Raw genomic sequence first — 112,187 nt, 5'->3', positions numbered from 1 at the left:
CAGCTGGGTCGATGTTCTCGCCCACCAGCACGGTGCGTGCCGAGTCGGAGTGCCAGCCGTCGATGATGGCGCCGCCATCGATCTTCAGCACGTCGCCGTCCTTCAGCTCGTAGTCCGATGGGAAGCCGTGGACTACCTCGTGATTGACCGAAGCGCAGATGTTCGCTGGGAAGCCATGGTAGCCAAGGAAGTTGCTGGTCGCGTTGTGGCGTTCGAGCACCTTGCCAAAGGCCTGGTTGATCTCTTCGGTCCGCACCCCGGGCCGAGCCATCGCAACGGCTTCGTCCAGCGCTTCAGCCAGCACCAATCCGGCCTGGCGCATCTTCAGGATCTCGGAGTTGGATTTGTACTCGATTTTCGGCTGTCCTAAAGCCAATGTGATTCCCCTGCCTCAAAGTGTGATGTCCTTGCCGCGTGCCGCTGCCGGCAACCGCAAGGTCCATCAATGCAAAAAGTGCGCAGGGACCGGGCTGCAACATCCATTGTTGCTGCACGGTCCCTGCGCGTTGTAACGCTTGTGTCTAGGCGTTGACGTTCAACGCTGCAAGAACACGCTCGGTGACTTCGTCGATAGCGCCCAGGCCGTCGACCTTGCGCACGATGCCGCGTTCCTCGTAGCGCTCCACAACGACGCGAGTCTCGTCGTTGTACAGGCCCAGGCGGTGGCGGATGACCTCTTCGGTGTCATCGGCGCGGCCTTCGATCTGCGCACGCTTCAGCAGACGGGCTACCAGCTCGTCGTCATCAGCGGTCAGCTGCAGCACTGCGTCCAGGGCAATGCCCTTGTTGGCCAGCATCGCATCCAGCGCGTCCACCTGCGCACTGGTGCGCGGGTAGCCATCGAGCAGGAAGCCCTTGGCGACATCGTCCTGGTTCAGGCGGTCTTCAACCATGTTGTTGGTGACCGAATCAGGTACAAAGTCTCCGTTGTCAATGTACTTGCTGGCTTCGAGACCCAGCGGGGTGCCGCCCTTGACGTTGGCACGGAAGATGTCGCCGGTCGAGATGGCGACAATGTCCAAGCGCTCGGAGATCTTTACGGCCTGGGTGCCTTTGCCGGCACCGGGTGGTCCAATAATAAGCAGTCGACTCATCGCAGAAGCCCTTCATAGTTCCGTTGCTGCATTTGAGCATTGATTTGCTTGACGGTTTCCAAACCCACACCAACCATAATCAGGATCGATGTACCGCCAAATGGGAAGCTTTGGTCAGCGTTGAACAGCACGAAGGCAATCAGCGGGATCAACGCAACGAACGCAAGGTACAACGCGCCCGGGAAGGTAATACGGGAAATCACGTACTGCAGGTAATCGGCGGTCGGACGACCAGCACGAATGCCCGGAATGAATCCGCCGTACTTCTTCATGTTGTCGGCGACCTCTTCAGGGTTGAAGGTAATCGCAACATAGAAGTAGGTGAAGCCGATGATCATCAAGGTGTACACCAGCATGTACCACGGCGATGAAGTCGCCGAGTGCTCCTGCAGCCACATCGCCCACTGGGGCAAGGTGCCATCATCGTTCTGGTTGAACTGAACGATCATCTGCGGCAAAGCCAGGATGGAGCTGGCGAAGATCACTGGGATCACGTTCGCCATATTCAGCTTCAAAGGAATATAGGTGGAGGTGCCGCCCACGGTGCGGCGTCCCACGGTGCGCTTGGCGTACTGCACCGGAACACGTCGCTGGGACTGCTCGACGAAGACCACCAGAGCAACAATCAACAAGCCCACCAGCAGCACGCCAATGAAGGTCATGATGCCCTGCGCCTGGAAGATGGCGCCCATCGAGGATGGGAAACCCGAAGCGATGGAGATGAAGATCAGGATGGACATGCCGTTGCCGATGCCGCGCTCGGTGATCAACTCGCCCATCCACATGATCAGGCCGGTGCCTGCGGTAAGGGTGATGATCATCAGCAGGATGACAATCAACGAGTCATCCGGGACCAGCGGAAGGGTACAGCTTGGGAACAGGCTGCCGGTACGGGCCAGGGTGACCAAGGTGGTTCCCTGAAGCAGTGCCAAGGCGATGGTCAGGTAACGCGTGTACTGCGTCATCTTGGCCTGGCCGGCCTGGCCTTCCTTGTGCAGGGCCTCGAAGTGCGGGATCACCACACGCAGCAACTGGACGATAATTGCCGCAGTAATGTACGGCATGATTCCCATTGCGAAAACCGAGACCTGCAACAGGGCGCCGCCGCTGAACAGGTTCACGAATGAATAAAGTCCACCGGTGGTTTCACCCATTGCCAGACACTGCTGAACGTTGCTGTAATCAATGCCCGGAGCGGGAATGAATACACCGACACGATAGATCGCAATGATCCCAAGCGTGAACAGCAACTTGTTGCGCAGATCAGGCGTCCGAAAAACTCGGGCTATGGCGCTGAACAAGCGTCCTCCTGAAGTAAGTGCTTGAGCCTGAGGAAGAGATTCTTCCCAGACCTAACGATTCTAGCGGTCTGTTAGGCAATCCTGCCAAATGCGCCACACGAAATGCACACAAATGTTTGCAGGAATGATCCTAAACCGACTAATCAGCCAAGCAATTATAAGAAATCTTAGAATGTTTCGCCGAGAGAAAAAGAAAGTCCCGGTTCACGTTGATTGCTCAACGCGAACCGGGACCATTCAAAGGCTTGACCCTGTATTAGAGGGTGTTTGCCGAGCCGCCAGCAGCAGCGATCTTCTCGGAAGCGGAAGTCGAGAAGGCGTTAACCTTCACGTCAACCTTAACCGTGATGTCGCCGGTGCCCAGCACCTTGACAGGCTGGTTCTTGCGAACGGCGCCCTTGGCAACCAGTGCCTCGACGGTGACTTCGCCACCTTCTGGGAACAGTTCCGAGATCTTGTCCAGGTTTACAACCTGGAACTCGACGCGGAATGGGTTCTTGAAGCCGCGCAGCTTTGGCAGACGCATGTGCAGCGGAAGCTGACCACCTGCGAAGCCTGCCTTCACCTGGTAACGAGCCTTGGTACCCTTGGTACCGCGACCTGCGGTCTTACCCTTGGAGCCCTCACCGCGACCCACGCGGGTCTTAGCGGTCTTGGCACCCTCAGCTGGGCGCAGGTGGTGAACCTTAAGTGCTTTTTCTTCAGCCATCTCTACTTCGCCTCCTCGACCTTCAGCAGGTGTGGGACCTTGTTGACCATGCCAACAGTCACAGGATCGGCGGTGCGAACAACGGTGTGACCGATGCGCTTCAGACCCAGCGAGCGAACAACGTCGCGCTGGCTCTGGTTTCCACCAATGATGGACTTGACCTGGGTGATTGCCAGCTTGGCATCGCTTGGAACAATGTTCTTAGCCATTGATTAAGCACCTGCCTTCTGGGCCTGGATGTGACGCAGCATTGCTGCTGGTGCAACCTCGTCCAGCGGAAGACCGCGGCGAGCTGCAACAGCTTCAGGCTCTTCCAGAGCCTTCAGTGCAGCAATGGTGCCCTGAACGATGTTGATCTGGTTCTGCGAACCCATCGACTTCGACAGGATGTCGTGGATGCCTGCGCATTCCAACACGGCGCGCACTGGGCCACCGGCGATAACACCGGTACCAGGAGCTGCTGGACGGAGCAAGACAACGCCAGCGGCGGCCTCACCCTTGACCAGGTGTGGAATGGTGGTGCCAACGCGTGGAACGCGGAAGAAGGACTTCTTGGCCTCTTCTACGCCCTTTGCGATAGCAGCAGGAACTTCCTTGGCCTTACCGTAGCCAACGCCGACCATACCGTTGCCGTCGCCAACGACCACAAGTGCGGTGAAGCTGAAGCGACGACCACCCTTGACGACCTTGGAGACGCGGTTGATAGCTACAACGCGCTCAAGGAACTTGTCCTTGTCTTCGTTGCGGCTATCCTTCTGGTCACGACCACGACCGCGGCCTTCGCCACGTCCACGGCCTTCACCACGACCGCGGCCTTCGCCGCGACGGGATCCTGCGTTCTCGGTAGCGGGAGCCGATGCAGTCTCGACTGCTTCAGTAGCTTCAGACACCTGAGTTTCCTTCTTGTTAGTTGCTTCGCTCACAGTGCCAGCCCACCTTCACGTGCGCCGTCAGCAACAGCAGCCACGCGACCGTGGTACTTGTTGCCACCGCGGTCGAAGACAACTGCTTCGATGCCAGCAGCCTTGGCGCGCTCTGCAACGAGCTCACCAATGCGCTTGGACTTTGCGGTCTTGTCGGCATCGCTTGCGCGAAGATCTGCTTCCATGGTCGATGCGCTGGCCAGGGTGATACCCTGCGAGTCGTCTACGATCTGTACGAAGATGTGACGAGCCGAGCGGTTGACAACCAGGCGTGGACGAACGGAGGTACCAACGATGTGCTTGCGCAAACGCTGATGACGACGACCGCGCTGAGCGGACTTGCTCTTGCCCTTGATTCCGATAGCCATGATTACTTACCAGCCTTTCCGACCTTGCGGCGGATGATCTCGCCAGCGTAGCGAATGCCCTTGCCCTTGTAAGGCTCGGTCTTGCGCAGCTTGCGGATGTTAGCGGCAACTTCACCGACGTGCTGCTTGTCGATACCGGCAACGGTGATCTTGTTGTTGCCCTCGACCGAGAAGGTGATGCCCTCAACGGCAGCAACCTTCACTGGGTGCGAGTAGCCCAGAGCAAGCTCCAGCTCGGCACCCTTAGCCTGTACGCGGTAACCGGTACCGTGGATTTCGAGCTTCTTCTCGTAACCATCGGTTACACCAGTGATCATGTTGCTGATCAAGGTACGGGTCAGACCGTGCAGCGAACGAGCCTCGCGGGAGTCGTTCGGGCGGCTGACGGTAACAGTGTTCTCGTCCTTGGCAACGGTGATTGGAGCCTTAACGGTGATCGAAAGTTCACCCTTAGGACCCTTGACGGCGACCAGCTGGCCGTCGACGTTCAACTCAACGTTGGCAGGTACGGAAATCGGAAGACGTCCAATACGTGACATTGTATGTTTCCCCTTTCCCGTTACCAGACGTAGGCGAGGACTTCCCCACCCACGCCCTTCTTTGCAGCCTGACGGTCAGTAAGCAGACCGGAGGAGGTGGACAGGATAGCGATACCAAGACCACCGAGCACGTGAGGCAGGTTGGTGGACTTTGCGTAAACGCGAAGACCTGGCTTGGAGATACGGCGTACGCCAGCGATCGAACGCTCGCGCGATGGGCCGTACTTCAAAGTGATAGTCAGAGTCTTGCCGACTTCTGCTGCTACTTCCTCGAACGAGGCGATGTAGCCCTGTTCCTTGAGGATGTTAGCAATGCGCACTTTCAGCTTGCTCGACGGCATCGACACAGTGTCGTGGTAAGCCGAGTTGGCGTTGCGCAGACGAGTCAGCATATCTGCGACTGGATCTGTCATAGACATGTGGGCTTCAGCCCTTCCTCGTTACGGTTTCCTTAGCGGACCTGTAACGTAGTGAGATTAGTTGTTGGTCTTGAATGGGAAGCCCAGAGCCTTAAGCAAGGCACGGCCTTCGTCATCAGTCTTGGCGGTGGTAACGACAGTGATGTCCATACCACGTACGCGGTCAACCTTGTCCACATCGATTTCATGGAACATCGACTGTTCGGTCAGACCGAAAGTGTAGTTGCCATTGCCATCGAACTGGCGGTCGCTCAAGCCGCGGAAGTCGCGGATACGAGGCAGTGCCAGGGTGATCAGGCGGTCGACGAATTCCCACATGCGATCGTTACGCAGGGTGGTGTGGGTACCGATTGGCATGCCTTCGCGCAGCTTGAACTGTGCGATCGACTTGCGGGCCTTGGTAACCACTGGCTTCTGACCGGTAATTGCGGTCAGGTCGCGTACGGCGCCTTCAATGAGCTTCGAGTCCTTGGCTGCTTCGCCAACACCCATGTTCACGACAACCTTGGTCAGGGATGGTACCTGCATTGGGTTGGCGTAGTTGAACTGCTCCTGCAGGGCAGGGCGGATGTCAGCTGCGTACTTAGCCTTCAGACGTGGCTGGATCTTGGTGGCTGCTTCAGTCATTACAGATCCTTTCCGGAAGCCTTGGCGTAACGAACGCGTACAGTCTTGGACACGCCGTTCTTTTCTACGGTTTCCTCGCGGAAGCCGACGCGGGTTGGCTTCTTGGTCTCTGGGTCAACCACTGCAACGTTGGAAACGTGCACTGGAGCCTCGACAACCTCGATGCCGCCGGTGGTCGAACCGGATTCGGTCTGACCTGCCTTGGTGTGCTTGGTGACGCGGTTAACGCCTTCGACCAGCACGCGGTTGGACTCGGTAATGACCTTCAGGACCTTGCCCTGCAAGCCACGTTCCTTGCCAGCGATGACCTGAACCAGGTCACCCTTCTTGATCTTTGCGCCCATGGTTACAGCACCTCCGGAGCCAGCGAAACGATCTTCATGAACTTCTTGTCACGAAGCTCGCGGCCCACTGGGCCGAAAATACGAGTACCACGAGGATCGGCAGCGTCACCCTTGAGGATAACTGCAGCGTTCTCGTCGAACTTGATGTAGGAACCGTCTGCACGACGGATTTCCTTCTTGGTGCGAACGACGACTGCCTTTACGACGTCGCCCTTCTTTACGTTGCCGCCAGGAATTGCATCCTTGACGGTAGCGACAATGGTGTCGCCAATGCTTGCGTAGCGACGCTTCGAGCCACCAAGAACACGAATGGTAAGGATTTCCTTAGCACCAGTGTTATCGGCAACCTTAAGTCGCGACTCCTGCTGAATCACTTCTTACTCCTGTCGTCTCGCTGGTTCTCATGAATGAGCCTTGCGGAACGGATATGGTCTCCACGATACGTATCGCTTACCCCCACTGGCGCGGGCGCACCGAATGCTGATCCCAAATGCCGGCAGGGCCGAGGCGTAAAATATCGAGGCTGCACTTGCGCGGCCAAACGGATTTGGACCGCACTGCATTATGTCGAAGGTGGATAGTCCCCGGGCATGATGCGCACAGATTCTTAAGTCTAGCCTAGAGTGGCGCGAATCCGAAATGGTGTGGTAAGAGAAAAGCGAGCGTCGTTCGTCACACCAAGGACACCGCAGATTCGCTGAATTTCGGGGTTTTGGTACTGCCATCCAGCTGGGCAACTGGTCGCTTGCGGTGGCATCAGAGTGTCATTCGAGGTAGCCCATGCGCCACAGAAGATAAAAAGCGGCTGAATCGCCAAAAGTGAAATTATTTTTCGGTCAGCCCTGGGCAGCTCCAGCATCCGGCCGTCACCGGCAGGAATCATTGCTCAGCGACGGAATTCGACCGTGGCGCTCACCGCAAGATGATCCGAGCCGTCGATGATGTGAGAAGAAGAGCCCGTGATGGACAGGCCCTTCGCCACGATATGGTCAATGCCGATCAATAGCGGGAAGCTCCGGCTGGCTGGCCAGGTCGCGCGGGGCCAGATTCCATCAGCCTGCGCATACCCGTCCCCCAGGGCACGGAATCCTGGATGGGAGCGAACTGAGTTGAAGTCGCCAGCAAGGATAACGGGATGATCACGCTGCTGATTCGACCAGTCGATGACTGCTTCCAAGCCCTGGCTCCATCGTTGCGCAACGCCAACCGGCGGATAGACATGGATGCCGGCCACCCGCACGATCCCACCGGGTGCCTGCACATCGGCAACCGGCAAGGAGTACCAACCGGTGTCCGCTGAATCCAGATCGGTGGAGCGTTCCTGCAATGGGTACTTTGAGAAAATCACGGTATCCCGTTCTCCCCCGGCGGGTGCCTCTTGGCTCCGATAGCCAAATCCATCCAGCGCGTCCAGCCCTGCGAGTTGCTGGTGCATTGGTTCGCTGGTTTCAACAAGGACGAGAATCTGCGGATCCGTGTCCCTGATCAGTTCAGCGAGCTGCGCCGGATTCGCTCCTGCCTTCAGGGCATTGAACGATAGGAGAACCAGCTCGGAGCTGCCGTTTCCGGTCTGGCCAGCGGGAGAGCTCCATTGCACGTTGGGCAGTGTACCGCAGAGCAGGAACACCAGCACGAACCCGCTGATGAGCCATTGCTTGCGCAGTAGCCCGATAACCAGAACCACTGCCGGGAAGAGCAACAGATATGGCTGGAATGCCTGAAGCTTGGGAATCAATCCTGCACCGGGGAAACCCAGATACGGGAGTATGCCAATAGCTAGGGAAGCAACAAGAAGCGTACCCATAGGCCATCCCAGGGAAGGTTTTCGGGCACGCGTCATCGTCATCATCATCCGAGCCTATTCGAAGCAGATGACAATTCCGGCAAGGACACTTCCGCCTAGGTACGATAGCGGCTCGATGCGATTGCGACTGCCCTTGGCTTCTTCATCACTGCTGCGAGGCCCACTGCGCGACGCGCTGGGCGCTCTCTTCCAGCGACAGGTCTTCCACCCTGGACATGATGGACCAGCGCACACCGAAGGGATCCAGAATCGAAGCGAAGCGGTCACCCGAGACGAAGTTGCCCAGTGGTTCTCGGATACTGGAACCGGCAGCCTCGGCCCTGGCCACCACCTCATCTGCGTTTTCGCAGTAGAAACCCAAGGAATAGCAGGCATTCGGCGCAGCTGGCGGGCTGACTAGTCCGTAGGCCGGCGAAGGTTCCCCGATCTGCAAACGGCCATTGCCGAATGCAATTTCTGCATGCACGACAACGCCTCCCATTTCGGTGGAATCTACCACTGTCGCACCGAATACTTCTTCATAGAACCCCAGCGCTGCCCTTGCGTTGGGCACAGCCAAGAATGGCGTCAGACTGGTGAATCCATGAGGGACACCGGCAGTTGTATGCATTCCCGTCACACCTTGCGTGACTTCATCTTGATTTTCCATGTCCCTAGGCTAGTCTGTGTGGCACGCTGGTTCTTGTAGATATGCGACAACCTGCACGGGTGGTAGAGGCCATGGAATCAGCACCGGATCCGCGAGGCGTTCTCTATCCTGCCCGGCTACCGGCAATCGAGCGATTCTCCCCCGGTCCAGGACTGCAGGAATTGGTCTCCTGGTTTTGGCTGGTGGATTGGAACATCGCGCCCGGACGTACCTCACGGCAAGAACTCCTGCCCTTTCCGCAAATGAATCTGGTCATTGAGCCAGAAGGCATTACGCTATCCGGCCCGGCCAGCGGCGCTTCGCACCGCGACCTGGCCGGGAGCAGTTGGGCAGTCTCCGCCTTGTTGCGCCCAGCGGCTGCGCAGGCTCTCAATGTGTCCCCCGCAGAGTTGCTGGACCAGGAAATCCAGTTCAGCGCACCTGGGCTGCTGGCCTCGATAACAAGGATGAAGACTCAACCCGGCCACGGGAACTCCGGTTCGGCCTGTGCCGAGCTCTTCGATTCGTGGCTCACCGCTCACCTTCCAGCAGCCACAAGTTCTGGCCTCCAAGCTAATAAGCTGCTCGACACCGTCGCAGCGGAGCGCGGAATCGTAAGGGTCTCCCAACTGGCCCATCGCTTGTCGCTCAGTACACGCAGTCTGCAACGGATTTCGGAAAGGTATTTGGGACTGGCTCCGCTGGCGGTGATTCGGCGGTACCGTTTGCAAGAGGCAGCTCATCGGCTGCGCGCGGACACTGCAGTTTCTATCGCTGGCATCGCAGCGGAAATGGGGTATGCGGATCAAGCCCATCTAGCGGCAGACTTCCGCAAAGTCTTGGGCTACTCCCCTGATACCTATCGAAAGGGCCGGAGCTAGTCTGGCAGTACCGTCGCCACGGCACTGATTTCAACCAGCGCACCTGGCACACCGAGCTTCGCAACGAAGGCTGCAGACACCAGGGGTGGTTCAGTGGCTGCCAACTGTTCACCTAAGGCTCCATAGACGCTGTTGACGTCGGTTCCTTCCACCAGCAGCACGTTCCACTGCACTACATCCTGGAATCCCGCGCTGGCCGCCGCCAGTGCGAGCTTGGCGTTTCCCAGTGCCTTGGTCGCCTGCGTTGCGGCATCCCCGGCTCCGATCAGCTGCCCTGTGCCGTCTACGGCGTTCTGCCCGCCAACATAGATAGTCGTGGCACCCGGCGGGACGATGGCTACGTGGCTGAAAGCTGGGGAGTTGACAAGGCCAGCGGGACGCAGTTTCCTGATCTGTTCCATAGTCCAGTGTGGCATTTTATTCACTGCTTTTTAAGACAGAAATGCCCCGAACTCTTCTTGCGAAGTGTTCGGGGCATTCTTCAATCACGAGATCCGTGAAATCGAAGCGAAAGCTTACTTAGCCTTCTCCACGATCTCAACGAGACGCCAGCGCTTGTCAGCAGACAGCGGGCGGGTCTCAGCGATGACAACCAAGTCGCCGATGCCGGCGTCGTTGTTCTCGTCGTGAGCCTTCACGTTCTTGTTGCGACGCATGACCTTGCCGTAAAGGGCGTGCTTAACACGGTCCTCAACGTCTACGACGATGGTCTTCTGCATCTTGTCAGATACCACGTAACCACGGAGGGTCTTGCGGTCGTTACGCTCGGTAGCGTTATCCACACCGTTCTCCTTCTCGCTCATTACTTGGAATCCTTCTTGGTTTCTTCAACCGGAACAACGACATCCTGACGAATGCCCAGCTCGCGCTCGCGCAGCACAGTGTAAATGCGTGCAATATCGCGCTTGATGGTCTTCAGGTTCCCGTGGGAATCCAGCTGGCCGGTAGCCGACTGGAAACGCAGGTTGAACAGTTCTGCCTTGGCCTTCTTCAATTCCTCGTTCAAACGAGCGGTATCGAAGCCGTCCAGGGACTCAATGCTAAGGTCTTTCGAGCCGATAGACATCCCTATTCACCACCTTCACGACGCACGATGCGTGCCTTCATTGGCAGCTTGTGGATTGCAAGACGCAATGCCTCTTTAGCTACCTCTTCACTGACGCCACCGAGTTCAAACATGACTCGTCCTGGCTTTACGTTGGCGACCCACCACTCCGGCGAACCCTTACCGGAACCCATGCGGGTTTCGGCAGGCTTCTTGGTAAGCGGACGGTCTGGGTAGATGTTGATCCAGACCTTACCGCCACGCTTGATGTAACGGGTCATGGCGATACGAGCGGCTTCGATCTGACGGTTAGTCACGTAAGCCGGGGTCAACGCCTGGATGCCGTACTCACCGAAAGCAACGGTGGTACCGCCCTTGGCAGCACCCGAACGCTTTGGGTGGTGCTGCTTGCGGAACTTCACACGACGTGGGATAAGCATTTAAGCCTGTCCTCCTTCCGCAGCCGGAGCTGCAGCGCCCTTGCGATCGTTACGACGACGGCGTTCGCCGCCACGTGGACGGTCGTTGCCGCCACCGCGGCCGCCACGAGCTGGAGCAGCAGCTTGCTGTGCAGCCAGTTCCTTGGCGGTTACGTCACCCTTGTAGATCCAGACCTTCACGCCGATACGGCCGAAGGTGGTCTTGGCTTCGAACTTGCCGAAGTCGATGTTCGCGCGCAGGGTGTGCAGTGGCACACGGCCTTCGCGGTAGAACTCCTTGCGGGACATTTCTGCGCCGCCAAGTCGACCGGAGCACTGAACGCGGATGCCCTTGGCACCAGCGCGCATTGCCGACTGCATTGCCTTCTTCATCGCACGGCGGAAAGCCACGCGTGAAGCAAGCTGCTCGGCGATGCCCTGGGCGACCAGCATGGCCTCCATGTCAGGGTTCTTGACCTCGAGGATGTTCAGCTGAACCTGCTTCTTGGTGAGCTTTTCCAGCTCGCCACGAATACGGTCAGCTTCTGCGCCGCGACGACCAATGACGATACCTGGACGTGCAGTGTGGATATCCACACGTACGCGGTCACGGGTACGCTCGATCTCGACGCGGGCGATGCCAGCGCGATCCATGCCGTTAGACAGCAGGGCGCGGATCTGGACATCTTCCTTCACGTAGTCAGCGTAACGCTGGCCTGGCTTGCTGGAATCAGCGAACCAGTGGGAAACGTGATCGGTGGTGATGCCGAGACGGAAACCGTTCGGGTTAATCTTCTGTCCCATTTAGTTCTCCCCACCCTTCTGCGTGGTTGAAACAACCACAGTCACGTGGCTGGTGCGCTTCTTGATCTGGAATGCGCGACCCTGTGCACGCGGCTGGAACCGCTTCATGGTCGGACCTTCGTCAACAAACGCTTCGCTGATAAACAGCTCGTCCTCATTGAATGCTTCACCTGCGCGGTCCGCGGCGGCACGGGCGTTAGCCACTGCCGATGCGACAACCTTGTATACCGGCTCCGAAGCTGCCTGTGGGGCAAACTTCAAGATGGCCAGTGCTTCGTTGGTCTGCAGACCACGAACAAGGTTGACGACGCGCCGGGCCTTCATAGGCGTTACGCGGATGTGACGCGCAATTGCCTTGGCTTCCATTGCTATCCTTCTCTCGTCTATCGAAGAAGTGCTAAGCGATACTAGTACCCTTGCGGGGCCTAGCGGCGCTTGCCCTTCTTGTCGTCCTTCACGTGGCCACGGAACGTACGGGTTGGGGCAAACTCTCCGAGCTTGTGTCCAACCATCGATTCGGTTACGAACACAGGAATGTGCTTGCGACCGTCGTGTACGGCGATGGTGTGTCCCAGCATGTCCGGGATGATCATCGAACGGCGGGACCACGTCTTGATGACGTTCTTGGTGCCCTTATCGTTTTCAGCAACGACCTTTAGGAACAGGTGCTGATCGACGAAGGGGCCTTTCTTCAGGCTGCGTGGCATGTTTCCAGGCTCCTATCGCTTGTTCTTGCCGGTCTTGCGGCGACGCACAATGAGCTTGTCGCTTTCCTTGTTTGGACGACGGGTGCGTCCCTCACGCTTACCGTTAGGGTTGACCGGGTGACGACCACCGGAGGTCTTGCCCTCACCGCCACCATGTGGGTGGTCAACTGGGTTCATGACAACACCGCGAACGGTTGGGCGTACGCCCTTCCAGCGCATACGGCCGGCCTTGCCCCAGTTGATGTTGATCTGCTCAGCGTTGCCAACTTCGCCGATGGTTGCGCGGCAGCGCACATCAACGTTGCGGATTTCACCCGAAGGCAAACGCAGCTGGGCGTAGCGGCCCTCACGGGCTACCAGCTGGATCGATGCACCAGCGGAACGAGCCATCTTAGCGCCGCCGCCTGGGCGAAGCTCAACAGCGTGAATCACGGTACCAACCGGGATGTTACGCAGTGGCAGGTTGTTGCCTGGCTTGATGTCGGCGCTTGCGCCGGCCTCAATTGGGTCACCCTGCTTGAGGTTGTTCGGTGCGATGATGTAGCGCTTGGTGCCGTCCACGTAGTGGAGCAGTGCGATACGAGCGGTACGGTTCGGGTCGTACTCGATGTGAGCGACCTTTGCCGGAACGCCGTCCTTGTCGTGACGACGGAAGTCGATAACACGGTAGGCGCGCTTGTGTCCGCCACCCTTGTGACGGGTGGTGATCTTACCGGTGTTGTTACGGCCGCCTGACTTGGTCAGGGGACGAACCAACGACTTTTCCGGAGTCGATCGGGTGATTTCTGCGAAGTCGGCTACCGACGAGCCGCGAAGGCCCGGGGTAGTCGGCTTGTACTTACGAATTCCCATTATTAATATTCCTCGTTAAAGTGGTCTCCGCTTAGGAAAGCGGACCGCCGAAGATGTCAATCGAGCCGTCCTTCAAGGTGATGATGGCGCGCTTGGTGCTCTTGCGCGATCCCCACCCGAAGCGGGTGCGCTTGCGCTTACCAGCTCGGTTGATGGTGTTTACGGAGTCAACCTTGACGTTGAAGATCGCTTCAACGGCGTACTTGATTTCCGACTTGTTGGAGCTTGGTGCCACCTCGAAGGTGTACTGACCTTGATCGATCAGACCGTAGCTCTTTTCCGATACGACAGGTGCGATGACCACGTCGTGTGGAGCCTTTGAGAACGCGCTCACTTGGCTTCCTCCTTCTGGACCAGGGCATCGAAGGCAGCCTTGGTGAAGACTACGTCATCCGAAACCAGAACATCGTAGGTGTTCAGCTGGTCGACGTACAGAACGTGCACATTGACGAGGTTGCGAACCGAAAGGGCTGCAACATCGTTGGCGCGATCGATGACGACAAGCAGGTTCTTGCGCTCGGTGAGCGAACGCAAGGTAGCCAGAGCATCCTTGGTCGAAGGCGTTTCGCCAGCAACCAAGTTCTCAATCACGTGAACGCGATCGAAGCGTGCGCGATCAGACAGGGCGCCGCGCAGTGCAGCAGCCTTCATCTTCTTCGGGGTACGCTGCGAGTAATCACGTGGGGTTGGACCGTGGACAATGCCACCGCCGGTCATGTGCGGAGCACGGATCGAACCCTGACGGGCGCGGCCGGTACCCTTCTGCTTGAACGGCTTGCGACCTGCACCCGAAACCTCGGAGCGGTCCTTGGTCTTGTGGGTACCCTGGCGGGCAGCAGCAAGCTGTGCAACGACAACCTGGTGCAGCAGCGGGACGTTGGTCTGTACGTCGAAGATCTCTGCAGGCAGTTCGACGTTAAGTGCCTTAGTCATTTACTTATGCTCCCTTCACGGCGTTGCGTACGAGAACGACGCGGCCGCGGGCGCCTGGAACGGCACCCTTGATCAGCAGGAGGTTCTTCTCAGCGTCGATAGCGTGAATGGTCAGGTTCTGAGTGGTAACACGCTCAGCACCCATGCGACCAGCCATCTTCTGTCCACGGAAAACGCGACCTGGGGTCGATGCGCCGCCGATGGAACCTGGCTTACGGTGGTTCTTGTGAGCACCGTGCGATGCGCCAACACCGTGGAAGTTGTGACGCTTCATAACGCCGGCGAAGCCCTTACCCTTCGAGGTGCCTACGACGTCGACCTTCTGGCCGGCTTCGAAGACCTCTACGGAAAGTTCCTGGCCTGCGGTGTACTCGGCAGCGTCTGCAGTGCGCAGTTCTACCAAGTGGCGACGTGGGGTGACGCCAGCAGCCTCGAAGTGACCAGCCAGTGGCTTGGTGACCTTGCGAGGATCGATCTGGCCGTAGCCGATCTGAACTGCGGTGTAGCCATCGCGCTCTTCGTTGATGAGCTTGGTGACAACGTTGCTATCAGCCTGCACGACGGTGACAGGGATCAGGTTGTTGTTCGAATCCCAAACCTGGGTCATGCCGAGCTTCGTGCCCAGCAGGCCCTTGAAATTACGGGTTGCGGTCATAGTTTTCTCGCCACCTCCCCTTAAAGCTTGATTTCGATGTTGACATCCGCTGGCAGGTCGAGACGCATCAGCGAATCAACAGCCTTCGGGGTCGGATCGACGATGTCGATCAGACGCTTGTGCGTGCGCATTTCGAAGTGCTCACGGCTGTCCTTGTACTTGTGTGGCGAACGGATAACGCAGTACACGTTCTTCTCCGTTGGCAGCGGCACTGGGCCGACTACGGTTGCGCCTGCGCGCGTGACCGTCTCAACGATCTTCCGGGCCGAAACGTCAATGACCTCGTGGTCATACGACTTCAGCCGGATGCGGATTTTCTGTCCCGCCATGGCGTCATGCCTCTTTCTGTTAGCACTATCTAAAGTTTCTGTGCCTATATACGGGTCCTTGCAGACCGGCACGCCTTGCTCTGCGGCTGAATCCGGATCAGATCCGGGTTCCTCACCCGCAGGAGGCTCCGACCCCCGCGCTCGGGCGTGTCGTGAAATTTTCAGTCACAACACTCCCACAAAGTTTTCACTTTATCGAAGGGCCTTATAGTTTGAAGCAGTCGTATCGATCCCGAACCCCAGGCATTATCCTGCGTGAGAGTCGATCCCGGTCGTTCAAACCAGACCGGTTACCCCATAAATGGGGACCGGGTTGCATTGAAGCAACTTATCTAGTCTGACAGGTCGGCAACGATCGCGCAAATCTTTTATGCCTATCCGCGCCCGTGATCTTGACCTCACACCTGGCGCGGCCCGTCCTGCCCGGACGGCTCCTGCCCCGCGGGGATCGGTGGATCAACAGGGTTTTGCGGCCTCACCGGCAGCGAATTCTGCTTGTCGACCTTCACCAGCTTGAAGACCGCGGCCGCAATCAGCCCCAAGCCAATGACCACCAGCCAGAGGAATGCCAAATCGCGCAGGAACCACAAGACGGACAAGGTGATAGCCGCCGCACCCCACCAAATGAACAGCCGCTCCCCCAGCTTCAAGCCCCAGGCCACCAATCCACCGAAGAAGACCAGGCCGATCGCCTGCGCAACACCATTGGATTGGACCAGTGCGGCGAGCAAGGCCAGGCTGCCGGCCACCGAGGCGGCCAGCAGGTATGTCCTCTCCAATCGCGCGTTGGCCCTGATATTGCGCCACGCGACCAGCACTACTGCAACAATGCAGGCGTAGGCCGCCAGGTTGCTGGCCCGCGGTGTGCCAAGGATCTGGGCATAGCTGCCCAGCGCCAGCAGCGCTCCCACGAGGATGAAGCCGTCCACCGCGTAGGGCACCAGCCGCCGCGGAAGTTCAAAGAGCCGCACCAGCACCGTAACGCCGAAGACCAGCAGCGCTCCGCCGGCCACCTGCCAAATCGCACCGCCATCCAGATGGGCGATGCCACCGGCCAGCAACAGGGCCAGGAGCATTGCCGCGAAGTACAAGCGCGAGGCGCTGCCGGGCGGATCGGCATGGAGGTAGCCGAATTCCGGATAGCCGGGAATTGGGTCCTTCATTCGCCCGTGGAAGATTGCCAGCAGGTACAGCGCGAGGCCCGCGCCAACCAGCGCCCATGCGGCATCCATCGGTGCTAGCACCACTGCCCCACCGGCTTGCCGCACCTCGAAGACTGCACGCAGGATAGCGACGCACAGCATGATGGCGGCTCCGGCCGCGTACCAGGCGCTCTTTCGCGTGTGCACCAGCAGGATGAAGCCGAGGGCCAGCAGCAGGTGCGCACCCACTGCCCACCACGACCCCGCCTGCCACGCGGCGGCCCACGCCGCCGGAAGGAAGATGGCCAGGCCCAGGGCTATCGAGTACGACTTGTTGGCGCGCAACCGCCATTCAAGCACGAGTGCCGCCAGGCTCAGGGCCAGCAGCATGGCGCAAGCAACCTGGGAACTCCACCACGTAGAGCGGACCCATCCGGTCGCATCTTCCATGGCCAGTGCCGGAATGCTGATCAGCAGGATCAGTGCCAGGATCGGGGCAAATAGATAGAGCTGTCGCTTGGCCACCGTCAAGCTGGTCTCGGCCTTGAACGCGGCCAGCCCGTGCAGCCCGAAGAATAAGCAGGCCAAGAGGATCGTTCCCCGATCCATGCCGCCCGCGAACTGCCCGTAGGCCAGCGTCGCCACTGGAATGCCAGCCAGCAGTCCCACTGCCATCCAGCGCAATTCCCGGCGCAGTGCTTTGCCGTCGCGGATGCTAGCCAGCAAGCGGAGCAGCTGCGGGACGGCTATCGAAACCAGCAGCAGGCAGAACCGGCCGTGGATGTCGAATTCCATGCTGTAGGCAATCCACCACACCATGGAACTGAAGAGCATTTGGGCCAACGCTGCATAGAGGATCTTCCACCGCGCATTGGTGCTGCGGCGCAAGCTCCAGATGAAATAGCCCAAGGTTGCCGCCCCGATGAGGATTGCCAGCGGCCAGATCTCCTTGCCGAAGCTGAGCGCATAAAGCCCGATCAGCAGGCAGGCCGCAATGACATTGATCGGCTGTTCCAGCTCGGGGCGCTGTGCAGGAACATCGCGAAGCCGCCAACCCGAGGCAATGACCAGGCCAACTGCGAGCACAAGGCCAGTGATGAACCACGCCAGGCCGCCGATACCCAGGAACACCACGGTGCTTTCGCTGGCGTAGGAATAGTCGCCAGCGGTTGTCAGCAGGCGCAGGCTGAAGAGCAGCACCACGCCAAGCAAAGCCGAAGCGCCCACCCGTCCCAGCCGGTGCCCCTGCGCCATGCCGGAATCCAGCACGGCACGGCTCGCCAGATTCGCCGCCCACAAGATGAACAGCACGAAGAGCACCGCAATCAACGGGGATGAGCCGTCAGGATTTCCATAGTCCCCAGCCGTGAGCTCATCAAGCGCAGCACCAAGCACGCCTGCGCCAACCAGGGTAACGACCCAGCGCGCATGGAGCGTCATTTCCCTGCGCAGGTTCCGGGCGTTGCGCTGAGCCAGCGAAAGCCCGAGCAGGGCCAGGGCGAATACCACCAGCGGGCGCCAACTGTGGTTCTGCATATCTACCAGCGCCACCAGGGGAAGAACCGCGATGACTCCAACTTCCAGCTTGGCGCTGCGCAGCAAGCCGGGAATGCCCAGCGCCATGAAGATCGGAACCGCGATGTAGCTGAGCACGAAGGTCTCGAAGCCCTGCGCGTAGAGAAACGCGCCGATCACCGAAGCCACCGCTAAGCACCACAGCACCGCACGTTCACTTTGCAGGTGCCTGCGCGCCAATCCCAGCCTCTGCTGGTAGCCGGTGGAGCAGAGCAATACCGCTACGGCTTGGAGCCCGAAGGCGAAGGCGAGCACCAGCCAGCTGCTCGTTGCGGAGAAACCGAGGTAGTTGCAGCCGGCCACGAGCATCGCCATGAAAGCAGCGCGGGCAGCGTAGGTGCGCAGCAGCCGCAGGTTGGGCAACAGCCTGACACTGAGCAGCAACTGGGCGGTGAGCAACGCGAAGATCCAGAACAAATCCCGGCTGGCGAGCATCTCCAAGAGGATCACCGACAACGCAAAGACAAACGCAGGCAGCAGCTGCGCGGTGCCGTGCAGGGCCCGGAAGAAGATTGAGTGGCGGATCCTTTCGCTGCGTACCGCCAAGAGCATCAGCGCAATAGAGAGCACCAGCAGGATCAGCATGTAGTACAGGACGCCACGCTGCATCGCGGCCGCGCCGGCCATGGCGGTGCTGACCAGAATCAGCACGGCAACCCACGCCAGAACACGGGACTTGAACGTCAGTGTTGCGTAGCCCACGGCTAATGTGCCGATGGCTGAGAAAACCAGCCAGGTCGCCGGGCCGGATATGTTCACCGTGCTGTAGGTAGCGATGGCGCACAGCGGCAACAAAGCCAGCCCGGTGCCGGCAAAGGCGGCTCCTGCCGGACGCAAGGACGGTTTCACTGCGAAGGTGACCAGGCCTCCGCCGTAGAAAGCGGCAGACAGCAGGAATAAGGCGATGAGCTTTGACAGTGGCGGAAGCGCGAAGCTCAGGAAGAGTGCGCCGGCGGCAACGATCATCAGGGCCGCGACGTACAGCGTGATGTTGATGTTGCGCAGTTCGCGCTCGCGTTTGGTGAGCACCTTGATTGGCTTAACCGGTGCAGCAGGCTGGAGGGTGGCCGTGGGGAGCGGCGCGCGGTACGCGCGGGCAGCACCGGCCGCCGCTGGCTGGAGGTATGGCTGGCTGGAAGGTGCCATCGATGCGGCCGGCGCTGCATCTTTGCGGCTTGCAGGCTGCGCTTCGAGCGGCTGTGCGGGGACCCCCGGCGCTTGGGCAGCAGCCGGTGCCGAGGCACCCGGCGGCCCGGGTTGCCCCAGGTACTTCACTGCCTCGTCGTAGCCTTGCTGCCACGCTTCGCCCAGCGCATCAAGCTGCTGCTGGCTTTGTGATTTATCCCGACTCCCCTGGCGCCGGCCGAGGCCGAAGGCCAATAGGACCAAGATGATAGAAACGATGATCCAGCCCATCATTGATGCCACTCCCCCACTTAGCGAATTGTCGCGCCCTCCAATTAGACCACCTTCTAGATATATTCACTAGCTGGGGCTCGTATTTAACGAAAAAAATCCCCCAGCACAAAAGTGCTGGGGGATTCTTTTCAGTTCACTAGGGAACTACCTCATCAAGTAGAGACTACTTGGTGATGGTGGTTACCTTGCCCGAACCAACGGTGCGGCCGCCTTCGCGAATTGCGAAGCCGAGGCCCTCTTCCATGGCGATTGGCTGGATCAGCTCAACCGACATTTCGGTGTTGTCGCCAGGCATAACCATTTCGGTGCCCTCTGGGAGGGTGATAACGCCGGTTACGTCGGTGGTGCGGAAGTAGAACTGCGGACGGTAGTTCGAGTAGAACGGGTTGTGACGTCCGCCTTCGTCCTTCGACAGGATGTAGACGTTAGCTTCGAAGTTGGTGTGTGGGGTGATCGAGCCTGGGGCTACGATGACCTGGCCACGCTCAACATCGTCGCGCTTCAGACCGCGAAGCAGCAGACCACAGTTCTCGCCAGCCCATGCTTCGTCGAGCTGCTTGTGGAACATCTCGATACCGGTAACGGTAGTCTTCTGGATTGGGCGGATGCCAACAATCTCAACTTCCGAGTTGATAGCCAGGGTGCCACGCTCGGCGCGACCGGTAACAACGGTACCGCGGCCGGTGATGGTGAAGACGTCTTCAATTGGCATCAGGAATGGCTTGTCGCGGTCGCGAACTGGGTCTGGAATGAAGCTGTCAGCTGCATCCATCAGTTCCTCGATAGCTGCAACCCACTTTGCGTCGCCTTCCAGAGCCTTCAGGCCCGAAACGCGGATCACTGGAGCGTCATCGCCATCGAAGCCCTGCGAGGACAGAAGTTCGCGAACTTCCATCTCCACGAGCTCGAGCAGCTCTTCGTCATCAACCATGTCCGACTTGTTCAGTGCAACCATCAGGGTTGGAACACCAACCTGGCGGGCCAGCAGAACGTGCTCGCGGGTCTGAGCCATCGGGCCATCGGTAGCGGCAACAACGAGGATTGCGCCGTCCATCTGAGCAGCACCGGTGATCATGTTCTTGACATAGTCAGCGTGACCTGGAGCGTCTACGTGTGCGTAGTGGCGCTTCTCGGTCTGGTACTCGATGTGCGAGATGTTGATGGTAATACCGCGCTGGCGCTCTTCCGGTGCCGAGTCGATGTTAGCGAAGTCGCGCTGTTCGTTCAGGTCTGGGTACTTGTCAGCCAGAACCTTGGAGATTGCCGCGGTCAGAGTGGTCTTACCGTGGTCAACGTGACCGATGGTACCAATGTTGACGTGCGGCTTGTTGCGCTCGAACTTTGCCTTTGCCACAAGTTCCTCCTAGAAACATTTACAGAAGACATTCTTCGTCTGCGCGGTTCGCAAACGAACTAGAAATAGTCTACTGGGGGCTTGGATAATTTAGGAAATTCCGGTCCTCTGCGGGGCCTGCATTGTGATGCAAATCCCTCGTTGGCCGTTTGCGGTGCCGGCTCCGTTTTTCAACAGAACCGGCCCGCGATCGGCCACTTCCCCGCTAAGGGGGTCACGGCCAGGTTTTTATACCGAGACGATTACTCGCCGCGGGACTTCTGGATGATCTCGTCGGCAACTGCCTTCGGGACCTCAGAGTAGCTGTCGAAGGTCATCGAGTAAACTGCGCGACCCTGGGTCTTCGAACGCAGGTCACCAATGTAACCGAACATTTCCGACAGTGGCACACCAGCGCGGATGACCTTGACGCCAGCAGCGTCGGACATCTCGCTGATCGAACCACGACGGGAGTTCAGGTCGCCGATAACGTCGCCCATGTACTCTTCCGGGGTACGGACTTCAACAGCCATCAGCGGTTCAAGCAAAACAGGGTTAGCGCGGCGTGCGCCTTCCTTGAATACCTGCGAACCAGCGATCTTGAAGGCCATTTCCGAGGAGTCAACATCGTGGTAAGCACCATCGATGAGGGTAGCCTTGACACCGACCAGTGGGTAGCCTGCGAGGATACCGTACTGCATTGCGTCCTGGATACCAGCGTCAACGGATGGGATGTACTCACGAGGAACACGACCACCGGTCACGGCGTTCTTGAACTCGTAGGTGACGCCGTCAACAACTTCTAGAGGCTCGAACGAGACCTGGACCTTTGCGAACTGACCCGAACCACCGGTCTGCTTCTTGTGGGTGAAGTCAACCTTCTCCACAGCCTTCTTGATGGTTTCGCGGTATGCAACCTGTGGCTTGCCAACGTTTGCTTCCACACGGAATTCGCGCTTCATGCGGTCAACCAGAATGTCCAGGTGAAGCTCGCCCATACCGCCAATGACGGTCTGGCCGGTGTCTTCGTTCAGGGACACGGTGAAGGTTGGATCTTCCGCCGACAGCTTCTGGATAGCGGTCGACAGCTTTTCCTGGTCACCCTTGGTCTTTGGTTCAATGGCCACAGAGATCACGGGATCCGGGAAGCTCATCGATTCGAGAACGATTGGGTGGGCTGGATCACATAGGGTGTCACCGGTGGTGGTGGCCTTCAGGCCGATCACAGCGTAGATGTGACCTGCGTGGATCTCGTCTACCGGATTCTCCTTGTTGGAGTGCATCTGGAAGAGCTTGCCTACGCGTTCCTTCTTGCCCTTGGTGGAGTTCAGCAGCTGTGCGCCGGACTCTGCCTTGCCGGAGTAAACGCGGATGAAGTTCAACTGGCCGAAGAACGGGTGAGCGGCGATCTTGAACGCAAGTGCCGAGAACGGTGCGTCCTCCGAAGGCTCGCGGGTCAGCTCAACTTCTTCGTCCTTCGGATCGTGACCGATGGTGGCGCCAACGTCCAGTGGGTTCGGCAGGAAGTCGATGACTGCATCCAGCATTGGCTGAACGCCGCGGTTCTTGAAGGCCGAACCACAGAATACTGGGTAAGCTTCCGAGTTCACGGTCAGCTTGCGGATGCCAGCCTTGAGTTCCTCAACGGAGATTTCTTCACCTTCGAGGTACTTCTCCATGAGCTCTTCGGATGCCTCAGCGACATCTTCAACCAGCTTGGCGCGGTACTCTTCAGCACGCTCAACCAAGTCGGCAGGGATTTCGCGGGTTTCGTAAGCAGCGCCCATGGTGACGTCACCCTTGGAGTCGCCTTCCCAAACGAATGCTTTCATGGACAGCAGGTCAACGACACCGGTGAACTCGGACTCGGAGCCGATTGGCAGCTGCATAACCAGCGGCTTGGCACCAAGGCGCTGGATGATGGTATCTACGGTGAAGTAGAAGTCAGCGCCCAGCTTGTCCATCTTGTTGACGAAGCAGATACGTGGAACGTCGTACTTGTCAGCCTGGCGCCAAACGGTCTCGGACTGAGGCTCAACGCCTTCCTTGCCATCGAAGACGGCAACGGCGCCATCGAGCACGCGCAGCGAGCGCTCCACCTCAACGGTGAAGTCAACGTGGCCCGGGGTGTCGATGATGTTGATCTGGTTCTTGTTCCAGAAGCAGGTAACAGCAGCGGAGGTAATGGTGATACCGCGCTCTTTTTCCTGTTCCATCCAGTCGGTGGTCGAAGCACCGTCGTGGGTTTCACCGAGCTTGTGGTTCACACCCGTGTAGAAAAGGATGCGCTCAGTAGTAGTGGTCTTACCGGCATCGATGTGAGCCATGATGCCGATATTGCGGACCTTGTTAAGGTCAGTAAGCACGTCCTGTGCCACGTTGTCTCCCTATAAGGTGAGGCCGGAATTGCTGGGCATCGGTTGATGCCCAGCTTTTCCGAGCGGTTCTTACCAGCGGTAGTGTGCGAAGGCCTTGTTGGACTCGGCCATCTTGTGAGTGTCTTCGCGACGCTTCACAGCGGCACCCAGACCGTTCGATGCGTCCAGGATCTCGTTCATCAAACGCTCGATCATGGTCTTCTCGCGGCGAGCCTTCGAGTAGCCAACCAGCCAGCGCAGAGCCAGTGCGGTTGCACGGCCTGGCTTGACCTCAACAGGAACCTGGTAGGTAGCGCCACCGACGCGGCGGGAACGAACCTCGAGGGCTGGACGGATGTTGTCCATAGCCTTCTTGAGGGTCGAAACAGCGTCGGCGCCGGACTTTGCTGCGGCACCTTCGAGTGCACCGTAAACAATGCGCTCTGCAGTGGACTTCTTGCCGTCTACGAGAACCTTGTTGATCAGCTGGGTGACCAATGGGGATTCGAAGACTGGATCAGAAACTAGTGGGCGCTTTGGCGCCGGACCCTTACGAGGCATTACTTACCATCCTTCTTTGCACCGTAGCGGGAACGAGCCTGCTTACGATCCTTCACACCCTGGGTATCCAGAGCACCACGAACAATCTTGTAGCGAACACCTGGAAGGTCCTTTACACGACCACCGCGAACGAGCACGATGGAGTGTTCCTGCAGATTGTGTCCGACACCTGGAATGTAAGCGGTCACTTCGACGCCACCGGCAAGGCGCACACGTGCGACCTTACGCAGAGCCGAGTTTGGCTTCTTCGGGGTGGTGGTGTACACACGGGTGCACACGCCACGGCGCATTGGGTTGCCCTTAAGGGCAGGGGCCTTGGTCTTGACGACCTTAGGCGAGCGGCCCTTGCGGACCAGCTGCTGAATAGTAGGCACTTTCGTGTCCTTCCATTGTCTAAGTTCTTCGGCAACACGACGAAAACGCCTAAGCCTAGAAAAGTTTTAGCGCTTCGCAATGTAGCTAGCTGCTTGCTTTACCGCGCACTCAGAATCAAAAGTCCCTAGGCGTGCGAAAGTGTGGCATTCGTTGCGCAACCTACCCGCAACCCGGACGGAGTCCATTTTGCCACACATAAAACAATTGATCTCAGTCTAGCATTAATCCACCGAGCCACCATGTACAGTAAGCTATCTCACCGACCAGGCCACTCTTGGCCCCCGCCGCCATCGAGACGGTTTGGGTAGTGACTACGCTATCGACCCCAGCTGAACGCCACGGGACCGCCAGATGAAAACCACCTGAATCCGCGGATGTCCGCTGCCGGCTTGCCAGCGGATCCGCATCAAGGCGAATACTAGTTCCTAAATCTCCCAGTGGATTCATCGACTACTATTTTCACCCCGTGTTGCGCGCAGGCCCCGGAACGCAGACCACTGGGAACTGTGGCGGTTAAACGCCCAATGCCTGCCCGCACAGTGTGCGGGCAGGCATTGGGTCAAACTACCTTACGGTGACAGTGCTTCCGGTTTAGCGGAAGTCCGAGCCGTGGTCGTAGTCGTCCATCGAGATGGCACGGAATTCAGGCGACAGCCCGCCTTCCAGCGCATCGTCGTACAGGCCCGAAGAGAAGGCCGAGGTGCCGGTGAACAAAGTTGCCTTTGCTTCATCGGTTGGCTCGACGTTGACCTGGGTGTAGCGATCCAGACCGGTACCGGCCGGGATCAGCTTACCGATGATCACGTTTTCCTTCAGACCGCGCAGTGGATCTTCCTTGCCTTCCATCGCAGCCTGGGTCAGGACGCGAGTGGTTTCCTGGAAGGAAGCAGCCGACAGCCACGAATCGGTGGCCAGCGATGCCTTGGTGATGCCCATCAGCTCGTCACGGCCGGCAGCTGGACGCTGGCCTTCCGAAACGGCCTTGCGGTTCGCAGCGGTGAAGCGCGAACGATCGGCCAACTCGCCTGGCAGCAAGTCGGTCTCGCCGGACTCGATGACGGTGACGCGGCGCAGCATCTGGCGGACGATGACTTCCACGTGCTTATCGTGGATGCCTACACCCTGGGACTGGTACACATCCTGGACCTCGCGGACCAGGAACTTCTGTGCCTCACGTGGGCCGAGGACTCGAAGAACCTGCTTCGGATCCAAGGTACCGCTGGTGAGCTGGGTACCGGCAACGATGCTTTCGCCCTCTTCAACCAACAGGCGAGCACGGCGCAGAACCGGGTAGGCCTGCTTCTCGTCGCCGTTGTCTGGAGTAACTACAACACGCAGCTGCTTCTCGTCGTCTTCGATCGACACGCGACCGGCAACCTCGGACATCGGAGCCACACCCTTAGGGGTACGGGCTTCGAACAGTTCCTGGATACGAGGCAGACCCTGGGTGATATCGTCAGCCGACGCTACACCACCGGTGTGGAAGGTACGCATGGTCAGCTGGGTACCAGGCTCGCCGATGGACTGCGCGGCGATAATGCCAACAGCCTCGCCGATGTCCACGGTCTTGCCGCTGGCCAGCGAACGGCCGTAGCACAGAGCACAGGTTCCAACAGCCGAGTCGCAGGTCAGCACGGAGCGAACGCGGATTTCATCCACGCCTGCAGCGTACAGCTCGTCGATCAGCACGTCGCCGACATCCGAACCGGCGGTAGCCAGCACGGTGCCTTCAGCGTTCTTGACGTCGGTAGCCAGCGTACGGGTGTACGCCGAGTTCTCCACGGTCTCGTGCTTGACGCGGATGCCGGCAGAGTTATCTGCAATGGCAACGGTCAAGCCGCGCTTGGTGCCGCAGTCCTCTTCGCGAACGATAACATCCTGCGAAACGTCCACCAGACGACGGGTCAGGTAACCCGAGTTAGCGGTCTTCAGCGCGGTATCCGCCAGGCCCTTACGGGCACCGTGGGTCGCGATGAAGTACTCCAGAACCGACAGGCCTTCACGGTAGGAAGACTTGATCGGGCGAGGAATAATTTCACCCTTAGGGTTGGACACCAGACCACGGATACCCGCGATCTGACGCAATTGCAGGTAGTTACCACGAGCCTTGGAAGTCACCATTCGGTTAATGGTGTTCAGCTCTTCCATGCCGTTCTTCATTGCCTCGGCAACCTCGTCGGTAGCCTTGGTCCAGATGTCGATCAGGTCCTGGCGGCGCTCGGTATCTGCAATCAGGCCCTTGTCGTAGGAAGCCTGGACCTTGGCGGCCTTTACCTCGTAAGGAGCCAAGATGGCTGCCTTATCCATGTTCGAGGTAATGTCCGAGATCGCCACGGTGACACCCGAGCGGGTCGACCAGTAGAAACCGGCGTCCTTCAGGTTATCCAGGGTAGCTGCGGCAATGATCTTCGGGTAGCGCTCTGCCAGATCGTTGACGATCTCCGAGAGCGCATCCTTGCCCGCTACGGTGGCTACCCATGGGTAGTCCGCAGGCAGGGTGTCGTTGAACAGCACCTGGCCAAGCGAGGTATCCAGCAATGCCGGGGTACCTGGCTCCCAGCCCTCAGGGGCTGGCTGGTCTGCGGAAGGAACGAAGTTCTCCACGCGGACCTTGATCGGTGCGTTCAGGTGCAGTTCGCCCAGATCCTTGGCCATGATGGCCTCGGATACGGTAGCGAACACGCGGCCGGCGCCCTTTTCGGTTGCACGCTTGGTGGTCAAGTGGTGCAATCCGATGATCATATCCTGCGAAGGCTGTGCCACTGGGCGGCCATCGGAAGGCTTCAAGATGTTGTGCGAGGACAGCATCAAGATACGGGCTTCAGCCTGTGCTTCTGGGCTCAGCGGCAGGTGAACTGCCATCTGGTCACCGTCGAAGTCAGCGTTGAACGCGCCGCAAACCAATGGGTGCAGCTGCAGGGCCTTGCCTTCGATCAGCTGTGGTTCGAAGGCCTGGATACCCAAGCGGTGCAGGGTAGGTGCACGGTTGAGCAGTACCGGGTGCTCGGTGATGATCTCTTCGAGAACATCCCAAACCTGCGGGCGGTAACGCTCGACCATGCGCTTAGCCGACTTGATGTTCTGTGCGTGGTTGAGGTCAACCAGGCGCTTCATCACGAAAGGCTTGAACAGCTCCAGGGCCATCTGCTTTGGCAGACCGCACTGGTGCAGCTTCAGCTGCGGGCCGACAACGATGACCGAACGGCCCGAGTAGTCAACGCGCTTGCCCAGCAGGTTCTGGCGGAAACGACCCTGCTTGCCCTTGAGCATGTCGCTCAGGGACTTCAGCGGGCGGTTGCCCGGCCCGGTCACCGGACGGCCACGACGGCCGTTATCGAACAGCGAGTCAACAGCTTCCTGCATCATGCGCTTTTCGTTGTTCACGATGATCTCTGGCGCACCGAGATCAAGCAGGCGCTTGAGGCGGTTGTTGCGGTTGATCACGCGGCGGTACAGGTCGTTCAGATCCGAGGTAGCGAAACGGCCACCGTCGAGCTGGACCATCGGGCGCAGTTCTGGCGGGATCACCGGAACGGCGTCAAGGACCATGCCCTTAGGCGAGTTGCCGTTGACAAGGAACGCGTTGACGACCTTCAGGCGCTTGAGCGCACGAGCCTTCTTCTGGCCCTTGCCGTTTTCGATGATGGTCTTCAGCTCTTCAGCTTCAGCCGCCAGATCGAAGTTCTCAAGGCGCTTCTGGATAGCTTCTGCACCCATGGAGCCTTCGAAGAACAGTCCGTACTTCTCACGCATGGTGCGGTACAGGCCTTCGTCGCCTTCGAGGTCGGCGACCTTCAGGTTCTTGAAGCGCTCCCAGACCGCACGCAGGCGCTCGGCTTCGGCCTTGGCGCGCTTGTCGATCTGCAGAACAGTCTTCTCGGCCAAGGTGCGGGCCTTGTTCAGCTCGGCATTCTTGGCGCCGTCAGCTTCCATGCGCTCCAGCTCGGCTTCCAGGTCGGCTGCAACAGCCTTCTTGTCAGCTTCCGAGTTGTTCGCAAGGTTGCGCAGTTCCAGGTCGTGCTGGGCCTGCAGGTTAGGCATTTCGGCGTGGCGGCGTGCTTCGTCGACACCGGTGATCATGTAGGCAGCGAAGTAGATGACCTTTTCGAGGTCCTTCGGAGCCAGATCGAGCAGGTAGCCCAAGCGCGATGGAACGCCCTTGAAGTACCAGATGTGGGTCACAGGAGCTGCCAGCTCGATGTGGCCCATGCGCTCACGGCGTACGTTCGCGCGGGTCACCTCGACGCCGCAACGCTCGCAGATGATGCCCTTGAAGCGCACGCGCTTGTACTTGCCGCAGTAGCATTCCCAGTCGCGGGAAGGGCCGAAGATCTTTTCGCAGAAAAGACCGTCCTTCTCCGGCTTCAGGGTGCGGTAGTTAATGGTTTCCGGCTTCTTGACCTCGCCGTAGCTCCATCCACGGATTTCATCCGCGGTGGCAAGGTTGATTCGCATGAGGCCGAATGAGGAATCGCTGGACATATGGTCCTTTTCTCTCTTCTGTGGTGTCTGAAGTCGATACGAATGAGGGTGGGAATTTGCCGCCGCTGCCTGCAGGTCCTGCAGGCAGGGCGCCAGATTACACTTCCTCTACGGAGTTCGGCTCCGACCGTGAAAGGTCGATGCCCAGCTCTTCAGCGGCGCGGAACGATTCCTCGTCCGACTCACGCATTTCGATAGTGTTGCCGTCGGTACCGAGTACCTCGACGTTCAAGCACAGCGACTGCATTTCCTTGATGAGCACCTTGAACGATTCTGGAACACCAGGCTCTGGAACGTTCTCGCCCTTGACGATAGCTTCGTAGACCTTCACGCGGCCGTGGATATCATCCGACTTGATGGTCAGGATTTCCTGCAGTGTGTAAGCGGCACCGTATGCTTCCAGTGCCCAAACTTCCATCTCGCCGAAGCGCTGGCCACCGAACTGGGCCTTACCGCCCAGTGGCTGCTGGGTGATCATGGAGTATGGACCGGTGGAACGGGCGTGGATCTTGTCGTCCACCAGGTGGTGGAGCTTCAAGATGTACATGTAGCCCACGGAAACCGGATCCGGCAGCGGGTCGCCGGAGCGGCCGTCGAACAGCTTCGCCTTGCCGGAGTTGCCAATCAGGCGCACACCGTCACGGGTCTTGCTGGTCGAATCCAGGATGCCGCGGATTTCCTCTTCGGAAGCGCCATCGAAGACCGGGGTTGCCACGGTGGTGGAACCGGACTCGCGTGGCAGGTTCGGCAGATCGCGGACCCATTCAGGCTCGCCTTCGATCTTCCAGCCCTGCTTGGCAGCCCAACCCAGGTGGATTTCCATAACCTGGCCGACGTTCATACGACCTGGCACACCTAGCGGGTTCAGGATGACATCCAGCGGGGTGCCGTCTTCCAGGAATGGCATGTCTTCCAGCGGCATGATGCGCGAGATGACACCCTTGTTACCGTGGCGACCTGCGAGCTTGTCGCCGATCGAGATCTTGCGCTTCTGGGCAACGTAGACGCGGACCAGCTGGTTGACACCAGGGGAAAGGTCATCGTCGTTGTCGCGGTCGAAGATGCGAACACCAATGACGGTGCCGGACTCGCCGTGCGGAACCTTCAGCGAGGTGTCGCGCACTTCGCGCGACTTCTCACCGAAGATGGCACGCAGCAGGCGCTCTTCCGGGGTCAGTTCGGTCTCGCCCTTAGGGGTGACACGGCCTACCAGCACGTCGCCGGCCTCGACCTCGGCACCGATGTAGACGATGCCGCGGTCATCGAGCTGGGAGAGGATGTCTTCCGAGACATTCGGGATGTCGCGGGTGATTTCCTCGGCACCGAGCTTGGTGTCGCGGGCATCGACTTCGTGCTCTTCGATGTGAATCGAGGTGAGTACGTCGTCGAAGATCATGCGCTGGGAGAGGATGATCGCATCCTCGTAGTTGTAGCCTTCCCAGGACATGAATGCCACGAGCAGGTTCTTGCCCAGCGACAGCTCGCCGGAGTCGGTCGAAGGACCGTCAGCGATGATCGACTGGTATTCCAGGCGGTCGCCTTCGGACACGCGAACGCGCTGGTTGTAGGCGTTGCCCTGGTTCGAGCGGGCGAACTTCATGATCGGGTACATCGACTCGGTGCCGTCATCGTTCATGACGACAACCAGGTCAGCAGATACCTCGGTGACCACGCCTGGCTTGGCGGCGACAACGGAGTCGCCGGCGTCAACCGCGGCGAACTTCTCCATGCCGGTACCCACCAGCGGACGCTCGGACTTCAGCAGCGGCACAGCCTGGCGCTGCATGTTGGCGCCCATCAGTGCGCGGTTGGCATCGTCGTGCTCGAGGAATGGAATCAGCGCGGTTGCCACCGAAACCATCTGGCGCGGCGAAACGTCCATGAAGGTCACTTCAGCGGAATCGACGATGACAGGCTCGCCGCCACCGCCCTTTTCGCGAACCAGAACGGTCTCTTCAACGAAGCGGCCGTTCTCATCCAGAGGCGCGTTGGCCTGTGCGATGTAGTGCTGCAGCTCGTCATCGGCGGTCAGGTAGTCGACCTCGTTGGACACGACGCCATTGGCGACGCGGCGGTACGGGGTTTCGATGAAGCCGAAGGAGTTGATGCGTCCGTAGGTAGCCAACGAACCGATCAGGCCGATGTTCGGGCCTTCCGGGGTTTCAATTGGGCACATGCGTCCGTAGTGGGACGGGTGGACGTCTCGTACTTCCATGCCTGCGCGGTCACGGGACAGGCCGCCCGGGCCCAGAGCCGACAAGCGGCGCTTGTGGGTCAGGCCGGCCAGCGGGTTGTTCTGGTCCATGAACTGCGAAAGCTGCGAGGTTCCGAAGAACTCCTTGATGGCAGCCACAACAGGGCGGATGTTGATCAGGGTCTGCGGGGTGATCGCCTCGACGTCCTGGGTGGTCATGCGCTCGCGCACAACACGCTCCATGCGGGACAGGCCGGTGCGGACCTGGTTCTCGATCAGTTCGCCCACGGCGCGGATGCGGCGGTTGCCGAAGTGGTCGATGTCGTCGACGTTGACAGGAACGTCAACGATCTCGCCCTTGCGGGTGCCCTGAACAGTCTTCTCGCCTGCGTGCAGCGCAACGAGGTAGCGGATCATCGCTACCAGGTCGTCCAGCGAGAGCACCGAAGCGTTCTCGGCGTTGACCGGAGTCTCCACGCCCAGCTTGCGGTTGATCTTGTAGCGGCCAACCTTTGCCAGGTCGTAGCGCTTAGGCTCGAAGTACATGTTCTTCAGCAGTGCCTGGGCGGCCTCAACCGTAGGAGGCTCGCCTGGACGCAGCTTGCGGTAGATGTCCAGCAAGGCTTCGTTCTGATCCTTGATGCTGTCCTTTTCCAAGGTTGCGCGCATCGAATCGTACTGGCCGAACTCGGACAGGATCTGCTCTTCGCTCCAGCCAAGGGCCTTGAGCAAGACGGTGACCGACTGCTTGCGCTTGCGATCAAGGCGTACGCCGATCTGGTCGCGCTTGTCGATTTCCAGCTCGAACCATGCACCACGCGATGGGATGATACGTGCCGAGAAGATCGTCTTGTCACTGGTCTTGTCCGGCGTGGACTCGAAGTACGCACCTGGGGAGCGAACCAGCTGGGACACAACGACACGCTCGGTGCCGTTGATGATGAAGGTGCCCTTTTCGCTCATCAGCGGGAAATCGCCCATGAACACGGTCTGCTGCTTGATTTCGCCGGTTTCATTATTCATGAATTCGGCCTTGACATACAGCGGTGCCGCGTAGGTGGCGTCGCGGTCCTTGCACTCTGCGATCGAGTACTTAGGATCAGCGAACTCCGGATCCGAGAAGCTCAAGGACATGGTGTCCTGGAAGTCCTCGATTGGGGAGATTTCCTCGAAGATTTCTGCCAGGCCCGAGGTGTTGGGCACGCTGAAGTCACCAGCGGCTTCTGCCTTGGCCAGGCGCTCTACCCAGTTCTGGTTGCCGACGAGGCGGTCAAAGCTCTCGGTCTGCAATGCCAGCAGGTTAGGCACTTCAAGGGGTTCGTGAATCTTTGCAAAAGAAAGTCGGCCAGCGTATGCAGCATCGCGAGCCGAACTAGCGGTTTGGTTGTTAGGGTTGCTCGAGGCGACCAAGATGGATCCTTCCAAAGACCGTCAGGTTTCCGAACGCTTACCGTGCTAAGGTTCCTGCCATAGGACAGTTCCTCTTTTTTCGTCCGCACGAACCCACCGCTATATGAAGGCCGCGCGCGCAAACAGCAAGGCGCAAATTTCTACTCTACCGGAGGAAAATCCGGTTGTCGATACTCGGTGCAGAAATTCGTGCTATAGTTTTCGCCCCCACTTTCGCGCGGGCTGCCACTCAGGTTTCCAAGCACCGCGCCAGCGCGCAACCCGGTCGTACCGCGCACCGAAAAGTGCATGCATTTTCCCAACTGATACCCTTGTTTTCGCGGATTCTTGCGAATTGCCAAAGGTCTTGGCCCGCTGAACGCAGTCTCCGGATTCCGGGCATCAGGCAACGTTATGCTTTCTGTCACATTCTCCTCAGCAGGCATCAGAAACCCCAATTTTTCTCCGCTTCAGCCGCATGGCGAACGTTCTTGGAGATTTTTTTCCGGGTATCCGGGAGGCTTGAAGCTACACGCTCCCCCAGCAGATATAAGCCTTTGCGACCTCGTGTGTCCGGTGGCTTCTTCTTTCGCCACTAGCTATGATCGAGCAAACATCCACGGTTAGGAGACGAAGTGAATAAGCTGCAGTCAGATGAAGCACTGACCCGAGTTACCCTGGACGCCTCGCGCCGGAACATCCCAATCGAGATTGTGCCGCGCGACAAGGTCCGCTCGCTGGAAGAGGCTGCGGACGCCTTGGGAATCTCGGCCTCGGCCTTGCTCAAGACGCTGGTTATCAAACGCACAGACGGCACCTTTGTCTTCGCGCTGATCCCCGGCGGGCGGAAACTGGACTGGGCGAAGCTGCGCGGAGTCATGGGCGTCAATAAGCTCTCCCTGCCATCTTCAGATATCGCTTGGGATGTCACGCACTACGAGAGCGGAACCATTACGCCTTTTGGCTCGCACACGGTACTGCCTGTCTACATCGATGCCAGCGTCTTCGAAGAGCCCGTATCGGAACAGATAGGACTGGGCAGCGGGGACCGAGCCCATGGACTGCTGGTTCGCGCCAAGGATTTGGTTAGCGGATTTGATGCCACGATTGCTGATATTTCGACTCCGGAATAACCAGCCCTGGCTTAGCCAATGCCTTCTTGGCCCAGGCCTGCGACTCGGTCAATCCCTTGATCGTCGCGTTGCGCAGCGGCAGACCAAGCGGCTGCTCGACGAAGCGTGCCACCAGGTAGGCAATTCCTAGCATCAGCACCAGCAAACCGGCCAGCAGCACGTACTTGTTCACGAAACCGTGCAGCTGGTTGATTAGCCACCAACCCCACAACTGGTGCACGAGGTACAGCGGGTAAGTCAATGAACCGGCCACAGCCAGCCATTTGCCCTGGACGTTCTTGAGCGGAGTCAGGGTGCACACCGCCAGCAGAGCTACGCACAGGACGGTCAGCAGCTGGAAATGCCAGGCCGGGATATCCATCCCGGAGAGCAAGTCCGCGTCACTGCGCCCCTTGATGCCGGTGAAAAATGCGGCGATGGCAGTATTGCCTGCGACCATGGACCACCGCAGAATGCTGTGGCCGCTTTGATAGATCAAGAAGAGCACCATGCCGGCTGCGAACAGGGCCGCATACTGCCCGGCAATCCATTCCTGCAGCTTGTCCATGCTTGTGAAATGCAGATACAGGCCCAGAGCGGGCCAAATGGCAGAGAGCAAGAGGATGTGCTTGTTCTTCACGAAGCCCATGGACAAGAGCGCTGCGAGCAACACGTAGAAACGCAACTCGACCCAAAGTGTCCAATAGACACCGTCCATATCGGTGACGCCGAATCCAGCCTGCATCATGCTCAGGTTGGGCAGAATATCACTGGCCGAGCGTCCCTCGTTGCCGGAAGGCCAGATCCCAAGCGAGAGTACTGTTGCTGCGAGTACCGCGAGCCAGTAGGCCGGGTAGAGGCGGCCCACACGCGAGCCGATGAAACCAATGACGTTCTTTCCCTGGAGGGACATCAGGATAACGAAGCCCGAGATGAGGAAGAATAGCTGTACACCCAGCTGTCCGTAACGGGTGAATTCGGAGAGTACTGGCCAGAACTCTGCGGCCTGCCTCCCCCAGTGATCATGTCCCCATGCGGTGTAGTGGTACAGGACGACAATTAGCGCAGCTGTAATCCTCAATGCGTCTAGGAGCCCTAGCCGCGGTGCTGGTTTCTGGTTCTGGGTAGCTACGGTTTTTGACACATTTTCACTGTAAACAATGAACTTGAATAAACGCTGTTAATAGAAACGTTATAAAACAATTGCTATGGACTTCCCAGCTTAACGACCAAAGGTCCACAGACTTTCGTCTGTGGACCTTTGGCAATAAGTTGCGAGTGACCGCTGTACTTACTTAACGGTGACGGTAGCGCCGGCAGCTTCCAGAGCTTCCTTAGCCTTCTCGGCAGCGTCCTTGGCAACACCCTCAAGCAGAGCCTTTGGAGCAGCGTCAACGAGCTCCTTAGCTTCCTTCAGGCCCAGGGAAGTCAGTGCGCGAACTTCCTTGATAACTGCGATCTTCTTGTCGCCGGCCGACTCGAGGACTACGTCGAATTCGGTCTGCTCTTCAGCAGCAGCTTCGCCGCCTGCAGCTGGACCAGCAACTGCAACAGCAGCAGCGGTTACGTCGAAGGTCTCTTCGAATTCCTTAACGAACTCGGACAGTTCGATGATGGTCATTTCCTTGAATGCGGAAAGCAGCTCTTCGTTGCTGAGCTTCGCCATGGTGGGCGTCCTTTCGGTTTTTGGCCTTGAGGGCCGATGAATTTGGGTTTACGTTGCGAGAGAACTCGAAAGCTTAGGCTTCTGCCGGAGCTTCCTCGGCAGCTTCGCCACCGTTCTCGTCGAGCTTTGCACGCAGAGCTTCGACAGCGCGGGCAGCAGCGGAAGCTGGAGCCAGCAGCACTGCTGCAACGCGGGCGAGCTGAGTTTCGCGGGATTCCAGCGCAGCCAAAGCAGCGATGCCGCTCTGGTCCAGTGCCTTACCTTCGAACCAACCGGTCTTGATGACCAGCTTTTCGTTAGTCTTGGCGAATTCCGTGAGGCTCTTAGCGGCAGCAACTGCATCGCCCTTAATGAAGGCGATTGCGGTTGGACCAGAAAGCTGTTCATCGAAAGCATCGATGCCAGCGTTCTTCGCTGCGATTGCGGTCAAGGTGTTCTTTACGACTGCGTACTTGGTCTCCTGACCAAGCGAGCGGCGCAGATCCTTGAGCTGTGCAACGGTAAGCCCACGGTATTCGGTCAAGACAGCCGCCGACGAATCATTGAATTCCGCGGTGATTTCTTCAATCGCTGCAGTCTTGCTTGGGGTTGCCATAACACTCCTTCCGGGGATTTGTTCGGTACCGTTTCAAAACCGGCGAGGCCATAAAAATAGCCCCGCGCAGGAGCACAGGGCGTTTCAACTTATTCAAAGTCAAAAAATCTATGTAACCTGCGTTGGTCATCCTTGCGGATCTTTAGGAGCAGTTGGAAACCAAATGCTCGACCGACGGTCTTCGGTATTTCTAGTTTATAGGAGCACTCCAGCCCACAGCAAATCGAAGCCGGAGCCAATCTCATGATCCTGGTCACTAGGGGAATTAAATTAGAATGGCGGGACTCATTTACCAACGCTTGGGGAACGCTAGTAGTAAGTCCCGCCGATACAAAAGTTTTGGGGAAACTTTCGTATCTCATCCGCGTAGGGCCTTGGGGGATCCATACGCGGATGACCGAGATACTCGGTAGTCAAAGCTTATCATCGGCTACAGGCTGGTACGAAACATGAATACGCTTTCCAGCAGCCGTGGCCATCGCGCAGATTCCTCGCTTAAAAAGGAAGGGAGCATGCCGATTATCGGCATGCTCCCTCAAGCTAGTTAGCTACTAGACTTAGGCCTCAACGCGGGTTACGTTCGCGTCAACAGGAATACCTGGACCGAAGGTGGTAGCGATGGTTGCCTTCGAGATGTAGCGACCCTTCGAAGCCGAAGGCTTCAGGCGCATAACCTCTTCCAGAGCTGCTGCGTAGTTCTCGGTCAGCTGCTTTGCGTCGAACGAAACCTTGCCAATGATGAAGTGCAGGTTCGAGTGCTTGTCGACGCGGAAGTCGATCTTGCCGCCCTTGATGTCGGTTACAGCCTTGGCCACATCCATGGTCACGGTGCCGGTCTTAGGGTTTGGCATCAGGTTACGAGGACCCAGTACCTTACCCAAGCGGCCAACCTTGCCCATCAGGTCAGGGGTTGCAACTGCTGCGTCGAAGTCGGTCCAGCCGCCCTGGATCTTTTCGATCAGGTCGTCCGAGCCAACGAAGTCGGCGCCAGCTTCGCGAGCTGCTTCTGCCTTGTCACCGTTAGCGAAAACAACCACGCGGGCGGTCTTGCCGGTGCCGTGTGGAAGGTTTACGGTACCGCGAACCATCTGGTCAGCCTTACGTGGGTCAACACCCAAGCGGAAAGCAACCTCAACGGTCGAGTTGGTCTTATCGCCTGCGGTCTCCTTAGCCAGGGCAATTGCCTCGGCTGGAGCGTAGACGTTGTTGTCGGCATCGATCTTAGCCGCGGCGGCTACGTATGCTTTGCTGCGCTTTGCCATCTGCGTTTTCTCCTTATGCAGTCGTGGTCATATGGACCGCGCGGGGTCCTGCCACGGGCGAATCGATCAGATGACCGTTTCGCCTTAGATTGAATTCTTGAGTGCTATCCAGCGTGTGAACAGCGGAAGGCGGGATTAGCCTTCTACGGTCACGCCCATGGAGCGGGCGGTGCCGGCGATGATCTTGGCTGCAGCAGCCAGGTCATTTGCGTTCAGGTCAGCCATCTTGGTGGTGGCGATTTCCTCAACCTGAGCCTGGGTCAGGTTAGCAACCTTGTCGGTGTGCGGAACACCCGAACCCTTTGCAATGCCAGCTGCCTTCTTGATCAGCTCAGCTGCAGGAGGAGTCTTGGTGATGAAAGTGAACGAACGGTCTTCGTATACGGTGATCTCAACTGGAACAACGTTACCGCGCTGCGACTCGGTCGCTGCGTTGTAAGCCTTGCAGAATTCCATGATGTTGACGCCGTGCTGACCAAGGGCTGGACCGATTGGAGGAGCTGGGTTAGCAGCACCTGCCTGGATCTGCAGCTTGATGAGTCCGGTGACCTTTTTCTTTGGGGCCATGTCGGGTCCTTCTTACTCTTGCGTTTCCCGTGGCACAGGAGCGTGGCACGGGGATCTGGCTATCGTGGCGCGACAGCCAAGCGTACCCTCGCATCGATAAGCGACCGATGCGGGGCACGAAGACTTAATACTACTGGATCTTGGTGACCTGGTTGAAGTTCAGGGTCACTGGGGTTTCACGTTCGAAGATCGAAACCAGTACAACCAGCTGTGCGGCATCCAGCTTGATCTCCGAGATGGTTGCCGGCATCGTTTCGAACGGTCCGTCATTGACGATAACCGATTCGCCGACTTCGAAGTCCACGGTGACCTCAGTAATTGGAGCACGGCCTGGCTTGGACGCCGATGGCTGCTCTACTGGATCAACGATGGTGTGCTCCAGCATGGAGAACACTTCGTCAAGGCTCAGTGGGTTTGGATCGTGGGCGTTGCCAACGAATCCAGTGACACCTGGAGTGTGTCGAACAACACCCCACGACGCGTCAGTCAGCTCCATGCGGACCAGGACATAGCCCGGGATGCGCACGCGGCGAACGATCTTGCGCTGAGTGTTCTTGACCTCGACGACCTCTTCCATTGGAACCTGGATATCGAAGATGAACTCATCCATGTCCTGGGTCTGGATACGGGTCTCAAGATTGACCTTCACGCGGTTTTCGTAACCAGCGTAGGTGTGAATGACAAACCAGTCACCTGGAAGACGACGGAGCTTAGCGCGGAATTCTTCCTTGAGCTTGGCTACGTTGTCTTCGCCCTCGGCTTCTTCAGCTTCGTTGTCTTCGCCTTCAGCTTCTTCAGCTGCGCCTTCGATTACCTGAGCGTCTTCAGCGTCCTGTGCTGGTGCTTCGGTTGGGTCGACGTCAGCTTCTACAGCTGGCTCAACCTGATCGCCGGCGGCTTCAACGAACTCGTTTTCGACCTCGTCATTAATCTGCGGTTCGAGTTCCTTGTCGGACACTGCAGCTCCTGCTTTCTTTGACTGAATGACACTAAATTGCCTCGGGGTAATCATACCTCCGAGGCAACAAAATTACTGTTCGACCTTGTTGGTGAACAGGAGGATCGAACCCTGCCCAAAGACGAAGTCCAGGGCCGTCACGATCAGCATCACCACGACCACGAAACCGACAACAACCAGGAAATAATTCACTAGTTCACTGCGGGTCGGGGTGACGACCTTCTTAAGTTCTGCGATTACCTGGCGGAAAAACAAGAAGATCCGGGCAAAGAAACCCAACTTCTGTCCACCCTTACCGGAGCTGAGAGCAGATTCGGTCATGTTCTTCCTCGTTTCAAAAATTTGGCCAGTTGAAACAATCACGGTGTGCCATAGTCTATTCGACTGCAACACACCGTGATGAGATAATTCGCTAAGCGATAAATCGCTATTGCGCAGGGCAGACAGGACTCGAACCTGCAACCTGCGGTTTTGGAGACCGCTGCGCTACCAATTGCGCCACTACCCTTCGGAGCTTTTTACCGCTCCAACCTAGAACATCTTAGCGGATAAAACATTCAGCTTCGTCCGTTGCGATGTCTCGGCAACGAGAAATAACTTTACGCAACGAAATCGGAAATGTCGAACTGACAACCTCCAGTGTGGCGCAGAACGCATTCACGCGCCCCGTTGCGCACCTTATTGTGTCATTTTCAAAATTGTGATGCTGAAGTGCAAGGTTGCGAACTAAACTGAGGTGTAACAGCTGTCCCCATAGACTTCAGGACGAATCCCCAATGTCTCGCATTTCTCGCCGCATCGGCGCAATTTCCGAATCCGCGACTCTCGCAGTAGATGCCAAGGCGAAGGCTCTTAAAGCAGCAGGTCGACCAGTAATCGGTTTCGGTGCCGGTGAACCCGACTTCCCAACCCCTGGCTACATTGTCGAAGCAGCAGTCAAGGCGGCCCAGGATCCAAAGAACCACCGCTACTCCCCTGCAGCCGGCCTTCCCGAGCTGCGCGAAGCAATCGCCGCCAAAACCATGCGCGATTCGGGCTACGAGCTCAAGGCCAATCAGGTTCTGGTCACCAATGGCGGCAAGCAGGCGGTGTACAACACCTTCGCAACCCTGCTTGATCCAGGTGACGAGGTCATCGTTCCGGCTCCGTACTGGACCACCTATCCCGAAGCCATCCAGCTCGCCGGAGGCAAGGCCGTATCGGTCTTTGCCGGCCCGGAGCAGGGCTACAAGGTTACCGTCGAACAGCTCGAATCCGTACTGACCGAACGCACCAAGGTGCTGCTGTTCGTTTCTCCTTCGAACCCCACCGGTGCCGTATACACCCCGGAGCAGGTCCGCGAGATCGGCCAGTGGGCTGCTTCCAAGGGGCTGTGGGTTGTTACCGATGAGATCTACGAGCACTTGACCTACGGCGATGCAACTTTCAGCTCCATCGCGACCTTGGTCCCAGAGCTCGAAGACCGAGTTGTCGTCCTCAACGGCGTGGCAAAGACCTACGCAATGACCGGCTGGCGCGTGGGTTGGATGGCAGGTCCGCTGGATGTCATCAAGGCCGCCACCAACCTGCAGTCCCACGCCACCTCGAACGTTTCCAACGTATCGCAGCGAGCCGCCCTGGCTGCTGTTGCCGGGCCGCTGGATGCCGTGAACGACATGAAGGTTGCCTTCAACCGTCGCCGCTTGGCCATCGTCGAATCACTGAACGCGATTGACGGCCTGCACTGCCCTACTCCGGAAGGCGCGTTCTACGCGTATTCGGATGTTCGAGGCCTGCTGGGTCGCGAAATCCGCGGCGTAGTGAACAACACCAGTGCAGAACTTGCTGCTTTCATCCTGGAACAGGCAGAAGTTGCCGTCGTTCCAGGTGAAGCATTCGGCCCTTCCGGCTATATCCGCATGTCATATGCACTGGGTGATGCTGACCTCGAAGAAGGCGTCGCACGGATGGCCAAGCTGCTGGGCGAAGCCAAGTAGAAAAACAGCGCCGCCAAAGAAGCCGGGCAGTCCATGATGGACTGCCCGGCTTCTGTGCTTTTGCCGCAGTGCCGTTTAGAGGATCTTGCGGTCCACAGCCCAACGGGTAAGTTCGTGGCGGTTGGATAGCTGGAGCTTGCGCAGCACATTGGACACATGCGATTCCACGGTCTTTACCGAGATGAACAGTTCCTTGGCTACTTCCTTATAGCTATATCCCCGGGCAATCAAACGCATGACTTGCAATTCGCGGTCAGAGAGCAAATCCAGCTCCTCATCGATTTCTGCCACCGGACCGCTGCTGCCAAAGGCGTCCAGGACGAACCCGGCCAAGCGTGGCGAGAACACGGCATCTCCCCCGGCCACGCGACGTACTGCATCGGAAATTTCGGCCCCGGAAATGCTCTTGGTGACATACCCGCGAGCACCGGAACGGATGACCGTCACTACGTCCTGTGCTGCGTCGGAAACGCTCAATGCCAGGAAACGCGTGGATCCCAGCAGCCCGGTGCACCCCTTAAGCACTTCGGCCCCGCCCCCGCCGCGGCCACCGGGCAGGTGCACATCCAGGAGCACCACATCCGGTTGCTGTTCGGTGATCACCTCGATGGCTCCCTCCACGGTGCCAGCTTCCCCGACAATCTGGATGTCCTGGGCCAAATCGGCACGTAAACCGGAACGGAAGATGGCGTGGTCATCCACCAGCACTACACGGTAGTTCTCGGTGGTGTTCTCAGCGTTCATGTTTCTATTCTTCCTCCATGTTCAGTGGCATGCTCAGCTGCACCTCAGTTCCGGATTCACCGCTCCGGATATGCGCCATGCCGCCTGCGCGTTCCATGCGGCCAATGATTGATTCCCTGACGCCGTGCCGGTCCGCCGGTATTCCATCTACTTCGAAACCGGTGCCGCGGTCACGCACATACACTTCTACTTGTTCGGCCGAGCATTCGATGAATACCGAAATCTTGCCCTCGGCATGCTTCGCTGCGTTCATCATCGCCTCGCGGCTAGCGGCCACCAGTGCCTGCTGCCCGGCAAAGCCCTGAGCATTGCCTACGGATATGACTTCTACATCACGCAGTAGCAGCTGTTCGATGTGGCTTGCCTCGTGCTGGATCTCAACGATTACATCTTCATCATCAAGGTCATGGTTGCCGTACAGCCATTGGCGCAGTTCACGCTCTTGGACACGTGCCAAGGTTCTCACCGCCGCTGGGTCTTCACTGCGTTTTTGAATCACTGCCAAGGTCTGCAAGACCGAGTCGTGCAGGTGGGCCGCGAACTCTGCACGTTGGGCCGCCGCCTGGCGCGAGCTCCGTTCAGCGATGAAATCGCGCCACAGCCGAGTACCCCAGGGAAGCAAGACCACGAGTGCGCCGACAATGATCGCCAAGGCCGCCCACAAGCCGCCGAGCAGGTCTGCGGCTCCGACAGTATTGCCCAGCAGGGCCAGCAGACCGCCGATGACCAGGACCAGGCCAAAAGCCAGGCGCAGCAGGAAAGGCAATGACGGGCGCTTCTTGTGCTCGGTGATACCTTCATCGAACTGGATCCAAGCCAGCACAATACCGGCAATCACGCCCAAGGTAGGCCAGATCAGATCCCAGCGGATATTCCAGCCGGTCCACTGTCCATAAGCCATGACGGCGAGCGCCAGCAGGCCCGCACCGATCAGCGTGTCACGCCAGGTGGAGTTCCTTTCCCAACCTTCGCGTGGACGGAAGATGCCTTGCTGCACCCGGTTCATTTCTTCAGCAAGGCTGCGTGATCTGGTGCCCCAGGAGCGAAGCTCGTCAGCGTGCGCCTCTTCGGCGCTCGGGACGAATACCCAAAGCCACGCGTAGAGCAGAATGCCGATGCCGCCCAGTGCGGACAATCCCAGGAACCCAATACGCACGTACCCCAGCGGGATGCCGAGGTGCTCCGCGAGGCCGCCGCAGACGCCGGCGATTAGCCGGTTCTCGCTGCGCACCATCAAACGCCGTTCAGGACTTTCCATAGTTCTAAGTCAAGCACGTTCTTGTCGTTTCTTCCCGGTTGATCACCGGATCTAGGGGCACCCCTAGGGGAAGTTCAGGGTATCCCCTCATAGCGCGGGACCCCTGCCACACGAGAACATTGGACTATGAACAACGAAGGCTCTCAACGTCGTCGCGGCTTTTACGACCAGCTGCGCAAATCACCGATCACTCGCCAGGACTCGCAGTGGCTCGGTGGCGTTGCAACTGGTGTCGCCGATTATTTCAAGGTCGATGTAGTGCTGATCCGCGGCATCTTCGTGGTGCTCGGTGTCCTAGGCGGCTTGGGCATGGTGCTCTATGGACTCGCTTGGGCGTTGCTTCCTGATGCGGGAGGCAAAATGCATCTGGAAAGTGCCGTGAACCGGAACTGGACCAGCGGCATGACTGGCGCGGTGATCATCTTTGCGCTGGGCATCTTCCCTGCTCCCTGGTTCTTGGATTCGCTGGCACCGGTCCTGTGGCCCCTGGCTATTGTTGCGGCTATCGCATTCATTATCTTCAGCAGGAAGAACACCCGGTTTGCGCGTCCGGACCAAGCTCGCAATCCGGCAGCGACCGGTGACAGCTCTGCTGCCTCGCCAAGGGCTGCCGAGAAGAGCACCGCGTTGGAGCATCCTTGGCGTGAGGACGGCACCCAGAGTTTCAATGCGAGCGTAGCTAGCGGGTTCGGGACGAACTACCCGGATGCGCCGATGAAGGAGCACCCCATGAATTCAGGTGATTCTGGCCCAGCGGGCCAATACGAAAATAGCTATTCGCCGGATCCCGCATATACGAAGGCCTACAGTGCCAAGGCGAATCGCAAGCCGATCAGCCGCCCGATTCCGGGTTGGCTTGGCACCACCGTCTTCGGCGTTACCGTGCTGGTGGTCGCCGTGGTCATGCTGGCCGACTACCTGGATATCGTGGCCTTGCCTGGTTCGGGCTGGACCGTGGCTTTGGCTTGCGGCCTGTTGCTTGTTGGCATCACCATTGTCTTAGCGGCCCTCTCCGGGCGAACCAGTGGAGGCCTGTTGGGTTTGGCCATTCCATTGCTGGTCCTGACGGTGATCTTCTCTGCTACGTCTTTCGAGGAATCTGCCCGCGGGTTCGTTCGATCGGCTACCGGCAGCGACAGCCAATACAGCGCTGTTTTCAGCAGCTCAACGGTTGACCTGACCCATCTGGGCAGTATCACCAAACCCACCACGGTGGAGATCGATTCGGTCTTCTCCAGAATGGATCTGCTGCTGCCGGAGAATGTTCCGGTGAAGATCGAGACCGACGGCGCATTCCTTTCCGGAATGGATATGGAACTGCCGCAGGACCGGCGGTCCTTGCCGGGAAATGCACCAATGCTGACCATTGAAGTAGACGGAGTTTTTTCCTCGTTCTCCACGACCGTGGATGATCCCAGCATCCTGAACCCCAGCAACACGGATTTCTAAGGACTGAGCCCCATGAATACTTCTTCTACTCCCGCTAGGAAATTCCCTACCGGAACCTTGGTCTTCGGCCTGATTCTGATCGTTGTCGCCCTGGCATCGCTCAGCCGTCTGGTCTTGCAGTGGAGCTTTGACATGCCGCTGTTCTTCATCGCTATCGTCGCCTTGGCCGGCGTAGCCATGATCTTCTCCGGATTGGCATCGGCCGGCAAGGCCCGCAAATCCGAAGCCGAACCACCGGTTCCCACCGACCCCAATCTCTAAGCCCTCCAAGCTTTTCCAACAATTAGGAGTTCTCTGATGGACGCATTCTTCAACTCGCTTCGTTCCATGCCGCTTCGTCGCGGGCCAGGCCGATTGGCCGGTGGCGTCGCCGGGGGCATCGCCGACAAGTTCGGGTGGGATGTCACCTTGGTGCGTATCGCCCTACTGCTTTCGTTCTTGCTTCCGGTAATGGGTGTTGCCGCATATATCCTGGCGTGGATCCTGATCCCAGCGCAGGACAACACCATCATCTTGCAGAACTGGCTTCGCAAATTCTAAATACCGTTCCCGGCTGGCCTGCTCGGGAACGATGCTTGGCATCGCTATCCGGCTAGGGCGAGGCTCGTGCACTTCCGTGACATGAGACTCGCCCTAGTGGCTTTAAGCACGTACAATGGCTCGCAGAGTAGATGCTCAATGGCGCGCGGATATTGACTGAAATCCGAATGGAACTCTTTGCTGTTACAGCGTTATCACGGGGCCTGCACGCTCCAGCTGTCGCACAAGGCTTTCCCATTACTAAGCGAGGGCCAATGCGCATTGGAATCATGACCTCAGGCGGCGACTGCCCCGGTCTGAACGCCGTCATCCGCGGTGCGGTACTGAATGGCATCAAAAGCTACGACGACGAATTCGTCGGTTTCCGCGACGGCTGGCGCGGCGTCAAGGAAGGCGACTTCTTCGACCTTCCGCGAACCGCTGTGCGTGGCATCGCCAAGCAAGGCGGCACCATTTTGGGCACCTCACGCACCAATGCGTTTGAAGGGGAACTTGGTGGCGCGGAGAACATTTCCAAGGTTCTCAAATCCAATAGCATCGATGCGCTGATTGCCATCGGCGGGGAAGGCACCTTAGCTGGCGCCCAGCGCCTATGCGAAGCCGGCCTTCCTATCGTTGGCGTTCCCAAGACCATCGATAATGACTTGGACGCCACGGATTACACCTTCGGTTTCGATACCGCTAACCAGATTGCGGTCGAAGCCATTGACCGCCTGCGCACCACCGGCGATTCCCACCACCGCTGCATGGTGGCCGAGGTAATGGGCCGCCACGTAGGCTGGATTGCACTGCACGCGGGGATGGCATCCGGTGCGCACGCGGTGCTCATCCCGGAGGTTTCCACCACCATGGAGCAGATCTGCCAGTGGGTGAACGAAGCCCATGAGCGCGGACGCGCCCCGTTGGTGGTTGTGGCCGAAGGCTTTGTGCCAGAAGGCATGGAAGAAGCGTTCTCGGTACGTGGTCTCGATTCCTTCGGACGCGCCCGCCTTGGCGGCATCGGGGAGATGCTCGCCCCGGTCATTGAGGAACGTACCGGCATCGAAACGCGTGCAACCGTGCTGGGACATATTCAGCGCGGCGGCGTCCCCACCGCTTTTGACCGTGTCCTGGCCACCCGTTTGGGAATGGCTGCGGTGGATTCCATCCATGCCGAGGCGTGGGGCACCATGGTGGCGTTGCACGGCACCAAGGTGCTGCGCGTACCGCTGCGTGCCGCACTGAACAACCTCAAGCGTGTCCCCATGGAACGCTACGAAGAGGCCGCCGTGCTCTTCGGCTAGGCCTGGAGATACACCAAGGGCGTGGGTTGGAATGCTGTTCACAGCATTCCAACCCACGCCCTTCTCTTTGGCCTTTAGCCTTGCGGCGGGGTTCTCAGGAACCCGGTAAAGCGCCCAGCGACCTGGCCGGCGTCGGTCGCCACAATGACTTCCTGCGTTGCCGGGTAGCTCGTTTCGGCGTCCACCACGGACAGAACCGCTTCCGGGTCAACGTTGCGCTTGACCACGGCCAAGGCGATTGGCCCGGCTTCATAGTGCAAAGTCGCGGAAGTGATCCGGCCAACCGTGCGCTCCCCCAGCTTCACTTCGGCGCCGGTGGCAGGCAGCGTGTGCATGGAACCGTCGAGGTCCAAGAAAACCATGCGACGAGGCGGGTGGCCGATGTTGTGCACCCGGGCAATTGTTTCCTGGCCTTTATAGCAGCCCTTGTCCATGTGCACCGCGGTACGCAGCCAATCCAACTCGTGGGGAATGGTCTTGTCGTCTATCTCGGCACCGAAGCGCGGCTCCCACGCGGCGATACGCAAGGCCTCGACAGCCATCATGCCTGACAGCTCTTCGTCAGCTACTGCGACGGCAAGCTGCTCCAACTCCACGATATGCAAGAACCACGGACGTTCCTTGCCCGGGTGATCCTCACGGGAATAGGCCCAACCACCGTCGGTGATTCCGGGCCATGGGTTCTCCCAGACCAGGCTCCCGGCAGTGCCAATCTTGCGGGTAGCCGCCAATACGCCGTAGCTCTCGGAAAGATCATTGACCTCAACGCGCAGCATGAAGCGCATTGAGTTCAGGAACTGCGCCAACGCTGCTCCGGCACCAGGTTCAACGATCAGCAGCAAGCGATCTGCGGTGGCCAGCACCTTCATTTCGTGCTCAATGCGTCCTTGAACCGAAAGCAGCAGCGTCTGGGTGCTGTCTCCTGGCTTCAGGCTGGAAATGCGCTGGCTGCTGAGCGTATCGAGCCAACTCTGGCGGTCTTCGCCGCGGATCTCCACAACATCGAAGTGGCTCAGATCGGCAATTGCCTGGCCCTCAGCGAGTTTGCGAGCTTCGCGGGTAGGAGCGCCGTAGTGGGCTGCGACGCCGGCATCTACGCCGCCAGCTTCCACTGCAGCAGCACGGTCCAGCAGGACCGAACGGTATTCAGTGGCCATGATTAGTGCACCGTGCCTTCCGAGGTGACACGCTTGAGCGCCGCCGAGGCGTGCGCTTGAAGATCCATATTGCCCTTGGAAACATCCCAGCGCCAGAACAGCTCGCCATTGACCAGACCGTAGATCCGGGTTGAGGACGCGTAAGCTTGGGCGTTCTTGCTGCGCAGCAAGCTCTCGGTGGCCAGCTGAATGCGTGGTCCATTAATCAGGCCGTAATACAGCTCTGAGATGCCGTCTGGTCGGACAATTTGCGCCTGGATCTTGAAGCCGTCTTCGGTATGCAGCTTCTGCACATCGTCGGCCGAACGCAGTACCGGGAAGATGTCACCGGGCTCCATGCCAGGACCGGCATCGGCTTCCTGCTGTTCACGGTCCAAGGACCAGAAGCCGGTTTCAACGGCTAGGATCCGCAGCTTCGTGCCATCGGCTTCGGTCAGCCAGGCTTCACTGCGGTATTCAAGGTACGGCCCGCCAACGTCACGGAAGGTGACTTGCTGCCAGAAAAACTCGTCCTCGGCTTCGCCTTCGCCAAGACGGCCAGCACCTTCCCAGGTGCCGATGAGCCATGCGAAAGGTACAAGTTCCGGGGTGAGGTCCGTAGGTAGGTCAAAAGCCATGGACTACTCGCTCCTAAGTCAGTTAGTGATGAAATGAAAACAGCGCACACGTTCTTGTGTGCGCTGTTTCTACTTCTGGCCCTGGAAGAGGCGCTTCACTACCAAGCCTGCGAACCCAGCCATTCCGAGACCGGCGATCACTACAAGTGCCTGGAAGAAAATTTCGATTGCAAGGTAATTTTCATTCATGGCTTCATCTTAGCGCGGGAGGCAGGAGAACTTCGACACGCGTGACGCAGCTAGCATCATATTTGAACCGCTCACCGCTAAATGAAAGCCAGCACTTCCATCGCGTACCAGCTGACCGCACCGCTCATCAGCAAGATGGCGCAGGCAAGGCCAAGGATTCCACTCATGTTTCGTACGCTGCGGCTGACCAAGGCCAATGCCCGTAATGAACCCACCAGCAAGCCGGTCAGCAGTCCCAGGGTCGCCCCTTGGTACCAGAGCATATCGATTGGCAGCGCGCTGGAGGCCGCGCCCAATGCGGCAGCTACCACAGGCGCCAGAATCATGGTCATCCGGTTTGGCAGGCGGGTAACGGCAACCGCACCAGCCCCAAGCAGAGCGACCACGGTTGTGACGGCCAGCCCAAAGCCGTAGGGCACATAAGCACTAGCGGCCCAGGCGGAACCCAGCACGCCCAGGACTATGCCGGTCACGCCAGAAACCACACCGGCCAGCCGGCCTTCGGCTTCTGCCCCGCGCAATACCTGGCTGATAAATACCAGAAGCACGCCAACGGCGATTGCTTCGACACTATGTGACATCACCGACCCGCCTGGCATGAACATGGTCGAAGCCGTAGCCGCCAAAGAGCACAACGCCAAGATGATGGTGATCGGCCATGGCGCATCGGAGCGGACCATTCGTGGCCAGGTATAGGCGAAAATCAGCTGCAAGACCGCGGTGAGCACACCCATCAGCCAGCTCATCGAATCCAGACTTGCAACAACGACAAGCAGTGCCGCTGCAACGAGCCCACTGAATAAAACCTTGATTCTCAAATTCTGATTCCTGACGGTAATGTATCCGCACTTGCGTGTTCACATGCGTGCTTCAACTGATTCATTCCTTATACTGTGACACGTAAAAGTGATTTTTTCGCAACTATCTGGCAGGAGGAAGACCGATTGGCTCACCTACTGCTATTAAGTAATCATGCCGAAAATGCCGCTGAAGTTCTTCCGGCACTCGAACTGTTATTGCACGAGATTTCTTTCTTCCCTGCAACAACGGAGTCGCTGAGCCAAATCCCTGAGTGCGACGCGGTCATCCTCGATGCCCGGACAGATCTCATTCCGGCGCGCTCCCTGGCGCAGTTATTGCACGCCAATTTGAATCTGCCCTTGCTGCTGGTTGTCAGCGAAGGCGCACTGGGCATTTTGAACTCGGATTGGTTTGCGACTGATTTTCTGTTGCCTTCCGCCATCCCTGCCGAGCTTGATGCACGCATCCGCCTGATGCTCTCCGGAGCCACGGTTCCCGCCCCCGCACCGGTGGCCGCTGAAAGCACTTCGGGCCTGCGCATCGATGAGTTGAGCTACACCGCCCGTATCGATAACCGCATGCTGGACCTGACATACAAAGAGTTCGAACTGCTCAAGTACCTGGCACAGTTCCCCGGCCGAGTCTTCACCCGCGAACAGCTGCTGCATGAAGTGTGGGGATACGACTACTACGGAGGCACCCGTACCGTAGACGTGCATGTGCGACGTTTGCGCGCGAAACTCGGCACCGATCATGAACAGCTCATCGGAACGGTGCGCAACGTCGGCTACCGCTTCCACACCGAATCATAACTTTCAGATAACTCCTACCCACTTCGCACATTTTACGACTATCGTGAAATGCATGAGCGAACTGCCACAGAACACTGTTTCCATCCAGCACGTCCCCGGTGAGCTTGATGAACGGGCGCTATCCGACGTGCGCCAGCTAGCCCTCGATGCGCAGAAAGCCGATGGCAACCCGCCGTTGAGCGACCAGACCCTGGTGGCATTGGCAGCCGATGAGCCTAGCCAGAATCTGCTTGCCCTGCTGGCTGAAGCCGGCGAAGGCGCGGAGTCGACGTTGGCCGGCGTTGCCATCGCGGTTCGGGAATCCCCGGATCAGCCTTGGGTCCTGGAACTGGTAGTCCACCCCGAGCATCGCCGCGCTGGCATTGGCCGGACCCTGCTGGGCAAGCTCGGTGAGCTGCTGGATCTCTCGAAGATCCAGGCGTGGGCGCACGGCGACCACGATGCAGCCAAGAAGCTGGCCGCAGGTGTGGGCCTGGACCGCGTACGCGAGCTGTTCCGGATGCGCCGCGAAGGCACCGATTACCTTGAAGAGCCTGCGATTGATCGCCGGATTACGGTCCGCACCTTCCGTGTTGGCGAGGACGAGCCGCAATGGCTGGAAGCTAACGCCAAGTCCTTCGTGCATCATCCCGAGCAAGGTTCGCTGACCCTCAATGACCTCGAAGCGCGCATGTCCGAGGACTGGTTCGACCCATCCGGCTTCTTCTTGGCCTTTGACGCGGAGGAGAATCTGCTCGCCTACCACTGGACCAAAATCCATCCTGCTACCGCAGACGCGGTCCGCCCCACCGGCGAGGTTTACGTTGTCGGCGTCGTTCCCGAAGCGCAGGGACTAGGCCTGGGCCGGTCCTTGACCACCACCGGCATCAACTACCTGCTGGAACTGGGCGTCGATGCGGTGATCTTGTACGTGGATGCCGATAATGAAGCTGCAGTTAAGCTCTACCGCTCGCTGGGCTTCACACTTTGGGATGCGGACATTATGTACGGTCCGCAGAAGATAGACTAGGGGTACCGGCAGTCCCTGATTTATCGCGACTGCCGCCAGCGGTGTCTTTAGCGTCCACTTGCAGGAAAGAAGTGAGTTCAGCCGATGAATAGCTACCCCAAGGAAACTGGTACTCAGCTACGTGATGTTCCTTCCTCGAAGGTCAATGAAGATCGTATAGAGCCAGCAGATTCGCTACCGGATCTGCATCCTGATGGCGGATTCAAAAATGAGCGTTTCCTTGACCGTGAGCTCAGCTGGCTGCATTTCAACGCCCGCGTTCTGGAGCTGGCCGAAGACACCGATCTGCCCTTGCTTGAACGGGTGAACTTCCTGTCCATCTTCGCCTCGAACCTTGATGAGTTCTTCATGGTTCGCGTTGCCGGGCTGAAGCGCCGCATCCACGCTGGACTGGCGGTGCCGGCGGCTAACGGAATGAACCCGGTAGACCAGTTGGAGTTGCTGCTATCCTCGGCCCACGCGCTGCAGACCCGCCATGCCAAAGTCTTCGCCGACTCGGTATACCCCGATTTGGCCGAGCAGGGTATCCGCATCACCACCTGGGAAGACCTCTCGGCATCCGAGCGTGACCTGCTTTCCAAGTGGTTCGTTTCCCAGGTATTCCCGGTACTCACTCCGCTGGCGGTTGACCCTGCTCACCCATTCCCGTACATCTCCGGGCTGTCGCTGAATCTGGCTGTGGTGGTCCGCAACCCGCTGACCGGCAAGGAACTATTTGCCCGCTTGAAGGTGCCAGACACCATCGCCCGCCTGATCAGCATCGACGGCACCCGCGCGGCGCACTCTTCGTTGCGTACGGCCCGGTTCATCCCGCTCGAAGCACTTATTGCGGTGCACTTGGAGCTGTTGTTCCCGGGGATGGAAATCGTCGAGCACCACTTCTTCCGTGTCACCCGCAACGAGGACCTGGAAGTTGAAGAGGACGATGCAGAGAACCTGCTGCAGGCGCTGGAGAAGGAATTGCTGCGCCGCCGCTTCGGTCCTCCCGTTCGCCTGGAAGTCGCCAATGACATCAACCCTGAAATCATGGAGCTGCTCACCCGCGAGCTCGGTGTTGAAGAGGACGAGGTTTTCAAGCTTCCCACCCCATTGGACCTGCGCGGTTTGGGCGTTATCGCGTCGCTGGACCGTTCAGAGCTTCACTACACCAAGCATGTTGGCCATACCTCGAACTACCTGAACGAGTCAGAAACTGCCAAAGCCGCCAATGTGTTCGCGGCCGTTCGGCGCCGCGACATCCTGCTTCACCATCCCTATGATTCCTTCTCCACCAGCGTGCAGGCCTTCCTGGAACAGGCCGCAGCTGATCCGAAGGTCATGGCCATCAAGCAGACCCTGTACCGCACCAGCGGCGACTCGCCCATCGTCGATGCGCTGATTGATGCGGCCGAAGCTGGCAAGCAGGTTCTGGCCCTGGTAGAAATCAAGGCCCGCTTCGACGAGCAGGCCAACATCTCTTGGGCGCGCAAGCTGGAACAGGCGGGCGTGCACGTGGTCTACGGCATCGTGGGCCTGAAAACCCACTCCAAGCTCTCCTTGGTGGTTCGCCGCGAAGGCGACAAGCTGCGCCGCTATTGCCACATCGGCACCGGCAACTACCACCCGCGCACCGCGCGGTATTACGAAGACTTCGGCCTGCTCACCTGCGACGACGAAGTTGGCGAGGATATCTCCAAGCTGTTCAACCAGCTTTCGGGCTACGCCCCGCGCTCGACCTACAACCGCCTGCTGGTTGCTCCGCGCTCGGTACGCACCGGCTTGCTGGCGCATATCGAGAAGGAGATAGTCAACGCCGCGGCCGGCAAGCCGGCAAAGGTCGTCATCAAGGTCAATTCCATCGTGGATGAAGCCATCATCGATGCGCTGTACCGGGCCAGCCAGGCAAGGGTCAAGGTGGAAGTCATCGTTCGCGGCATCTGCGCCCTGCGCCCGGGAGTGCCGGGACTGAGCGAGAACATCGAAGTACGTTCCATCTTGGGCCGGTTCCTTGAGCACAGCCGCGTGTTCATGTTTGAAAACGGCGGAGATCCACTGGTGTACATCGGCTCCGCCGACATGATGCACCGCAACCTGGATCGTCGCGTGGAAGCCCTGGTCTCGCTGCGCAACCAGGAGGACATTGATCGCATGATCACCCTGCTGGCCCGCTACATGGACGACAAAACCGCTTCGTGGCACCTGAACTCCGATGGCGACTGGATTCGCCATTACCAGGACGAGGATGGCAAGGCGCTCTCGGACGTCCAATTCTGGTTAGTTGAAGAACATGCCCGCCGACGAAACAGTGGACGTAATAGCTAGTGACCGAACCAGAGCTGCGCGATACCCGCACCAGGGCTCGTGACATCATCCGTTCTGCAGATGCCGAGGAAATCCGCCTTGGCGAATACGACATCGTGGCCGCCGGGGCAATCCCCTGGCGCGTGAAGGACGGCAAACTCCAAGTTCTCCTGATCCACCGCCCAAAGTACGATGACTGGTCCTGGCCCAAGGGCAAACTGGATCAGGGTGAATCCATCGCCGAGTGTGCGCTGCGCGAGGTCCGCGAGGAAATCGGGTTGCGCATCACCTTGGGCATCCCGCTTTCAGCCACCGCCTACTCCGTGGGCCAGAAAACCAAAGTTGTCTACTATTGGGCAGCCAAGACCGATGCGCAGACGGTAATTGAGCCTGATGGCGCGGAATGCGACGAGGCTCTTTGGACCAGTCCCAAGAAGGCTGCCAAAATGCTGTCCATTGCCACGGACAACCAGCCGCTGTCCGATCTGGTCCTGGCCTATGAAGCCGGCGTGCTCGATACGCACCCGGTGCTCATTGTCCGCCATGCCAAGGCCAAGCCTCGTGGCAACTGGACTCGTGCCGAAGGAGACCGCCCGCTGGCGGCGACGGGGCGACGCCAGGCGCAGGCAGTTTCCCGGATGCTCGAAGCATGGAAGCCGATGCACGTGGCCTCTTCCCCGTGGATGCGGTGCGTCCAGACGATCACTCCCTATGCCGCCTTGCACGCCTTGAAGCTCAAGAGCATTAAAGCCCTGACCGAACATGCGGCGACACGCAATCCGGAGCGGGCACGCAAAGCCGTGCAAAAACTCTTCGACAAGTACCGTTCCCAGGTGATTTGCACCCATCGCCCGGTGCTGCCCTTCGTGCTGGAGGTTCTTGCCCAGAACTCCACTGATGAACTGGCCAAGGCCCTGCCGGACCAGGATCCCTATTTGGAACCGGGGTCCCTGATCATTGCGCAGCAGGTCCAATCCGGCAGCCCGCGAATCGTCTCCTTTGAGATTCATACGCCGTATCACGACTAGTCTGATGCGGATGAAGCCCGGCATTGCATGCCGGGCTTCAGTGTTCTCTCAGGGCGTGGCACCAGCCGTTGCATCTGCCTCCGGTTAGGGATAAGACTATGAATAGGAGACACGTCACAGCCAAGAATGAGGTAATGCCATGACTGCCCAGCAACCGAACCAGCCAGTCGAGAAGATTGTGCACCATGGACTGCGTTTGGATCACGATGCCAGCCGCGGCCGCTATTCGCTGTGGCACGGTTCCACTTTTGTCGGTTTCCTCGGCTACTACGAAGAAGATGGCATCGCCACCATCCAGCACACCATAGTCAATGAGGAATTCGGCCGTCGTGGATACGCTCGCGCGCTGGTGACCTTGGTCCTGGACAAGTTCCGCGACAAGGGGCTGAAGATCATTCCGGAGTGCAGCTACGTCCAAGACTACCTGCGCCGCTACCCGGAGTATAACGACATGGTGGCTGCGAGCTAGGCTCGAGTGCGAGCAGCATCATCAATGCGCTTAGTTCCAGGAACTTTCCGTTTGATCTAAACTGGGACGTGTGAATATGCCAGCGCCGACCACCAGCACGACAGGTATGATGACGACTCCAATCGCAACCCCTTATGAAGATCTGCTTCGAGACGTGCTGGAGAACGGCGCCTCCAAGGAAGACCGCACCGGAACTGGAACGCTGTCGGTATTCGGCCGCCAGATCCGCTTCGATCTGAAGGATTCTTTCCCGCTGGTCACCACCAAACGCGTGCACTTCAAATCCGTGGCAGCAGAACTCTTGTGGTTCCTGCGCGGCGAATCCAATGTGAAGTGGCTGCAGGACCAGGGCGTGCGTATCTGGAATGAATGGGCTGACGAAGCCGGCGAACTCGGACCGGTCTATGGTGTCCAGTGGCGCAGCTGGCCAACTCCCGATGGCGGCCACATTGACCAGATCTCCCAGCTGGTCGACTCGCTGCGGAACAATCCGGACTCCCGCCGCCACATCGTCTCGGCGTGGAATGTCGCAGAGATCCAGAATATGGCGTTGCCTCCATGCCACGTGTTCTTCCAGTTCTACGTGGCCGAGGGCAAGCTCTCCTGCCAGCTCTACCAGCGCAGTGCAGACATGTTCCTGGGCGTACCGTTCAACATCGCTTCCTACGCACTGCTCACGCGCATGCTTGCCCACCAGCTCGATCTGGAGCCAGGCGAGTTCATCTGGACTGGTGGCGACGTGCACATCTACACCAACCACTTGGAACAGGTCAAGGAGCAGCTCTCCCGGGATCCTTACCCATACCCGACGCTCAGCTTCAATTCCAAGCCCGAGTCGATCTTCGACTACACGCTGGAAGATTTCAGCATCAACGACTACCAGCACCACCCGACGATCAAGGGAGCCGTAGCGGTATGACTCCCAAGCCTCGCCACGCACACGACGTTGAACCGCTGGTTGGCGCCATTTGGGCCCAAGCCGAGAACGGCATTATTGGCGCTGACGGCGCCATGCCATGGCACGTTCCCGAGGACCTGGCCCATTTCAAGCGCACGACCGCTGGCCATCCAGTGATCATGGGTCGTGCCACATGGAATTCCTTCCCGGCGAAGTTCCGTCCATTGCCAGGACGCACCAACATCGTGCTGACCACGCAGGCTGATGCCCACGCGCAGCTGCGCAAGGATGGCGCACTCCCCGTCTCCAGCTTGGAAGAAGCCATCGCGTTGGCACAGCGCAGCGCCGGCGGCGAAGAAGTATGGATCATTGGCGGCGGAAAGGTCTATGCCCAGGCACTGGCGCTGCTGGACGTCGCGGTGATTACCAAGCTCGATGCCTCCCCTGCTGGAGATACCTCCGCACCGAAGCTCACCGCTGGCTTCGCTCTGGGCGCATCCGATCCGTCCCTAGATTCGGAAGCTGCCCACTGGCACACTTCCTCCACCGGTACCCGCTACCGCTTTGAAACCTGGCTTCGCCAAAAGGATTAGAACGACCATGAAAAAATACATCGGAGAGCTCAAGCAGCACCCCGAAGCACTCTTCATTCTCGGATACATGCTCTTCCCGCTGCTGGCCTTGGTGGTGGCCGTACTCGGCTTCTTCATGGTTCTCGGCGGCCACAAGGTATTCGGCCTGATCATGCTGCTGGTCCCGACGCAGATCTTTATCTTCTCCGCCATGTGGGCGATCAAGAACCGCAAGCTGCTACTTGAGGAAAAGTAAAACTTTCGCTGCACCGAGTCACACCTGAACCCTGCTGGGGCTTGGGTGTGATTCTGCTTTAACTGGTGTAACGAACCGGGCTCTGCCGGATAAACGCCCCTACCATGGATACATGACTTCATCTGTTGGTTTTGTAGGTTACCGAGGCATGGTTGGTTCCGTGCTGATGCAGCGCATGCTCGACGAGGGCGATTTCGCCCAGATTGACCCGGTATTTTTCTCGACTTCCAATGCCGGCGGCAACGCCCCGGCATTCGCTGAGGGTGCTGGGCCGCTGCAGGACGCGTTCGATATTGAAACGCTGTCCAAGTTGCCGATCATCGTCACTGCCCAGGGCGGGGACTACACGACCAAGGTCCACACCGAGCTTCGCAAGTCCGGCTGGGACGGCCTGTGGATCGATGCGGCGTCCTCGCTGCGCATGAATGATGATTCGGTCATCGTTTTGGACCCGGTCAACCGAGCCGTGATCGATGAATCCCTGGCCTCTGGCGTCAAGGACTACATCGGCGGCAACTGCACCGTCTCGTGCATGCTCATGGGCTTGGGCGGGCTATTCAAGAACAACTTGGTCGAGTGGGGCACCGCGATGACCTACCAGGCCGCTTCCGGCGGCGGCGCACGCCATATGCGCGAACTGCTCACCCAGTTCGGCGACATCAATGCGTCGGTGGGCAGCGAGTTGGCTGATCCAGCCAGCGCCATCCTGGAAATCGACCGCAAGGTCCTGGAAACCCAGCGCGGAAACCTGGATGCCGCGCAATTCGGCGTACCACTGGGCGGCTCGCTGATCCCATGGATCGACGCTGATTTGGGCAACGGCCAGTCCCGCGAAGAGTGGAAGGCAGGCGTTGAGACCAACAAGATCCTGCAGACCCCCGGCGACAAGCAGATCATCATGGACGGCCTGTGCGTCCGCATCGGTGCCATGCGCTCGCACTCGCAGGCACTGACGCTGAAGCTGAAGGAAGACCTGCCGATCTCCGAAATCGAGTCGCTGCTCTCAGCAGACAACCAGTGGGCCAAGGTCGTTCCCAACGAGAAGGAAGCCACCATGGACCAGCTGACTCCGGTCGCGGCGTCCGGTACCTTGGATATCCCGGTCGGCCGTATCCGCAAGCTGGAAATGGGTCCTGAGTACATCTCGGCCTTTACCGTTGGAGACCAGCTGCTGTGGGGCGCTGCCGAGCCGCTGCGCCGCATGCTCGCTATCGCCCAGGGCCGCCTCTAGGCACCTCCGAGGCAAAGCCATGGCCAAGCCCAGAACAGAAATTTCTGTTCTGGGCTTGGCCATTTCCCCTGCGGATGAGCTCTAGTGGGCCCACTCATCCCGGAGTACTGAATAGATCAGCTGGTCGTGCCACGCACCGGCGCGCCACTGCGCTTGGCGGATGACACCCTCGCGGGTGAACCCCAGCTTCTCCAGGCACTTCTGCTCAGCCGCATTTTCTGCGGCTGTCGTAGCCTGGATCCGATGACGGGGGTAGTGGGTGAACAAGTAGTCGACGAGCATCTTCTGCCCCTCCGTGCCATGGCCCTGGCCGCGGTACTGGGCAAAGATGCCGATGGCGACTTCCCAGCAGGCCGAGGTGTTGGCCCGACCCCACGACGAAACGGTGAACCAATCGACTTTGCCGATTATTTGCCCCCAAGCAGACCACCAGCGCGCCATCGGCGTTGCCGATCAACTGGTCCTGGCCGACACGGGCGCGCAGCTTGTTCGTATCCCAGAAGCCGAACCACTGGGCTTCACCGGCACCCTGCACGGATTGGAAGTTCGCTTCCAGCAGGTCGATATCCTCCAGCCCGAGCTTTCGAAATGACAAGTGCACCCTTGTTTTCCTCCCGTGTTCCGGCGATGGCTGGCATGCTGCTCGCTTAGAAAGCTAGGCCGATCAGCAACGGCTCATTGACCAGTTCAATGCCAAAACGCTGCTGCACGCCGGCGCGAACTGCCCGCGCAATGGCCACAATGTCCTGGGCGGTGGCTTCCCCGCGGTTGGTGATGGCCAGTGTGTGCTTGGTGGACAGGGACGCTCGGCCGCCAGCGAGCGCGAACCCCTCGGTCCCCTCCAAGCCGTAGCCCTTGCCGAAACCGGCCTGGTCGATGAGCCACGCGGCGGACAGCTTGAGGAAGCCAGCTTGTTCCGCCGGGTAGCTCGGAGCGTTCTCGGGAAGCTTGCCCATGACGCTGGATTCAACGATGGGGTTGGTGAAGAAGGAACCCGTGGAGTGCGAGTCGGCATCCCTGGCATCAAAGACCATGCCCTTGGAACGACGCAAGTCCAGAACGGTCTGGCGCACTTCGAGTGCGTCGGCGCGTTCGCCAGCTTCGACTCCGAGCCGGCGGGCCAGCTCTGCATAGCGGATAGGAGCCGATTCATTTTCACGGGTCAGCAGGAAGGCCACTTCCAGGACCACGTAGCGTGGGGATCCGTTGGTGCTCGTGCGCTTGATGACCGAATCGCGGTAGGCGAAACCAAGCTCGGAGTTATCCAGCTTGAGTACCTGGTTGCTCTGGCGGTCGTAGGCACGCACCCACGCCAGGGTCTGGGAAATGTCTGCCCCGTAGGCCCCGACGTTCTGCACCGGAGTGGCACCGGTGCACCCGGGGATGCCCGAGAGCGCTTCCAGTCCGCTCAGGCCCTCAGCCAGGCTGTATTCAACGGTCGTGTCCCAGTTCTCGCCGGCGGCAGCGCGCAGCAGCACCTTGCCATTAGGCTGCTCGTCCAGGTGCAGTCCGCGGGTGGCGATCTGCACTGCGACGCCCGGGTACCCCTCGTCGGAGATCACCAGGTTGGAACCCCCGCCAATGAGCAGAACGTCGTGCCCTGCGGTGTCTGCTGCCGCAACGGCTTGAGCCAGTTCAGCTTCGCTGGTAGCGGTCACCAATTGCTGGGCTGGCCCACCAACGTGGGTCGTGGTCAGATTCTTCAGCATTGCTTCAGTTTACTTTCCGTATGGGAACGAATAGGTGCGGCCGGCCGGCGTTCTACGCTTTGCCTGCGCCGCCGGTACGGTTTCCGGCGGCATTAGAGGACAAGCAGAAGGCCACGACCACCAGGATGGAAATGGAACCCAAAGCAGGGAGCAGGCCGATGACTTCAGCCAGCAGTCCCAAAAGCGGCGGGCCACCGAGGAAGGCGCCGTAGCCGATGGTGGACACTACCGAGACGCGGGTCGCGGAATGAACAGGATCATCCGATGCCGCGCTCATGGCCAGCGGGAAGGTCAGGGCCACTCCCATGCCCCAGATGGCCAAGGCCACGAAGGCCAGCGGCAGGTTGTTGCCAAAGGCGAAGAGCAGTACCCCGACCAGGGCGCTGATGGCGCTGGCCCGGATCATGACGACGCGGCCCAGGCGCAAGATCAGATCGCCGGACAGCAGCCGGGTCAGGGTCATGGCGGTAACGAAGACGCCGTAGCCGATGGCTCCCACGCCTTCCTTCGTGTGGTATCCATCCACCAGTGCCATGGCCACCCAGTCGCCGGCTGCGCCTTCAGCCAGGGCCATGCCCAGAACCAGAACGCCCAAGAGGACGGTCTGCGGTTCGGTCCATGCCTTCTTCAGCGAGGTCCCGCTGCTGGTGCGCGGGGTCCGGCTGTAGTCTTCTCCGTAGAATCGGGCACTGTAGAGCACGGTGAAGACGATAACCAGGCCCATGAAGCCGTAGTGGTACTGCAACGGGATCTGCAGTCGGGCACCTAGCGCACCAGCGCCGGCACCGATCACGGTGCCGATGGAGAAGAAACCGTGCAGGGCGGGCATGATGCTCTTGCCCAAGGCGCGTTCCATGGCCGCGCCTTGGACATTGGAGGCGACATTCCATGATGCGGTCCCCAGGCCCTGGGCGAAGAGGAAGATGCCGCAGATCAGGGCGCTGCCAAAGATTCCTGCGCCCACGCCTACAAGAATGAGTGAACAGCCGGCTATTGTCGCGGCGATGCGCATGACGCGGGTGGCCCCAAGGCGCAGAACCAGTTGTCCTGAGACCGAGACGGACAGGAAGGATCCTGCACTCATGCACAGCAGCAGCAGTCCAACGCTGGCGTGGTCCAGCTGCAGGGCATCACGCACTGCGGGCAAGCGCGAAACCAGGGCCGAGATCAGCAGGCCGCTGGCCAGGTAGGCGGCCATCAGCGCGTTGCGCCACTGGGTTACAGGCCTCTGCGCTTCACCGGGAAGTTGCATGCCTAGAGCTGCACCACGGCTTGGCACTTGAGCAGTACCTTGCTGTCATGGGCCGAGACTGCCAGATCGATGCGGGCGGTGCGGGCTTCGGAGTCCAAGGCGCCGACCTTGCCCTCCACCGAAATGGTGGTACCTTCGGGATCTTCGACGACTACCGGCTTGGTGAAGCGGGTCTGGTAGTCGATGATGGCCCCCGGGTTGCCGACCCACTGGGAGACCAGGTCGATGACCGATCCCATGGTGAACATGCCGTGGGCAATCACCGATGGCAGTTCCACTTCCTTGGCGAAGCGCTCATTCCAGTGAATCGGGTTGAAGTCGCCCGAGGCACCTGCATAGCGGACGAGGTCCGCGCGGTTGACCTGCACCGTGTGCGATCCAATGACCTGGCCCTTTTCGAGGCTTTCGAATTCAATCATGCTTAGTCCTCAGCTCGTACCAGTAGCGATGAAACGGTGGTTGCGATCTTCTCGCCAGCCACGGTGGTTATTTCCGCGCGGGTGGTGATCATGGCACCGGCACCCATTTCACGGACCTGGTCCACGTAGAGCTCGGCAAGCAGTTCATCGCCGGCAACGATTGGACGGTGATGGGTGAAGCGCTGGTCGGCGTGCACCACGCGGGAGAAGTCGATGCCACTGGCCGGGTCGGCAATCAGCTGCGCGTCAGCGCGCTGGGCGATGATGATCGCGAAGGTCGGAGGGGCAACGACATCGCTATAGCCCAGCTCGCGAGCGGCCTGCACATCGTAGTGCGCCTGGTTGGCGGCCTTGGTGGCCTTGGCGAATTCGCGGATCTTTTCGCGGCCTACCTGGTAGGACTCGCCGGCAGGGTAGATGCGCCCTACCAGGTCGGGGTTGATGCCCATGGATTCTCCTGAACGTTGTTGGAAGTGGCCAGGCGAGGCTGCCGCCGGATACGGGACCCGGGCGCAGCCAAGCGGTCACACGGTGGAATTCTTGCGGAGCCCTAGTCCTGCCCGTCCGCCGGGCGCTTCTTGGCTCGAGGGGCCGCCAGGCCATTGGCAATGCGCCACTGGCGCGCATCCCTGGCGCGGACAACCAGTCCGGCGATGTGGCAGAGCATGCCGATGACCATGATGCCGATTGCTGTGTAGACCGTTGGCAGCGATGGAATGTTGGCGCCGATGATGGCCAAGATGATGCCTGCGCCCATGATGCCCATGGCAGCGAAGACGAGCTTCTTATAGCGTGGTGAGGCTGATTCCCAAGGAGTGTTGGTCATGGTTCAAGTCTAGTTCAGCTCCGGCTGTGTCCGCTCATTGTGGCCGGGGCATTTCCCCGTGACTCCCCCGACAACGCTGGGCCTGATTCAGAACAGGGCGGATTGCTCTTCCCTGAAATCTGCGCAGTTCTCCACGATGGCGACCTCGCGGGTCTTCAACTCGGCGGCATCCAGCAGGCGCACGGTGGTGCCTTCGCCGCTGTCTGCGAGGATGCTTTGCCCCAGCACGCCGCGGATGCGCAGATTCACGGTGTTCCCGCCCAGCGCGGTATTCCAGGCATGCAGCGCATGGGTATCCCAGGCGTCTACTACCGGGCGGGCGAAGGCCGGTTGTTCCCACAGCTCGTCGCGCAGCTGCACGCCGTAGGTTTCCAAGCCCCGCTGGGCGCCAAGGAAGGACCGGGCCCGGCTTGCCGCTTCGGAGTTGATCTGGTCCAGCTGGGCGTAGTCCAGTTCCCAGCTGGCCAGTCCCTTGATCTTGGACTTCTGCCGGACTTGCTGGCTCAGGCCCACGTGTTCAGTGACAAGGTCTTCGAGCACTCGAATAGCGGCTCCATCAGCGGCGCGGGCAATATAGCGGGCAATGACCGCTCCCTGCTGCGCCAAGCGAGTCCATTTGCTCTGGGTTGAGGTGGTACCGACTTTGGTCGCCCCATGGGCGAAGCTTGCGACATACAAGAAGTGCGGCTGCTCCAGGTACTTGCGCATGCCTTCCGGGGCTTCGCCGGTCTTGTGGAAATGATGCATGAACTTCGAATGATCCAGCCGGTGGCAGCGTTCGCACTGGGTTCCGGTACGCAGCGCTTTGTTCTTCGGGCAAGGCAAGGTGTTGCGAGAGCCATCGCTGTTCATCGTGATGTAGCCCAGGCAGAATTTCAGTTCGCCGATGCGCAAGCTTAGGGAACGGTTGGCTTCCAGGTATTCGGTGCTCCATTTTTCCGCTTGCCTAAGCCGGAGCATGGGGGCGCGTTCATGCTCTGAGAAGCTGATGCCGTGGCAGAGCTGCCGGTGGTCGCTGGCGAATTCCATCGATGCCTTCCTCGAAGTTACCTCTTCAACGATAGTTCACCGGACATGGCTAGCTCCTGCAAGGCAGGTTGGCCGGCGCCTGCAGCCCGAAAGTTTGCTGGACGAATTCCCGATTCGTTCTGGCCTAATTCCTAGGAGAAGCCCTTAGGCTGGAACTGCACCGGAACCGTACCGCGGGCCGGGCCATAATCTGCTGAGGTGATCCAGGATTTCTGTCCCATTTGATGACAAGACTCGTGCAGTGGCCATCGCAGCTGCCGAGACCGCCCCTTCGCCGGCCGAGCTGCAGCGATTGACGCAGGCTTTCCGCCATGATTTCCAGCGTTTCATGATGGAGTACCAGTTTGCGGTGGACGAGGTGCTGACCAAGGTCTCGATCTTGCGTGAAGAGTTCTTGTATTTGCACAATTACAATCCAATTGAGCACGTCACTTCCCGGGTGAAAACTCCGGAGAGCATCATGCGCAAGGTCTCCCGCCGGAACATCTCCCCGTCCCTGCCTGCCATTCGCGAGAACATCAGCGACATTGCCGGCGTGCGCATTACCTGCAGTTTCGTCAAGGACATCTACAAGGTTCTGAACACGCTAACCTCGCAGAATGACCTGAAGGTCCTCCAAATCAAGGACTACATCAAGAACCCGAAGCCCAACGGCTATAAAAGTGTCCATGCGATCGTGCAGATCCCGGTCTACTTATCCGATGGCCCGGTCGATGTCGTGGTGGAGCTGCAGATCCGTACCATTGCCCAGGATTTCTGGGCAAGCCTGGAACATAAGATCTTCTACAAGTACGAGGGCGAAGTTCCAGAACATCTAGTGCAAGAGCTTGCCGACGCGGCGGCCATGGCGACGAAACTCGACATGCAGATGCAGCGCTTGCATACCGAAGTCCACGGCCATGATGCCAATCAGGCACCGAGCCAAGAGGCGGATTTCGATACGACAGCGATCCAGGGGCTGCTGTCGCTGGCTCAGCAAGCCAAGGACGGGAACCAGGAGAAGGACTTGGATCACTAGCCGTTCATGCCCTCGAAGGACAATGCTGCTTCGGGGCCGGAAACCAAAAAAGATCCTCGGCCGAGGCCGAGGATCTTTGATTTGGTAGCGGCGCCGGGACTCGATCCCGGGACCTCACGATTATGAGTCGTGCGCTCTAACCAGCTGAGCTACGCCGCCACAAGTGAGAAGCAATCCAGTAGAAGCCAAGAATGCTTCTCACTCAGAGCCCCCTGCCGGAATCGATCCGGCGACCTCGTTCTTACCAAGAACGCGCTCTACCACTGAGCTAAGGGGGCAACGAGTAAATACTCTACACGGATTTCCCGGCAAAGAAAAATCGGCGGATCACCCCGGAAAAGACCCGGAGAATTCTGTAAAACCACTAGTCAATGACTATTTATCCTCTTACTCGCTACCCCGGGGACGAAGGGTGGGACAAAAAGTGCCCTGGTGACGATGCTCACGAGAGTGCTCCTCGCGGTCAATCGCGGATTTGCCATGACGCGCAGGATAGGATCCCGCGGATCATCCCCGGTGGCCAAGCATCGAATTACCCCGCTTGGAACTTCGGAACGCTGACACCTTTTCCCACTCCAGAACCCCTGACCGAGCGGCACTTGGGCAACACCCGATCCACCTAGGCGCCCAGGCACGGCTCCGGTGCCCGGCAGCTGGATCCCGGGCCGTGAACCGGGGCGCTGGAAACCGCCAGGAAGGCAACAGCTCCTTGCCGCCCATTCCGGTCTTGAGTAGGAATATTGTGACCTCAGCAACAAATTCCCGACGGATTTTGCAAACCTCAAAAACCTGTGTAAAGTATTTACCTGTTGCCCCCTTAGCTCAGTGGTAGAGCGCGTTCTTGGTAAGAACGAGGTCGCCGGATCGATTCCGGCAGGGGGCTCGAAATAAGAGAGGCAATCTGGTTCCAGATTGCCTCTCTTTTCGTTTATCCCGCAGATGCCGTGTAGCCACTGCGAGCATGGCCCAAGGCGCACCCCAAGCTGCAGCACCGGCTATCGGCCGCGTCTTGCGCCCCGGATTCCAGGTGCCCCCGGCAAGAGTCTCCGGCCAATGAAAAGCATCCTGGCCCGCCACAGCCGGCCCTTCCCACTTCCTTGATGTCAGGCCCTGACCACTGGGTTTGCGTTTTCTCCTCGCAAGCGTGCTAAGTTGTTCGCGACCACACGGGTGCCCTGGCAAGGGCTGAGATCGGGCTATCGCCGTCCGCGACCGTTGAACCTGTCCGGGTAATGCCGGCGAAGGAAGTGAGTTTCCCCAGTGGAACAAATTGAACAGCACCCTGCCCACACCCTTGCCTACCGTGAATCTGCGGGAATTTCTGTTCCCGTCACGCAGATCCAATTGGCAGACTCCCCCAATGGACAGCCCAACGAGCCGCTGGCGGTATATCGCACCAGCGGACCGGGAAGCGAGCCCACCCAAGGCCTGCAACCCTTCCGCGAGCGGTGGATCCTGGAACGCGGGGACGTGGAAACCTATGCAGGCCGCGAACGCAACCTGCACGACGACGGACGCTCAGCGGTCCGCCGCGGCACGGCCAGCGCGGAATGGGCCGGACGCTCAGCCCCGCCACTGCGGGCCGTTGGCGGAGCCCGCGTGACGCAGATGCACTATGCGCGTGCCGGGATCATCACCCCGGAAATGCGCTATGTGGCCCTGCGCGAGGAATGCGATGTCGAGCTGGTGCGCAGCGAGCTCGCGGCCGGGCGAGCCATCATCCCGGCGAACATCAACCACCCGGAATCCGAGCCGATGATCATCGGCAAGGCGTTCCTGGTCAAGATCAATGCGAATATCGGCAACTCGGCGGTGACCAGCTCCATCGCAGAAGAAGTCTCCAAGCTCCAGTGGGCGGCCAAATGGGGCGCGGACACGGTAATGGACCTGTCCACCGGAGATGACATCCACACCACCCGCGAGTGGATCATCCGCAACTCCCCGGTCCCCATCGGCACCGTGCCGATCTACCAGGCGTTGGAGAAGGTCAACGGCGAAGCCAACGAACTGACCTGGGAGATCTTCCGCGACACCGTCATTGAGCAGTGCGAGCAGGGCGTGGACTACATGACCATCCACGCCGGGGTGCTGCTGCGCTACATCCCGCTGACCGCCAACCGGGTCACCGGCATGGTCTCGCGTGGCGGGTCCATCATGGCCGGCTGGTGCTTGGCGCACCACCAGGAGAATTTCCTGTACACCCACTTCGATCAGCTGTGCGAGATCTTCGCGCAGTACGACGTGGCCTTCTCGCTGGGCGACGGGCTGCGCCCGGGCTCCATCGCAGATGCGAACGACGCCGCCCAGTTCGCCGAGCTGGACACCCTGGCCGAGCTGACCAAGCGCGCCTGGAAGTACGATGTGCAGGTGATGGTCGAAGGCCCGGGGCATATCCCGTTCCATCTGGTGCGCGAGAATGTGGAACGCCAGCAGCAGCTGTGCGACGGGGCGCCGTTCTATACCCTGGGCCCGCTGGTCACCGACATCGCCCCGGGCTACGACCACATCACCAGCGCCATTGGCGCCACGGAGATCGCACGGTACGGGACCGCGATGCTCTGCTACGTCACCCCCAAGGAGCATCTGGGACTGCCCAACCGGGATGATGTGAAGACCGGGGTGATCACCTACAAGATCGCTGCGCACGCCGCCGATCTGGCCAAGGGCCACCCGGGTGCCACAGCGCGGGATGATGCGCTGAGCAAGGCGCGCTTCGAATTCCGCTGGAATGACCAGTTCGCGTTGTCCCTTGACCCGGTCACCGCGCAGGAATTCCATGATGAGACCTTGCCGGCCGAGCCGGCCAAGACCGCCCACTTCTGCTCCATGTGCGGGCCGAAGTTCTGCTCCATGCGCATCTCCCAGGATATCCGCGACGAGTACGGCTCGGCCGAGGCGCAAGCCGCATTGGCCGGGATGGCGCAGAAAAGCAAGCAGTTCCTGGAAAGCGGCGGCACGGTCTATCTCGGGGACGGGATCCCGGTGGGAACTCCTGCTCCGTAAATAGCCTGCGGCGCACAAAAAACGCCCTTGGGGCAAGCTTTCGGCTTGCCCCAAGGGCGTTATTCAATGCTGTTCAGCTGCGTGCGACAGGCTTAGTAGTCGCGACGTCCACCGCTGCGGCCCGAGTCGCTGAAGCGATCCTTGCCGCCGCGTCCGCCGCCGCCGAAGCCGCCACGTCCGCCGCCGCGTCCGCCACCGAAACCGCCACGGCCGCCACTGCGTCCGCCGCCGAAGCCACCACCACGGCCGCCACGGAAGCCACCGCGGTCGCCTTCGTCGTCACGGCGCGGGCTGCGGCCATTGTCGAGCTCGAGCTCGATGGCTTCGCCGCCGATGCGGGTCTTGGACAGTGCACGCCACTGGTCCTTGCTCAGCTCTGCTGGCAGCTCGACCAGGGTGTGGTCCGAACGGATCTCGATGCCGCCGATTTCCGAAGAATCGAAGCCGCCCTCGTTGGCCAGTGCGCCAACGATCGAGCCCGGCTGCACGCGGTTGCGTCGGCCTACGGCCAGACGGTACATGGCGTTGCCTTCGGCAGCGGTCTTGCGGGCACGTGGACCGCGATCGCCACGGTCACCGCGTTCGCTACGCTCGCCGCGCTCTGGGCGATCCATGCGTGCCTTCTTCGAAGGGGACATGACTGGTTCGGTCATCAGCAGCGGGCGGCCGCCCTGGGCCATCAGAGCCAGTGCAGCTGCGATTTCCAGCTGGTCCAGGTCTTCGTGCTCGGAAGCGAACTTCTCCACGATTTCGCGGAAGGTGGTCAGGTCCTGGCCACTGATGGTCTTGTCGATGCGATCGGTGAACTTCTGGATACGACGGTCATTGACCGAATCCAGCGAAGGCAGCTGCATCTGGGTCACCGGCTGGCGGGTAGCCTTCTCGATGGCACGCAGCAAGTACTTCTCGCGCGGGGTCATGAACAGGATCGCGTCGCCCGAGCGGCCGGCACGGCCGGTACGGCCAATGCGGTGCACGTAGGACTCGGTGTCATGCGGGATGTCGAAGTTGATAACGTGCGAAATACGCTCAACGTCCAAGCCACGAGCTGCCACGTCGGTAGCAACCAGGATGTCGATCTTGCCCGAGCGCAGGTTCTCCACGGTGCGCTCACGCTGCTGCTGAGGGATGTCGCCGTTGATGGCAGCCGCGGTGAAGCCGCGGGCCTTCAGCTTGTCGGCCAGGTCCTCGGTAGCCATCTTGGTGCGGACGAAGGTGATAACGCCTTCGAACGACTCGGATTCCAGGATGCGGGTCATGGCGTCCAGCTTGTGGGCGCCCATGACCTGCAGGTAGCGCTGGGTGATGTTGGTGCCGGTGGACTGCTTGGACTTCACGGCAACTTCCTGCGGGTTGCGCAGGTATTCCGAAGCGATGCGGCGGATGGTGCGTGGCATGGTTGCCGAGAACAGGGCAACCTGCTTGTCCTCCGGGGTAGCTTCCAAGATCTTGTCGACCTCTTCGGCGAAGCCCATGCGCAGCATTTCGTCGGCCTCATCAAGGACAACGTACTGCAGGTTCGACAGGTCCAAGGAACCCTTGTTGATGTGGTCGATAACGCGACCTGGGGTACCAACGACTACCTGGGCGCCACGGCGCAAGCCGTTGAGCTGCGGGCCGTATGGCGAGCCGCCGTACACTGGCAGAACGGTGAAGTTCGGCAGGTACTTGGCGTAGGAAGTGAAGGCTTCGGCGACCTGGAGGGCCAGCTCGCGGGTTGGAGCCAGAACCAGGATCTGCGGGGTCTTGGCTGGACCATTGGTGTCAGCCAGCTCTGCCATGCGGGACAGGGCAGGAAGCGCGAAAGCAGCGGTCTTGCCGGTACCGGTCTGGGCCAGGCCGACAACGTCGCGGCCTTCGAGAAGCAGTGGAATGGTCGCTGCCTGGATCGGCGATGGCTTTTCGTAGCCAAGGTCGGCAAGCGATGCAAGCACGCGGGCATCCAGGCCAAGTTCGGAGAAGAGCACGGTTGGCTCTTCCGGGGTCTGGTTGTCGTCGGTGTTTACGGGCATGTCAGAAGACACGAAGAATTACCTCATTCGTTAGGGGATAGGCCTTGGCCGTCCCCAAAGAAACGACGTATAGGCTGCACAGTCAGATACAAGTCACGCTCATCAAGCGCTCCCCTATGACATAAAGACCCGCACACACTTTGCGGAAAATACAACACGAGAAGGCTCCGGCCTCAAAAATTGGGCTGGATGCGAGAGGGATACCCTGATGTTCGCGAACACTTAATGCTAGCTTGAACAGGCCACTATTGTCAGTGTCGAGAGCGTGTGAGATCGGGCACCGCACCAAAGCACGTAGGGTTGAGAACGTGAAGAAACCACTTTTTCCGCGACGTCCAGATGAGCCCACCTCAGGCGGATTGTTCATCGCCCAAATGCTATGGCTCCTAGCCGGAGTGCTTTTTCTCGGCTTCGGAGGCTTCCTGGCTTACGAGCATATCCAGGATTCCGCGCTGGATTTCGGAGCCATTGCGCTGATGATCTTTTTCGCCGCTGCCGGCCTTGCCTGCTGTGTGCTGGGTTACCGCTTATTCACCGGGGACCGGGCCGCGCGCGCCCAGCTGTCCTGGTTGGGCCTGATTACCGCGCTGCCGCTGTTGCTGCGATTCGGCCGCTATTCGCTGTTGGCGGCCATCATCATGTTCAGCGTGGCCTTGATGTGGATGCCAGCGAGCAACAGGTATTTCAAGATCGTGGATCCCAAACCGGCCAAGCGCCGCCGGTAGCCGATCCGGAACTTCGTTCAAAGCACCAAGGACCTGGGTTCCGTTGCCCTTTGCGGGCAGCGGAACCCAGGTCCTTTGCGCTTGGTTCTTACAGGTTGGCGAAGGCCTGATCCAGGTCTTCAATCAAATCCGCAGGGTCCTCGATGCCAACGGACAGGCGCAACAGGTTCACCGGAACCGCCAGCTCGGTACCCTTCACTGAAGCGTGGGTCATCTCCGACGGGTAGTTCATCAGCGATTCGATGCCGCCCAGGGATTCTGCCAGGGTGAATAGCTTGGTGCTCTCGGCAATCTTGCGGGCCGCTGATTCTCCGCCGGTGAACTGGACGGACACCATGCCGCCGAAGCCGGACATCTGCTTCTTGGCAATCTCATGGCCCGGGTGGTCTTCGAAGCCCGGGTAGAGCACGCGCTCGACTTCGCTGCGCTCACGCAGCCACCCGGCAACCTGTGCGGCGTTCTCCGAGTGGGCGCGCATGCGAACGCCCAGGGTCTTCAGGCCGCGGGTGGTCAAGAAGGCGTCCATCGGGCCCGAGACGGCACCCACAGCGAACTGGATGAAGCCGATCTTTTCTGCCAGCTGCGCATCCTTGACGATCACCGCACCGCCCACCACATCGGAGTGGCCGCCAATGTACTTGGTGGTCGAGTGGACCACGATGTCAGCACCCAGGGTCAGCGGCTGCTGCAGGAATGGGCTGGCGAAGGTGTTGTCCACGACCAGCAATGCGCCGGCAGCATGGGCGATATCAGCGACCTTGGCGATGTCGGTGATGGTCATCATCGGGTTCGAAGGGGTTTCAACCCACACGAGCTTGGCCTTGTTCTTTTCGATAGCGGCAGCCAGCGCTGCTTCGTCAGCCATGTTCACCGGGGTGTTGCCGATGCCCCAGTCGCCCAGCACGCGGTCAATCAGGCGGAAGGTTCCACCGTAGGCGTCGTTGCCCAGCACAATGTGATCGCCCGGACGCAGGATCGCACGGATCAGCGAATCCTCGGCGGCCAGGCCGGAGCTGAAGGAGAAGGCGTGGGTGCCGAATTCTGCGCCGGCCAGCTGCGCCTGCAACGCGTCGCGGGTCGGGTTGGTGCCGCGGCCGTACTCGTAGCCGTTGCGCAGGCCGCCAATGCCGTCCTGCGCGTAGGTCGAGGAGAAGTGCAGCGGCGGAACTACCGCGCCGGTGACCGGTTCGAATTCCTGGCCCGCATGGACAAAGCGGGTGTTTGCTCCCTGGTGGTTTTCAGTCATCGATATCAATCCTTTGAGGTGTTGTCTCTAGCGGGTGGAGTAGGCCAAGAGATCGGCTGCGGTAGCCGCGGCGATCACTTCGCCGCCCTTGGTCAGCAGTACGGCCGGGTGGCTCTTGAGCAGTTCCTGTGCATGTTCCGGGGTGTCTGCGGTGCCGATGAATGGCTTGGCCAAGTCGCCCAGGTCTGCCAGCGTACTGGTTGGTTCTGCGCCAGCCAGCAGTGCGTCGGTAATGTCCCCCGCGCCAATGACACCGCGGATCTCGCCGATACGCGCTGGCAGCGGCGAAGTGGACACGACCAGTGCGTCATCGCCCTGCTCGCGCAGTGCCTTGGCCGCTTCGGCCAGGGTGGTATCCAAAGCCACCGTGGTGGTGCCCTGCTTGGCAAGTGCCGCGCCGATGAAGTCCAAGGCGGAGTATTCATCGGTGGTGAAGCCCTGGTCCAGCATCCACTGGTCGTTGAAGATCTTGGCCAGGTAGCCGCGGCCGCCATCCGGGGCGATCACGACAACTATGTCGTCTTCGCCCAGGTCCTTGGCTGCACGCAGTGCGGCGACCACTGCCATGCCCGAAGAACCGCCCAGCAGCAGGCCTTCTTCCTTGGCCAACCGGCGGGTCATTTCAAAAGCCTCAGCGTCGGTGACTGGTTCCACGGCATCCGGCACGGATGGGTCGTAGTTCCCTGGCCACATGTCTTCGCCGACGCCCTCGACGAAGTATGGGCGTCCGGTGCCACCGGAGTAGACCGAGCCATCCGGGTCAGCGGCAATGATCTTGACCGGGCCCGAGGCGCGGCCGGCGGAAACCTGCTTGAGGTAGCGTCCGGTGCCGGTGATGGTGCCGCCGGTTCCTGCGCTGATGACCGCATGGGTCAGCTTGCCGTCGGTGTCGTTCCAGATTTCCGGTCCGGTGGTTTCGAAGTGGCTGTCGGGTGCTGCCGGGTTGGAGAACTGGTCGGGCTTGTAGGCGCCGTCGATCTCGGTAACCAGGCGGTCCGATACGCCGTAGTAGGACTGAGGGGAATCCGGGGCCACCGCGGTTGGGGTGACTACTACCTTGGCACCGTAGGCGCGCAGTACGTCGCGCTTTTCCTCGCCGACCTTATCCGGGGTGACGAAGATGGTGTTGTAGCCCTTGAGCTGGCCCACCATGGCCAAGCCGACACCGGTGTTGCCGCTGGTTGGTTCCACGATGGTTCCGCCGGGCTTGAGCTGGCCGGATTCTTCGGCGCGCTCGACCATCTTCAATGCGATGCGGTCCTTGATGGAACCACCCGGATTCAAGTATTCAAGCTTCACCAATACAGTGGCTTTGATCCCCTCGGTGACTCGATTGAGCTTCACCAAAGGGGTATTGCCGATCAGATCTAGGACTGTGGACGCATACTTCATGTCAAGAACTTTACCGGCGGTTGTCATACATGTCGTTCCGGCACGTAGCGAAACGTCACGCAGTGGACGGGCACTTTTCATCAGTGCTAGGCAAGCCTGCCGCAAGCTACTGCAGGCACGAGGCTATAGGATGCGATTCATGGAGAAGCCGTTGAGCGCCGATTACGATCCGCACCGCCCCGTGTCCTTGCTCAAGACTTTGGGAATCCTGCGCCGGGGACTGGGAGATCCGACCATCCGCCTGTCCCAGAGCGAAGCATGGCTGGCCTTTGGAACACCGTTCGGAGATGCCACGCTGCAAATCAGCAAGCCCGCGCCCACCGCCCCGGCAACGTTTCGAGCATGGGGTCCCGGAGCCCACTGGGCCATCGGCTCAGCTCCGAACCTTCTAGGGGCGCTCGATGACTGGAGCGATTTCGACGCGAGGATCAAAGAAGGGCAGTTCCCCGAAATTATCGCGCGCACCCGCTCGTTGCATCCGGACTTCGTTCTTCCCAGCACCGGCAGGATCTTTGAGCACGCCGCCGGGGCGATCTTGGAACAGCGGGTGACCGGGATTGAAGCGAATTATGCCTGGCGCTGGCTGATCCGCCACCTGGGACAGCGGGCTCCGGGTCCGGCTCCCGAGGGCCTGATGATTTTCCCCGGACCGCAAAAGCTAGCCTCGATGAGGCGCTGGGACTGGCAAAAGGCGCGCGTTGAAGGACAGCGGGCTAACACCATGGCACGCCTGCTGCAGGTTGCCGGCAGTTTGCAGTGGTGGGCAGAGAAGCCAATGGACCATGCACGGCCCACCGCCAAGGCTCCGGGCACCTTGGAAGCCGCCTTGGGTTCGGTGCCGGGCATTGGTTCCTGGACAATTGCCGAAACCCTGCAGCGCTCCCACGGATCCAGTGACCATATTTCGGTGGGAGATTTCCATCTGGCTGATTTCGTGGGCCAGGTGCTTACCGGTTGCCGAATCAGCGATGGGCAGATGCTGGAGCTATTGGCGCCATACGCCCCGCACCGTCAACGCGTAGTGCGCTTGCTGGTGCTTTCGGGGCAGAAAAAACAAAGCTTCGGGCCCCGTTACGCACCGCTGGATCACCGGCGGAGGTAAGGAGCCCGAAGCCTCTAATGGTTCTTAGGAATCAGCCTGCGCGGCTTCCTCGGCGATCTGCTTGTGCACTTCGCTCATGTCAATGCCCTTGACCGCGGTGACGAGATCTTCGAGCTGGGTCTGGTTCAACGCACCAGCCTGCGAGAACACGAGGACCTGTTCGCGGAACGCCATGATGGTAGGAATCGAGGTCACGTTAGCTGCACGTGCCAGGCCCTGCTCAGCTTCGGTATCCACCTTGGCAAAAACGACGTCGCTGAACTTGTCCGAGGTCTGGTCGTAAACCGGTGCAAACTGCTTGCACGGCCCGCACCAGTCAGCCCAGAAGTCCACGAGGACGATGTCGTTGTCTTCAATCAACTTCGCGAAGTCGTCTTCGCTCACATTTTTCGTTGCCATGGTTATACGGTAGCCGATCCTTATTTGAAATACGTAGAAAGGTGATCTTGTTCGGAACCGGGAATAGGAAAGATCCGGGTTGCCGTGCATTCCTTCCGCATGCAAAAAACTCCCGGATCCTGGGATCCGGGAGTTATTTTGTGGCAGATACTGGATTCGAACCAGTGAAGGCGTTGCCAGCTGATTTACAGTCAGCCCCCTTTGGCCACTCGGGTAATCTGCCGAGTACGTTCGCTTCAAGAACATTTGCTCTTGTCGGAACGAGAAATAACTCTACAGGAGTTTTTCGATGTTGTGAAATCGAGAGGGGCATTTTTGCTGTAAGCCTGATCACACCCCAAATCCAGGGGGTAAAACCGGTAGGCTATGAAGCGAATCAGACCCGTTTCAACTAGGAGTATTCACATGGCTAGTGATTCCACATTCGACGTCGTAAGCAAGGTTGATAGCCAGGAAGTCGCCAACGCGATGAACCAGGCCCAGAAGGAAATTGCCCAGCGCTACGACTTCAAGGGCGTTGGCGCTGAAGTTGATTTCAGCGGTGAGAAGATCCTGATGAAGGCCAACTCGGAAGAGCGCGTCAACGCAGTACTGGATGTTTTCCAGTCCAAGCTGGTCAAGCGCGGCATTTCCCTGAAGTCATTGGATGCCGGCGAGCCATTTGCATCCGGCAAGGAATACCGCATCGAAGCAAGCATCAAGGAGGGCATCGCCCAGGATGTCGCCAAGAAGATCAACAAGCTGATTCGCGATGAGGCGCCTAAGGGCATCAAGTCAACCATTCAGGGTGACGAGCTGCGCGTCTCTTCCAAGTCCCGCGATGACCTGCAGGCCACGATGGCTCTGCTGCGCGACTTCGAAGAAGCGGATCTGCAGTTCGTGAACTTCCGCTAGGACTGACCCAGCGTTAGAAATCACGTGATACACAGCGAGGACTGTTTCCCATTCACCATGGGAAACAGCCCTCGCTGCCATTCTGCGCACCACTGGATCATGGACCCGGGAAGGATCAGCGCTGATCCTCGTCGCGCTTCTGCTTCTTCAGCCTCTTTGCTTCTTCGCGGGCCTTCTTCGCGTAGTACTGTTCACGAGTCCTTTCCCTGGCCCGCCGCTTGATATCAGCAACATCATCAGCGAAGTGGTCCTGGGTCATGGCTTTGAATTCATTGAACTTCGCGGCCATCTCTTCCGGCGAAGGTCCCGGCACCCATGGTTTGATCCAGAGGATCTCAGCGGCGTTGCATGCGGCAACGAGCACTGTCACAAAACTGCTATCACGCAATGAGCTGGTAACTGCATAGGCCGCAGCAAAGCTGACCACGATGGACACCACGAATGGAAGGACGACGTACAGCACTCCCCCGGGGTTGGGACGGCGTTCTTTCAGGACAATCGGTCGAACGATGATGGCGCCGAGGATTTCCGAGAGGAGATACGAGATCGCCAGCGCGATAGCGAATGTGCCGAAAGCAGTGTGGAGGGCAATCCATGATGAGCAAATCCAGGCCGCAAGCAGGCAAGCCAATCCTTTGACCGTTCCGGTGGCCAGTTGACCGGCTATGGCATCCCCAAGCCTGGGCAGAAGTGCCGCGTCGTCGTCTCGCATCCTTGTTCCTTGCTCCATCATCAGACGGCAGAGGGTCTTCTTTTCGGTGCCGCTACGATCAGCCTATCCTGGGTTGACTAGGGGGGACGAGGATTATCGCCTCATCCTTTAGTAGGAGGGGAAGTAACTATTAGTTCAACGGTAAAGGCCCAAAACAAGCTAAAGGCCGCATCTCCATATGAGATGCGGCCTTTAGCCCAGGAGCTGCTTTGCACTTAGTATCCGCGTCCGCCAGCCATCGCTTCAAGCCGTGCGATGCGATCCTCCATTGGCGGGTGGGTGGAGAACATGCGCTTGAGGCGCGAGCCGAATGGATTGGCGATCATCAGGTGCGAGCTGTTGACCAGCTTCTGGTCGTTGGAAGCCAGCGGAGCCTGCGTAATCCCCGATTCCAGTTTCCGAAGCGCGCTCGCCAACGCCAGCGGGTCATTGGTCAGCTTGGCTCCGTCCTCGTCTGCATCATATTCGCGGGTGCGGCTCACGGCCATCTGGATGATCGACGCTGCCAGTGGCGCCAGCAGGGAAAGGGCAATCAAGGCGATCGGATTCACCCCGCGGTTGTCATTGCTGTTGCCGCCGCCGAAGAACATCAGGAACTGGGCAACGGAGGTGATGACGCCCGCAACCGCGGCGGCGACCGAAGAAGTGAGGATGTCCCGGTTGTAGACATGCATCAGCTCGTGGCCCAGCACCCCGCGCAATTCGCGTTCGTTCAGCAACTGCAGGATGCCTTCGGTGCAGCACACCGCCGAATTCTGCGGGTTGCGGCCGGTGGCAAAGGCGTTCGGCGAAGTGGTTGGCGAAACGTACAGTCGCGGCATCGGTTGCTGCGCGTTCATCGACAGCTCACGCACGATTCGGTACATTCCCGGCTGTTCCGCTTCGCTGACCGGGTAGGCGTGCATCGAGCGCAGAGCCAGCTTGTCGCTATTCCAATAGCTGTAGGCAGTAGTTCCGAGGCCGATCAAGGCAAATATCCAAATGAACATTGAACGGCCGGTGCCCGCAGATATCAGCGAGCCAATGGCCAGCAGCAGGGCAAACATTCCGCCCATCAAAAAGGCGGTTTTGAGTCCGTTGTTATGTCCATGCACGGCGATGCACTCCCTCAATGAAGCAAACCAAGTTGGTGTTCTCTAGTCTAGTCAACGACTGGAATTCCATTTATGTTCCGGTGAAAATATCACAGTGCCGCGTGCAATGGCAGGCACCGCCGGCCTCGGGGAATATCCAGACGGCGGGAACGTTGTAGTTTTAAGATGCGGTGCCACAACTTAATTCCCGGTGGGCCGCTCCCTTGATCCATTTTGTTTCTGAAAGTGTGCGTCCTGCATGTCCGTAAGTACCGCTAAACCGATCCGTTCAGAACATAGCTACGGACTGATCCAAGGCACCGCCGCGTACCTGATTTGGGGCATGCTCCCGGCTTACTTCCTATTGCTGCCTGACATCTCGGCCTTCGAATTCGTTGGCGTTCGCGTGATCTTCTCGCTGGTTTTCTGCCTGCTGCTGCTGGCGTTCACGCGCCAGGTCAAGCAGTTCCTTGCGATGTTCAAGGATTCCAAGACCATCTGGCAGTTGGGACTGGCTAGTGTTCTGATTGCAGCTAACTGGACTCTCTATGCACTGGCGGTCATGACCGGACATGTGCTGGAAGCCTCGCTGGGCTACTTCATCAACCCAATTGTGGCAATCCTTCTGGGTGTCGTCGTCCTGAAAGAAAAATTGCGTCGGCTGCAATGGATCGCTGTTGCCATAGCCACCGTTGCTGTACTTGTCTTGACGATCGGCTTGGGACAGGTCCCTTGGATTTCCCTCGGCTTGGCTTTCTCCTTTGGCTTCTATGGCCTGGTGAAGAACAAAGTGGGCCAAAGCGGAACTGCGCTGGGGTCCTTGACCATTGAAACCGTCTGGCTGACCCCGTTGGCCATCGGCTATCTGGTTTGGCTGGCCGTTGACGGGAAGTCTGCGCTGTTCTCGGCTGATGTTCCTGGCCTCTCGCTTTTGGCAGCGAGCGGCATCATCACCGCCGTTCCGCTCTTGCTCTTCGGGGGCGCGGCTCGCCGCCTGCCTTTGAGCACCTTGGGCTCATTGCAATTCCTCGCCCCGCTCTTGCAGTTCATCCTGGGCCTGCTGGTCTTTGGCGAGCACATGCCATTCGAACGCTGGGTTGGTTTCGCCTTGGTATGGGTTGCGGTGCTCTTCGTGCTCGTGGACATGATGCGAACTCCACGCATTGGCTCCATGCCGGAACCGAAAAAGTTGGTCTGAACGCCCGGTTGCACTCACCGCCGATACAGCGAATGCCTCGAATCTCCCGTGGGAGGTTCGAGGCATTCGCCGTTTAGGAGCAGTTTTGAGCTACTTAGGCGACAGCCTTGCGGATCGCATCTTCCAATACGTTGAATGCATCTTCGAGCAGCTCGTCGCCGATCACCAGCGGAGGCAAGAGGCGAACCACGTTGCCGTAGGTGCCGCAGGTGAGGATCAAGACGCCCTGGGCCAGGCATTCGGCTGCGATGGCCTTGGTCAGCTCGGCGTCCGGCTCCTTGCCACCAGCCTTGACGAATTCCATTGCGACCATGCCGCCACGGCCACGGATGTCGCCCAGTTCCTTGATGTCCTTCTGCAGCGCACCGAAGCGGGTGAAGAACTTCTCTTCGATCTCGCGGGCGCGGCCCGCCAAGTCCTGCTCTTCCATGAACTTGATGGATTCCAGAGCCGCAGCCACAGCAACCGGGTTGCCGCCGTAGGTGCCGCCCAGGCCGCCACCGTGCACCGAATCCAGCAGTTCGGCACGGCCGATAATGCCAGACAGCGGCATGCCGCCGGCGATGCCCTTGGCCAGGGTGATGATGTCAGGCTCAATGCCTTCGATGTCCGAGGCGAACCAGGCACCGGAGCGTGCGAAGCCTGCCTGGACTTCGTCGGCAACGAAGACAATGCCGTTTTCCTTGGCCCATTCGGCGATGCGCGGCAGGAAGCCGGTGGCCGGAACGATGAAGCCGCCCTCGCCCTGGATCGGCTCGATGATGATCGCAGCGATCTGGTCGCCGCCGATCTGCTTTTCCATGGCCAGGATCGCGCGCTCGGCTGCTTCCTTGCCGGAGATGTTCGGGTTCTCTTCGCGGTATGGGTAGCTCATTGGCATGCGGTAGATCTCCGGTGCCAGTGGGCCGAAGCCGCGCTTGTATGGGGCGGCCTTGGCGGTCAAGCCCATGGTGAGGTTGGTGCGGCCATGGTAGGCGTGGTCGAAGGCGACTACTGCCTGGCGGCCGGTGGCAATGCGGGCTACCTTGATGGCGTTCTCTACCGCTTCGGCACCGGAGTTGAAGAAGACTGCACGCTTCTCGAAGTTGCCCGGAGTGATGGCAGCCAGCTTCTCGGCTAGCTCGATGTAGTTCTCGTACGGAGCGACCATGAAGCAGGTGTGGGTGAAGCGCGCGGCCTGTTCGGCGACGGCTTTGGCTACTGCCTGATTCGAGGCGCCAATGGTCGTTACGGCGATGCCGGAGCCCAGGTCAATCAGCTGGTTGCCATCGACATCGACAATGATGCCGCCATCAACCTCTGCCGCGTACACCGGCAGGCTGGAAGCTACGCCGGCAGCAACTGCTTTGGCTCGACGTGCGGTCAGTTCCTGCGACTTCGGGCCGGGGAACGGACCATTGATCTTGCGCTTCTGGTCAATGCGGTAGGTAACGTCCATGTGATTGTCCTTCCATAACTTATTCGTGAGCTCACTGGCCCTGTTGTCTCTATAACTAGAGAGTATTCTCCCGGCTGCCCGGCCACTACGCGGATCGGCACAACACGTTTCGTGTCGCATAGTGCATCTGCACAGGAAAAGGCCTCTTCATTCCAAGCCGGGGCTTGAAACGAAGAGGCCTTCGATCCAGATGCTGCTTGCAGGTTCTAGTTGCCTGCCGAGCCAGCTGGCTCGATCACATCGTCGTCGTGCTTTTCAGGGTGGCGGTTCAGGCTGATCAACGAGATCGCCAGGCCGCCCCAGATGGTGAGCATAGAAATAATCATGAAGACAATCGCGATAGCGCTCATGGCTAGTATTCCTTTCCGGAAGCTTCAGGAACTTCTTCCGCCTCGACATTCGCACGATGCTGGTCGAATTCGGGATCATCGATCTTCGAGTTCTTGCTCCATGGAACCAGCGACAGCAGGACTGCGCCAACAATCAGCGCTCCAGCCATGCCCCAACCGAAGACACCGTTGAACCAAACCGGGTAACCGCTGTAGGACTCAGCCATCTTGCTCTGGATTTCATTGATCAGCATGTAGCCCAAAGCTGCTGGGCCGATGCCGCCAACCAGGACCTTCCAACCGGTACCCAGCTTGATGGAACTGTGGCGGTTCAGGTGCTTGGCCAGCTTAGGCAGCATGCCCAGGCCTGCACCGAAGACGATCACCATGACCAAAGCACAGGCCAGGATGCCGAATTGGTTCACGAAAGCGTCCATGGTGTCCAGCAGATACAGGCCCGTGGTGGTCGGGAACAGCACCAGCGAAACCAGGGCCACAGGAATTCCCACGACCAGGGTCGCCGGAACACGCTTCCAGCCCAGCTTGTCCTGGAAAGCTGCCACGATAACTTCAAGGATGGAAATCAGCGATGTCAGGCCAGCGAAGACCAGCGAACCGAAGAACAGCACACCGATTAGCGCGCCCAGGGGCGCCTCGGAAACGATGGTCGGGAAGGCAATGAAGGCCAGGCCGATGCCGGAGGTGGCAACTTCGTCCACAGAGCTGCCGGCGTTGTAGGCCATGAAGCCAAGCGCCGCGAACACGCCGATACCTGCAAGCAGTTCGAAGCTTGAGTTGGCAAAGGCAACAACGTAGCCCGAACCGGTCAGATCGCTCTTGCGCTTCATGTACGACGAGTACGTCACCATGATGCCGAAAGCCACGGACAGCGAGAAGAAGATGTGCCCGAAGGCCGCAGCCCACACCGCAGGGTTTGACAGCGCCGCGAAGTCAGGGGTGAAGAATGCGTTCAGGCCATCGATAGCTCCCGGCAGGAAGACCGACTGGACTACCAGAATCAGGAACATGACGATAAGCAGCGGCATGAAGACGGCGTTTGCCCGGGAAATACCCTTGTTCACACCGGCGACCATGATCACGATGGTCACCAGCCAAACGAAGAACATCGGGATGAAGATGTTGCCGACGAAGTCGAAGCCGACGTTGACGTTTTCCGAGACCTTGAGGAAGTCGTTCATGAAGAACCCGGCGGCGCCGTCGGCGTTCTTGTCCCAAGCCTTGGTGATGGAGAACCAGCAGTACATGGCCGCCCACGCAATGATGGCCGCGTAGTAGATGGCGATGATGAAGCAGATCAGTACCTGCCACCAGCCCAGGACCTCGGCCTTGCGGTTGGCCCGGCGGTACGCCAGCGGAGCAGAGCCGCGGTAGCGGTGGCCGATGGAGTAGTCGAGGAACAGCAACGGAATACCGGCGCAGAGAATTGCGACCAGGTATGGGATCAAGAATGCGCCGCCGCCGTTTTCGTAGGCGACGTAAGGGAAACGCCAGATGTTTCCCAGACCAACGGCCGAACCAATCGCTGAAAGGATGAACAACTTTCGGGAGCTGAAAGTCTCACGCTTCTCGGTTGCGAGTGGAGCGCCCTGTGATGAAGATGGAGTGCTCATGTGTCTAAGCTACTGCAAAATTTTCACATTGTGGTCATTTTTCGAGGTCGCGTGTCCATATTTTGAGCAATTTGCTGAATCGGGAACTTTTCGCGATCCATCTAGAATGGCTATATGGCAATTAGTTTACGCGGTCTTCTGGAACATGACGAGCTCGACCTTCGACCGCTGACTGAACACACTCATCGCGATGGCATGGTCATCACCTGGGGTGCGGTGACCGAGCTGCTTGACCCGTCGCAGTTCCTCACCGGGCGAGAAATTGTGTTGACCACCGGCGTGCGCCAGAAGACCAAGGCCGCACAGCGGCAGTTCGTCAAGGTCCTTGCGGCCAACGATGCCGTAGCTCTGGGTTTCGGCACAGGCCTGGAACACGCTTCAGTACCGCAAGCGACGGTTGAAGCCGCCCGCGAAGTAGGGCTTCCTGTCTTCGAGGTGCCCTATCAGATACCCTTTGCCGCAATTACCCGGCTGATCGCCGAAGCACTGAATTCCGACCATCTCAAGCGTGTTGAAAGTCTGTTGAAATCCCACCAGAAGCTGGCCCAGACGCTGCTTTCCTCGGATCTGGACAGCATGCTCGAGGAACTCGAGCGAATGCTCGGCACCCAGGTAGCGCTGACCCTGCACGGCGAAGTGATCAGCGGGGACTATGACCCTGCACGTTCCTGGAATGAGCGCCCAGTGGCCACGGGCCTGCGTGATAAGTGCACCCTGCATATTGCAGAACCCTATGTCCACCATCCAGTAGTCGATTACGCGCAGTCGCTGATCGGGCTGGAACTGGCCAATAAATCCCGCCTGCGCGCCTCGCAGCGCCATGCCAACGGCCAGGTGCTCGAGGACCTCGCCACTGGCGCCCTGGTTGGCGCCGATGCCGCTGGCCGCCTTGGGGCACTTGGCTTGAATACCCAGCGTGAGCACTCGGTCATCCTGGTGCAGGCTCCATCACAGGTCGAGCGTTTGCAAACTCTGCCACTGCCCGCAGATCTGTCCTCGCAGGTCTCAGCCATCATAGATGGCCGCTTGGCGATCATTGTCGCGCACAGCAAGCTGCAGCTGTCCATCAAGCACCTCGATGAGTATCTGCTCGCGGCCGGCCTTCCGGCTCGGGTGGGCTACGGCGGGCGCTACTCGAATACCACCGGCATCCGCTGGAGCTACTTCGAGGCCCTGGAGTCCCTGCGCCACGGAGAGCGGGTCAACGAACCCACCAAGCTTTCTCTCACCTCGCTCTTGCTCGCCGCCCACGATGTTCCGCTGCAGGATTTGGCCATCGAAGCCCTGGGCCCGTTGCAGGAATTCGACGCCTCCCACGATTCTGACCTATTGCTGACCTTGCGTGAATACCTCAACCGCGATGGCTCGGTGGGGGCAGTGGCCGAGTCCTTGGGCCTGCACCGCAATACGGTGCGCTACCGGATCCAGCAGATTTCCGATCTTTCTGGCTACGACCCTAATGTGACTAGCGACCGAGTCCAGCTCTGGATCGCGTTGAGTGCCCTTGAGCTGGGCTAATCTCGATAGGATAAAGACATGGCAGACATGTTTCTAGAGAAGTTCTGTTCCCTGGTTCCCAAGTACTTGGAAGACCAGTGGAACGAAGCCGATGGCTTGAGCGCCGAAGAATTGCGCGAAGGGCTGGCGCAGTCCGAGGTTTCAATTCCATTTGTCCTTGAAGAGTTCTATCGTGCTCTGGGCAACAATGAGGATTTCATGGAGGCATACCACTACTTCTTCGACCCTGAAGAACTGGAAATCGAAGACGGCTACCTCCTGTTCCTGGAAGATGAGGAAGAGAAGTTCGTGTGGGGCTTCAAGGCATCCCAGCTCGATGTTCCGGATCCAATCGTCTACCGCCGCAGCAATGCCAAGGGAAAATGGACCAGCGAGGAAGGCACCTTCAGCGAATTCACCCTGGACATGTACACCTGGGTGTTTGAAGAGCTGGCCGCCGAATTGGAGGACTAGTGCTCCACCGTTCCCATGAACCAGCCAACTACCAGTGTCCCTTCTGCGAGCTGGTCAACGACCAGCCTTTCAGCCAGGACAACTTGTGCGCGCCCACGGATCTGATCTACCAGACAGATCTGGTGGCAGCAATCATGGCTTGTGATGGGTTCGGTAATTACGGCGGGCACGTGATGATCATTCCGACCGCGCATCTGGAAGCGCTCTACGATCTGGATGAGCAGACCGGCGCCGCGATCATGCGGGAGACCAAGCGCGTTGCCCTGGCGATGAAGCTCGCCTGGAATCCCGAGGGCACGAGCACGCGGCAGCACAATGAGCCTGCGGGCAATCAGCATGTTTGGCATTACCATCAGCACGTTTTCCCGCGCTACGCCGATGACGAGCTCTATCGGCAGCTGCGCCACCGGGTATCGATCCAGGATCGGGCCAGCAAAGCGCAGCAGCTGCGCCGAGCGCTCTTTTCCCCCGAGCATCCGCAGCCGCTGGTCCCGGAGAACATCGTCCGATAAGCACGAGGGCATGACGCTGGCGCGCGCGGGCCCCGGGAACGAGAATTCGTTGCCGGGGCCTGCTTGCCACTTATGGGAGACCTCAGGCATTTTCTGCCTAGCACTGGAGCCATGCTCCCGGTTTACAGGAATATCATCATTGAGGTGGTACTGCATCTGTCGGGATCTCCATAAGATGTAAACATGAATCCCCTGGTCCCGAATACCTACGAACTGATTATTTTCTACATCATCCCGGCCCTCGTGGCCATTGGCCTGGTCATTCTCGCCGTCAGGTTCTTTACCGCCAGCAAGAATCGTCCTGGGAGTAAAGCGTCAACCGACGACGGGCAGAACTGCAACGACCAGCTCTAGCAGGGATCTGGCAGCAGCCGTGGGCAAAACAGAACCCCGGAAGACCTATGCAGTCTTCCGGGGTTTTGCTTGTTCGAGCTTGCCTAGGCTTCGCGGGTAACAACCGCATCCGCGAAGGAAATCAGCGCCTGCTTCACGGTGCCCTCGGGCAGTGGAGCCAAGACGGAAATCGCGTCATCGGCCCACTGGCGTGCGGCCTTCCATGCATCATGGATTGCCTGGTGCGCGGTAACAGCTTCCACAGCGGCCGCCAGTGCTTCATCGGTGGCCAGATCCGCATCAACCAGCTCGATAGCCTGCTGCGCTTGCGCGTCGCCCTCGGCTGCTGCCTGGCGCAGCAGCAGAATTGGCAAGGTCGGCACGCCTTCACGCAAATCGGTGCCCGGAGTCTTGCCCGAGTCGGCTTCCGTGGATGCCAAGTCGATCACGTCATCGGCGACCTGGAAGGCAACACCAACTTTTTCGCCATACTCGCGCAGTACCTCAATGTACTGCGGGGCGCCACCGAAACGGGCGCCGAAGGCTCCGGAGGTGGAGAGCAGCGACGCGGTCTTGTCGCTGATTACCTGGATGTGGTGCTCGATGGCATCGTCGCCCTCGCGCGGGCCGATGGATTCATGCAGCTGTCCGAGGCACAAGCGCTCGAAGGTGCGCGACTGCCACATGACTGCTTCTGGGCCCAGCTCGGATCCGAAGACCGATGCACGGGCGAAGATCAGGTCGCCGGCGAGAATCGCCACCGAGTTGCCCCACACCTCGTGAGCTGTTGGTGCACCGCGGCGCATTGGAGCAGAGTCCATGACGTCATCGTGGTACAGGGTTGCCAGGTGGGTGAGTTCCACTACGGCAGCGGCCTTGATGACATCGTCATTCACGCCGTCGCCCAGCAGGGAAGTCAGCAGCACCAGCAGGGGACGCACTCGCTTGCCTCCGGCCTCAACGAGGTGGCGGCTGGATGCGTCGATCAAGGGGTCGGAGTTGGCCAGCGCGTCGCGCAGCAGCTTCTCCACCTTTGCCATGCCGATGGAAATAGCCGGACCGAAGTCCGGGTCCTCGGCCAGCAAAGCGAAGCCCGAGGGAAGATTGATGGCCGCAGCTAATGCAGCGGTTTCAGGATTCAGCTCAATCGAGTCGGACACGTCGTGTCCGGCTGCGGTCCAGTTGCTCTTCGAATCAGTCACTGTTCTACGGCTTACTTATCTTTCATCGGGTTGGCCATCGCGGTATGCGAAGGCAATCTGCCTGCAAGATGCACGCAAACATCTCTTCACTCTAGCCGATGCTTTCCACTGCACATTGCTGGCATGGCCAGACCGGGCATACCGGTCTGGTACCAGCGACCTAGGAGGTCGTTTTAGAGTTTACCGGGTTCCCCCGGCACTTCTCACCAGACCCGGCCGATCTCACAGGGGTGACCACGGACACCCGCAAGCCTTTTCCCCCGGCATTGCGCGGTAGGCTTAGCCTTATCATGTCTGCAGATTCGCCCGTTCTTAGCGCCAGTGCTCATCAGCCGTCGGCTCCTGTTCTCACCAGCATCACCTTTGAATACCTTGATGCCCCCGAAACACTGGTTGCCGACTCATTGCGTCACCGAAGCTTGGTCTGGACCCGCAACGGCCACGGTCTGGTTGGCTTTGGCACTGCGGCCCGCTTGCACACCCACGGCGAAGAGCGCTTTGCACGTGCCCGCGCCTGGCTTGCACAGGTCATCGAACAGGCACAGATCATTGACCCGATCGCCCGCCCCGGCAGCGGCCTGGTGTCCTTCGGTTCTTTTGCGTTCTCCTTCACCAGCGTCTTCGAATCGCGCATGGTGATCCCGCAGCTGGTGATCGGACGCGATGAGGAAAAGTCCTGGATTACCATCACCGGCAGCGCAGAGGAACTCGACGGGCTGACCTACCAGCAGGCTTTGGCACGCGCCGAAGCCGCGATGGCCGATGCGTCGTTGCCAGCGAGCGAACCGGGCAGCATCGAACTGACCAGCGGGCAGCTGACCGCCGGTTCCTACCTTGATGCCGTGGATCAGGCGCTGGGCCGTTTCGAGGAACGCGGAATTTCCAAGCTGGTGCTGGCCCGCGATGTGTTGGCGCATAGTTCCACCCCGATCAATCTTGCCCGCGTGGTCGATGCGCTGACCGAGCACTATGGCAATTGCTGGACCTATTCAGTGGACGGCCTGGTAGGCGCTACCCCGGAGATGCTGGTGCGCGTTACCGACGGCTTGGCCGAGGCCCGCGTATTAGCTGGCACGCTGGACCGCGCGGCCACTGGCGCCGAGGACCCCGGTTTCGCGCACCGCAACCTCTTTGAAGATCCGAAGCAGCGCAACGAGCACCAGCTGGCCATAGATTCGCTCACGGCTTCCCTGAATCCCATTTCGCACGGCATGAGCGCGCCGGAAGAACCTTTTATTCTGCAGCTTCCCAATGTTTGGCATTTGGCCAGCGACGTACGCGCCCAGCTGCGCGCCGATGCCGCCGGCGTTCTGCCTACCGCACTGGATGTTGCCGAGATTTTCCATCCGACCGCTGCCGTGTGCGGCACGCCGACCAAGAAGGCTGGCGTGCTCTTGCGCGAGCTGGAAGGCATGGACCGCGGACCGTATGCCGGCCCCGTGGGCTGGGTTGACAGCCGTGGCGATGGCGAATTCGGCATCGCGCTGCGTGGCGGAATCCTGGAAGACGAAAAGCTGATGCGCCTGTACGCGGGTTGCGGCATTGTTCCGGGCTCGGTGCCCGAGGATGAACTAGCCGAATCATGGGCAAAGATGCGCCCCATGCGCCAAGCCCTCGGAGCCGAGTAGGCGCAGGCTGCACAGCGGATCAAGGCCGCTAGGATCGCACTGAGCATAAATAATACTTAGCCTCGACGCGACATGTGTGAGGTGAATCTCAGCCTAGTGTTGCCCCGGTTATGATTGTGGCTACGCACTGATCCACTCGCATAACCCGAAAGTAGGTTCTGATCCTATGCGTAGTCTCAAGAAGAAGTTCGCCTCCGCTGTTGCCGTCACGTCCGTTGCACTGCTGGCTCTCACCGCCTGCGGTTCCGGTTCCAGTTCCGAAGGTGAAGCCGAAGCTGGTTCCTTCCCGCTCAACGAAGGCAAACTCACCATTTGCTCAGACATTCCTTACGAACCATTCGAATTCGTCAAGGACGGCAAGAACGTCGGCTTCGATATGGATATCGCTGCCGAGATTGCCAAGGATGCAGAACTGGATCTGAACGTCATCGACGCCAGCTTCGACTCCATTGAATCCGGCCTGTTCAGCACCCAGTGCGATATCGCGATCTCCTCGGTATCGATCACCGAAGAGCGTTCGGCCAAGATGGACTTCTCCACCCCTTATATGGATGACGATCTGGTGCTGATTTCGGCTGACGGTTCTGAAATCAAGGATCTTGAATCCGCCAAGGACAAGAAGGTCGGCGTCCAGCAGGCCACCACCGGCGAGAAGTACGCCAAGGAACAGGGCTTGAGCAACATCGTTGGCTTCGAGGATGCCGGTTTGCAAACCCAGGCACTTCTGGCTGGCCAAGTGGATGCATTGCTGGGCAACCAGTCGGTATTGGGCTACGCGATCAAGGATAAGGACGGCTTCAGCGTCGTGGCCGACTTCAAGACCGGCGAGCAGCTGGGCATTGCAGTTCCACAGGAGCAGCCAAAGACCTTGGAACTGGTCAATGGCACCCTCAAGCGGCTGGCCGATGCAGGAACCATGGAAGAACTGACTGTGAAGTGGTTCGGCGAGAAGTAATTCTCGAGCATCAACTGATTCCAAGGCAAGCGGGGGCATGGACTGCACCCACAGGTTGGCAGTCCAGCTTCCGCTTCCTTTATGAGAGGTAATCAAGCATGGCAATGACTACACGTCAGCGCGCCCGCATGAGCAAGACCATTCAAATCGCCATCTTCATCATCGCGATCATCGCACTGGTCTTGGCCGTTGATTGGAACAAGGCCATTTATGCCTTCTTCTCCTTCGACAAATTGGGACCGATGTTCCCTGGCATGATCTTGGTCGGTCTGAAGAACACGATCTTCTACACGATCATCTCCTTCGCCTTCGGCCTCATCCTGGGTCTGCTTCTGGCCCTGATGAAAATGGCGTCCTTCGCGCCATATCGCTGGTTCGCCACTGCATTTATCGAATTCTTCCGCGGTATTCCAGCCATCCTGGTCCTATTGGCCTTCGGCTTCGGCTTGCCTCAGGCGTTCGGAACCCAGTGGCCGCAGCCGGTCAATGTCATGTGCGCCTTGGGCCTGGTCTCGGCAGCCTACATCGCTGAGACCCTGCGTGCAGGCCTGCAGGCGGTGCCAAAGGGACAGACCGAAGCTGCCCGTTCGTTGGGCATGCCAGCGTGGCGTGCCATGGTCACCATCGTGATTCCGCAGGCGTTCAAGATCGTCTTGCCGCCCATGACCAACGAAATCATCTTGCTGACCAAGGACACCTCGTTGGCATTCATCCTCGGTGCGTCGATGGCCCAGTACGAAATGACCAAGTTTGGCCGTGACGGCATCTCGCAAATCGATGCCGGCATCACCCCGCTGGTCGTCGCCGGCCTGTTCTACTTGGTGATCACCATCCCGCTGAGCTTGGTGGCCCGCAAGTTTGAATCCCGCGCCGCCAAGACCAAGCGATAGATAGGACTTGAAAATGTCGACTGACACCAATGAACTTTCAGTCCATGCTTCGGGCGTGGAAATCACCGGACTGCGCAAGTCCTACGGTAGCAACGAAGTGCTCAAGGGCATTGACTTGAATGTTGCTCCGGGCGAGGTTGTCTGCCTCATCGGCCCATCCGGTTCAGGCAAGTCCACCCTGCTTCGTTGCGTGAATTTGCTGGAGCAGCCAAACGGAGGAACCATTATGGTCGGTGGCTTCAACGTCACCGATCCCGATGTGAACCTGGACAAGATGCGCCAGCAGGTAGGCATGGTCTTCCAGCAGTTCAACCTGTTCCCGCACCTGACCGTGCTGGAGAACTGCACGATATCCCCCATCAAGGTGCTCAAGCGCAAGAAGGCCGAAGCCCAGAAGGTCGCGTTGCGCAATCTGGAGCGTGTAGGCCTGGGCGACTTCGGCGATCGCTACCCTGACCAGCTTTCCGGTGGCCAGCAGCAGCGCGTGGCCATTGCCCGAGCGCTATCCATGGAACCAACGCTGATGCTCTTCGATGAGCCAACCAGTGCATTGGATCCGGAGACCGTGGGCGAGGTCCTGTCCATTATGAAGAATCTGGCCCAAGCGGGCATGACCATGCTGGTGGTTACCCACGAGATGGCTTTCGCCAAGGAAGTTGCTGACCGCGTGTTCTTCATGGACGGTGGCGTCGTGGTGGAAGAAGGCAAGGCCGTGGATGTCATTGGCAATCCGCAGCAGCCACGTACCCAGGACTTCCTGCGTCGCGTGCTCGATCCCACGCACGTGGATATCTGAGTTCAACTGCAAAAATTCCCCTGCGTTGCCCGTCTTTGCCGACGGGCAAGGCAGGGGAATTTCTTTTGCCCTAGGTCGTTGGCCAGGAAAGCTGCCCGATCTTCCGGTTCAACTCAAGATTCTCCGCGCGCAGGCTGCTCCGTGATGCCGGCACTTCAATCAGGCGCAGGTTCGCCGGCTGCCTTGCAGCCAAGATGGCGCTAAGCTCTTCCTTGCTTGCCGCCATGGCGTACTGCCAACCATAGGCTTCGGCGAGCGCAGGCAGGCTCAGCTGCTGCGGCGTGGCAAAGAGGCGTTCCACCGCATTGGCGTAGCGGCCCGAGGCATCCACGGCTCCGTGCTCCAGTGTGGAGAAGATTGCTCCTCCCCCGTCGTTGTAGACCACGATATCCACCATTGGCTGCTCCTCGCCGGGGGTCCAGGACAGCGAACTGGCGTCATGGGCGAAGGTGATATCTCCCATTACCGCCAGTGTGCGCCGCTTGCCGCCCTGGGCCAGGCCCAAGGCGGTGGCAATGGTTCCATCAATTCCGGCAAGGCCGCGGTTGGCATGCACGGTCATGGTTCGTCCGGGCGCGGGGCGGGCCGCCAAGTCGAAGTCGCGAACTATATTCGATGAGCCAAGCAGGAGAACTTCTGGTGCGTGTTCCCAAATGGCGTCGGCGACATCTACCCCGTTAATCGCCGATTCGCGGCTGAGGCCCTGGCGCACGGCCAAGGCCTGGGCATCGAGCTGCTGCCATGCTTCCAGCCACCCCTTTGCACCGGTGCCGGCGAACTCCTGCAATTCGCTCCAAGAGCTGACCGGGGTTTCGCGACGCCGGCCCGCTTCATACCAGGCCACCGGCTGAGGCTGCCAAATCACCGATTCGATCGCCGGGTTGGCCAGAAGCTGGCCCACCGGGCGGCTCAACGTCGGACGGCCAAAGAGCACCACGCGTTCAATGCGGTCCATGCCCGCCGTGATCAGGGGACGGTAGTGGCCAATGGCGTTGGCCGAGAACCGTGCGTTGGAAGATGGCTCGGCAAACAATGGCAGCCCCAGGCCATGGGCGAATCGTTGCGCTTCCTGCCCGGCGCCATGCCCGGCGACGACAATGCTCCGGCGTGGCTTCAGCTGCTGGACCGGCAAGCTCGCTCTGTCCAGCTGGTCGTGTGCCTTCCACTGCCCCGGCTCAACTGCCGTCCAGCTTTGGCTCTCGATCCTCTCGTCCTGTGCAGGGGTGAGCGGATCCCGGAACTGCAGATTCAATTGGACCGGACCTGCGGCAGTGTGCTGGTCACCGGCCAAGGCCAGTAATGCGCGTTGGACCTCGTGTTGCGGATCTGCCCCAGCGGGGACATTGGCGGCCAGACGAACGTGCTCGCCAAAGAGGGTTTTCTGGCGCGTGCTCTGGCTGGCACCGGTGCCGTGCAATTCATCGGGACGGTCGGCAGAAAGGACCAGAAGTGGTGTCGCGGTGTGGTTGGCTTCCATTACTGCAGGCAGCATCTGCCCGATGGCCGAGCCGCTGGTGGCGGCGAGGGCTACCGGCCGCATGGTGCTTTGGGCGAGGCCCAGTGCCATGAAGGCCGCGGAGCGTTCGTCGATGCGCACATGGATATCCAGGATCCCCGCGGCTTCTGCCTCGGCTGCAGCATAGGCCAAGGGCGCGCTGCGCGAACCAGGAGAAATCACCAGATCCCTGATCCCGGCACTGATCAGGGCGGAGAGCACATGGCGAGCTGTAGTGATGGCGCGTTGCTCGCCAGGTTGCTGCATTCCCACGCCGCATGACTCCTTAGATTCCAAAGCTGAAGGCAATGATCCAAGTCTATGCCTTGACGTGCCGGTCAACCGACTTGGAACGGCAAAGGGCGCCGACCGGATCCCGGAGAGGATCCTGCCGACGCCCTTGCACTGCGGGCTAGTCCGACTTATTTGTCGTGTCCCTTGCCTTTGTCGTGTCCCTTGCCCTTGCCGTTGCCCGGCTTCACATCCTGCTTGAAGACCTGGACGACCGATGGGCGCGGGCCGTAGAACTCGCCCTTGCCGGCTCCTCCTGCGTTCTTCACGAAGTCCGGGAACAGCGAGGTAGGGCTGGCAAAACTGCCGCCTTCACCCGGGTGCTGCACCGCGACGAAGACCGAGTTGTCCCTGTCATGGATCAGCGGGCCGCAGGTCTCTGCACCGGTTGGCACGGCCAGGAACTGCTCGACACGGCCGCGATCCTTGCCGGTCAGGGTGACCTTGTGCAGTGCATCGGAGTAGCCGATGGTGCCAGGGGCGCCGTCGGTGGAGATCCACAGGTTGCCCTTGGAATCGAATGCCAGGTTATCCGGGCAGGAAATTGGCGAGACCTTGTCCGTTGGGTAGCCGGAGAAGTAGGTCGATCCGTTCACATTTGGATCGCCGGCAACCAGCAAGATGTTCCAGGTGAACTTCGCGGCGGTGGCGTCGTTGCCGGCTTCGGTGATTTCCAAGACGTGGCCGTCGCGGTTGCGTACCCGTGGGCTGACCTCGGTTGCGCCTTCCTTGCCGTCCTTGCCGCGGTCGGTGTTGTTGGTCAGTGCCACATAGACCTTGCCGGATACCGGGCTTGGCTCAACATCTTCGGGACGGTCCAGCTTGGTGGCGCCGACCTTGTCAGCTGCTTGGCGGGTGTAGACCAGCACCTCGTCGATGCCCATGCCCTCCACCTTGGATTCGCCGTTCTTCACCAGTGGCAGCCAGGTTCCCATGCCGTCGAAAGCACCATCAGACGGAACTGCGCCGCTGCCGTCGATCTCGCTAGCTGGAGAGTTGCCGGCGAACTTGGCAACGTACAGGTCGCCTTCGGAGAGCAAGCCCATATTGTGCTTGCGATCGTGCTTGGAGAAAGTGTTTTTCGAGACGAACTTGTACAGGTACTCGAAGCGCGAGTCATCGCCGGAGTAGGCAACAACCTTGCCGTTCTTGGCAATGCGAACGTTGGCGCCCTCGTGCTTGAAACGGCCCAGGTTGGTGTGCTTGACCGGGGTGGACGAAGGGTCCTGCGGATCGATTTCGACTACCCAGCCGAAACGGTTGGCTTCGTTTTCGAAGCCTTCGTTGTGCAGGCCGAAGCGCGGGTCGCTTTCTTCCCAGCCGCGGTCGGTCGCGGCGGTGCCAATGCCGTAGCGGGATTCCTCGGCGGTGCCCTTACCACGGAAATACTGGTCGAAGTTTTCTTCACCGGAGAGTACGGTGCCCCATGGGGTGGTGCCTCCGGCGCAGTTGTTCAAGGTGCCAAGAACCTTGGTACCGGTTGGATCTGCGGCGGTCTTGAGCAGGTCGCTGCCTGCGGCTGGGCCATCGACCCGGAATTCAGTACTAGCGGTGATGCGGCGGTTGCGTTCGCCGCCCTGCACGTAGCTCCACTTCTTGTCATTCTTCTTGCGCTTGACCTCAACCACTGAGAAGCCATGCGCGTTCATCGCGATCTTGCGGGCTTCTTCCTGGTTCGCTTCGAACCAAGCCGAGTCGAACATCATGTCTTCATTGGTGTATTCGTGGTTGGCAACCAGCACGCCGGTGCGTCCCGAGTACTTGTCGACAATGATGTCCAGGTAGTCGCAGTTGTAGCCGAACTGTTCAGCCTGCTTGCGGGCGGACTGCTTGGAAGCATCGAATTCCGCGGTGTTCTTGAAGAGCGGGTCGCCCCAGCGGATGATGGCATTCCAGTCATAGCCTTCTGGAACGGAAACAGTATCCACCGAACGCGACACCGGCTCAATGGCATCGAATGAAAGGTGCCCGCCCTTGCCTGGCTTCATTGGAACCAGTGGTGCCGCGGTAGCGTCGGCTGCACCGAAAAGCTGCGGGCCGATGACCAGGGCTGAAGCACCGACGGCGCCCAGGCCCAGCATGCTGCGGCGGGAGAGCGATTTGTCGGCAATGTCCTTGAAGTAGCCGTTGGACGAAGTGTTGCAATCTGGCTTGGTGCAGGCGTCGGCGCACTTGAAGTGGCAAGTAGCTGCAGAACGACCGCCGCGGGTGTGGCCCAGCATTGGCAAAAGGGTACGGGTTGGATTCATGATCCGCTCACTTCCTCAGTATGTGGCTCATTGTCAGGGGAATGACTCGAACTGAGGTTTTCACTTGGAAGTGTTCTAAATGCAACGCAAAGGTTAACGCCGGGGAAATAGATTCTTGCCTGGGGTTATCCCCTAGTCAGCTCGGCATAACAGGACTCCAGGCGTTGCAGCCACCAGCGCACGCGCGCCTCTTGCGGACGCAAGCCATCCAATTTCTGGTGATCCGGCTCAATGCGACGCACCGGCAAGTACCCAGCGGTGGCCAGCAACGGCTCGGCACATACGTCTTCGGCGAACAAGGTGCCCGTCGCAAGGCCGCAGGCATAGGGCAGTTCTGGCAGCGCGCTGGCTAAGGCTGCGGCTTGGGCCAGCCCTACCGAAGTATCCAGGGCGCTGGACACGACAACATCCAGTTCGGCTTGCTTGGCAATTTGCAGCACCGCACCGATGCCGCCCAGCGGTTGGGCCTTGATGACCATCAGATCTGCTGCGCCCAACCGCGAGACTTCCAAGGGGTCGGTGTGCTTCCGCACCGCTTCATCAGCGGCGATCTTCAAGGGGTTGCCGGCGTTGCGCAGTTGCTCGCGGACTTCTGCCAGCCCGGTAATGCCAGGCACTGGTTGCTCCGCGTATTGCAGGTCGTACTCGCTCAGTGCCTTCAAGGCCGGGACCGCCTGGGCAATATCCCATCCCATGTTCGCGTCCACGCGCAGCGCTGCTTGCGGGTAGAGCCGACGGGCCTCAGCTACACGCGCCAGGTCCTGCTCAATCCCCTGGCCTTTTTCTGCCACCTTGATCTTGATGGTGTGCGGCGCGTCATAGCGTTCGAGAACCGCTCCGACATCTTTGACCGCAACTGCAGGCAAGGTGGCGTTGACCGGAATGCTGGTGCGCAACGGTTCCGGGAACGGCTGGTAAGCGGCCTCGATTCCAGCGGCTAGCCACCGTGAGGCTTCGGCCGGTCCGTATTCGGTAAATGCAGAGAACTCGCCCCAACCTTCCGGCCCGTTGATCAGCAGCGCTTCACGCTGGGTGACACCACGGAATTTCACACGCATCGGCAACCGGACAACATGGGAATTTGCCAGCAGATCTTCAAGGGGCGGAAGTTCAACACTCATGTTCTAAGCCTATCGAGGGTGGGCATAGTTACATGCTTGAACTGTGCCGTTCCCCGTGCCGGATATGACACCCTAGAGATATGCCTCGCAATCCAGCATCCGCGCGCCCGCACCATATCAGGTGGTGGTGGGCTCTGCTGTTGCTGATTTCGCTGTTCTGTCTCGAATACGTATTTTTCGTCCAGCAGCGTGTGGGGCAATGGGCCGATCAGGCTGGATTCATAGCGTGGTCGCAATGGTGGCCCCGGACGGACCTGATTAATCCGATCCGTGAATTCCTGAATCTCTTGCCGGCAATCTGCGGCATCATTGCGGCAGTTTTCCTGCTGTATCGCGTGATTCGCGACCGGCGCTTCCTGCGGGCCATCGTGGCGGTCATCGCGGCCGCAGCCGCAGCGGGCAGCACGCAATTGCTCAAGCACGAGATCTTGTCCCGCCCGGATTTCAACTTCGGCACCACAGGAAATTCTTTTCCCTCAGGACACACCACCGCCGCTGCCGCCGCAATGGGACTGATGTACCTGGTTTCACCACCGAAACTGCGTCCGGTAGTCCAGCCGATCGCGTGGTTGTTCGCGACGGTGACCGGGGTGGCCACTTTGATCTGCGGTTGGCACCGTCCAAGTGACATTGCAGCTGGTTTCGTGGTGGCCGGATTCTGGATGGTCTTGGCCTCGGTAGTGCTCCAGCGCATCCAGCCGCTGAGCCATGAACTGCCAAAGGGCACCTGGTCGAGGAAAGTTGGGGCCGGCAGCCTGGTTGTCTGGGCTGCGGTAATCGGGCTCTCGTTCCTCCTGCCGCACCCGCATATCCAGAAGATCCCGGAGTTCCTGCAATTGGTCTACGCGGCATTGGGGATCATCCATGTCGTGGCTGCTTCGCTGGTATCCGGCTTGGTGCTGCGCTCGGTGGTTATCGGGCCCATGCGCACCTTCAATAAGTAGGGCGCAGGCCCAGAAACGTTATTCGCTACTGTTTCCCGCAGGCCATGCGGGCATTGAGCAGGTCTGCGGCTTGCTGCGATTCCGGGATGGTCACGGCGAAACGCTTCTTGTTCTTGAGCTCGAAAACGAGGCCTTCGTTTTCTTTCATCACGATGGCCGAACCGCCTGGAATGATTCGCCAGCCCCAGCCTCCCCACATCATGGGAACGATCTTTTCGCTGGTCGCAGATTCAATTTCGTCGATTTTGATGGTTCGCATCGGGAACCCCAAGACCGCTGATGATACCCGGAAGCGATCGCCGCTGATCGATACCCGAATCCAGATCAAACCCAGAATCGATACGCACGCCACGGCCGACAGGGTCATGGCAACGATGAAGCCCACCCAGCCGCCATCTTGGCTGTAACCGGTCAGCAGCGGCAACGCAACAGCAATGAAAAGCGCCGCGAACACCCCCAGGCATAGCAGCCACATCCACCACGGTGCTGCCATCGTTTGATTGAATTCTTGCCGTGCCATGGCTGGTGTCCCCGCCGCAACAGGCCGCTGGATGCCCCGCGCTGCATCACTTCGTGCCTGGCGGGCCTCAACGGATTGCCTGGTGTACTGCTGGTAGATGCCGCTGACCCACAGTGGCGCAATGCCCAGCAGCGAGCAGGCAATCAGCACAGCCATCATGCCGCCCAGCACTGCGGTTTCAGGTGTCTCGGCGAGCGCTGTAGGCACCGCCGAGCCGACGAATACGCCAGCTGCACTCCAGGAGAGCAACCCGCCGGCAAAGAGCAGCACCATGAGCAGTGCCGGTTTGCTGCGCAGCGCCAAGGAAATCACTCCGGTGATGGCACCAAGAATGCATAGCCCGATGCAGACGGGAACAAACACCGCGGTGCGGGTAAACCCGTCCGGATAGGTCGAACTCCAGTGAGTGGCGGTCATTTCCGGCAGTTTGCCGGCGAGCAGGGCGTAGGCGCCCAGCACAATGGCCGTCGGTAGCAGGAACAGCAGGTAGATGAATGGCCGGTTCTTGATTCCGGTCCCCGCTGTTGACATCTCAATCCCCTGTTCCTGCTGCCTAGCCCGCGTCATAAGCGGCTGGAAAGCAACCCAACATATTTCCATCATAGAAATAATAATTGGTTCAATTCTAGCAACCTATATTTGACATGCTGATAAATGATCGAACATAGATGAAATATCAGCAAAAAGGGTGATGCCCGTCAATCCTCGTGAGGTTCGACGGGCATCAAGATCACTCTTGAGAGCGAGCACTGCGCACAGTAGGCGCTAGAGCGAAGCCAGCGCAGTCTTTGGATCCGTCATCGCGTCGGCAACATAGCGCATGAAGCCGGCAGCGGTTCCGCCATCGCAGACCCGGTGGTCAAAGCTCAGTGTCATCTCGCAGATGGAACGGACCTTGATCTTGCCATTGACCACCCACGGCTTCTCGATGATGCGCCCCAGCCCCAGAATGGCCGCTTCCGGGTAGTTGATGATGGCCGCGGAGCCATCAACATTGAACACGCCGTAGTTGTTGATGGTGAAGGTGCTGCCGGACAGGTCGGCGACACCGGCCTTGCCCTCGCGGGCCACCGTAGCCAGTCGAGCGAACTCGGCTGACAGTTCCTTGGCGTTCAGCTTGTGGGCGTTGCGCACATTCGGCACAACCAGGCCGCGACCGGTCTGGGCTGCGAACCCGAGGTTCACGCCCTCGAAGAGGGTATGGCGCAAGCCCCCATCAGCTTCAGCCTCAATGCGGCTGTTCAGTTCAGGGAAGCGCCGCAAGCCGGCCACCGCGAAACGGGAGATCAGTGCCATGACGCTTGGAGCTTGGCCTTCGGCTTCCTTGATCATCGATCGCAGCTTCAGCAGCTTGGTGACATCGACATCCACCCACACGGTAGCCTCGGGGATCTCGCGGCGCGAAGTGCTCATCGCGGTGGCGATGGTCTTGCGCACGCCCGAGAGCACCTGGGAAGATGCGACCGGCAGGCCGGTCTTCGAATCCGCCCCGCCAGCCTGGGCTGGTGCAGCGGGCACCGCGGCTGCGGAAGCCGGGGCCGGTGCTGCCGGCGCAGCGGCCGCCGCATCAGCCGACAAGGCGGCTTCCACGTCGGTGCGCAGAATCAGCCCTTCTGGACCAGAGCCTCGAACCGTTGTGATATCCAAGGCGTTATCCCGCGCCAGCTTGCGTACCAGCGGGTTGATCACGCGGGCCGCTTCGGCCGGTGCCTGTGCCGCTGGCGCGGCTACCCCGCCGCGCGGCTTGCGCCGACGGCTGGTCTTGCGCTGGGCAGAGGAAGTGCCGTAGCCAATGAGCACATTGCCGCTACCCTCATCGGCTTCTGCTGATTCTTCGGCAGGTACCTGGGTGCCAGCACGCTCTTCCTCGCGGTAGGACTGCGCACGTTCGGCTTCAGGCGCTTCAGCTTCTTCGCCGCCGGTGTTCACGGAGATGAAAGGCTCATCCACCAGCATCATCTGGCCGGCGTCCCCATGCAGGGTCGACACTACGCCTTCAAACGGGCAAGGGATCTCCACCAGCGACTTCGCGGTTTCCACCTCCGCTATGGGCTGGTCAACTGCGACAACGTCACCGGCGGCAACCATCCAGCGCACCAGCTCGGCTTCGGTCAGGCCTTCGCCAAGGTCTGGCAAGAGAAAAGTCTTGATGCTCATTTACGCCTCCCACTGAAGCTGGTCAACCGCGTCGAGAATGCGTTCGGCGCTTGGAAGATGGAACTTTTCCAGCGTTGGGGCCGGGTATGGAATGTCGAATCCGGTCACGCGAAGCACTGGAGCGGCCAACGAGTGGAAGCAGCGCTCCTGCACCCGGGCCACGATTTCACTGGCTACCGAGGCGAAGCCCTGGGCTTCGGCAACCACGATAGCGCGTCCGGTCTTGCGCACCGATGCGCAGACGGTCTCGTCATCGAAGGGCACAATGCTCCGGATGTCGAGAACTTCCAGGCTGATGCCTTCCTCGGCTGCCAACTTGGCAGCTTCCAATGCGGTGGAAACGCTTGGACCATAGGTAATCAGCGTGGCATCGCTGCCCGGACGGGCGATGCGCGCCTGGCCCTCGGTCCTAGCGCTCTTCTTGGCCTCGTACTGCTCGGCCAGCTGCGCCAAGTCCACCTGCTCCTTGGACCAGTACAGCTTCTTCGGCTCGAAGAAGACCACCGGATCATCCGAATCGATGGCTTCGCGCAGCATCAGGTAGGCATCCTCTACGCACGAGGGCGTGAAGACCTTCAGCCCTGGAGTGTGGGCATAGTAGGCTTCCGAGGAATCGCAGTGGTGCTCCACGCCGCCCACGCCGCCGGCGTACGGAATGCGGATGACCATCGGCAGGTTCAGCTTGCCCTGGGTTCGGTTGCGCATTTTGGCGACATGCGAAGCGATCTGCTCGAACGCCGGGTAGGCGAATGCATCGAACTGCATCTCGATAACCGGTCGCATGCCGTTGATGGCCATGCCCACGGCCATGCCGACAATGCCGGATTCGGCCAGCGGGGTGTCAAAGCAGCGTTCGGAACCAAAGCGTGCGGTCAGCCCGTCGGTGATGCGGAAAACGCCGCCAAGGGTTCCCACATCCTCGCCGAAGATCACTACCGAGTTGTCGGCAACCAGCGAATCAGCCAGGGCGGTATTCAAGGCCTTGCCGAAGGTCACCGGCTGGTGCTCATTGGCGGCCTTGGCTGCGGCTCGTGCGGTGGCAGCGCTGACGTTCGGGTTCAAGCGCGAAGTAGTAGCAGTCATCCTAGGCCTCCTCACGGTCTAGTTCGTCGACGAGCATGGATTGCTGTTCAGCCAGCTGCGGGGTCTTGGCCGAGTACACGTGCTCGAACAGCTCACGTGGATCGGTGTTGGCTTCCTGGTTCATGCCATCACGCAAGGTCTTGGCGACCGACTCGGCGTCTGCGGTGATCTTGGCGACGGTGCTATCGGTCAAGAGCCCGGCATCGTCCAGGTACGCCTTCATGCGGGTCACCGGATCCTTGGCGATCCATTCCTGGACCTCGGAGTCCTCGCGGTAGCGCTTGTCGTCATCTGCGTTGGTGTGCGCCTGCATGCGGTAGGTGTGGGCCTCGATCAGCAGCGGGCCGTGGCCTTCGCGGGCCATGCGCACCGCACGGGTCATGATGGCCATCAAGGCCATCAGGTCGTTGCCATCCACGCGCTCGCCGGCCATGCCGTAGCCAACAGCCTTGTGGGCCAGGGACGGGGCGGCACTTTGCTGCGAGAGCGGAACCGAGATGGCGTACTTGTTGTTCTGCACGAAGAAGATCACCGGAAGGTTGAAGACCGCGGCGAAGTTCAGCGCTTCGTGGAAGTCGCCCTCGCTGGTGGCGCCATCGCCGCACATGGCCACCACTACGGTGTCTTCGCCGCGCAGCTTGGCAGCGTGGGCGACACCCACTGCGTGCAGCAGCTGGGTCGTGAGCGGGGTGGACATCGGTGCGCAGTTATACGCCTTCGGGTCATAGCCGCAGTGCCATTCGCCGCGGAAGCTGGTCATGACTTCCATCGGGGCTACGCCCTTGGTCAGCACCGCTACCGTGTCGCGGTAGGTTGGGAAAAGCCAGTCGTTCTCGCCCAGGCACAGGGCTGCTGCGATTTGGCAGGCTTCCTGCCCGTGGCTGGAGGGGTAGACAGCCATGCGGCCCTGGCGGACCAGTGCGGAGTTCTGGTCGTTGACGCGGCGGCCGGTGACCAGGGCCGCATAGGCTTCCAGCAGCCGGGCCGGGCTTGGCAGCGGGTACTCGTGGCCAGGTTCAGTACCCTGCTGGTCCTCTGGGCGCAGGGTTCCGTCCGGGTTCAACAGGTTGATCATGTGGCGTGCTGGCAGCATGTAGTCTTCGGGGGTAATCCCGAATTTCTTGCTGACATCAGAGATGCGATCTGCATGCGCTTCAGTGCTCATGTTCTCCCACCTTTCGTGGTTCTGGCTCGGTCCATGAGCACAACTGCTTGTGACTCACTTCACCTAAACATCATTTGCAATCAATTATGGGTATGCGTGGCATTCTGTATCCAGTCCGGCGTGGAATCGTGGAAAGTTGTGATTGGTATCCTTATACTCGTAGACGAAAAGTTTCGATAGATTGTGTTTGGAACAGAGACGTCCGACACGTCAACAAGGAGTACCAATGGCCGCGGAAGCGGAGTTAAAACTCGATGATGTCGACCATGCGATCCTCGCTGAGCTAACCAGCGACGGGCGCCAGTCGGTCACCACCGTGGCACAAAAGGTGCATGTATCGCGTGCCCACGCCTATTCCCGTATCGCAAAGCTCCAAGATGCCGGGGTGATCACTCGTTATACGGCGGTGATTGATCCGGTGAAGGCAGGGCTCAAGGCCAGCGCCTACGTGACCTTGAAACTCCGCCAGCATTCCTGGCGCGAACTGCGCGATCACTTGGCGTCCATTCCCGAGGTGCATCATGTGGGCCTGGTCGGAGGCAATTTCGATGTGATCCTGCTGGTGCGAGCCAAGGACAATCTGGATCTGCGCCGCGTGGTCTTCGAGCAATTGCAGTCTTTGCCAACGGTCCTGGATACGCAGACCCTGCTGATCTTCGAAGACACCGACACTCGATAGGCAGCAGTTCACCAGAAGACACGAGAAGAGCACCTGGATACCATTTCCAGGTGCTCTTCTCGTGTCTGCTGCGAAACTACTTCTGGCCGGTGAACACCGGCTTGCGCTTCTCCTGGAAGGACTTGAAACCTTCGGCGTAGTCAGCGGTGTCGCACAGGGCTGCCTGCGCCCGGTTCTCGGTACGCATCGATTCCCACAGCCCCGCACGCTGGTCACGGATTTCCTTGACCAGCTGCTTGGAAGCGATGAATGCCTGAGTTGCACCCTGGGCTACCTTGGCAATGATTTCTTCGCTGCGCTCCACCAGTTCCCCGGGCGCGAACGCACGCGAGAACAATCCCGAACGCACCGCTTCAGCACCGGAGATCAGTTCGGCGGTGTAGATCAGATCCAGCGTGCGGTGTGCCCCGAGACGCTCGGTGAACAGCCAGTGCCCGCCCGAGTCCAAGGTGGCACCGAGGTTCGCGAACGGCGAGCCGATCTTGGCGTTTTCCGCGACGTAGACTACGTCGGTAGCGATCGCCAGCCCCAATCCCACGCCCAGGCAGGCCCCCTGCACCAGCGCGAAGGTTGGCGCAGGGAAGCTGGACATCTTTTCCAGCAGCGGCTGGACCTTGCCGTCAAGATAGCCGATCACGTCATCGTCCGCGGGATCTACCCCGGAGATGTCGCGACCTGCGCAGAATCCGCGTCCCTCGCCGGTCAGTACCAGCGCGCGCACGGTGCCCGCAGCCACGGCGACGGCCGCTTTGTCATAGGCTTCCGAGAGCTGCGCCAACGCAGCTTCATCCAGCGAGTTCATCTTCTGCGGAGCGTTGAGCACCACCCGCGCGATGGAATCTTCAATCGTCAGTTCGATCATGGATTCGTCCTGGCCTTTCTAGGCGTCGAAGTCGACGCTCAGCTTTTCGCTGGTTGGGTGCGACTGGCAGGTCAGTACGTAGCCGGCTTCGACTTCGTCGGGTTCCAGCGCGTAGTTCTCGGCCATGGTGACCGTACCGCAGGTGACCTTGGCACGGCAGGTGCCGCACACGCCGCCAGCGCAAGCGAACGGCACATCCGGACGCACGCGCAAGGCAGCGTTCAGCACGGTTTCGTTGGCCCGCACCGGCGACTTGACCTCGCCCTTCAGGCCGTCGAGGTTGAAGCTGATCTCGTAGCTTTCCTCATTCTCGTCCGCCACCACGGGACGGCCGATATGCCCTTGCGGCTTCGTCGGCTCGCCGGTGGTGAATAGCTCGAAACGGACCTTCTCGGCGGGAACGTCCAAGCTGGCCAGCTGGTCGCGGACCAACTGGACGAGCTCGAATGGGCCGCAAAGGAACCACTCGTCAACATTCGGTGCCTGGACCACGCTGGTCAGCAGCGTGGTGAGCTTCTCGGCGTCGATGCGGCCCGAAAGCAACGGCGAAATGCGCTGTTCGCGGCTGAGCACGTGGTGCAGTGCCAGCCGGGATGTGTAGCGGTCCTTCAGGTCGGCCAGTTCCTCCAGGAACATGACGTCCATGGCGGCCTTGTTCGCGTAGATCAGGTCGAAGCGGGTGTGCTCATTGGCTTCGAGGATCGTGCGGGCAATGGCCAGCACCGGGGTAATGCCCGAGCCGGCGGCGACGGCCACGAAACGGTCCTGCGCTTTGGTGTCGATGGTCGACGGGTTATTGATCTGGGTGAGCTTGTGCTTGGAGATGAAAGCGCCGGCAGGGCTCATCACATCGATCTGGTCCCCTGCGGCCAGGGACTCGTTGGCCCAGGTGGAGAACAGGCCGCCCAGGTCGCGCTTGATCGCCACCTTGATCTCGTCGCCCGTCGGGGCGGCGCAGATCGAGTACGAACGGCGCAGTTCGACCAGCTCGCCTTCGGCGTTGGGGATTTCCTTGCGCAACGCCACGTACTGGCCTGCGACGTAGTCGTATTCCTCGCTCAAGTCGCCAGGGATGGCGAAGCTGACTTCAATTGAGTCCTTGGTCAACCGGCGCACGTTCGAGACGGTGAGCCGATGGAAGGATGCCCGGCGTCGGGTGGGAGTGGTTTTTTCGGTCATGAGAGCACCTTGAAGTAGTCGAAGGGTTCCAAGCAGTCTTTGCAGGTGTAGAGCGCCTTGCAGGAAGTCGAGGCGAAGCGGGCCAACTCCCGGGTGTTCAGCGAGTGGCACCGCGGGCATTTCACGCTCATGCCCAGGGTGACGCGGCCTGCGTGGCCCTGGCCGGTCGGTGGGGCAATCCCGTACTCTTCGAGCTTGGCCTTGCCTTCCGCGGTCATCCAGTCCGTTGACCACGCCGGGCTCAGTACCAGCTTGACGTCAACCTTTTCATATCCGGCGTCTGCGAAAGCGGTGTACAGGTCGCCATTGATGGCATCCATCGCCGGGCAACCTGAATAGGTCGGGGTGATGACTACCTGCACGGTTCCGTCCTCGGCCATGTCCACCTCGCGCAGGATTCCCAGGTCCGCGATGGATAGCACCGGAATTTCCGGGTCGGTCACCTGGGAGGCGATAGCGAACAGGTCCTTGGCGCCAGCGATCGTCTTGCTCAAGACTGCTTCCCCCTTTTCGGGCAAAAATGTTGCGTAGTTACCAGCTGGCACCGGGATGCTTGCGGGCGAGAACTTGCATCTCTGCCAGCAGGTAGCCCAGGTGCTCCGAATGCTCGCCGCGGCGTCCGTAGGCCATGGCCTGTCCGGTTGCAGGAATCTCCAGTCCGGCGTCGGCCAGTACCGCAGTGATTTCTTCATCCCATGCACCGCGCAGGGTGGAGGGCAGCACGGCGATGCCCGCAAGGTCCTGGTGGACTTCCTCATCGCGGAACATCTCATCGACGTACGGCCAGAGGATTTCCAGGGCATGGCGCATCTTGGACGCTGATTCCTCGGTCCCCATGCCCAGGCGGATGGTCCACTGGATGGCGTGGTCGCGGTGGTAGTCGACTTCCTTGACTGCCTTGGCCGAGATGGCGGCCAGGGTTTCGTCCTTTGACTGCGCCAGCTGCTTGTAGAGCAGGTTCTGGAAGATCGAAACGATCAGCTGGCGGATGATGGTCACGCCGAAGTGGCCGTTAGGCTGTTCGACAATCCACAGCGAAGTGAATTCTTCTTCCTCGCGCCAGTAGGCCAATTCGTCTTCGGTCTTGTCCCAGGCCAGTCCGGCGTAGGTCAGGAACGAGCGGGCGTGGCCCAGGATATCCAGGGCGATATTGCCCAGGGCAACATCTTCTTCCAGTTCCGGAGCGCGGGAAATCCAGTGCGACATGCGCTGCGCCAGGATCAGGGCATCGTCGCCCAGGGTCAGCGCGTAGCGCGCAACCTCTTCGCTTGGCTTGACGCCGTCCACGGCGATGTCCTCCGGACGCAGGGCATTGCCCGGGGTGACGCGGGTGGCCGAGGCCAGCGCGTCGCCGAAGCTATCGAGCGCTTCGTCGAGTTCTTCGTGCTTCACAGGTGCTTCACTCCCTCACTGGCCTTGTAATAGGTCGCGTGGCGGTAGTCTTTGCCCTGCGGGGATTCGAAAAAGGAATCCTTTTCACCGGGGTCGGAGCTGATGATGTCCGAGGATTTTACGACCCATAGCGAGACGCCTTCATTGCGGCGGGTGTACAGATCGCGGGCGTTGCGCAGTGCCATCTGCTGATCCGGTGCATGCAGGGATCCGGCGTGGACGTGCGAGAGTCCTCGGGACGAACGGACGAATACTTCCCACAGGGGCCAATTGCTCTGTTGGCTCATGCTAGGCGACCTCACTTCGTGCTTGTTTTGCTGCGTATGCTGCGGCGGCTTCTCGGACCCAGGCACCTTCGCGGTGCGCTTCACGGCGGCGTTCCAGCCGCTGCGCGTTGGCCGGGCCATTGCCCTTGATCACTGCCATGAATTCATCCCAGTTCAAATCCTTGTGGATCCACTGCTTCTTCTCTTCATCGAAGTGCAACTGGGGATCCGGCAGGGTCAGGCCAAGGACCTTGACCTGCTCGGCAATCATGCCAACGAAGCGCTGGCGCAGTTCGTCATTGGAGAAACGCTTGATCTTCCAGGCCATGGACTGCTGGGAGTTCGGCGACTGGTCATCTGGCGGACCGAACATCATCAGCGAGGGTTCGTAGAAGCGGTTGATGGCGTCCTGGGCCATCTTCTTCTGCGCCTCGGTGCCGCGGGAGAGCGAGAGCAGGATTTCGAAGCCCTGGCGCTGATGGAAGGATTCTTCCTTGCACACGCGCACCATCGCACGGCCGTAGGGGCCGTAGGAGGCGCGGCACAGCGGAACCTGGTTGGCGATGGCCGCACCATCGACCAGCCAGCCGATAGCACCCATATCCGCCCAGGTGCGTGCAGGGTAGTTGAAGATCGAGGAGTACTTGGCCTTGCCGGAGAGCAGCTGCTCGTTGTACTCGTCGCGGGTGGTGCCCAGGGTCTCGGCAGCCGAGTAGAGGTAGAGCCCGTGCCCGGCTTCATCCTGCACCTTGGCCATCAGAATTGACTTGCGCTTCAGCGAGGGAGCACGGGTGATCCAGTTGGCCTCAGGCTGCATGCCGATGATTTCGGAGTGCGCGTGCTGGGAGATCTGGCGGCTGAGGGTCTTGCGGTACTTCTCAGGCATCCAGTCGCGTGGCTCGACGCGGGAGTCCTGATCGATCAAGGCGTCGAAACGCGCTTGGGACTGCTCTTCTTCGTAGCTCGGGACGGCACTCAGTCCCGGCTCCTGCGGTGTGGTCGGGGCCATGGGTTCACCTCATCGAAAACAAATTACATACTGACCGTTCGTTCAGTATGTCAGAGTGCGTTCGATCACGTCAACACCAACCCACTCCAGGCACAACAAAACCCCGGGAAAGAATTCCCGGGGTTTCCTTGAAGCTGGGGATTAGGCGTTAGCCAGCGCCTTTTCCGACTTCTTGCCCTTGAATATCAGCGCATCAAGCGAGATGCGGCCTGGGCCCGTCAAGAGCAGTGCCAGCGCGCCGGCAGCCAGTGCCAGGACAAGCTCGAAGCCGCCATTTTCCACGAACACGCCACCTGAGGCATGAACCATGAACAGGGCGGCAATCATCTGCAGGCCCAGCAGGCCAGCGAAGACGCGGGTCAGCAGGCCAAGGATGATCGCGGCGCCGCCGGCGATCTCCAGGGTTGCCGCCACTGGAGCAATCAAACCGGCAGCAGGAACGCCCATCTGGCCAAAGGCCGCAGTGGTGCCCTCGATGGTGAACTGGAAGTATTTCTGCCAGCCATGAGCCAGGAAGAGGAAGCCGAAGGCCAAGCGAAGCAGGGTACGCGCAGCGGTCTGCAGACCCGGGTTGTTTTCCAGAGCGGACATATTTTAACTCCTAGGGATTGGGGCACGGGAAGATCCCGTGTGGCTACTGCTCCAACTCTACAAGGGAATAAGTTGAACCTTCAAGCATATGAAGGTTTTTGTCCCGTAAGCTTCGTCACGAAAAAACCGTGCTGCCCGCAACCAGTTTCATCTGGTCGTGGACAGCACGGTTTTCCGCTGGCTTGGCGGTACGGCTCAGAGAACCTTGGACAAGAAGTCCTGGGTACGCGCCTGCTGCGGGTTGCCGAACAGCTGTTCGGGCGCACCCTGCTCGCAGACAACACCATCAGCCATGAAGACCACGCGGTCAGCGACTTCGCGTGCAAAGCCCATCTCGTGGGTCACCAGAACCATGGTCATTCCGGTGTCGGCCAGCTCCTTGATAACCTGCAGCACTTCTCCGACCATCTCCGGGTCAAGAGCGCTGGTAGCCTCATCGAAGAGCATGATGCCCGGGGCCATGGCAAGCGCGCGGGCGATGGCCACACGCTGCTTCTGGCCGCCAGAGAGCGAGGCCGGACGGGCGTTGGCCTTCTCGCGCAAGCCCACGCGTTCCAGCAGCTCAAGTGCGCGCTCCCGGCCTTCCGCCTTGCTCATCTTCTTGAGCTCGACCGGCGCCAGCATGATGTTCTCTGCCACGCTCATATGCGGGAACAGGTTGAAGTGCTGGAACACCATGCCTACATGGCGGCGCACCTCATTGATGTCCACCTTGGGGTCGGTGACATCAAAGCCATCGACAACCACCTTGCCCGAGGTAATGTCCTCAAGCTTGTTCAGGCAACGCAGCAAGGTGGACTTGCCGGACCCCGAAGGGCCGATCACGCACACCACTTCGCCTTCGCGGACATCCATGTCGATGCCCTTGAGGACATTGTTGGAGCCAAAGGACTTGTGCAAGTCCTTGACCTGGATCTTCACGTTGGAGCTTTGCTCAGTTACGGTGCTCACTTGTTGAACCTCCGATCGGCATAATTTGCCAATTTGGTCAGCGCCATAATGGCAATGAAGTAGATAATGCCCACGATCAGCAGGGTCTCAGTGACACGGAAGTTCGCCGCGTAGATCTGCTGGCCCTGGTAGAGCAGCTCGGTGAAGCCGATAGCCAGCAGCAACGAGGAGTCCTTCAGGCTGATGATCAACTGGTTGATCAGCGACGGGGTCATCATCTTGAAAGCCTGCGGGATCACGACCTTCTGCATCGACTTGCCATAGCCCAGGCCCAGCGAACGGGATGCTTCAAGTTGCCCTGGATCCACCGACTGGATACCGCCGCGAACGATTTCGGCGACATAGGCACCGGCGTTCAGCGACAGCGTCAGCACGCCTGCGGTCCAGACGCTGATCTCCCAGCCGGTCAGCTGCGGCAGGCCGAAGTAGAACATGAAGGCCCAGAGCAGCAACGGGGTGCCGCGGAAGATGTTCACGAAGGTCGTGGCGATGCCGCGCAGCACGATGTTCCCGGAGATCTTCATGAAGCCGAAGACCAGGCCCAATGCCATGGCAATGGCGAAGGAAATCGCGGTCACCAGCAGGGTGTGCCACAGACCGGTCATCAATGCGGGAATGGACTTGACCAGCAGGTCGAAGAAGTTGCTTGGCGCCGCTGCGGTCGGGTCGGCAAGGTAGGAGTCCAGAATCTGCTGGTACTCGCCGTTGGCCTTCAGCTCGGCCAAGCCGTCGTTGAACGCTGCCAGCAGCGCGGTGTTCTCGCCCTTGTTCACGGCGAAGCCATAGGAACCGCCCGGGACCTTGTCGGTGACGGTCTTCAGGCCATTGCCCTGGGCAATGCCGTAGGCCAGCACCGGGTAGTCGTCGAAGACGGCAACTGCAGAACCGGCCTTGACCGATTCGTACATGGTGGCCGACTGGTCCAAGGACTTGACCTCGAAGCCGTATTCCTCGGCGATGGACTTTGCATAGCTTTCGCCCTCGGCGCCGGTCTTGGCGACAACGGTCTTGCCTTTCAAGTCCTCGTAACCGGTGATCTCGTCATTGCCGGCAGCGACAGCCATCTGCACGCCGGACTCGAAGTACGGCTCGGAGAAGTCGTAGATCTCCTTGCGCTCGTCGGTAATCGACATGCCGGCGATCACGCCATCCACCTGGTTGGAGGAAAGGGCGGCCAAAGCCGCATTGAAGCCCAGGGACCTGATCTCGACTTCAAAACCCTGGTCTTCGGCAATGGCGCGCAGAAGATCCATGTCGATACCGGTCAGTTCGCCGTTCTGGCGGAACTCGAAGGGCGCGAAAGTCGTATCCGTGCCGATGACGTAGGTCTGGCCCTCGACGCTTTCACTGCCTTGGGCCACGGCCGAGGGTGCCCCGACGACCAGGGCCATCAAACCGATGGCAGCCGCGGCTATCCATCGGGCCAGGCGCCCTGTGGGGGCAGCTGTTCTTTTCTTTTCCACTGATGTATCGCTTTCTCGTACTGAAGGGCGAATGGCCCAAGTTGCAGATGATACGTTCTGCCTGCAAGCCTAGGACTTATAAAGCCTAGCCGGTACCCCGCGACTCGCCTGCACTTGCATCGTTATCGGTTTGAAACCGCTGTTCTGTCCGCGCTGAGCATAGCTGCACCCGCATAGCACGGTAGTGGGATTGAATAGGGGTATGACTCCAGAATCGTTGACCGCCAATGCACCGCGTGCCGCAAAGCTGCCCACCACCCGCAGCTTCCACGGCGATGACTTCATCGACAACTACGAGTGGCTGCGGGAGAAAGCCAACCCGGATGTCATCGCGCATCTGACCGCAGAAAACGAGTACACCGACACTATTACCGCTAGCCAGCAGCCGCTGCGCGATGCCTTGTTCAGCGAGATCAAGGCACGCACCGTTGAAACCGACTTGTCGGTTCCAGTGCGCCGCCGCGGCTGGTGGTACTTCACCCGTTCGGCCGAAGGCAAGCCCTACACCATCCAGTGCCGCGTCAAGGCATCGGACACCGGGGACCTTGTTGCCGACTGGACTCCCCCGGTCATCGACGCGGAAACTGCATTGCCTGCCGAAGAGGTGCTGCTTGATGGCAACGCCTTAGCCGAAGGGCAGCCGTTCTTCTCGCTCGGCGGCATGGCGTTGAATGAAGCAGGCAACTTGCTTGCCTACTGTGTCGATAATGCGGGCGATGAGCGATTCACCCTTTTCATCAAGGACCTGGACACCGGCCTGCTGCTGAGCGACACCATTGAAGGAGTGTTCTACGGCCTGGCCTTCTCCCCCGATTCTTCAACTGTCTTCTACACGGTGGTTGACGAAACCTGGCGGCCACACCAGATTCGCGCTCACCTGCTGGGGACCCTCCCAACGCAGGACAAGATCATTTTCGAGGAAAATGATCCTGGCATGTGGCTCGGCTTCGATCTGAGCCCGGACCGCAACACCCTGATGATCTCCAGCGGCAACTCCGAATACGCTGAAACCAGCATGCTGGATCTGGCCGAGCCTTCGGCTGCCGTGACCTTGCTGGTGCCGCGCTCCTTGCGCCTGCTGCACGGAATCGACCTGATGCCGGGCGCCGGCCAGGCCTTGATCACCCACGACCACCAGGCACCGAACAACATGGTGTCGCTGGCATCCCTGGACCAGCTGGGCGAAAACGCCGACCCGGCGCACTGGCAGACCGTGGTGGCCCACGAGGACACGGTCAAGATCGAAGGCACCGCGCTGACCGGTTCGCACGTGGTGCTCTCGGTGCGCCGAGATACCTGCGAGCGCGTGCAGCTGATCGCCTTGGACGGATTGGGCACCAAAGCCCAGCAGCCGGCCATTGAACCGGATTTCGATGATGAGCTGTTCACTGCCTCGGCGACCTTTGCCGAGCTGGATGCTCCGTTGATCCGCATCGGCTACACCGCAGACTTCACCCCGGCCCGCGTATACGACCTGTGGCTCCAGAACCAGTCGCTGGTGCTGCGCAAGCAGACCCCGGTGAACAACTTCGATCCTGCCAAGTACCTGTCCACCCGCGAGTGGGCCACCGCGGCCGATGGCGCCAAGATCCCCTTGACCATCATGCGCCGTGCCGACCTGGATACCTCGGTTCCCCAGCCGGTGCTGATCTACGGCTACGGTTCCTACGAGGCCTCCATGGATCCTGGTTTCGGCATCCCCCGCTTGAGCGTGCTGGATCGCGGAGTGGTCTTTGTCATTGCCCACGTGCGCGGCGGCGGCGAGCTGGGCCGCAACTGGTACCTGCAGGGCAAGAAGCTGCACAAGAAGAACACCTTCACCGACTTCATTGATTCCACACAGTACCTGCTCGATTCCGGGTGGGCCGATCCGCAGCGCATCGCCGCCCTGGGCGGTTCGGCCGGCGGACTGCTGATGGGCGCTGTCGCGAATATGGCTCCGCAGCTGTATACCGCGATCATCGCCCAGGTGCCGTTCGTCGATGCCTTGACCTCCATCCTGGATCCAGAGCTTCCGCTCTCGGCACTGGAATGGGAAGAATGGGGCAACCCGATCGAGAGCAAGGAGGTCTACGACTACATGAAGTCCTACACTCCCTACGAAAACGTCACAGCACAGGATTACCCGAAGATCGCTGCGGTCACCTCGCTCAATGACACCCGTGTACTGTATGTGGAGCCAGCCAAATGGGTGGCCAAGCTGCGGGAAGTCGGTACCGGACAGGCCCCGATTGTGCTGAAGACCGAAATGGATGGCGGTCACGGCGGCGCTTCGGGACGTTACGAGTCCTGGAAGGCCCGCGCGTGGGACTACGCCTTCGCCTTGGACGCCCTGGGATGCACCGACGAAATCTAAGTAGCAAAGGAACGGCGGCCATGCACCACATCAAGATCAGCGACTACCGCAACGACCCTGCGATTCGCCGCTTGCTGGTGCTGGCTGCCGAACCTGCCAACGAGCAGGCGCTTGAAGTGCTGCTCGATGAATGCGAAGGCCTTGAGGTGCTTGCCATCGCCACTGCCGCGGGCGATATTGCGGCACTGGCCGCCTACCGGCACAGCGGCAAATACGCGGTGTGCGTTGAATACCTGGCCGTGGAAACATCCCACCAGGGCCGGGGGCTGGGCTCGAGGCTGCTCGCTGAGCTGCGCGACTGCCATGAGAAGAACGTTTGGGCCACCACTGCAGAGGATGCGGTGGGTTTTTACCGCTCGCTGGGTTGCGTTGTTTCGCAGTCTTCTGCCGACCCGCGCTGGCCGGATGCCCGGCGGTACCTGTGCACCTTGCCCTTCTACCCGCTGCTCACCGACCAGCCAGATGAAGATCCGGAATACGAGGCCGTGGGTGGAGAGCTGATGCGCGGCCTCATAGAGATTGCCGAGCCATCGAAGCAATGGGCCAGGGACTTCCACCGCCTGCACCATCGAATCGCCAGTGTCCTGGGGGCCACCGCGTTGGCCATTGAACACACCGGCTCGACATCCGTTCCGGACCTGCCCGCCAAGCCGATCATCGACATCGTCTTGCTGGTCCCCGACGCGGATCAGGAAGCGTCCTACGTTCCGGCGCTGGAATCCAGCGGCATGCTTCTTTGGCATCGTGAACCTGGCTGGTATGGCCACCGCATGCTCAAGCCCGCTGCCGGTTCGCGGCTCCCCGAGGCCAATATCCATGTCTTCAGCGCAGGAAGCCCCGAGTATCTGCGGCTCGTGATTTTCCGCGAGCATCTGAAACACCATGAAGCCGACCGTTTGGCATACGCCGCGGTAAAGCGGGAAGCCGCCCGCGCATTGGCTGCAAGCGACGGCGAGAACAGCCTGGTCATGGACTACAACCGGATCAAGGAACCTTTCATCCTTGACGTCCATCAACGAATTTTCACCGCCTGAATCCGCTGCGCTTCATCGCTGAAACAGTACCGCCGATACGGCCGCATAACTTGACTTAGCTCACATAATGTTATTACCTAATGATCGTTCGGTAAATAATTCGGCGAAGGAAGATGATGAGCGAAACACAGCTAGAGAATTCGGTCCCGCACGCCATTCTCCGCAATGACTACGCCACCCAGTGGATGGGAATCGAAGTCGTCGAGGTCTCCGACGGCCACGCAGTCATCACCATGGCGCTCCGGCAGGAAATGCTCAACGGCTTCGGCATTGGCCACGGCGGAATGATCTTCGCTCTGGCCGACACTGCGTTCGCACTGAGCTGCAATCCGCAGGCAGGCTCCGACGAGACCATCACGGTAGCCTCCGGCGCCGACGTCAACTTCCTCAAGCCAGCCATTCCCGGACGAGTGCTGACTGCCACCGGCAACCGTGTCTCGCAGCAAGGCCGCAGCGGGATCTACGACATCAAGGTGACCCAGCCAGCGGCCGACGGCTCAATTGAAACCGTCGCAGAGTTCCGCGGACGATCGCGCACCGTCCCGAAACCGAAGAACCGCTAAGCACCCTGCCCACTCGACACGAAAGTTTCAGCATGTCCCAGAACACCGACCGCGACAGCCTTCCGAATCCGCTTGATCCAGAAGAAACCATGAGCCGTGAGCAGATCGAAGCGATCCAGCTGACCCGCTTGAAGGAAACTCTGCACCATGCCTACAACAACGTGCCGTACTACAAGGCAAAGTACG

115 protein-coding genes, 5 tRNA genes and 1 riboswitch (2 of these 121 only partly in view) are annotated in these 112,187 nt (G+C 59.7%); of the genes, 38 read left to right on the top strand and 82 right to left on the bottom strand.

Annotation, left to right across the window (positions count from 1 at the left end; genetic code table 11):
• The 14 genes from map to ACIOJF_RS01370 form a co-directional block, all read right to left on the bottom strand.
• Positions 1 to 376: the start of a type I methionyl aminopeptidase gene (map, locus tag ACIOJF_RS01435; protein ID WP_105657649.1), read on the bottom strand. Its footprint begins 458 nt before the window's first position; the window shows 376 of its 834 coding nt (coding positions 1-376); the start codon lies at positions 374 to 376; the stop codon falls past the left edge of the window.
• Between the two features lie 145 nt (positions 377 to 521).
• Positions 522 to 1,094 (bottom strand): adenylate kinase, encoded by a 573-nt coding sequence (locus ACIOJF_RS01430; RefSeq protein WP_105657650.1) that lies wholly within the window; start codon positions 1,092 to 1,094, stop codon positions 522 to 524.
• Positions 1,091 to 2,395, bottom strand: a complete 1,305-nt coding sequence (gene secY, locus ACIOJF_RS01425) for a preprotein translocase subunit SecY (protein WP_105657651.1) — start codon at positions 2,393 to 2,395, stop codon at positions 1,091 to 1,093. Before secY ends, ACIOJF_RS01430 begins: the two co-directional genes overlap by 4 nt.
• A gap of 256 nt (positions 2,396 to 2,651) precedes the next feature.
• Positions 2,652 to 3,104, bottom strand: a complete 453-nt coding sequence (rplO, locus tag ACIOJF_RS01420) for a 50S ribosomal protein L15 (protein WP_105657652.1) — start codon at positions 3,102 to 3,104, stop codon at positions 2,652 to 2,654.
• A gap of 2 nt (positions 3,105 to 3,106) precedes the next feature.
• Positions 3,107 to 3,313, bottom strand: coding sequence for a 50S ribosomal protein L30 (gene rpmD, locus ACIOJF_RS01415; RefSeq protein WP_073705901.1), 207 nt, complete (start codon positions 3,311 to 3,313; stop codon positions 3,107 to 3,109).
• A gap of 3 nt (positions 3,314 to 3,316) precedes the next feature.
• On the bottom strand, positions 3,317 to 3,994 hold the full coding sequence (gene rpsE / locus ACIOJF_RS01410) for a 30S ribosomal protein S5 (protein WP_181148849.1): 678 nt from the start codon (positions 3,992 to 3,994) through the stop codon (positions 3,317 to 3,319).
• 29 nt (positions 3,995 to 4,023) lie between these two features.
• Entirely contained in the window at positions 4,024 to 4,395 is a 372-nt protein-coding gene (gene rplR, locus ACIOJF_RS01405) for a 50S ribosomal protein L18 (protein WP_105657654.1), read from the bottom strand.
• 2 nt (positions 4,396 to 4,397) lie between these two features.
• Positions 4,398 to 4,934 (bottom strand): 50S ribosomal protein L6, encoded by a 537-nt coding sequence (gene rplF / locus ACIOJF_RS01400; protein ID WP_105657655.1) that lies wholly within the window; start codon positions 4,932 to 4,934, stop codon positions 4,398 to 4,400.
• A gap of 20 nt (positions 4,935 to 4,954) precedes the next feature.
• The gene (rpsH, locus tag ACIOJF_RS01395; protein WP_013349671.1) at positions 4,955 to 5,353 is read right to left on the bottom strand and encodes a 30S ribosomal protein S8; all 399 of its coding nucleotides are present in this window, start codon (positions 5,351 to 5,353) and stop codon (positions 4,955 to 4,957) included.
• A gap of 57 nt (positions 5,354 to 5,410) precedes the next feature.
• Entirely contained in the window at positions 5,411 to 5,980 is a 570-nt protein-coding gene (rplE, locus tag ACIOJF_RS01390) for a 50S ribosomal protein L5 (RefSeq protein WP_038992189.1), read from the bottom strand.
• Entirely contained in the window at positions 5,980 to 6,324 is a 345-nt protein-coding gene (gene rplX, locus ACIOJF_RS01385) for a 50S ribosomal protein L24 (protein ID WP_013349673.1), read from the bottom strand. Before rplX ends, rplE begins: the two co-directional genes overlap by 1 nt.
• Before the next feature lie 2 nt (positions 6,325 to 6,326).
• The gene (gene rplN, locus ACIOJF_RS01380) at positions 6,327 to 6,698 is read right to left on the bottom strand and encodes a 50S ribosomal protein L14 (RefSeq protein ID WP_013349674.1); all 372 of its coding nucleotides are present in this window, start codon (positions 6,696 to 6,698) and stop codon (positions 6,327 to 6,329) included.
• Positions 6,699 to 7,210: 512 nt separating this feature from the next.
• A complete protein-coding gene (locus tag ACIOJF_RS01375) occupies positions 7,211 to 8,128 on the bottom strand; it encodes an endonuclease/exonuclease/phosphatase family protein (RefSeq protein ID WP_181148850.1) in 918 nt (305 codons plus the stop codon).
• Between the two features lie 145 nt (positions 8,129 to 8,273).
• The gene (locus ACIOJF_RS01370; protein ID WP_105657657.1) at positions 8,274 to 8,777 is read right to left on the bottom strand and encodes a glyoxalase/bleomycin resistance/extradiol dioxygenase family protein; all 504 of its coding nucleotides are present in this window, start codon (positions 8,775 to 8,777) and stop codon (positions 8,274 to 8,276) included.
• Between the two features lie 71 nt (positions 8,778 to 8,848).
• On the opposite strand from ACIOJF_RS01370, the gene ACIOJF_RS01365 reads away from it, so the two are divergent.
• Entirely contained in the window at positions 8,849 to 9,637 is a 789-nt protein-coding gene (locus ACIOJF_RS01365) for a helix-turn-helix domain-containing protein (protein WP_105657658.1), read from the top strand.
• Here ACIOJF_RS01365 and ACIOJF_RS01360 read toward each other — a convergent pair.
• From ACIOJF_RS01360 to ACIOJF_RS01270, 19 genes are all read right to left on the bottom strand, one after another.
• Complete coding sequence (locus ACIOJF_RS01360; protein WP_402741110.1) at positions 9,634 to 10,053, bottom strand: RidA family protein; 420 nt, start codon at positions 10,051 to 10,053, stop codon at positions 9,634 to 9,636. The genes ACIOJF_RS01365 and ACIOJF_RS01360 overlap by 4 nt on opposite strands.
• 99 nt (positions 10,054 to 10,152) lie before the next feature.
• Positions 10,153 to 10,440: a 30S ribosomal protein S17 gene (gene rpsQ / locus ACIOJF_RS01355; RefSeq protein WP_105657660.1), complete on the bottom strand. Its 288-nt coding sequence runs from the start codon at positions 10,438 to 10,440 to the stop codon at positions 10,153 to 10,155.
• Complete coding sequence (rpmC, locus tag ACIOJF_RS01350; protein ID WP_105657661.1) at positions 10,440 to 10,703, bottom strand: 50S ribosomal protein L29; 264 nt, start codon at positions 10,701 to 10,703, stop codon at positions 10,440 to 10,442. Before rpmC ends, rpsQ begins: the two co-directional genes overlap by 1 nt.
• 2 nt (positions 10,704 to 10,705) lie before the next feature.
• Positions 10,706 to 11,122 carry a 50S ribosomal protein L16 gene (gene rplP, locus ACIOJF_RS01345; RefSeq protein ID WP_105657662.1) on the bottom strand — a complete coding sequence of 139 codons (417 nt, stop codon included), beginning with the start codon at positions 11,120 to 11,122 and terminating at the stop codon, positions 10,706 to 10,708.
• On the bottom strand, positions 11,123 to 11,905 hold the full coding sequence (gene rpsC, locus ACIOJF_RS01340; RefSeq protein WP_013349682.1) for a 30S ribosomal protein S3: 783 nt from the start codon (positions 11,903 to 11,905) through the stop codon (positions 11,123 to 11,125). It lies immediately after the preceding gene.
• Positions 11,906 to 12,271, bottom strand: coding sequence for a 50S ribosomal protein L22 (gene rplV / locus ACIOJF_RS01335; RefSeq protein ID WP_013349683.1), 366 nt, complete (start codon positions 12,269 to 12,271; stop codon positions 11,906 to 11,908).
• A gap of 59 nt (positions 12,272 to 12,330) precedes the next feature.
• Positions 12,331 to 12,612 carry a 30S ribosomal protein S19 gene (gene rpsS, locus ACIOJF_RS01330; protein ID WP_013349684.1) on the bottom strand — a complete coding sequence of 94 codons (282 nt, stop codon included), beginning with the start codon at positions 12,610 to 12,612 and terminating at the stop codon, positions 12,331 to 12,333.
• A 12-nt stretch (positions 12,613 to 12,624) separates the two neighbouring features.
• Positions 12,625 to 13,464, bottom strand: a complete 840-nt coding sequence (gene rplB / locus ACIOJF_RS01325; RefSeq protein WP_105657663.1) for a 50S ribosomal protein L2 — start codon at positions 13,462 to 13,464, stop codon at positions 12,625 to 12,627.
• A 31-nt stretch (positions 13,465 to 13,495) separates the two neighbouring features.
• Positions 13,496 to 13,798: a 50S ribosomal protein L23 gene (gene rplW / locus ACIOJF_RS01320; protein ID WP_013349686.1), complete on the bottom strand. Its 303-nt coding sequence runs from the start codon at positions 13,796 to 13,798 to the stop codon at positions 13,496 to 13,498.
• Complete coding sequence (gene rplD, locus ACIOJF_RS01315) at positions 13,795 to 14,397, bottom strand: 50S ribosomal protein L4 (protein WP_105657664.1); 603 nt, start codon at positions 14,395 to 14,397, stop codon at positions 13,795 to 13,797. The genes rplW and rplD overlap by 4 nt, the downstream gene beginning before the upstream one ends.
• Positions 14,398 to 14,401: 4 nt before the next feature.
• Positions 14,402 to 15,052, bottom strand: a complete 651-nt coding sequence (rplC, locus tag ACIOJF_RS01310) for a 50S ribosomal protein L3 (protein ID WP_013349688.1) — start codon at positions 15,050 to 15,052, stop codon at positions 14,402 to 14,404.
• 20 nt (positions 15,053 to 15,072) lie between these two features.
• Positions 15,073 to 15,381, bottom strand: coding sequence for a 30S ribosomal protein S10 (gene rpsJ, locus ACIOJF_RS01305; protein ID WP_013349689.1), 309 nt, complete (start codon positions 15,379 to 15,381; stop codon positions 15,073 to 15,075).
• Between the two features lie 398 nt (positions 15,382 to 15,779).
• Positions 15,780 to 19,526, bottom strand: a complete 3,747-nt coding sequence (locus tag ACIOJF_RS01300) for a hypothetical protein (protein WP_402741109.1) — start codon at positions 19,524 to 19,526, stop codon at positions 15,780 to 15,782.
• Positions 19,527 to 19,680: 154 nt separating this feature from the next.
• Entirely contained in the window at positions 19,681 to 20,871 is a 1,191-nt protein-coding gene (tuf, locus tag ACIOJF_RS01295; protein WP_105657666.1) for an elongation factor Tu, read from the bottom strand.
• 242 nt (positions 20,872 to 21,113) lie between these two features.
• Positions 21,114 to 23,228, bottom strand: a complete 2,115-nt coding sequence (gene fusA, locus ACIOJF_RS01290; protein WP_105657667.1) for an elongation factor G — start codon at positions 23,226 to 23,228, stop codon at positions 21,114 to 21,116.
• A 69-nt stretch (positions 23,229 to 23,297) separates the two neighbouring features.
• Positions 23,298 to 23,768 carry a 30S ribosomal protein S7 gene (gene rpsG / locus ACIOJF_RS01285; RefSeq protein ID WP_096256908.1) on the bottom strand — a complete coding sequence of 157 codons (471 nt, stop codon included), beginning with the start codon at positions 23,766 to 23,768 and terminating at the stop codon, positions 23,298 to 23,300.
• Entirely contained in the window at positions 23,768 to 24,142 is a 375-nt protein-coding gene (gene rpsL / locus ACIOJF_RS01280; protein WP_013349694.1) for a 30S ribosomal protein S12, read from the bottom strand. The genes rpsG and rpsL overlap by 1 nt, the downstream gene beginning before the upstream one ends.
• Before the next feature lie 592 nt (positions 24,143 to 24,734).
• Entirely contained in the window at positions 24,735 to 28,625 is a 3,891-nt protein-coding gene (locus ACIOJF_RS01275; protein WP_105657668.1) for a DNA-directed RNA polymerase subunit beta', read from the bottom strand.
• 97 nt (positions 28,626 to 28,722) lie between these two features.
• Positions 28,723 to 32,229, bottom strand: a complete 3,507-nt coding sequence (locus ACIOJF_RS01270) for a DNA-directed RNA polymerase subunit beta (RefSeq protein WP_105657689.1) — start codon at positions 32,227 to 32,229, stop codon at positions 28,723 to 28,725.
• Between the two features lie 614 nt (positions 32,230 to 32,843).
• Here ACIOJF_RS01270 and ACIOJF_RS01265 point away from each other — a divergent pair.
• On the top strand, positions 32,844 to 33,341 hold the full coding sequence (locus tag ACIOJF_RS01265; RefSeq protein ID WP_105657669.1) for an aminoacyl-tRNA deacylase: 498 nt from the start codon (positions 32,844 to 32,846) through the stop codon (positions 33,339 to 33,341).
• On the opposite strand, the gene ACIOJF_RS01260 is transcribed toward ACIOJF_RS01265, so the two are convergent.
• The 8 genes from ACIOJF_RS01260 to ACIOJF_RS01225 form a co-directional block, all read right to left on the bottom strand.
• A complete protein-coding gene (locus ACIOJF_RS01260; protein ID WP_402741108.1) occupies positions 33,295 to 34,464 on the bottom strand; it encodes an acyltransferase family protein in 1,170 nt (389 codons plus the stop codon). The two genes, ACIOJF_RS01265 and ACIOJF_RS01260, sit on opposite strands and share 47 nt — an antisense overlap.
• A 147-nt stretch (positions 34,465 to 34,611) precedes the next feature.
• Positions 34,612 to 34,986, bottom strand: a complete 375-nt coding sequence (gene rplL / locus ACIOJF_RS01255; RefSeq protein WP_105657671.1) for a 50S ribosomal protein L7/L12 — start codon at positions 34,984 to 34,986, stop codon at positions 34,612 to 34,614.
• A 73-nt stretch (positions 34,987 to 35,059) separates the two neighbouring features.
• Positions 35,060 to 35,581: a 50S ribosomal protein L10 gene (rplJ, locus tag ACIOJF_RS01250; protein ID WP_105657672.1), complete on the bottom strand. Its 522-nt coding sequence runs from the start codon at positions 35,579 to 35,581 to the stop codon at positions 35,060 to 35,062.
• A gap of 557 nt (positions 35,582 to 36,138) precedes the next feature.
• Positions 36,139 to 36,843 (bottom strand): 50S ribosomal protein L1, encoded by a 705-nt coding sequence (gene rplA / locus ACIOJF_RS01245; RefSeq protein WP_105661540.1) that lies wholly within the window; start codon positions 36,841 to 36,843, stop codon positions 36,139 to 36,141.
• A 135-nt stretch (positions 36,844 to 36,978) separates the two neighbouring features.
• A complete protein-coding gene (gene rplK / locus ACIOJF_RS01240; RefSeq protein WP_105657674.1) occupies positions 36,979 to 37,410 on the bottom strand; it encodes a 50S ribosomal protein L11 in 432 nt (143 codons plus the stop codon).
• Positions 37,411 to 37,540: 130 nt separating this feature from the next.
• Positions 37,541 to 38,368 carry a transcription termination/antitermination protein NusG gene (gene nusG / locus ACIOJF_RS01235; RefSeq protein WP_181148851.1) on the bottom strand — a complete coding sequence of 276 codons (828 nt, stop codon included), beginning with the start codon at positions 38,366 to 38,368 and terminating at the stop codon, positions 37,541 to 37,543.
• Positions 38,369 to 38,440: 72 nt separating this feature from the next.
• Entirely contained in the window at positions 38,441 to 38,689 is a 249-nt protein-coding gene (secE, locus tag ACIOJF_RS01230; RefSeq protein ID WP_038992215.1) for a preprotein translocase subunit SecE, read from the bottom strand.
• 114 nt (positions 38,690 to 38,803) lie between these two features.
• Positions 38,804 to 38,876, bottom strand: a tRNA-Trp gene (locus ACIOJF_RS01225).
• Between the two features lie 268 nt (positions 38,877 to 39,144).
• Between ACIOJF_RS01225 and ACIOJF_RS01220 the strand changes: the two genes are divergently transcribed.
• Positions 39,145 to 40,344, top strand: coding sequence for a pyridoxal phosphate-dependent aminotransferase (locus tag ACIOJF_RS01220; RefSeq protein WP_332728387.1), 1,200 nt, complete (start codon positions 39,145 to 39,147; stop codon positions 40,342 to 40,344).
• A gap of 75 nt (positions 40,345 to 40,419) precedes the next feature.
• Here the strand turns inward: ACIOJF_RS01220 and ACIOJF_RS01215 are convergent, their stop codons facing one another.
• Entirely contained in the window at positions 40,420 to 41,088 is a 669-nt protein-coding gene (locus ACIOJF_RS01215; RefSeq protein WP_105656867.1) for a response regulator transcription factor, read from the bottom strand.
• A gap of 4 nt (positions 41,089 to 41,092) precedes the next feature.
• Positions 41,093 to 42,346 (bottom strand): ATP-binding protein, encoded by a 1,254-nt coding sequence (locus ACIOJF_RS01210; protein ID WP_105656868.1) that lies wholly within the window; start codon positions 42,344 to 42,346, stop codon positions 41,093 to 41,095.
• 126 nt (positions 42,347 to 42,472) lie between these two features.
• On the opposite strand from ACIOJF_RS01210, the gene ACIOJF_RS01205 reads away from it, so the two are divergent.
• The 4 genes from ACIOJF_RS01205 (at position 42,473) to ACIOJF_RS01190 (ending at position 45,618) form a co-directional block, all read left to right on the top strand.
• Complete coding sequence (locus ACIOJF_RS01205) at positions 42,473 to 43,795, top strand: PspC domain-containing protein (protein ID WP_133833617.1); 1,323 nt, start codon at positions 42,473 to 42,475, stop codon at positions 43,793 to 43,795.
• A gap of 12 nt (positions 43,796 to 43,807) precedes the next feature.
• Entirely contained in the window at positions 43,808 to 44,056 is a 249-nt protein-coding gene (locus ACIOJF_RS01200; RefSeq protein WP_133833616.1) for a hypothetical protein, read from the top strand.
• A gap of 36 nt (positions 44,057 to 44,092) precedes the next feature.
• Positions 44,093 to 44,335 carry a PspC domain-containing protein gene (locus ACIOJF_RS01195; RefSeq protein ID WP_105656871.1) on the top strand — a complete coding sequence of 81 codons (243 nt, stop codon included), beginning with the start codon at positions 44,093 to 44,095 and terminating at the stop codon, positions 44,333 to 44,335.
• A gap of 254 nt (positions 44,336 to 44,589) precedes the next feature.
• The gene (locus ACIOJF_RS01190; RefSeq protein WP_105656872.1) at positions 44,590 to 45,618 is read left to right on the top strand and encodes a 6-phosphofructokinase; all 1,029 of its coding nucleotides are present in this window, start codon (positions 44,590 to 44,592) and stop codon (positions 45,616 to 45,618) included.
• Between the two features lie 74 nt (positions 45,619 to 45,692).
• Here ACIOJF_RS01190 and ACIOJF_RS01185 read toward each other — a convergent pair whose 3' ends face one another.
• From ACIOJF_RS01185 to ACIOJF_RS01175, 3 genes are all read right to left on the bottom strand, one after another.
• Positions 45,693 to 46,775 (bottom strand): folate-binding protein YgfZ, encoded by a 1,083-nt coding sequence (locus tag ACIOJF_RS01185; RefSeq protein ID WP_105656873.1) that lies wholly within the window; start codon positions 46,773 to 46,775, stop codon positions 45,693 to 45,695.
• A gap of 2 nt (positions 46,776 to 46,777) precedes the next feature.
• The gene (locus ACIOJF_RS01180; RefSeq protein WP_133833614.1) at positions 46,778 to 47,392 is read right to left on the bottom strand and encodes an FABP family protein; all 615 of its coding nucleotides are present in this window, start codon (positions 47,390 to 47,392) and stop codon (positions 46,778 to 46,780) included.
• 266 nt (positions 47,393 to 47,658) lie between these two features.
• Complete coding sequence (locus ACIOJF_RS01175) at positions 47,659 to 48,327, bottom strand: hypothetical protein (RefSeq protein WP_105661542.1); 669 nt, start codon at positions 48,325 to 48,327, stop codon at positions 47,659 to 47,661.
• Positions 48,328 to 48,525: 198 nt separating this feature from the next.
• Here ACIOJF_RS01175 and ACIOJF_RS01170 point away from each other — a divergent pair, with 198 nt between their 5' ends.
• From ACIOJF_RS01170 to asd, 9 genes are all read left to right on the top strand, one after another.
• Positions 48,526 to 49,194 carry a response regulator transcription factor gene (locus ACIOJF_RS01170; protein WP_105656876.1) on the top strand — a complete coding sequence of 223 codons (669 nt, stop codon included), beginning with the start codon at positions 48,526 to 48,528 and terminating at the stop codon, positions 49,192 to 49,194.
• A 52-nt stretch (positions 49,195 to 49,246) separates the two neighbouring features.
• Complete coding sequence (gene mshD / locus ACIOJF_RS01165) at positions 49,247 to 50,203, top strand: mycothiol synthase (RefSeq protein WP_402741107.1); 957 nt, start codon at positions 49,247 to 49,249, stop codon at positions 50,201 to 50,203.
• Between the two features lie 84 nt (positions 50,204 to 50,287).
• Complete coding sequence (locus tag ACIOJF_RS01160; protein ID WP_105656878.1) at positions 50,288 to 52,504, top strand: RNA degradosome polyphosphate kinase; 2,217 nt, start codon at positions 50,288 to 50,290, stop codon at positions 52,502 to 52,504.
• Complete coding sequence (locus ACIOJF_RS01155; protein WP_402741106.1) at positions 52,504 to 53,511, top strand: NUDIX domain-containing protein; 1,008 nt, start codon at positions 52,504 to 52,506, stop codon at positions 53,509 to 53,511. Before ACIOJF_RS01160 ends, ACIOJF_RS01155 begins: the two co-directional genes overlap by 1 nt.
• A 139-nt stretch (positions 53,512 to 53,650) precedes the next feature.
• Positions 53,651 to 53,980 carry a GNAT family N-acetyltransferase gene (locus tag ACIOJF_RS01150; RefSeq protein WP_105656880.1) on the top strand — a complete coding sequence of 110 codons (330 nt, stop codon included), beginning with the start codon at positions 53,651 to 53,653 and terminating at the stop codon, positions 53,978 to 53,980.
• A gap of 109 nt (positions 53,981 to 54,089) precedes the next feature.
• Positions 54,090 to 54,899 (top strand): thymidylate synthase, encoded by an 810-nt coding sequence (locus tag ACIOJF_RS01145; RefSeq protein ID WP_105657074.1) that lies wholly within the window; start codon positions 54,090 to 54,092, stop codon positions 54,897 to 54,899.
• A complete protein-coding gene (locus tag ACIOJF_RS01140; protein ID WP_105656881.1) occupies positions 54,896 to 55,471 on the top strand; it encodes a dihydrofolate reductase in 576 nt (191 codons plus the stop codon). The genes ACIOJF_RS01145 and ACIOJF_RS01140 overlap by 4 nt, the downstream gene beginning before the upstream one ends.
• Before the next feature lie 7 nt (positions 55,472 to 55,478).
• Positions 55,479 to 55,706: an NF038396 family protein gene (locus ACIOJF_RS01135; RefSeq protein ID WP_105656882.1), complete on the top strand. Its 228-nt coding sequence runs from the start codon at positions 55,479 to 55,481 to the stop codon at positions 55,704 to 55,706.
• Between the two features lie 112 nt (positions 55,707 to 55,818).
• The gene (gene asd / locus ACIOJF_RS01130) at positions 55,819 to 56,937 is read left to right on the top strand and encodes an aspartate-semialdehyde dehydrogenase (RefSeq protein ID WP_105656883.1); all 1,119 of its coding nucleotides are present in this window, start codon (positions 55,819 to 55,821) and stop codon (positions 56,935 to 56,937) included.
• 81 nt (positions 56,938 to 57,018) lie between these two features.
• Here asd and ACIOJF_RS01125 read toward each other — a convergent pair whose 3' ends face one another.
• Positions 57,019 to 57,378: a GNAT family N-acetyltransferase gene (locus tag ACIOJF_RS01125; protein ID WP_402741105.1), complete on the bottom strand. Its 360-nt coding sequence runs from the start codon at positions 57,376 to 57,378 to the stop codon at positions 57,019 to 57,021.
• Here ACIOJF_RS01125 and ACIOJF_RS01120 point away from each other — a divergent pair.
• On the top strand, positions 57,272 to 57,529 hold the full coding sequence (locus tag ACIOJF_RS01120) for a hypothetical protein (RefSeq protein ID WP_402741378.1): 258 nt from the start codon (positions 57,272 to 57,274) through the stop codon (positions 57,527 to 57,529). The two genes, ACIOJF_RS01125 and ACIOJF_RS01120, sit on opposite strands and share 107 nt — an antisense overlap.
• 55 nt (positions 57,530 to 57,584) lie before the next feature.
• Here the strand turns inward: ACIOJF_RS01120 and ACIOJF_RS01115 are convergent, their stop codons facing one another.
• The 6 genes from ACIOJF_RS01115 to ACIOJF_RS01090 form a co-directional block, all read right to left on the bottom strand.
• Entirely contained in the window at positions 57,585 to 58,646 is a 1,062-nt protein-coding gene (locus tag ACIOJF_RS01115) for a UDP-N-acetylmuramate dehydrogenase (protein WP_105661543.1), read from the bottom strand.
• A 52-nt stretch (positions 58,647 to 58,698) separates the two neighbouring features.
• Positions 58,699 to 59,898: an MFS transporter gene (locus tag ACIOJF_RS01110; protein ID WP_402741104.1), complete on the bottom strand. Its 1,200-nt coding sequence runs from the start codon at positions 59,896 to 59,898 to the stop codon at positions 58,699 to 58,701.
• Between the two features lie 2 nt (positions 59,899 to 59,900).
• Entirely contained in the window at positions 59,901 to 60,317 is a 417-nt protein-coding gene (locus ACIOJF_RS01105; protein ID WP_105656887.1) for a MaoC family dehydratase, read from the bottom strand.
• Positions 60,318 to 60,319: 2 nt separating this feature from the next.
• Entirely contained in the window at positions 60,320 to 60,766 is a 447-nt protein-coding gene (locus ACIOJF_RS01100; protein WP_105656888.1) for a MaoC family dehydratase N-terminal domain-containing protein, read from the bottom strand.
• A gap of 101 nt (positions 60,767 to 60,867) precedes the next feature.
• A complete protein-coding gene (locus ACIOJF_RS01095; RefSeq protein ID WP_105656889.1) occupies positions 60,868 to 61,143 on the bottom strand; it encodes a hypothetical protein in 276 nt (91 codons plus the stop codon).
• A gap of 87 nt (positions 61,144 to 61,230) precedes the next feature.
• On the bottom strand, positions 61,231 to 62,172 hold the full coding sequence (locus tag ACIOJF_RS01090; protein ID WP_105656890.1) for a DUF2797 domain-containing protein: 942 nt from the start codon (positions 62,170 to 62,172) through the stop codon (positions 61,231 to 61,233).
• A 241-nt stretch (positions 62,173 to 62,413) separates the two neighbouring features.
• Here ACIOJF_RS01090 and ACIOJF_RS01085 point away from each other — a divergent pair, with 241 nt between their 5' ends.
• Positions 62,414 to 63,190, top strand: coding sequence for a GTP pyrophosphokinase family protein (locus tag ACIOJF_RS01085; protein WP_286134123.1), 777 nt, complete (start codon positions 62,414 to 62,416; stop codon positions 63,188 to 63,190).
• An 82-nt stretch (positions 63,191 to 63,272) separates the two neighbouring features.
• On the opposite strand, the gene ACIOJF_RS01080 is transcribed toward ACIOJF_RS01085, so the two are convergent.
• Together ACIOJF_RS01080 and ACIOJF_RS01075 are read right to left on the bottom strand one after the other, a co-directional pair.
• Positions 63,273 to 63,349 (bottom strand) — tRNA-Met (locus ACIOJF_RS01080).
• A 47-nt stretch (positions 63,350 to 63,396) separates the two neighbouring features.
• Positions 63,397 to 63,468: transfer RNA gene (locus tag ACIOJF_RS01075), tRNA-Thr, on the bottom strand.
• A gap of 533 nt (positions 63,469 to 64,001) precedes the next feature.
• Here ACIOJF_RS01075 and ACIOJF_RS01070 point away from each other — a divergent pair.
• Positions 64,002 to 64,073: transfer RNA gene (locus ACIOJF_RS01070), tRNA-Thr, on the top strand.
• A 273-nt stretch (positions 64,074 to 64,346) separates the two neighbouring features.
• Positions 64,347 to 64,454, top strand: a riboswitch (TPP riboswitch).
• Entirely contained in the window at positions 64,451 to 66,193 is a 1,743-nt protein-coding gene (gene thiC, locus ACIOJF_RS01065) for a phosphomethylpyrimidine synthase ThiC (protein WP_105656891.1), read from the top strand. (Overlaps the previous riboswitch by 4 nt.)
• A 92-nt stretch (positions 66,194 to 66,285) precedes the next feature.
• On the opposite strand, the gene ACIOJF_RS01060 is transcribed toward thiC, so the two are convergent.
• Complete coding sequence (locus ACIOJF_RS01060; RefSeq protein WP_105662540.1) at positions 66,286 to 68,205, bottom strand: DEAD/DEAH box helicase; 1,920 nt, start codon at positions 68,203 to 68,205, stop codon at positions 66,286 to 66,288.
• Between the two features lie 308 nt (positions 68,206 to 68,513).
• Between ACIOJF_RS01060 and ACIOJF_RS01055 the strand changes: the two genes are divergently transcribed.
• Positions 68,514 to 68,930, top strand: a complete 417-nt coding sequence (locus tag ACIOJF_RS01055; RefSeq protein ID WP_402741103.1) for a hypothetical protein — start codon at positions 68,514 to 68,516, stop codon at positions 68,928 to 68,930.
• Between the two features lie 88 nt (positions 68,931 to 69,018).
• On the opposite strand, the gene ACIOJF_RS01050 is transcribed toward ACIOJF_RS01055, so the two are convergent.
• The gene (locus tag ACIOJF_RS01050) at positions 69,019 to 70,176 is read right to left on the bottom strand and encodes a cystathionine gamma-synthase (RefSeq protein WP_402741102.1); all 1,158 of its coding nucleotides are present in this window, start codon (positions 70,174 to 70,176) and stop codon (positions 69,019 to 69,021) included.
• A gap of 27 nt (positions 70,177 to 70,203) precedes the next feature.
• Positions 70,204 to 71,568, bottom strand: coding sequence for a pyridoxal-phosphate dependent enzyme (locus ACIOJF_RS01045; protein ID WP_105657076.1), 1,365 nt, complete (start codon positions 71,566 to 71,568; stop codon positions 70,204 to 70,206).
• Positions 71,569 to 71,707: 139 nt separating this feature from the next.
• On the opposite strand from ACIOJF_RS01045, the gene ACIOJF_RS01040 reads away from it, so the two are divergent.
• Entirely contained in the window at positions 71,708 to 72,670 is a 963-nt protein-coding gene (locus tag ACIOJF_RS01040; protein WP_402741101.1) for a DNA-3-methyladenine glycosylase family protein, read from the top strand.
• Positions 72,671 to 72,694: 24 nt separating this feature from the next.
• Here the strand turns inward: ACIOJF_RS01040 and trxA are convergent, their stop codons facing one another.
• Both trxA and ACIOJF_RS01030 read right to left on the bottom strand, forming a co-directional pair.
• Positions 72,695 to 73,069, bottom strand: coding sequence for a thioredoxin (gene trxA, locus ACIOJF_RS01035; protein ID WP_105656896.1), 375 nt, complete (start codon positions 73,067 to 73,069; stop codon positions 72,695 to 72,697).
• 141 nt (positions 73,070 to 73,210) lie between these two features.
• Positions 73,211 to 73,292, bottom strand: a tRNA-Tyr gene (locus ACIOJF_RS01030).
• 182 nt (positions 73,293 to 73,474) lie between these two features.
• Between ACIOJF_RS01030 and ACIOJF_RS01025 the strand changes: the two genes are divergently transcribed.
• Complete coding sequence (locus ACIOJF_RS01025; protein WP_105656897.1) at positions 73,475 to 73,963, top strand: YajQ family cyclic di-GMP-binding protein; 489 nt, start codon at positions 73,475 to 73,477, stop codon at positions 73,961 to 73,963.
• Between the two features lie 115 nt (positions 73,964 to 74,078).
• Here ACIOJF_RS01025 and ACIOJF_RS01020 read toward each other — a convergent pair whose 3' ends face one another.
• Together ACIOJF_RS01020 and htpX are read right to left on the bottom strand one after the other, a co-directional pair.
• On the bottom strand, positions 74,079 to 74,696 hold the full coding sequence (locus ACIOJF_RS01020) for a hypothetical protein (protein WP_402734709.1): 618 nt from the start codon (positions 74,694 to 74,696) through the stop codon (positions 74,079 to 74,081).
• Between the two features lie 194 nt (positions 74,697 to 74,890).
• Complete coding sequence (htpX, locus tag ACIOJF_RS01015) at positions 74,891 to 75,769, bottom strand: zinc metalloprotease HtpX (RefSeq protein ID WP_105656899.1); 879 nt, start codon at positions 75,767 to 75,769, stop codon at positions 74,891 to 74,893.
• A 238-nt stretch (positions 75,770 to 76,007) separates the two neighbouring features.
• Here htpX and rarD point away from each other — a divergent pair, with 238 nt between their 5' ends.
• Positions 76,008 to 76,946: an EamA family transporter RarD gene (gene rarD, locus ACIOJF_RS01010; RefSeq protein ID WP_402741100.1), complete on the top strand. Its 939-nt coding sequence runs from the start codon at positions 76,008 to 76,010 to the stop codon at positions 76,944 to 76,946.
• A gap of 94 nt (positions 76,947 to 77,040) precedes the next feature.
• Here rarD and gabT read toward each other — a convergent pair whose 3' ends face one another.
• The 3 genes from gabT to ACIOJF_RS00995 all read right to left on the bottom strand — a co-directional run bounded on the left by gabT (position 77,041) and on the right by ACIOJF_RS00995 (position 80,344).
• Entirely contained in the window at positions 77,041 to 78,384 is a 1,344-nt protein-coding gene (gabT, locus tag ACIOJF_RS01005; RefSeq protein ID WP_105662539.1) for a 4-aminobutyrate--2-oxoglutarate transaminase, read from the bottom strand.
• Positions 78,385 to 78,590: 206 nt separating this feature from the next.
• Positions 78,591 to 78,734, bottom strand: coding sequence for a methionine/alanine import family NSS transporter small subunit (locus ACIOJF_RS01000; RefSeq protein WP_105656902.1), 144 nt, complete (start codon positions 78,732 to 78,734; stop codon positions 78,591 to 78,593).
• 2 nt (positions 78,735 to 78,736) lie between these two features.
• Positions 78,737 to 80,344, bottom strand: a complete 1,608-nt coding sequence (locus ACIOJF_RS00995; RefSeq protein ID WP_105656903.1) for a sodium-dependent transporter — start codon at positions 80,342 to 80,344, stop codon at positions 78,737 to 78,739.
• 114 nt (positions 80,345 to 80,458) lie between these two features.
• Here ACIOJF_RS00995 and ACIOJF_RS00990 point away from each other — a divergent pair, with 114 nt between their 5' ends.
• From ACIOJF_RS00990 to ACIOJF_RS00975, 4 genes are all read left to right on the top strand, one after another.
• Entirely contained in the window at positions 80,459 to 81,862 is a 1,404-nt protein-coding gene (locus ACIOJF_RS00990; RefSeq protein WP_332730740.1) for a PucR family transcriptional regulator ligand-binding domain-containing protein, read from the top strand.
• Between the two features lie 18 nt (positions 81,863 to 81,880).
• Positions 81,881 to 82,315 (top strand): hypothetical protein, encoded by a 435-nt coding sequence (locus tag ACIOJF_RS00985; RefSeq protein WP_105656905.1) that lies wholly within the window; start codon positions 81,881 to 81,883, stop codon positions 82,313 to 82,315.
• The gene (locus ACIOJF_RS00980) at positions 82,315 to 82,827 is read left to right on the top strand and encodes an HIT family protein (protein ID WP_105656906.1); all 513 of its coding nucleotides are present in this window, start codon (positions 82,315 to 82,317) and stop codon (positions 82,825 to 82,827) included. Before ACIOJF_RS00985 ends, ACIOJF_RS00980 begins: the two co-directional genes overlap by 1 nt.
• A gap of 183 nt (positions 82,828 to 83,010) precedes the next feature.
• Complete coding sequence (locus ACIOJF_RS00975) at positions 83,011 to 83,181, top strand: hypothetical protein (protein WP_166650716.1); 171 nt, start codon at positions 83,011 to 83,013, stop codon at positions 83,179 to 83,181.
• An 83-nt stretch (positions 83,182 to 83,264) separates the two neighbouring features.
• On the opposite strand, the gene ACIOJF_RS00970 is transcribed toward ACIOJF_RS00975, so the two are convergent.
• Positions 83,265 to 84,362, bottom strand: coding sequence for a polyprenyl synthetase family protein (locus ACIOJF_RS00970; RefSeq protein ID WP_105656907.1), 1,098 nt, complete (start codon positions 84,360 to 84,362; stop codon positions 83,265 to 83,267).
• A gap of 290 nt (positions 84,363 to 84,652) precedes the next feature.
• On the opposite strand from ACIOJF_RS00970, the gene ACIOJF_RS00965 reads away from it, so the two are divergent.
• From ACIOJF_RS00965 to ACIOJF_RS00950, 4 genes are all read left to right on the top strand, one after another.
• Positions 84,653 to 85,990 carry an isochorismate synthase MenF gene (locus tag ACIOJF_RS00965; RefSeq protein ID WP_105656908.1) on the top strand — a complete coding sequence of 446 codons (1,338 nt, stop codon included), beginning with the start codon at positions 84,653 to 84,655 and terminating at the stop codon, positions 85,988 to 85,990.
• A gap of 166 nt (positions 85,991 to 86,156) precedes the next feature.
• Positions 86,157 to 86,945: an ABC transporter substrate-binding protein gene (locus tag ACIOJF_RS00960; protein WP_105656909.1), complete on the top strand. Its 789-nt coding sequence runs from the start codon at positions 86,157 to 86,159 to the stop codon at positions 86,943 to 86,945.
• 98 nt (positions 86,946 to 87,043) lie between these two features.
• The gene (locus ACIOJF_RS00955; protein ID WP_105656910.1) at positions 87,044 to 87,835 is read left to right on the top strand and encodes an amino acid ABC transporter permease; all 792 of its coding nucleotides are present in this window, start codon (positions 87,044 to 87,046) and stop codon (positions 87,833 to 87,835) included.
• A gap of 13 nt (positions 87,836 to 87,848) precedes the next feature.
• On the top strand, positions 87,849 to 88,631 hold the full coding sequence (locus ACIOJF_RS00950) for an amino acid ABC transporter ATP-binding protein (RefSeq protein WP_105656911.1): 783 nt from the start codon (positions 87,849 to 87,851) through the stop codon (positions 88,629 to 88,631).
• Between the two features lie 70 nt (positions 88,632 to 88,701).
• On the opposite strand, the gene menD is transcribed toward ACIOJF_RS00950, so the two are convergent.
• The 3 genes from menD to ACIOJF_RS00935 form a co-directional block, all read right to left on the bottom strand.
• Positions 88,702 to 90,393, bottom strand: a complete 1,692-nt coding sequence (gene menD, locus ACIOJF_RS00945) for a 2-succinyl-5-enolpyruvyl-6-hydroxy-3-cyclohexene-1-carboxylic-acid synthase (protein WP_402696313.1) — start codon at positions 90,391 to 90,393, stop codon at positions 88,702 to 88,704.
• A 155-nt stretch (positions 90,394 to 90,548) separates the two neighbouring features.
• Positions 90,549 to 92,666, bottom strand: a complete 2,118-nt coding sequence (locus ACIOJF_RS00940) for a PhoX family protein (RefSeq protein WP_402741099.1) — start codon at positions 92,664 to 92,666, stop codon at positions 90,549 to 90,551.
• Positions 92,667 to 92,791: 125 nt separating this feature from the next.
• Entirely contained in the window at positions 92,792 to 93,787 is a 996-nt protein-coding gene (locus ACIOJF_RS00935; protein ID WP_332489063.1) for an o-succinylbenzoate synthase, read from the bottom strand.
• A gap of 80 nt (positions 93,788 to 93,867) precedes the next feature.
• Here ACIOJF_RS00935 and ACIOJF_RS00930 point away from each other — a divergent pair, with 80 nt between their 5' ends.
• Positions 93,868 to 94,731, top strand: coding sequence for a phosphatase PAP2 family protein (locus tag ACIOJF_RS00930; RefSeq protein ID WP_105656915.1), 864 nt, complete (start codon positions 93,868 to 93,870; stop codon positions 94,729 to 94,731).
• Positions 94,732 to 94,756: 25 nt separating this feature from the next.
• Here the strand turns inward: ACIOJF_RS00930 and ACIOJF_RS00925 are convergent, their stop codons facing one another.
• From ACIOJF_RS00925 to pdhA, 4 genes are all read right to left on the bottom strand, one after another.
• Positions 94,757 to 95,782, bottom strand: coding sequence for a hypothetical protein (locus ACIOJF_RS00925; protein ID WP_402741098.1), 1,026 nt, complete (start codon positions 95,780 to 95,782; stop codon positions 94,757 to 94,759).
• A gap of 234 nt (positions 95,783 to 96,016) precedes the next feature.
• On the bottom strand, positions 96,017 to 97,408 hold the full coding sequence (locus tag ACIOJF_RS00920; protein ID WP_402741097.1) for a dihydrolipoamide acetyltransferase family protein: 1,392 nt from the start codon (positions 97,406 to 97,408) through the stop codon (positions 96,017 to 96,019).
• A complete protein-coding gene (locus ACIOJF_RS00915) occupies positions 97,409 to 98,491 on the bottom strand; it encodes an alpha-ketoacid dehydrogenase subunit beta (protein ID WP_105656918.1) in 1,083 nt (360 codons plus the stop codon). It lies immediately after the preceding gene.
• Position 98,492: 1 nt separating this feature from the next.
• On the bottom strand, positions 98,493 to 99,656 hold the full coding sequence (gene pdhA / locus ACIOJF_RS00910) for a pyruvate dehydrogenase (acetyl-transferring) E1 component subunit alpha (protein WP_402734702.1): 1,164 nt from the start codon (positions 99,654 to 99,656) through the stop codon (positions 98,493 to 98,495).
• A gap of 226 nt (positions 99,657 to 99,882) precedes the next feature.
• On the opposite strand from pdhA, the gene ACIOJF_RS00905 reads away from it, so the two are divergent.
• A complete protein-coding gene (locus ACIOJF_RS00905) occupies positions 99,883 to 100,335 on the top strand; it encodes an Lrp/AsnC family transcriptional regulator (protein ID WP_013349765.1) in 453 nt (150 codons plus the stop codon).
• A gap of 76 nt (positions 100,336 to 100,411) precedes the next feature.
• Here ACIOJF_RS00905 and ACIOJF_RS00900 read toward each other — a convergent pair whose 3' ends face one another.
• The 9 genes from ACIOJF_RS00900 to ACIOJF_RS00860 form a co-directional block, all read right to left on the bottom strand.
• Positions 100,412 to 101,197 (bottom strand): enoyl-CoA hydratase/isomerase family protein, encoded by a 786-nt coding sequence (locus ACIOJF_RS00900; protein WP_402734701.1) that lies wholly within the window; start codon positions 101,195 to 101,197, stop codon positions 100,412 to 100,414.
• A gap of 18 nt (positions 101,198 to 101,215) precedes the next feature.
• Complete coding sequence (gene paaE / locus ACIOJF_RS00895) at positions 101,216 to 102,376, bottom strand: 1,2-phenylacetyl-CoA epoxidase subunit PaaE (RefSeq protein ID WP_105656922.1); 1,161 nt, start codon at positions 102,374 to 102,376, stop codon at positions 101,216 to 101,218.
• Positions 102,373 to 102,870, bottom strand: a complete 498-nt coding sequence (gene paaD, locus ACIOJF_RS00890) for a 1,2-phenylacetyl-CoA epoxidase subunit PaaD (protein ID WP_332489069.1) — start codon at positions 102,868 to 102,870, stop codon at positions 102,373 to 102,375. The genes paaE and paaD overlap by 4 nt, the downstream gene beginning before the upstream one ends.
• Positions 102,871 to 102,907: 37 nt before the next feature.
• Positions 102,908 to 103,768 carry a 1,2-phenylacetyl-CoA epoxidase subunit PaaC gene (gene paaC, locus ACIOJF_RS00885; protein WP_105656923.1) on the bottom strand — a complete coding sequence of 287 codons (861 nt, stop codon included), beginning with the start codon at positions 103,766 to 103,768 and terminating at the stop codon, positions 102,908 to 102,910.
• On the bottom strand, positions 103,765 to 104,055 hold the full coding sequence (gene paaB, locus ACIOJF_RS00880) for a 1,2-phenylacetyl-CoA epoxidase subunit PaaB (RefSeq protein WP_105656924.1): 291 nt from the start codon (positions 104,053 to 104,055) through the stop codon (positions 103,765 to 103,767). The genes paaC and paaB overlap by 4 nt, the downstream gene beginning before the upstream one ends.
• 1 nt (position 104,056) lies before the next feature.
• Positions 104,057 to 105,043 carry a 1,2-phenylacetyl-CoA epoxidase subunit PaaA gene (gene paaA / locus ACIOJF_RS00875; protein ID WP_105656925.1) on the bottom strand — a complete coding sequence of 329 codons (987 nt, stop codon included), beginning with the start codon at positions 105,041 to 105,043 and terminating at the stop codon, positions 104,057 to 104,059.
• Positions 105,044 to 105,184: 141 nt separating this feature from the next.
• Positions 105,185 to 105,634, bottom strand: a complete 450-nt coding sequence (locus ACIOJF_RS00870) for a DoxX family protein (protein WP_105656926.1) — start codon at positions 105,632 to 105,634, stop codon at positions 105,185 to 105,187.
• 195 nt (positions 105,635 to 105,829) lie between these two features.
• Entirely contained in the window at positions 105,830 to 106,585 is a 756-nt protein-coding gene (locus ACIOJF_RS00865) for an amino acid ABC transporter ATP-binding protein (RefSeq protein ID WP_105656927.1), read from the bottom strand.
• Positions 106,582 to 108,048 (bottom strand): amino acid ABC transporter substrate-binding protein/permease, encoded by a 1,467-nt coding sequence (locus tag ACIOJF_RS00860; RefSeq protein WP_402734699.1) that lies wholly within the window; start codon positions 108,046 to 108,048, stop codon positions 106,582 to 106,584. The genes ACIOJF_RS00865 and ACIOJF_RS00860 overlap by 4 nt, the downstream gene beginning before the upstream one ends.
• 202 nt (positions 108,049 to 108,250) lie before the next feature.
• Between ACIOJF_RS00860 and ACIOJF_RS00855 the strand changes: the two genes are divergently transcribed.
• The 4 genes from ACIOJF_RS00855 to ACIOJF_RS00840 form a co-directional block, all read left to right on the top strand.
• Entirely contained in the window at positions 108,251 to 110,404 is a 2,154-nt protein-coding gene (locus tag ACIOJF_RS00855; RefSeq protein ID WP_133833592.1) for a S9 family peptidase, read from the top strand.
• Positions 110,405 to 110,424: 20 nt separating this feature from the next.
• Positions 110,425 to 111,438, top strand: a complete 1,014-nt coding sequence (locus ACIOJF_RS00850) for a GNAT family N-acetyltransferase (protein WP_402741096.1) — start codon at positions 110,425 to 110,427, stop codon at positions 111,436 to 111,438.
• Positions 111,439 to 111,554: 116 nt separating this feature from the next.
• Complete coding sequence (locus ACIOJF_RS00845; RefSeq protein WP_105656931.1) at positions 111,555 to 112,001, top strand: hotdog fold thioesterase; 447 nt, start codon at positions 111,555 to 111,557, stop codon at positions 111,999 to 112,001.
• A 32-nt stretch (positions 112,002 to 112,033) separates the two neighbouring features.
• A protein-coding gene (locus tag ACIOJF_RS00840; protein WP_105656932.1) for a phenylacetate--CoA ligase family protein crosses the window boundary here: on the top strand, positions 112,034 to 112,187 show its 5' end (the start). The gene runs 1,166 nt beyond the window's last position; the window shows 154 of its 1,320 coding nt (coding positions 1-154); its start codon is at positions 112,034 to 112,036; the stop codon falls past the right edge of the window.

The organism is Glutamicibacter sp. NPDC087831 (assembly GCF_044742845.1).
Classification (GTDB): domain Bacteria; phylum Actinomycetota; class Actinomycetes; order Actinomycetales; family Micrococcaceae; genus Glutamicibacter.
The sequence above is the reverse complement of the archived record's forward strand: the minus strand, read 5'-3'. Positions and strand labels throughout refer to the sequence as shown.

Bases quoted from the DNA above. Each gene is read 5' to 3' on its own strand.
- ACIOJF_RS01430 (WP_105657650.1), bottom strand. From the start codon at position 1,094: ATGAGTCGACTGCTTATTATTGGACCACCCGGTGCCGGCAAAGGCACC.
- rplO (WP_105657652.1), bottom strand. From the start codon at position 3,104: ATGGCTGAAGAAAAAGCACTTAAGGTTCACCACCTGCGCCCAGCTGAG.
- rpmD (WP_073705901.1), bottom strand. From the start codon at position 3,313: ATGGCTAAGAACATTGTTCCAAGCGATGCCAAGCTGGCAATCACCCAG.
- rplR (WP_105657654.1), bottom strand. From the start codon at position 4,395: ATGGCTATCGGAATCAAGGGCAAGAGCAAGTCCGCTCAGCGCGGTCGT.
- rplF (WP_105657655.1), bottom strand. From the start codon at position 4,934: ATGTCACGTATTGGACGTCTTCCGATTTCCGTACCTGCCAACGTTGAG.
- rpsH (WP_013349671.1), bottom strand. From the start codon at position 5,353: ATGTCTATGACAGATCCAGTCGCAGATATGCTGACTCGTCTGCGCAAC.
- rplE (WP_038992189.1), bottom strand. From the start codon at position 5,980: ATGACTGAAGCAGCCACCAAGATCCAGCCACGTCTGAAGGCTAAGTAC.
- rplX (WP_013349673.1), bottom strand. From the start codon at position 6,324: ATGGGCGCAAAGATCAAGAAGGGTGACCTGGTTCAGGTCATCGCTGGC.
- ACIOJF_RS01375 (WP_181148850.1), bottom strand. From the start codon at position 8,128: ATGGGTACGCTTCTTGTTGCTTCCCTAGCTATTGGCATACTCCCGTAT.
- ACIOJF_RS01370 (WP_105657657.1), bottom strand. From the start codon at position 8,777: ATGGAAAATCAAGATGAAGTCACGCAAGGTGTGACGGGAATGCATACA.
- ACIOJF_RS01365 (WP_105657658.1), top strand. From the start codon at position 8,849: ATGGAATCAGCACCGGATCCGCGAGGCGTTCTCTATCCTGCCCGGCTA.
- ACIOJF_RS01360 (WP_402741110.1), bottom strand. From the start codon at position 10,053: ATGCCACACTGGACTATGGAACAGATCAGGAAACTGCGTCCCGCTGGC.
- rpsQ (WP_105657660.1), bottom strand. From the start codon at position 10,440: ATGAGCGAGAAGGAGAACGGTGTGGATAACGCTACCGAGCGTAACGAC.
- rpmC (WP_105657661.1), bottom strand. From the start codon at position 10,703: ATGTCTATCGGCTCGAAAGACCTTAGCATTGAGTCCCTGGACGGCTTC.
- rplP (WP_105657662.1), bottom strand. From the start codon at position 11,122: ATGCTTATCCCACGTCGTGTGAAGTTCCGCAAGCAGCACCACCCAAAG.
- rpsC (WP_013349682.1), bottom strand. From the start codon at position 11,905: ATGGGACAGAAGATTAACCCGAACGGTTTCCGTCTCGGCATCACCACC.
- rplV (WP_013349683.1), bottom strand. From the start codon at position 12,271: ATGGAAGCCAAGGCAATTGCGCGTCACATCCGCGTAACGCCTATGAAG.
- rpsS (WP_013349684.1), bottom strand. From the start codon at position 12,612: ATGCCACGCAGCCTGAAGAAAGGCCCCTTCGTCGATCAGCACCTGTTC.
- rplB (WP_105657663.1), bottom strand. From the start codon at position 13,464: ATGGGAATTCGTAAGTACAAGCCGACTACCCCGGGCCTTCGCGGCTCG.
- rplD (WP_105657664.1), bottom strand. From the start codon at position 14,397: ATGACTAAGGCACTTAACGTCGAACTGCCTGCAGAGATCTTCGACGTA.
- rplC (WP_013349688.1), bottom strand. From the start codon at position 15,052: ATGACCGCAACCCGTAATTTCAAGGGCCTGCTGGGCACGAAGCTCGGC.
- rpsJ (WP_013349689.1), bottom strand. From the start codon at position 15,381: ATGGCGGGACAGAAAATCCGCATCCGGCTGAAGTCGTATGACCACGAG.
- rpsG (WP_096256908.1), bottom strand. From the start codon at position 23,768: ATGCCTCGTAAGGGTCCGGCGCCAAAGCGCCCACTAGTTTCTGATCCA.
- ACIOJF_RS01275 (WP_105657668.1), bottom strand. From the start codon at position 28,625: ATGTCCAGCGATTCCTCATTCGGCCTCATGCGAATCAACCTTGCCACC.
- rplL (WP_105657671.1), bottom strand. From the start codon at position 34,986: ATGGCGAAGCTCAGCAACGAAGAGCTGCTTTCCGCATTCAAGGAAATG.
- rplJ (WP_105657672.1), bottom strand. From the start codon at position 35,581: ATGGCAACCCCAAGCAAGACTGCAGCGATTGAAGAAATCACCGCGGAA.
- rplA (WP_105661540.1), bottom strand. From the start codon at position 36,843: ATGGCAAAGCGCAGCAAAGCATACGTAGCCGCCGCGGCTAAGATCGAT.
- rplK (WP_105657674.1), bottom strand. From the start codon at position 37,410: ATGGCCCCAAAGAAAAAGGTCACCGGACTCATCAAGCTGCAGATCCAG.
- secE (WP_038992215.1), bottom strand. From the start codon at position 38,689: ATGACCGAATCTGCTCTCAGCTCCGGTAAGGGTGGACAGAAGTTGGGT.
- ACIOJF_RS01220 (WP_332728387.1), top strand. From the start codon at position 39,145: ATGTCTCGCATTTCTCGCCGCATCGGCGCAATTTCCGAATCCGCGACT.
- ACIOJF_RS01215 (WP_105656867.1), bottom strand. From the start codon at position 41,088: ATGAACGCTGAGAACACCACCGAGAACTACCGTGTAGTGCTGGTGGAT.
- ACIOJF_RS01210 (WP_105656868.1), bottom strand. From the start codon at position 42,346: ATGGAAAGTCCTGAACGGCGTTTGATGGTGCGCAGCGAGAACCGGCTA.
- ACIOJF_RS01205 (WP_133833617.1), top strand. From the start codon at position 42,473: ATGAACAACGAAGGCTCTCAACGTCGTCGCGGCTTTTACGACCAGCTG.
- ACIOJF_RS01200 (WP_133833616.1), top strand. From the start codon at position 43,808: ATGAATACTTCTTCTACTCCCGCTAGGAAATTCCCTACCGGAACCTTG.
- ACIOJF_RS01195 (WP_105656871.1), top strand. From the start codon at position 44,093: ATGGACGCATTCTTCAACTCGCTTCGTTCCATGCCGCTTCGTCGCGGG.
- ACIOJF_RS01190 (WP_105656872.1), top strand. From the start codon at position 44,590: ATGCGCATTGGAATCATGACCTCAGGCGGCGACTGCCCCGGTCTGAAC.
- ACIOJF_RS01185 (WP_105656873.1), bottom strand. From the start codon at position 46,775: ATGGCCACTGAATACCGTTCGGTCCTGCTGGACCGTGCTGCTGCAGTG.
- ACIOJF_RS01180 (WP_133833614.1), bottom strand. From the start codon at position 47,392: ATGGCTTTTGACCTACCTACGGACCTCACCCCGGAACTTGTACCTTTC.
- ACIOJF_RS01175 (WP_105661542.1), bottom strand. From the start codon at position 48,327: ATGAGCTGGCTGATGGGTGTGCTCACCGCGGTCTTGCAGCTGATTTTC.
- mshD (WP_402741107.1), top strand. From the start codon at position 49,247: ATGAGCGAACTGCCACAGAACACTGTTTCCATCCAGCACGTCCCCGGT.
- ACIOJF_RS01160 (WP_105656878.1), top strand. From the start codon at position 50,288: ATGAATAGCTACCCCAAGGAAACTGGTACTCAGCTACGTGATGTTCCT.
- ACIOJF_RS01150 (WP_105656880.1), top strand. From the start codon at position 53,651: ATGACTGCCCAGCAACCGAACCAGCCAGTCGAGAAGATTGTGCACCAT.
- ACIOJF_RS01145 (WP_105657074.1), top strand. From the start codon at position 54,090: ATGACGACTCCAATCGCAACCCCTTATGAAGATCTGCTTCGAGACGTG.
- ACIOJF_RS01140 (WP_105656881.1), top strand. From the start codon at position 54,896: ATGACTCCCAAGCCTCGCCACGCACACGACGTTGAACCGCTGGTTGGC.
- ACIOJF_RS01135 (WP_105656882.1), top strand. From the start codon at position 55,479: ATGAAAAAATACATCGGAGAGCTCAAGCAGCACCCCGAAGCACTCTTC.
- asd (WP_105656883.1), top strand. From the start codon at position 55,819: ATGACTTCATCTGTTGGTTTTGTAGGTTACCGAGGCATGGTTGGTTCC.
- ACIOJF_RS01120 (WP_402741378.1), top strand. From the start codon at position 57,272: ATGGCGACTTCCCAGCAGGCCGAGGTGTTGGCCCGACCCCACGACGAA.
- ACIOJF_RS01125 (WP_402741105.1), bottom strand. From the start codon at position 57,378: ATGGCGCGCTGGTGGTCTGCTTGGGGGCAAATAATCGGCAAAGTCGAT.
- ACIOJF_RS01115 (WP_105661543.1), bottom strand. From the start codon at position 58,646: ATGCTGAAGAATCTGACCACGACCCACGTTGGTGGGCCAGCCCAGCAA.
- ACIOJF_RS01110 (WP_402741104.1), bottom strand. From the start codon at position 59,898: ATGCAACTTCCCGGTGAAGCGCAGAGGCCTGTAACCCAGTGGCGCAAC.
- ACIOJF_RS01105 (WP_105656887.1), bottom strand. From the start codon at position 60,317: ATGATTGAATTCGAAAGCCTCGAAAAGGGCCAGGTCATTGGATCGCAC.
- ACIOJF_RS01100 (WP_105656888.1), bottom strand. From the start codon at position 60,766: ATGGGCATCAACCCCGACCTGGTAGGGCGCATCTACCCTGCCGGCGAG.
- ACIOJF_RS01095 (WP_105656889.1), bottom strand. From the start codon at position 61,143: ATGACCAACACTCCTTGGGAATCAGCCTCACCACGCTATAAGAAGCTC.
- ACIOJF_RS01090 (WP_105656890.1), bottom strand. From the start codon at position 62,172: ATGGAATTCGCCAGCGACCACCGGCAGCTCTGCCACGGCATCAGCTTC.
- ACIOJF_RS01060 (WP_105662540.1), bottom strand. From the start codon at position 68,205: ATGCCCGTAAACACCGACGACAACCAGACCCCGGAAGAGCCAACCGTG.
- ACIOJF_RS01050 (WP_402741102.1), bottom strand. From the start codon at position 70,176: ATGACTGAAAACCACCAGGGAGCAAACACCCGCTTTGTCCATGCGGGC.
- ACIOJF_RS01045 (WP_105657076.1), bottom strand. From the start codon at position 71,568: ATGAAGTATGCGTCCACAGTCCTAGATCTGATCGGCAATACCCCTTTG.
- ACIOJF_RS01040 (WP_402741101.1), top strand. From the start codon at position 71,708: ATGGAGAAGCCGTTGAGCGCCGATTACGATCCGCACCGCCCCGTGTCC.
- trxA (WP_105656896.1), bottom strand. From the start codon at position 73,069: ATGGCAACGAAAAATGTGAGCGAAGACGACTTCGCGAAGTTGATTGAA.
- ACIOJF_RS01025 (WP_105656897.1), top strand. From the start codon at position 73,475: ATGGCTAGTGATTCCACATTCGACGTCGTAAGCAAGGTTGATAGCCAG.
- ACIOJF_RS01020 (WP_402734709.1), bottom strand. From the start codon at position 74,696: ATGATGGAGCAAGGAACAAGGATGCGAGACGACGACGCGGCACTTCTG.
- rarD (WP_402741100.1), top strand. From the start codon at position 76,008: ATGTCCGTAAGTACCGCTAAACCGATCCGTTCAGAACATAGCTACGGA.
- gabT (WP_105662539.1), bottom strand. From the start codon at position 78,384: ATGGACGTTACCTACCGCATTGACCAGAAGCGCAAGATCAATGGTCCG.
- ACIOJF_RS01000 (WP_105656902.1), bottom strand. From the start codon at position 78,734: ATGAGCGCTATCGCGATTGTCTTCATGATTATTTCTATGCTCACCATC.
- ACIOJF_RS00995 (WP_105656903.1), bottom strand. From the start codon at position 80,344: ATGAGCACTCCATCTTCATCACAGGGCGCTCCACTCGCAACCGAGAAG.
- ACIOJF_RS00990 (WP_332730740.1), top strand. From the start codon at position 80,459: ATGGCAATTAGTTTACGCGGTCTTCTGGAACATGACGAGCTCGACCTT.
- ACIOJF_RS00985 (WP_105656905.1), top strand. From the start codon at position 81,881: ATGGCAGACATGTTTCTAGAGAAGTTCTGTTCCCTGGTTCCCAAGTAC.
- ACIOJF_RS00975 (WP_166650716.1), top strand. From the start codon at position 83,011: ATGAATCCCCTGGTCCCGAATACCTACGAACTGATTATTTTCTACATC.
- ACIOJF_RS00965 (WP_105656908.1), top strand. From the start codon at position 84,653: ATGTCTGCAGATTCGCCCGTTCTTAGCGCCAGTGCTCATCAGCCGTCG.
- ACIOJF_RS00960 (WP_105656909.1), top strand. From the start codon at position 86,157: ATGCGTAGTCTCAAGAAGAAGTTCGCCTCCGCTGTTGCCGTCACGTCC.
- ACIOJF_RS00955 (WP_105656910.1), top strand. From the start codon at position 87,044: ATGGCAATGACTACACGTCAGCGCGCCCGCATGAGCAAGACCATTCAA.
- ACIOJF_RS00950 (WP_105656911.1), top strand. From the start codon at position 87,849: ATGTCGACTGACACCAATGAACTTTCAGTCCATGCTTCGGGCGTGGAA.
- menD (WP_402696313.1), bottom strand. From the start codon at position 90,393: ATGCAGCAACCTGGCGAGCAACGCGCCATCACTACAGCTCGCCATGTG.
- ACIOJF_RS00940 (WP_402741099.1), bottom strand. From the start codon at position 92,666: ATGAATCCAACCCGTACCCTTTTGCCAATGCTGGGCCACACCCGCGGC.
- ACIOJF_RS00935 (WP_332489063.1), bottom strand. From the start codon at position 93,787: ATGAGTGTTGAACTTCCGCCCCTTGAAGATCTGCTGGCAAATTCCCAT.
- ACIOJF_RS00930 (WP_105656915.1), top strand. From the start codon at position 93,868: ATGCCTCGCAATCCAGCATCCGCGCGCCCGCACCATATCAGGTGGTGG.
- ACIOJF_RS00925 (WP_402741098.1), bottom strand. From the start codon at position 95,782: ATGTCAACAGCGGGGACCGGAATCAAGAACCGGCCATTCATCTACCTG.
- ACIOJF_RS00920 (WP_402741097.1), bottom strand. From the start codon at position 97,408: ATGAGCATCAAGACTTTTCTCTTGCCAGACCTTGGCGAAGGCCTGACC.
- ACIOJF_RS00915 (WP_105656918.1), bottom strand. From the start codon at position 98,491: ATGACTGCTACTACTTCGCGCTTGAACCCGAACGTCAGCGCTGCCACC.
- pdhA (WP_402734702.1), bottom strand. From the start codon at position 99,656: ATGAGCACTGAAGCGCATGCAGATCGCATCTCTGATGTCAGCAAGAAA.
- ACIOJF_RS00905 (WP_013349765.1), top strand. From the start codon at position 99,883: ATGGCCGCGGAAGCGGAGTTAAAACTCGATGATGTCGACCATGCGATC.
- ACIOJF_RS00900 (WP_402734701.1), bottom strand. From the start codon at position 101,197: ATGATCGAACTGACGATTGAAGATTCCATCGCGCGGGTGGTGCTCAAC.
- paaE (WP_105656922.1), bottom strand. From the start codon at position 102,376: ATGACCGAAAAAACCACTCCCACCCGACGCCGGGCATCCTTCCATCGG.
- paaB (WP_105656924.1), bottom strand. From the start codon at position 104,055: ATGAGCCAACAGAGCAATTGGCCCCTGTGGGAAGTATTCGTCCGTTCG.
- paaA (WP_105656925.1), bottom strand. From the start codon at position 105,043: ATGGCCCCGACCACACCGCAGGAGCCGGGACTGAGTGCCGTCCCGAGC.
- ACIOJF_RS00870 (WP_105656926.1), bottom strand. From the start codon at position 105,634: ATGTCCGCTCTGGAAAACAACCCGGGTCTGCAGACCGCTGCGCGTACC.
- ACIOJF_RS00855 (WP_133833592.1), top strand. From the start codon at position 108,251: ATGACTCCAGAATCGTTGACCGCCAATGCACCGCGTGCCGCAAAGCTG.
- ACIOJF_RS00850 (WP_402741096.1), top strand. From the start codon at position 110,425: ATGCACCACATCAAGATCAGCGACTACCGCAACGACCCTGCGATTCGC.
- ACIOJF_RS00845 (WP_105656931.1), top strand. From the start codon at position 111,555: ATGAGCGAAACACAGCTAGAGAATTCGGTCCCGCACGCCATTCTCCGC.